Below are 114,486 nucleotides of genomic sequence, written 5' to 3' on the forward strand. Positions count from 1 at the left end.
CGTTGGAGACCACAACGTTGATAGGTGGGGTGTGTAAGCGCGGCGACGTGTTGAGCTAACCCATACTAATTACCCGTGAGGCTTAACCATACAACACCCAAGAAGTGTTCTGAGACTTGTAGCAAGTGCGAGACTACTTACAAATTCAGTGATAGCGACCGGGCAATAGCCAATCAGTCGTTATTCACGTCAGCTTTCCGAGATTGAAGTTATTTGCCTGGCGGCCATAGCGCCGTGGAACCACCTGATCCCATGCCGAACTCAGAAGTGAAACGCGGTAGCGCCGATGGTAGTGTGGCATTCGCCATGCGAGAGTAGGACACTGCCAGGCACCCAATTAAACAGCGACGTGCACATCACGACGTTGGCCGAGAGGATGACACCTCGTTGAAACGGCAGACAATTTAGCAAAAAGCTAACCAGACAGCGGAGCGGTAGTTCAGTCGGTTAGAATACCGGCCTGTCACGCCGGGGGTCGCGGGTTCGAGTCCCGTCCGCTCCGCCAGTAAATTGAAAGGCCTTCCCTATCGGGAAGGCCTTTTTGCTTTTTGGCATTTGCGAACGGGAATAAGGAAGTAAGGGATACTAGGTAGGGCGGCGACTTGCCACTGGCATCTCTATCCCAGTCTGTCACCCCTTGTGCTCGTTCCCCCGTCCCTAGCATCTAGCAATTTAAAGTGCTTGGATCTCAGTGACTGACGCAGGTGCTCCATGGTGTAACTCTGGATAGCTTCACTCACCATCACCATCACCTTCGCTTGAGCCAAGCCCATCAGACTTTGTATGGATGGCTTTATTATGTCCTCTAAGAGAGGCTGCGCTTGTAAACGTTCATTCGGGGGGCTTGTGATGCGGATAAGCCGTAGATGCTGATCTAAGGCGGGGTGTGCACGCATGGCCCTCGAACGATGGGACCAAGGGCTGTAAAGAGGTAAAAGAAAAGGGGACGGCAGCTGCCGTCCCCTCAAGTCATCTAGTCCAGTCCATGAACTGCAACGCTCCCTGCAATCCCTGACTTTATCCTGATCCTTCGGAATATCCCCTTCCCAATCCGTTGAGGTGTCCTGTGGCCATCCTAGCCTGGCAATCGATCCTGATTGCTGCACTCTCTCCATCCTGGAGGTGTCCGTTACCACATCCCGTGGTGTTCCTTGCGTCGTCCTGACAGATAACCATCCGGGTTATCTCGCTTCATCCTGAAGTTGTCATGCTCGCATCCGGCGAGGTCCTGTTCTTCCTGAAGAGCCGCAATCCGTACCGCTCTGCCTCATCCCGAGGTGTCCACAACCACATCCTGTGGCGTCCTGTTCAATCCGTTTGATAACCTTCCTGGCTACCGGCCTCATCCTGAGGTGTCCCTGACCACGTCCTGTGGATTATTCCCTGCTTATGCGCTGTTCCTGCATCCTGCCGGACCAGCTCCGTCCTTGTGAGACCCATATTAAGGGAACCGCATAGCGGAACAAGGGAGGTTGGGCGGTTATCGGCATGACCCGGCTTGGTTAAACCCAGCCATTAACAAGATAAATCCATACTAATCATTATCTTAGTTTGTTTCATTAGAAAGCACATGGATTCAAAGATGGCTTCGCGTACGGCTCAACACAGTGGCCTCTTACAGCGGCTATGGCGGATCTCTCACACGCAAAAACAGGGGGAAAACGATGGTACAACGCGGCTCAATTAAGCGGGCAAGAGTTAAAAATTAGTTGAATAAATATGCTCAAAAAGAATACAAAAAAGCCGAGGCTGGGCTCGGCTTTTTTGGGATTAGCTGACTCGGCTGCCAGGCGTAGGATATGCCTTGCGCAACGACTCTGGCGCCAACACTTCCAGGTTGCCGCTCATGTTGTTCAACCAGGTGCGAAATTCAGGGGTGTCCTGTACCTCGGTCTCCACGACTACGCTGCGCTTATCGTAGCGGGTCATGCGCGGGTTGTGGCCCGGGATCTGTCCATCGACCAGAGTCGGGCAGTTGGCATCTATGCGACCGACGAAGCGGATCGGGCCGCTGACATCCTGGTAGCCCTGATCGCGGATCAGCTTCTGGATATTGAAGTCCTTCGGCTGGGTCGCGCTGAAGTTGGTCAGCTCCACGCCCTTGATGTGATCGAAAGGTATGCCGTACACCTTGGGATCCAGCTCGGACAGGGTGCAGAGCAGGGTCGGACCGTCGGCCTGATTCAGGATACCGAGGGGATTGATGCGGTCATAGCAGAGCCATACGGTACGTTCCTTGATGACACGCTGGATCTCGGCACTGAACTTGCGACCGCGCCAGAGGGCATCGCGGATCAGGGTGCTGCGACGGATCTCAGGATTGCCGGCAAACGGACGCGGTGACTGATGCACGCTTTCGAGCCAGCGTTCGGCCAGTTCACTCTGGCTGTCGCGGATCACCTGGCTGGCTTTGTCGACCAGCGGGTTCAATTCGGTCAGCACACTTGCCGGCAGCAGTTGGCTTGCCTGATCACTCCAGGTTTTCAGGGCCACTGCCAGCGATAGCGGCATTATGTTGGCGAAGTCGTTTAGGCCATGGCGCTCAAAGCACCAGCCGTGGGGTTTGCTGCGTTCATCCGAAGTGAGGTCGAACAACCCCATGCCGGACATCTCCTCCAGGTCCCGTTGCACGGTACGCAGACTGACGTGTATGCCTTCCTCTTCCAGTTTTACCTGGAGTTGGCTGGCGGTCAGCTTGTAAGGGCGGTGCGGGATGCAACGCGCCAAGGTCAGTTGTCGTAACAGCTTCTTACTCATGGTGCATGCCTTCACTGGTTTAGCGTTGAGTGTATCCTAGCCATGACATGCGACAGTCTATGTCGCAAGTTTTGCTGCGACAACTGTCGCCATTTTCATACAAACTGCTTTAACTGCATGATATTAAAGCTAATACATGTTTTGATGGGCAGCAATCGAGGCTTTTAATTGATGAAAAAATCGCAAATGAAAGTGCTGTCTTGCGGTTTTTGGGGAGAGGAAAAAATAAAAATAGCAGGAAGAGACAGAAGATGATGTGGAGGGGCGCGGCCCCTCCACCAGATGGCGACCTGTTATCAGGCCAGCCAGGACCAGGCTGATTTGCTGATGGCGGCTCCCACCATGTAGCCGAATACCGCCAGGGCAGCGAGGCCGGCTACCAGCTTCTGGTTGCGGGCCGGTCGCTTGAGCGCCATGACGCCGAGGCCTATGTAGACCACCAGTGCGATCAGCTTGGCCATCAGCCAGGGTTGCTGGCCCGGGCTCATCTGCAACGTGACAGCCAACAGCACCCCGAACAGCAGCAAAAAGGTGTCGTTGACGTGGGGTGCTATCTTCAGCCAGCGCTGTTGCAGACGCGGGCTGCCGTTGAGAGAGAGCATCCAGCGATAGACGAACAGCAGCAGGCTGACGATGGCCAGGGTCATGTGCAGATGTTTGAGCATGGGGTAATAGGCAATCATATTGCTTCCTTGTCGTTGTCGGGCAGACCGCTGTTCCAGTTGTGAGCGTGAATGCGCTCCTGTCCTTCCTGATCGTCTTGCAACAGATCGGAGAGGATATCCCGGTATTGCAGGCTCTTGTTGATATAGGTGTGTTCGTCGTCCAGGTAGTTGACCTGCTCCCGCAGCAACCAGTTGTCGTGCTGCTTGAAGGTCTGTCCCGCCCGCCAGGCCTGGTTGGCCCGAAATCCCAGCTGGGTCAGGGCTTCCACCCCCAGATCCACGGCGGAACCCAGGGTTTCCCGATACACGCTGCCCACGCCCTGGCGCAGGAGCTCGTGAGCGTGAGGTCTGTCCTGGGCTCGCGCCAGTATCTTAAGGTGCGGGAAGTGTTTCTTCACCATTTCAATCACTTCGAGCGAGGTGGCCGGATCGTTGATGGAGAGCACCAGCAGCTTGGCCTTGTGGGCGCCGGCGGCATGCAACAGGTCGAGCCTACTGGCATCGCCGTAGAACACCTGGTAGCCGTACTTGCGCAGCATTTCGATCTGGCTGGCATCTTGCTCGAGTATGGTGGTGCCTATGCCGTGGCCGTGCAGCAGACGTCCCACTATCTGGCCGAAGCGGCCGAAGCCGGCGATGATCACCGGGTGTTCTACCAGCTCCGGCTGCTCATGCTGCGGTGCGTCGCTGTGGGTGCGGTAATCGAACCAGGGCTGGATCACCCGATCGTTGAGGATCAGCAAGAGCGGCGTCAGCGCCATGGAGAGCGCTACCACCAGGGTGAGCAGCGAGATGGTGTCGCCGGGCAGCACCTTGTTCTGGGCGGCGAACGAGAACAGCACGAAGGCAAACTCCCCCCCTTGCGCCAGCGCCAGCCCGAAGGTCCAGCGTTGGCTCGGCGAGATGCGAATGACAAAGCCGAGCGCCATCAGCACCAGCCACTTGAGCGCCATCAGGCCGACCACCAGAGTCGGGATGAGCAAGGGGTGTTCGGCAAACAGGCTGAAGTTGATGCCGGCGCCCACCGACATGAAGAAGAGGCCGAGCAGCAAGCCCTTGAACGGCTCTATGTCTGCCTCCAGCTCGTGGCGATACTCGCTGTCGGCCAGCACCACGCCGGCGAGGAAGGAGCCAAGGGCGGGGGAGAGCCCCACCGACTCCATCAGCACAGCGATGGCGATCACCAGCAGCAGGGCGGCGGCGACGAAGATCTCCCGCATGTGGGATTGGGCTATGGCCCGAAACACGGGGCGCATCAGGTAGTGGCCACCCAGCACTATGCCGGAGATGGCCGCCACCACCAGCAGGCCGTGCTGCCAGCCGGCCAGCTCGGAGCTGCCATTGCTGGCTACCGGTGCTATGGCGAGCAGTGGCAGGATCGCCAGTATGGGAATGACGGCGATATCCTGGAACAGCAGCACCGCAAAGGCGGAGCGGCCGCTCTCGCTCTGCATCAGCTTGCGCTCCTGCAGGCTCTGCAGAACTATGGCCGTGGACGATAGAGCCAGGATGAGACCTATGGCCAGTCCCTGTTGCCAGGGCAGGCCGATGAGATGAGCGACCCCGGTCAGGGCCCCCGTGGTGAGTAGCACTTGCAGGCCGCCGGTGCCGAGTATGGGCCCCTTCAGTTGCCACAGCAGGGCCGGACGCAGCTCCAGCCCGACCAGAAACAGCATCAGCACCACCCCGAACTCGGCGAAGTGCATCACATCCTTCTGCTCTCCCACCAGCCCCAGCAGGAAGGGACCTATGATGATGCCCGCCAGCAGGTAGCCGAGCACGGAACCCAGCCCCCAGCGCTTGGCCAGCGGCACGGCGATCACCGCCGCCGAGAGGTAGATAAGCGCATCAAACAGTAATCCGTGACCCATCAGCCGGCCCTCCGTTCGCATGTCTGGCCCGACTCACAGGGTCGGCCAAATGACTGACAGTGTTTCATGAGAGCACCTCCAGCAGATCCCGCAGATAGGGGCTGCCGCCGAGCTGGGCCGGGGTCAGCTGCTCGTCGCGCAGGGCACACAACAGCTGGCGATAATCCTGGCCACAGCGGCGCAGCGCCTCCGGATCCTTGATCTTGTGAAAGGAGTGCAGCACGAACGGCGGCAGCCAGCGCATGCCGCACAGCTGCGCCGTTTGCTGGAACGGCAGCAGGAAGTCGAGCAGCGGGCGGCGGTTGTAGCCCTCGCTGCAATAGGAGTCGGGGGCGCCCCCCGTGGTGATGGCACTCAGCCACTGCTTGCCGTTGAGGGCATGGGCCTCGGGGCCGTAGGCGTAACCATACTCCAGCACCAGATCCATCCACTCCTTCATGATGGCGGGGCAGGAGTACCAGTAGAAGGGGTGCTGAAAGACGATGATGTCGTGTTCCGACAGCAGGGCCTGTTCCCGCTTCACGTTGATGAACATGTCAGGGTAGTGCTGGTAGAGGTCGTGCACCGTGACCCCCTCCAGATCGGAGACGGCCTGCAGCAGCTGCTTGTTGGCCCGGGAGCTCTGCAGGGCCGGGTGTGAAAAGAGAACCAGAATGCGTTTCATGAAGTCATAACCTGAAGATGGGCCTGATACCGGTGAAAAGAAGATGCATTGAGCTGCGACGTTATCAAGAAGCGCAATAGCCCGCCAGTTCCGGGATCAGATCGCGCAGCGCCGGATTCAGGGTCTGATGGGCGGGATAGCAGAGTCCGATGCGCCGAAACATCCGCGGCCCGCTCACCGCGACCGTGCACAGGCCGGGTTCGTCGTCCACCAGGCCGTCGGGCAGGAAGCTGATGCCGACGCCCGCCAGCACCAGCGCCATCACCAGCCCCTTGCTTTCGGCCTTGGCCACCAGATTGAGGGTGAGCCGGTCGCAGGCCAGCAGCCCTATGGTCTGCTGATGGGCCTCACAGGGCGGGCACTCAATAAAATCATAATGCTGCAGCTCAGTCAGCGCGATGCGGGCGCGGCTGGCGAGGGGGTGGTCGGTGCGCACGCACAGCACATAGTCCTCTTCCCACAGGGGCAGGAAGATCTCGTCCTCCCGGCGCAGCGCATCCAGGGTCAGCCGGCAGTCGGCGGGGCTGCCGTAGTCGGAGAGGGTGAGATCCAGCTCGGGCAGCACGTCCTGCACCCGCTGCAGCAAGCCGGCCAGCCGGTGGCGGCTCAGATCCGGCATGATGGCCATGTTGAGTCGTGCGCGCGTCGCCTTCTGGCGAAACAGCTCCGGCAGGCGGCGTGCCTCTTCCACCAGCTTGACCGCATGGGGATAGAGGTAATGGGCCGGATCCTTTGCCTCAACCCCCTTCTTGCCCCGGGTGAACAGGCTGTCGCCGAGCGCCTCTTCCAGCTGGCGCAGGCCGGCCGAGAGGGAAGGTTGGCTGACGTGGCAGCGCAGTGCCGCCGCCGTGATGTTTTTCTCTTCATAGATGGCGATGAAGAAGCGCAGCAATCTCAGATCCAGCATGAGCCCAACCATAGTTTTTTCAGATGATAACCAGCGGAAAACAATATTTATCACTGATGGATGCAGCGACTATAGTGACTGAGTTCCGTGCTGGCCAGCCGCTTGTGTGATCCCGTTTCTCATCGAATCAAAAGGAAATACCATGTCCAAGTCCCTCGTCATGATCACCGGTGCCTCCGCCGGGATCGGTGCCGCCATCGCCCGCGCCTTCTCGGCCGCCGGTCATCCACTCTTGCTGCTGGCCCGCCGGGTCGAGCCCATGCAGGCGCTGGGTCTGCCCAACGCCTTGTGTGTCAGCGTCGATGTCACCGACACGGCCGCCATGAAGGCCGCCGTCCAGCAGGCAGAGACCCGGTTCGGCCCTGTGGGTTGCCTGGTCAACAATGCCGGCGTCATGTTGCTGGGGCAGGCCGACGTGCAGGATCCTGCCGAGTGGCAGCAGATGCTCAACATCAATGTGATGGGGGTGCTGAACGGCGTTCATGCCGTGCTGGCCGGGATGAAGGCTCGCCGCAGCGGCACCATCATCAACATCAGCTCCATCGCCGGTCGCAAGACCTTCCCGAACCATGCGGCCTATTGCGCCACCAAGTTCGCGGTGCACGCCCTGACCGAAAATATCCGTGAAGAGGTGGCCGACGTCGGCGTGCGCATGGTGACCATAGCCCCGGGTGCGGTCGAGACCGACCTGCTCAGTCACACCACGGACGAGAACATCAAGGCCGGCTATCACGACTGGAAGGATCAGATGGGTGGCGTGATCGCGCCCGAGGTGATCGCCGAGGCCGTGCTCTATGCCTGGCATCAGCCCGCCAACGTCTGCGTACGCGAAATCGTGCTGGCGGCCACCCGTCAGCAACCCTGATCCGGACTGACCATGAGGGGAGGGCTTGACCCTCCCCCTGGGCCAAGGGTTACCATAGGGCTCCTCCGATCAATGAGTCATGTCATGGTTCTGACCCGTCGCCAACTCGCTCGCGCCTGCCGCTGGCTCCCCCTGTGGAGTCTGCTGATGGTGCTGATGTCGTTTGGCAGCCGGGCGGCGACCGATCTCTGTACCCTGACGCCCCATTGCAGCCAGAGCGAGCGTACCCTGGAGAAGGCCATGCCATGCGGCAGCTTCACCTCGGCGCTGGCCATGACGGTGCTCACCAGCGACAGCCTGACGGTGGCCGTGCTGGAACCCGATAGCCCGCAGTTTGTTTCTCCCTCCCTGTTCACGCCGGACGCGCCGCTCGAGCGGCTCGAGCGTCCTCCCCGTCATCCAGGTTGAGTCGAGTTCCCCTGTTTTTTTGGGTATTTCTTCTTATCTGAGGTGAGTTATGTACAAGTCCCTGTTACTGGCCCTGCTGGCCGGTACCGTCAGCTTCTCCGCCCTCGCGGCCGAGCAGATGACCGTCTACAAGTCCCAGTATTGCGGCTGTTGCAAGACCTGGATCAAGCACATGGAAGAGAACGGCTTTGAGGTCAAGGTCGTCGAAACCGAGCAGCTCGATCCCATCAAGCAGCAGTACGGCATCACACCGCAGCTGGCCTCCTGCCACACGGGCGTGGTGAATGGCTATGTGGTGGAGGGGCATGTACCCGCCGCCGACGTGCAGAGGCTGCTCAAGGAAAAACCGGCGATCCGCGGCCTGACCATTCCGGGCATGCCCCAGAGTGCGCCAGGCATGGATATTCCGGGTCAGCCCTACCAGGTGCTGAGCATCAGCAACGAGGGCGCGACCAGAGTCTGGTCGAGCTACCCCGGCTGACGCAAACTGGCCATGAGCAGGCACGACTCCATCATGTGAGGCACACCTGAGCGAACCTGTGTCGCTCATGGTCAGGTTTGAGGGCCGCTATCGCGAGATAGCGGCCCTTTTACCTGTTCTTGCGGGTTTTGCAGGGTGATAACTTGCAACTGGGGGCGACAAGGGGCAGATTGATCCCCTATCCAAGGAGCCAAGGCTCAGGTCTGCTAACCCTTTTAAAGCGCAAAGGATGCGACATGTTCACCTTTCCCCGAGGGCTTCTGCTGCTGGCTTGCCTGGTTGCCGTTCCCTGTTCATATGCCAATGATGAGTCCGCCATGCCCACAAGCGACACCCTTATCCAGCCTCCCGTGGCCACCAAACACCCTCATACCATCAAGAAACACGGTGACGTCCGGGTCGACAACTACTACTGGCTGCGCGATGACGAGCGCCAGAAACCCGAGGTACTGGCCTACCTGGAGGCGGAGAACGCCTATACCGAGGCCATGCTCAAGCCGACCCGGCCGCTGCGTGACCAGCTCTACCAGGAGATGGTGGCCCGCATTCCCCAGCAGGATGAGTCCGTCCCCTATATGAAGAACGGCTACCGTTACCAGACCCGCTATGAGCCGGGCAAGGAGTACGGCATCTACTCCCGCAGCAAGGTGGACGGGCCGCAGGAGCCCGAGCCGATGTTGGACAGCAACCAGCGCGCAGAAGGGCACGAGTTCTATTCCCTTGGCGCCCTGGAGGTGAGCCGCAACAACCGCTGGCTGGCGGTGGCGGAAGATTTCCTCTCGCGCCGTCAGTACCAGATCCAGTTCCTCGATCTGGAGAGCGGCAAATGGGCCGCAGACAAGCTCGAGAACACCTCCGGCAACCTGGTGTGGGCCAATGACAGCAAGACGGTGTTCTACGTGCGCAAGCACCCCAAGACACTGTTGCCCTATCAGGTCTATCGCCACGAGCTTGGCTCGGATCCGGCGAAAGATACCCTGGTGTATGAGGAGAAGGACGACACCTTCTACGTCAGCCTCTATGCCACCACCTCGGAAGATTTCATCGTCATCGCCCTCTCCAGCACCACCACGGGCGAGGCGCGCCTCATCGACGCCAACGTGCCGACTCAGGCACCGCGGCTGTTCCTGCCCCGTCAGGTGGATCACGAATACAGCCTGGATCACTACCGCGGTCGCTTCTATGTGCGCTCCAACAAGGACGGCAAGAACTTCGGCCTGTACGAGACCAAGGAGAGCCCGGTCGAGCGCTGGAAGGCGGTGATCGCCCCCAATCCAGACGTGCTGCTGGAGAGCTATGCCCTGTTCAAGGAGTGGCTGGTGCTGGAGGAGCGCAACCAGGGGCTGACCCGGCTGCGCCAGATAAACTGGCAGAGCGGTGACGAGAAGGAGATCGCCTTCGACGATCCCGCCTATGTCACCTGGCTCGCCTACAACCCGGAGCCTGAGACCAGCCAGCTGCGCTACGGCTACTCCTCCATGACCACCCCCTCGTCCACCTATGAGCTGGATATGGCGAGCGGCAAGCGCACCCTGCTCAAGCAGCAGGCGGTGGCGGGCTTCAAGCCGGAGCTGTACGCCAGCGAGCGCCTCTGGGTGACCGCCCGTGATGGTGTGGCCGTGCCTGTATCCCTGGTCTATCGCAAGGATCTGTTCAAGAAAGAGAGTGCCGGGTCGCCAAAAAATCCACTGCTGGTCTACGGCTATGGCTCCTACGGCGCCAGCATGGATCCTGATTTCAGCACGGCTCGCCTGAGCCTGCTGGACCGGGGCTTCGTCTATGCCATCGCCCATATCCGGGGTGGCGAGGAGCTGGGCCGCCACTGGTATGAAGATGGCAAGCTGCTGAAAAAACAGAATACCTTCAACGATTTCATCGACGTGACCGAGGCGCTGGTGGCGCAGGGTTATGGCGCCAGGGATCAGGTCTACGCCATGGGCGGCAGCGCCGGCGGCCTGCTGATGGGGGCCGTCATCAATCAGGCGCCCCAGCTCTATCGTGGCGTGGTGGCCCAGGTGCCCTTCGTCGACGTGGTCACCACCATGCTGGACGAGTCCATCCCCCTCACTACCGGGGAGTACGACGAGTGGGGCAACCCGAACCAGAAGCGCTACTACGACTACATGAAGGCCTACAGCCCCTACGACCAGGTCAAGGCGCAGGCCTACCCGAACATGCTGGTGACCACAGGGCTGCATGACTCCCAGGTACAGTATTGGGAGCCCGCCAAGTGGGTGGCCAAGCTGCGCGAGCTGAAGACGGATGATAACAAGTTGTTGCTGAATACCGACATGGATGCCGGCCACGGCGGCAAGTCGGGTCGCTTCAAGGCCTACGAGGATATCGCGCTGGAGTTTGCGTTTATCCTGGATCTGGCTAAGCCGAAAGCATAAGTCACCAAGGTTGCAGCCCTTGCCAGTCAAGGGCTGCAAAAGAATCTTGTCTATATCCCCCGCCTGCCAACCGGTAGCACACTCCAATTAATCTCCGATCAGTAAATTAATGATCGGCTTCAAATTTCTCGTCATCCATATCCATCATTTTGTGTTTTTGTTTGATTTATGTTGGCGCCATGTGCTTAATCGAAGCCGTTATGACGCTTTGATTGGTCCCTTCCGGGCCAATTATCTTCGGTTGGCATGAAGCCGACTGTCTCACCACAGGATGCTGGTGGCTTTTTGGGGAACGCTCGCCGTTCACCCGATTCCTCATATCGAGGTCATGGATGACCACCGACGCAGAACGGTGGTTTGTCCGGCATTCGCCCGTGGAACGGGCGAGCTGAATCAATCAAAAAGGATGAACAACATGAAAGGATTATCCCTGGCGTGTGCCTTGTCGGCTGCCCTGGTCGGTGTCTCGTTTGGTGGTCCGCTGCAGGCGCAGGAGCGCTTCGTGACCATAGGCACAGGCGGTCAGACCGGCGTCTACTACGTGGCGGGCCAGTCCATTTGCCGCTTCCTCAATCGCGGCGCCGCCGATCACCAGATCAAGTGCAACGCCCCGGCCAGCGGTGGCGGGGTGGCCAACGTCAACGGCATCCGCAGCGGTGAATTCAACTTCGGCATCATGCAGTCCGACCATCAGTACAAGGCGATGAAGGGGCTGCCGCCGTTCCAGACCGAAGGGGCCATGGGCGACATGCGCGCCGTCTTCTCCCTGCAGAGCGAGGTGTTCACCATACTGGCGCGCCGCGATGCCAAGATCGCCAGCTTCGATGACATGAAGGGCAAGCGCGTCAACATCGGCAACCCGGGCTCGGGCCAGCGCGACACCATGGAAGAGATAATGGCGGTCAAGGGTTGGAAGAAGGGTGACTTCGGTCTGGTCTCCGAGTTGAAACCGGCCGAGCAGGCCTCCGCCCTTGGCGACAACAACATAGATGCCATGAGCTACTTCGTCGGCCACCCGAACGGCGCCATCCAGGAGGCCTCCACCACCACAGACGCCGTGCTGGTACCTGTGACCGGTGCCGACATTGACAAGCTGCTGGCCGAGAAGAGCTACTACACCAAGGCCGAGATCCCGGGCGGCATCTACAAGGGCAGCGATCAGCCGACCCCGTCCATCGGTGGCAAGGCGGTGCTCTCCACCAGTGCCAAGGCTGATCCGGAAGTGGTCTATCAGCTGGTCAAATCCGTGTTCGACAACCTGGATCGCTTCAAGCGCCTGCACCCGGCTTTCGCCGATCTGAAAGAGGCCGACATGATCAAGGTGGGGCTCTCGGCGCCGCTGCATGAAGGGGCTGCCCGCTACTACAAGGAGCGCGGCTGGCTCTGACTGACGGCCCAAAGGCCCAGGTCACTCTCTTCGACACCCGTCAGCCGCTGCCCGGTTGCGGGGGCGGGTGTCGCTCTTGTTGTACTCGTTGGCACAAGTTAACCCTATGCAAGATAAACAACTCTCTACCGAGGAACTGATCGCCCAGGACGTGGGCGCTCGCCTGCCGTTCGGCCTCATGGGCGGGCTCATCACCACACTGGCGCTGGCCTGGTCCCTGTTCCAGCTCTGGATCGCCTCGCCGCTGCCCTTCATGCTGGGCTTTGGCGTGCTCAATGACACCGAGACCCGCGCCATTCACCTCACCTTCGCCCTGCTGCTGGCCTATCTGGTGTTTCCGGCGTTTCGTTCATCGCCACGGGATCGGGTGCCGCTCGGCGACATCGCCTTGGGACTCATCGCCGCCGGGGCCGCCAGCTACCTGTTCGTGATGTACCAGGCGCTGGCCCTGCGGCCGGGCAGCCTGACCACAGAGGATCTGATCACCGCCTGCATCGGCATCCCGCTGCTGCTGGAAGCGGCGCGCCGCGCCCTGGGGCCGGCGCTGGCGGTCATCGCCCTGCTGTTTCTCGCCTATAGCCTGGCGGGGCCCTGGATGCCGGGCTTGCTGGCCCATCGCGGGGTGAGCTTCACTGCGCTGGCCAACCACCAGTGGATCACTACGGAAGGGGTGTTCGGGATTGCCCTCGGCGTCTCCACCAGCTTCGTGTTCCTGTTCGTGCTGTTCGGTGCCCTGCTGGAGCGGGCCGGTGCCGGCCATTACTTCATCCAGCTCGCCTTCAGTCTGCTCGGTCACCTGCGCGGCGGCCCGGCCAAGGCGGCTGTGGTGGCCTCCGGCCTGACCGGCCTCATCTCCGGCTCCTCCATCGCCAACGTGGTCACCACGGGCACCTTCACCATTCCCATGATGAAGAAGGTGGGGTTCAGCTCGGAGAAGGCGGGGGCGGTGGAAGTGGCCTCCTCGGTCAACGGCCAGATCATGCCGCCTGTGATGGGGGCTGCCGCCTTTCTGATGGTGGAGTACGTGGGTATTCCCTACGTCGAGATCATCAAGCACGCCTTCCTGCCTGCGACCATCTCCTACATAGCGCTGCTCTACATAGTGCATCTGGAGGCGCTCAAGCTCGGCATGCAGCCCATAGGTGGTCATCAGCCCAAGCCCTGGCTGCGCCGGTTGACCGGCTTCGCCTTCGGCGCTGCCCTCATCAGCGGGCTGTCGATGGCGGTCTACCATGGCCTGGGCTGGCTCAAGCCAGCGCTGGGTGAGTACGCCCTGCCAGGCATAGCCCTGCTGCTGGCCATCACCTATCTGGGTTTGCTGAAAATAGCGGCCAGCCATGAGCCGCTGGCGGCGGAGGATCCGGACAAGCCGCTGATTGAGCTGCCCAACACCCGCGCCGTGCTGCTGTCCGGTCTGCACTTCCTGCTGCCGGTGGTGGTGCTGGTGTGGTGCCTGATGGTGGAACGGCTCTCGCCCGGGCTGTCGGCCTTCTGGGGGACCGTCATGCTGGTGATCATACTGCTGACCCAGCGCCCGCTGCTCAACTGGCTGCGCAGCGATGGCAAGCACGACTACGGCACCTTCAACGATGGCATGGTCGATCTGCGGGAGGGGTTGGTGGCCGGTGCCCGCAACATGATCGGCATCGGCATTGCGACCGCCACGGCGGGGATCATAGTGGGTGCCGTCTCCCAGACCGGGGTCGGTCTGGTGCTGGCGGATCTGGTGGAGATGCTCTCCATGGGCAACCTGCTGCTGATGCTGTTGCTTACCGCCCTGCTCAGCCTGATCCTCGGCATGGGGCTGCCCACCACCGCCAACTACATAGTGGTGTCCAGCCTGCTGGCGCCCGTTGTGGTGACGCTCGGGCAGCAGAACGGCCTGATAGTGCCGCTCATCGCTGTGCACCTGTTCGTCTTCTACTTCGGCATCATGGCGGACGTGACGCCGCCGGTGGGGCTGGCTTCGTTTGCGGCGGCGGCTGTCTCCAAGGGCGATCCCATCAAGACCGGCATCACCGCCTTCTACTACAGCCTGCGCACCGCGGCGCTGCCCTTCCTGTTCATCTTCAACACGGATCTGCTGCTGATCGACGTGGACTTCGCCCACGGGGTGCTGATCTTCATGGTGGCCACCGTTGCCATGCTGATCTTTGCCGCCGCCACCCAGGGCCATTTCCTGGTGAAGAGTCGCTGGTACGAGAGCGTGCTGCTGCTGCTGGTGGCCTTCACCCTGTTCCGCCCCGGTTTCTGGATGGACATGGTGCACGATCCCTATCGCGAGACGCCGCCGGCCCAGCTGGCCCGGACCCTGGGCGAGGTGGAGGCGGAGAGCACACTGCGGCTGCGCGTCCAGGGTGAAGATGCGGTGGGCAAGTTGCGTCAGTCGACCGTGCTGCTGGCGGTGCCGGCAGGAGAGGATGGGGAGGCCCGCCTCGCCAGCCTGGGGCTGGCCTTGTATGAACAGGATGGCAAGACCCTGATCGACAGCGTCACCTTCGGCAGCCCGGCCGCCGCGGCCGGCATGGAGTTCGATCAGGAGATCCTGGTGGTCAAGGCGCCCACCGAGCGCTGGCGCAAGGAGCTGATGTGGCTGCCCGGCTTCCTGCTGTTTGCGCTGATCGTCGGGCTGCAACGGCGACGGGCGGTGCGAGCCTGACAAGGGTCAATAAAAACGGCGCCATCGAGGCGCCGTTTTCATCTTCCCGGTCGGGGCTTATTCTTGCGGATCCTGCTCCTGCAGCAGGCTCAGGGTCTGTTGTTCCACCGGACTCAGGCCCAGCTGTTCGCAGGCTTGCTCGAAGCTGATGCCAAGGTGGCACATCATGATATCCATAACCGGGAGGGCTTATTCCTGTGGATCCTGTTCCTGCAGCAGGCTCAGGGTCTGTTGTGCCACCGGGCTCAGGCCCAGCTGTTCGCTGGCCTGCTCAAAGCTGATCCCTAAGTGGCACATCATGATATCCATAACCGGGAGGGCTTATTCCTGTGGATCCTGTTCCTGCAGCAGGCTCAGGGTCTGTTGTTCCACCGGACTCAGGCCCAGCTGTTCGCAGGCTTGCTCGAAGCTGATGCCAAGGTGGCACATCATGATATCGATAGCGGGCAGATAGTTTTTCATTGCTTCTTCCATGGTGATCCTCCAGACCCGTTCCTTATGCCCGAGCCTCGAAGGCGGGGCAATTAGACTTTAGGCGTAGGCTGCTCATTTGCTGAGCGCCCCTGCCACTGGGCGGGGGAATTTGTTACTCTGCTTGTCAGCAAGAAGATGTTGCCGTATGACTGCGAGCAACACGTGAGGAGCAGGGCATGTTATTGAGTTTCTTGATCATCGCATCGGGCTGGTGGCACATTCGTGCGGCCTATGGCTCAGACTCCCGTCAGTTCTACATCAGCAAGCCGCTGACCATGCTGCTCATCATAGCGCTGGCCTTCGGCTATCAGGGCTATGACCACGACGGATCCCACGCCTGGATCCTGCTTGGCCTCTGCCTGTCGCTGGCCGGTGACGTGCTGCTGATGCTGCCAAGCGATCGTTTCATTCAGGGGCTGGCGGCATTTTTTGTCGCGCACCTCTGCTACATAGTCGGTTTCGCCCAGGGGCCGCTGGTGCTGAACCTGGTGGATGGCCTGCTGTTGCTGCTGGTGGCAGGCATGGTGTTCGGCCTGTTGTGGGGCAAGCTCGGGGAGATGAAGATCCCCGTGCTCTGCTACATGCTGGTGATCATCGGCATGGCCTGGGTGGCTGCCGGTGCCTGGCACGCCTCCTTGACCGCAGGCAGTGCCGCCGCCCTGGTGGGGGCGCTGATGTTCCTCTTCTCCGACAGCATGCTGGCGCTGGACCGCTTTCGTCGCCCCTTCCCCCATGCCACGGCCTGGGTGATGAGCAGCTACTTTGCCGCCCAGTTCCTGATCGCCGCCTCGCTGGCGGGGTGAAGAGGCGCCGCTCTCTTTCATCGCGCGGACCTGAATCCTGAACTGCGCCGGAGGGTGAAGATCCGCGACAATAAAAAATGGGCCTGTTGGCCCATTTTTTATTGTCTGTTTTCAGCGCCTTGCTATGCCTCGAGCGGCTCGGCGTCGGCAGCCCTGGGAGCCGGCTGCTTGAGCAGCAGCATCAGGGCGCTGGCGATCAGCAGGAAGATGCCCATCACGTAGAACACCTGGTTGTAGGCCATGATGGCCGCCTCGCGGCTGATGGTGTTCGACAGCATGGCCTGGGCCTGCTGCTGGGCCAGCTCGGGACCCGAGCCTTGCGCCATCATGGTCTGGGCCAGCTGCAGCAGGTAGCTTTGCCCCTCTATGCTGCTGGCGGCCAGGGTGCTGCTGATCTGGCTGACATGGACGCGGGTGTCGTTGTCGATCAGGGTCGCTATGATGGCGATGCCGAAGGCCCCCCCCAGGTTGCGCAGCACGTTGAGCAGGGTCGAGGAGGAGGGGATCTCGTCATGGGTCAGGCTGGCAGTCGCCACCAGGGAGAGCGGCACCATGATGAAGGGCTGGCCCAGCGCCCGCACTATGAGCGACTGGATCAGCTGGGGGCCGGCGTAGTCGGCACTCATGTTCATGTTCATGAAGCAGCTGATGGCAAACACCAGGAAGCCGAAACTCACCAGATAGCGCGGATCTATCTTGTGGGTCAGTTTGGGCACCAGCGGCAACACCAGCAGCTGTGGCAGCCCCATCCACATCAGTACCTCACCGATCTCCAGCGCGTTGTAGTTGTGGATCTGCGCCATGTAGAGCGGCAGCACATAGATGGAGCCCATCAGCGCCATGCCGAGCACCAGATAGGCGAAGCAGGCCAGCGCGAAGCGCGGGTTGTGCAGCAGCCGCAGGTTGACCAGCGGATGGCGTCTGAGCAGCTGGCTGATGACGAAGAACACCAGGGCCACCACAGAGATGACTGTGAGCCGCACTATGAAGCTGGAACCGAACCAGTCCTCCCGGTTGCCCTCTTCCAGCACTACCTCCAGCAGGCCCAGCCCCATCGCCATGGTGACTATGCCGATGAGATCCACCCGCTTGATCACCTCCCAGTCCACCGGCTTCTTGTCCAGCCCGTGGGCCAGCATGGCCATCACCAGCAGTCCCGGTGGCACGTTCAGATAGAAGATGTAATGCCAGGAGAGCTGCTCCGTCAGCCAGCCACCCAGGGTCGGGCCTATGGCGGGGGCGAAGGTGGCGCACAGGCCGAACAGCGCCATGCCGGTGGCCCGCTTGTGCAGCGGCAGCAGGCTGACGATGAGGGAGAAGGCCATGGGAATGAGCGCGCCGCCGGTGAAGCCCTGCAGCGCCCGGAAGACGATCATGCTGGTGAGGTTCCAGCTGAACGAGCAGAGCACGGAGGCGATGATGAAGGCCCCCGTGGTCCACAGCAGGTAACGGCGCACGCTCAGGCCCCGGCTGAGCCAGCCGCTCAGGGGGATGGCGATCATCTCCGCCACCAGATAGGAGGTGGAGATCCAGGAGCTCTCGCTCAGGGTGGCCGACAGGGCCCCCTGAATGTCCTTCAGGGAGGCGTTGGTGATCTGGATGTCGAGGATGGCCATGAAGGCGCCGATGAGGCCCCCCATGACCGCGATCCAGTTGCGACGTGGAATGGGTTCCATCAGTGGGCGGCGACCAGAGGTTCAGGATCCCGGGTATCCACTATCACCTCGGTGGAGAGGCCAGGCAGCAGCTTGCCGGCCAGGGTGCCCGGCTCGGGGATGCGGATCTTGACCGGTACCCGCTGCACTATCTTGGTGAAGTTGCCGGTGGCGTTCTCCGGCGGCAGCAGGGCGAATCTGGCGCCGGTGGCGGGGGCCAGACTGTCGATGATCCCCTCGACCGGTTGATCCGGATAGGCATCCAGGATCACCTTCACCTTCTGGCCCGGCTGCATGTGCAGCAGCTGGGTTTCCTTGAAGTTGGCCTCGACCCACACCTGTTGCAGCGGCACCAGGCTGGCGACCTGCATGCCGGACTGGACGTAGAGCCCGGCCCGCAGGCTGCGCTTGCCTATGATGCCGTCGGCCGGTGCCCGCAACTCGGTATAGGTCAGCTCAAGTTTGGCCTGCTCCAGCTGGGCGGCGCTCAATGCCAGCCTGGCCTGGTTCTGCTTGGCTTCGGCGTCCAGCACCAGCAGCCGTTCGCGGGCGGCTTGCAGGGCGGCTTTGGTCTCCTGCTCCTGTGCCAGATTGACCTGCAGTCCGGCCCGCACCTCGTCCAGACTGTCCTGCGAGCTGTAATGGCGCTGGTTGAGCTGGCTGACGCGCTGTACCTGTTGCCGGGCGCGCACCTGCTCGGCATTGGCAGAGCTGACCTTGGCCTCGGCCTGACGGATCAGGCTCAACTGCTGGGTGCGGGTCGCGGCCAGATTCTCCGCCGTCGCCTGATTTAGGCGCAGGTCGGCTTCGGCCTCGGCCACCTTGGTCTTGTACTCCCGATCGTCCAGCCGGGCGATCAGCTGGCCGGCCTTCACCGCCTGGTTGTCGGTGACCAGCACCTCGCTGATGTAGCCCGGCAGCTTGGAGCCGATGCCGGTCACCTCGCTCTGCAGGTAGGCGTTGTCGGTACTCTCGAAATAGCGGCCATGCAGATACCAGTAACCGGCGAACAGCAGACCGAGCAGGGCCAGCACCATGGCGGCCAGCAGGGGGATCTTCTTGTGTTGACTCATTTTGGGGGGATTCCTGAACTTAAGAGACGCAGGCTAACACCGGCCAACTGTTTCGATTAGTATCCATTTATGAGATATACAGTTTCACTGGTGCAACAATGGATCTGAACGCTGCATTGATTTTAGTGCGGATCGTCGACAAGGGCTCCTTCACCGCGGCCGCCCAGGAGCTGGGCATGACCAAGGCGACCGTGAGTCGCCGCATCGCCGAGCTGGAGCAGCGCCTCGGCGTACGGCTGCTTTACCGCTCCACCCGGCAGCTCACCCTGACCGAGGCCGGCGAGCAATATTATCTGCGCTGCAGCAAGGCGGTGGACGAGCTGGCCCAGGCCGAGCTGATGGTGAGTGCCAGCCAGCAGGAGGTGACAGGCACCCTCAAGCTGGCGGTGCCTATCGAGACGGGGCAACTGGTGGTCGGCCGGCTGGTGGCCAAATTCTTGCAGGTCTATCCGGGCCTGCAGGTGGAGCTGGAGCTGACCAATCGCATCGTGGATCCCATCAACGAGGGACTGGATGCTATCGTGCGCATCGGCGACATGAGCGATTCCAACCTGGCGGCGCGGCGACTGTGGAGCACGGAGCGGCTGCTGTGTGCCAGCCCGGATTACTTGGCGCGCAGCCCGGCCATCACGCGGCCGGAAGATCTGCTTTTACACGAGCGGGTGGCGGTGAGCAGCGGTTTTCTGGCCTCTCACTGGTGTTTCGAGCGCGAGGGCAGAGAGGTGCTGGTTGACCCTCCCTCCCGCTTTCGGGTTAATAATATAACCTGCGCCAGGGAGGCGGCGAAGGCGGGGCTGGGGCTGGCCTCTCTGCCCGCCATGCTCTGCCATGAGGAGCTGGCCAGCGGGGCGCTGGTGACCCTGCTGCCGGAGTGGCAGCAGCCCAAGGTACCGATTTATCTGCTGTTTCCGGAGCGGCGACTGATGCCGCGCAAGTTGCGAACCTTTATCGATTTCATGGTGGCGCAGGGGGCCGATTACGGCATCGACAATCTGTTGTGATAGGTGGATAGGAAAAGGGGGAGGTCTGGATCACGGGATCCAGGTTCGATCCCTAGGATGGAAGAGGGGCATGGTGCTGGTTACAGGTGGCATCGACAACCGGTTGCAGGGGGAAGGCATGGATCAATGGATCAATCTTTATCGGGCTTCCCATTCGCTGGAGGCCCATGCCCTGAAGGGGGCGCTGGAAGTGGAAGGGGTACTGGTACGGCTCAACGGGGAGGCGCTGTCCGGCGCCCTGGGTGAGCTGCCGGTGGATCTGTTGCAGGTGACCCTGATGGTGCGCGAGCAGGATCGCAGCAAGGCGGGGCGCGTCATAGAGCGCTATCAGCAGCGCCAAGGCAATGGCTGGCTCTGCGGTCAATGCGGGGAGGAGAACGGCGCCAACTTCGAGGTCTGCTGGCGCTGTCATCACGATCCCCACGATAATTAATCGCTCACCCTGCCTCAGCGCAGGGTGAAGTCGATATCCTCCCCCGCGCTGGCGTCGTGATAGGTCGCCAGATCCAGCTCTTTCTCGCTGCGGGCAATCAGCACGGACACCAGAATATCGCCGGAGACGTTGACCGTGGTGCGCGCCATGTCGAGGATCCGGTCGATCCCGGCGATGAGCGCCACCCCTTCCAGCGGCAATCCCACCGCGGTCAGCGTCAGCGTCAGCAGCATCAATCCGGTGCCCGGTGTGCCCGCCGTGCCGATACTGGCCAGGGTGGCGATGCTGATGATGGTCAGGTAATCCACCATGTGCAGATCCACCCCGAAGGCCTGCGCCACGAACAGGGCCGTCACCCCCTGATAGAGGGCTGTGCCGTCCATGTTGATGGTGGCGCCTATGGGCAGCACCTTGGCTGTGATGGCGGGGGAGACCCCTAGCCGGCGCTCGGCGCAGGCCAGGCTGATGGGCAGTGTGCTGCTGCTGGAGCTGCTGGTGAAGGCCACGGCCTGGGCATCGACGATGCTCTTGAAGTAGTGCAGCGGGTTGAGCCGGGCCAGCAGGATCAGCAGGCTGCTGTAGACGCCGAGCACGTGCAGCAGGCAGCCGAGATAGACGGCGCCGATCACCTTGAGCAGCGGCAGCAGCAGGCTCACCCCGTATTTGCCCGTCATCCAGGCCATCAGGGCGCAGACGCCATAGGGGGCCAGCGCCATCACCATCTGGGTCAGCTTGAACATGCCTTCCGCCAGCGAGGTGAAGAAGAGGATGGCGGGGCGGCCGCGCCGGCCGGTGGCGTTGAGGGCGAGGGCGAGGGCCACCGCGAACACGATCACCTGCAATATCTTGCCATCCACCATGGCCTGCACCGGGTTGCGCGGTACCAGATGGCTCAGCACGCTGGCCAGGGTCGGCTGTTCCAGCATGCCGACGCGCTCATAGGGCCCCATGTTGGCGCCCATGCCGGGTTCCAGCAGCCAGCCCATCATCAGGCCGATGCAGATGGCGATGGCGGTGGAAAAGAGATAGAGGCCTATGGCCTTGCTGCCGATCCGATCCAGGCTCTTGCCCTTGAGCAATGAGGTGAGGCCGGCGATGACGGAGCAGAAGATGAGGGGCACCATCAGCATCTGTATGGTGTTGACGAACAGCACGCCAATGGGTTTGAGCTGCAACGCCTGTTCACTGAAACCGAGTCCCAGTCCGATCCCGGTCAGCATGCCGAGCAGGGTCTTCAACCAGAGGGGACGGCGGGTCCAGATCCGCCAGGGCTTGAAAGCCAATCCATGGAACAGCATGACGCCAATGTCCTTATATTCGGTCTGCGATGGCAAAAAGGGGCGTTAGTGTAGCCATCCCCTTGTCAGGTTGCCACATTATCGGCAAAGCACGCCTCACAACCAGCAGGTCCTGCAGGAAATCGGCAATTTATTGGCCTATATCAAGGTCGTCAGCGGCGGTGCGGGATTTAATGGACATCAAATATGTCTATTAAAGAGGTTTGCAATGACTCAATCGGTACACGGTCACGAGGTGATGGAGATGATGCTGGCACAGGGTGGCCAATTTACCCGGGCCAGCCTCAAGCAGGCGATCGATGCGCGCTTCGGTGCCGACGCCCGTTTCCATACCTGCAGCGCCAGCGAGATGGATGCTGATGCGCTGATCGCCTTCCTGGCCCAGCGCGGCAAGTTCATCGAATCGGAGCAGGGTTTCCAGACCCACGCAGACAAGATCTGCAACCACGGGTGATCCCCTGCGGCGAGCGGCCTGTGACGCTCGCCGAATCCCGCCGCCTTTGTTATATTTCGCCCTCTTTCCCCTCCTTGTTGAAGGCTTAGCCTGGGCGTTGTATGGACACTTTCTCCGCTGCCGTCATGTTGTTTCTGATCATGGATCCGCTGGGCAACCTGCCGGTCTTCCTGTCGATCCTGCGTCATATCGATCCCAAGCGGCGGCGCAAGGTGATGATGCGGGAGCTGTTGTTCTCCCTGGCCATCATGATGGCCTTCCTGTTCGCCGGTCAGCAGATCCTCAATTTCCTCAATCTGCGCCAGGAGGCGGTCAGCATAGCGGGCGGCATCATATTGTTCCTCATCGCCATCAAGATGATTTTCCCGAGTGAAGGCGGGGTGACCGGGCTGGCGGCGGGTGAGGAGCCCTTCCTGGTGCCCATGGCCATTCCCATGATCGCCGGCCCCTCCATTCTCGCCTCCCTCTTGCTGCTGGCCAACCAGGAGCCGACCCGGATGGCGGACTGGTCGCTGGCCCTGCTGATGGCCTGGGGCGCCAGCGCCGTGATCCTGATGTTCTACGAGGTATTCAACAAGCTGCTGGGTGAGCGAGGACTCACGGCGGTGGAGCGGCTGATGGGCATGCTGCTGGTGATGATCTCGGTGCAGATGCTGCTGGACGGGGTGCACCACTATCTGGCGGTGACCGGCCAGGGCTAGCTGTCAGGGCTGTTCTGCGGTGTAAGACACCGGCTTGCTGATGCCGAAGATGAAGATCGTCTCCTGCAGCCAGCCGCATGATCAGGCTTGTTCTATGGTGGAGGGTTCCAGCTTGCTCATGATGAGGGCGAGCAGAGTTTCCCGCAGCCAGCGGTGGCCCGGATCCTCCTCGTGGCGCTGATGCCAGATCAGCAGGTGGGAGATGCTGTCCAGCGCTATGGGCAGCGGCAGCGGCACCAGCGGATAGACCTGGGTGGCGTGACGGGCGTAGAGCCTGGACAGGGTCACTATCATGTCCGAGTGCATGCCCATCCGCAGCGCCGCCTCGAACGAGGGCACGGTCGCCTCGATCCGGCGGTAGAGATCCATCCCCGCCAGCTTGTGATCCAGCATCCAGCGGTCCCGCCCCTCGCAATAGGTCTGCACATGGGGATAGGCCAGGTAACGGGCGAGATCCCATTCGGGCTCGTGCAGGGCCGGGTGATCGTGCTGCACCAGACAGGTGAGGTCATCGATGGCGAGCAAGCGCTGGCAGATGGCGTTGGGCAGGGTGTCGAGCCGAAAATCCGAGCTGATGCAGTTCTCCCGCACCGTGAAGGCGATGTCCACCTGGCCCTGGCTCATCTCGGTCAGGCTGTTCTCGGTCCACTCCTCATAGCGCAGCCGTATGCCCGGCGCCTGCCGTTTTAGTTCGCTCAGGTAGAGCGGGGCGAACAGGGTGAAGGCGCTGTCCATGCTGGCGATGACGAACTCCCGCTCGGTATTGGCCGGATCGAAATCCGGCGGCTGGATCAGGTTGTCCAGCGACAGCAGTATGGGCTGCAGCTGCTGCTGCAGCGTCAGGGCGCGGGCGGTGGGCTCCAGCCCGTAGGCGGAGCGCACGAACAGGGGGTCATCGAAGGTTTCCCGCAGACGGCCAAGGGCCTTGCTGACGGCAGACTGGCTCAGGTGCAGGCGGCGGGCCGCCCGGCTGCCGTTCCGCTCTTCCAGCAAAACTTGCAGGATAATCAATAAGTTGAGGTCGATACGCCCCAGTTGTTCCAGCAACATGATATGAATCTCCTTCAATTCTTAGATGAATTTATACCATTTGTTTTCATATCTTGGCGAACCTATGCTCGAACTGTCTCTCGCCTTCGATGGCGGCTGGTACAGGATGTAGTGGTTGAGGGGACAAGTAGCATCAAGTGATACGGCGACCCTGGGTCGCCGTATTTTTTGCGTGATTTATTTGCAAACTTGCACCTGCCTTGATTTTGCCCAACAATCTTTGCGCCTTCTTTTGATACAAACAATCGGTATCTATCAGTCAGGAGCATCCCTATGGGACTCGGTGGAATTCATATCTGGCATTTGTTGATCCTGCTCGTGGTCGTGGTCGTGGTGTTTGGCAGCAAACGCCTGGCCGGCGCCGGTGAGGATCTGGGCACCGCCATCAAGGATTTTCGTAAAGCCTTGCGTGACGATGAAGTACAGCCGAAATAAGTGGGAGTTGAGTGATGTCTGTAGACGAGAAAGTCGAGTTGAATGAAACCTGTGACAGCTGCGGCTGTTTCGCCGAGATCGGCACCATCATAGGTGAAGGTGACGATGTAATGGATCTGGTGATCGAGGCGGCGGCAGAAGCCGATGCCCGCACCAAGCTGGCCGCTTATGAGGCGCTGGCCAAACAGGTGACCGCCGAAGCCAGCATCAGCAGCGAGCTGAGCCAGGGCGCCAACGGCGTGATCCTGAAAGCCCGCCTGCAATTCACCTGCACCGCCGAAAAATTGATTTTCGAGATGCGTGCCCGCTCTATCTGAGCCCAGTGATGACACGGCGGGTTCGCCTGCCGTGTTGACCCTTCTGCTGTGGGTCTGCGTTCTATAGTTAGTTATCCCACAGACGGCTTTGCCCGACGCGAGTCGGCCAACAGAAGGCGACCACATAATGAGGCTGCGATGGATCTGGGGCCTGCTGGCCCTCTGGTGTCTTCCTCTGCTGGCGGCGGATCTCAAGCCACAGCGCCTGCCCCAACCCGGGGACCTCGAACACATATTGCAAAAGAAAGAACTCAGGGCCCTGGTGGTCTATGAGCGGGGCTTCTTTTTCCTCGACAAGGGGACCCAGCACGGCATCCTGGTCAATCAGCTGCAGGGGTTCGAGCGCTGGCTGAACCAGACCTATCTCGCCAAGGAGAAGATCAAGCTCAAGATCATCTACATACCGGTGCGTCAGGACAAGCTGCTGGACTACCTCAGCGAGGGGCGCGGCGATCTGGTGGCGGCCAACATGACGGTGACGCCGACCCGGCGCGAGCAGGTGACCTTCTCGGATCCGGTGATCGCCCCCATCGAAGAGTGGCTGGTGAGCCAGCATTCCCTGCCGACCTTCAACCGCATCACCCAGCTCTCCGGCCGGCGGGTCTGGGTACGGGCCAGTTCCAGCTATTACGAGAGCCTGCGCCAGCTCAACTGGCTGTTTCGCGAGCTGGGGCTGCCACCCATTTATATCGAGACGGTCCCCGAATACCTGCAGGACGGGGATCTGCTGGAGATGGTGGCGGCCGGCATCATACCGCTCACGGTAACCGACAGCTTCAAGGGGCGCATCTGGCTCGGCATGATCAGCGGTCTGAGAGCCCACAAGCTGATCCCGCTGCGGGACAAGGGTCGCAGTGCCTGGGCCTTGCGTAACAACAGTCCCGAGCTGCTCAAGGCGGTCAACGCCTATCTGGCCGATGCGGGCAAGCGCACCCTCTACAGCGACATGACCCTGCGCCGTCTGCTGGCCCGCAGCGATCAGATGAGCAATATTCTGGCGCCGGATCCTCTGGGGCGGTTGTCGACCATACGCAAGGTGCTGGAGCAACAGGCCGACAAGTACCGGCTGGACTGGCTGATGCTGGCGGCGCTGGCCTACAAGGAGTCGGGCCTCAATGCCGGCGTGCGCTCAGAGCGGGGGGCAGTGGGGATCATGCAGCTGTTGCCGAGCACGGGGGGCGAGGTGGGCATTCGCGGTGCCAGGCTCGCCAGCCTGGAGGGCAATGTGGAGGCGGCCTGCCGCTACATGCGGCTGATCCTGGATACCTACTTCAACGATCCCGGGCTGGATGTGCTCAACCGCCACCTGTTTGCGCTGGCGGCCTACAATGCCGGCCCGAATCGGGTGCAGGCGATCAGGGCCAAGGCGGAGGCCGCCGGGCTGGATCCGAACGTCTGGTTTGGCAACGTGGAGCAACTGGTGGCCAACGAGGTCGGCCAGGGGCCCATCAACTACGTCAGCACCATCTACAAGTACTACGTGGCCTATCGCTTCAGCCTGCCGCAGCTGGAGGGCAAGGCGGCCGCCATCGAGGCGGTGGCCCAGCCCTGATATTTTCTGGCCCGTCTAGACAGGCTGGGCGGGTGGCGCAAAGGGTTCCCAACCCTGATCCCTGTGCTGCAGATACCAGGGGGTCAGCTGGCCGGTCGGCGAGGGATCCGGCTGACTGGCTTGCGGTCGATGGCTGATGGCGGGGCGATCCGTGAGTTCCATGGTAAATTCCTTCATCCACATTCCAACGAGGCCTGTAGCCAGCGTTATGCCATTTCCCCATGACAGGCAGATGACGCCATGATCCCCGGCGAATTTGCACTGATTGATCAACCCGAGCTGGCGCTCAAGGTGCGCTGCCAGCTGATCCGCAGCGCCCGCTGCCGGATCCAGGCCCAATACTACAGCTGGGAGGAGGACAGCAGCGGCAAGCTGCTGTTGTCCGAGTTGCTGCATGCGGCCCGGCGCGGAGTACGGGTACAACTGCTCATCGACGACCTCTATGCCGGCGACAACCGCTTCCTGGAGATGGTGGCCCATCAGCCCGGCATAGAGGTGAGACTGTTCAACCCCTTCTGGCTGCGGGGTTGGCGTCCGCTGACGCTGCTGCTGGAGGGGATGTTCAGCTTTCGCCGCATCAATCACCGCATGCACAACAAGTTGTTGCTGGTGGATGGCAGCCAGGCGGTGATCGGCGGCCGCAACATAGGTGACCGCTACTTCGGGCTGGGCGGTACGCCCCGATTCGTCGATCTGGATCTCGCCTGCCGTGGCCCGCTCTGCCAGCAGGCCGAGCAGGGCTTCGATCAATTCTGGCGCAGCCGCTGGAGTCACCCGATCCGCCGCCTGCTGCGTCGCCCCTTGCTGCGGGCCGAGGTGACGGCGGTGAACGAGTTTCTGCTCACCCTGACCGAGCCGCAGGTAGCGGCCGTCTATGATCTGCCCGCCAGTTTGTTTGACGCCGAACCTGTTGCCCTGAACTGGCATCCGGGAGAGGCCGAGGTGTGGTTCGACCGACCCGGCAAGGGGCTGGTGTCGCGGCCGACCACGGCACCCCTGCTCTGGCGCAAGCTGGCCGACAACCTGGGGAGTCTGAAGTTGGTGAGCCCTTACCTGATCCTGACCCGGGGGCTGCGCCGTCGACTGAGGCAACAGCGCCAGGCAGGGGTGAACATAGAGATTCTTACCAACTCCCTGGCCAGCACGGATGTGCCCCTGGTGTATGGCGCCTACCGGCGTCATCGCCCCTGGCTGATACGGCAGGGCATCACCCTGTCGGAGCTGGAGGGGGAGGCGCTCAGCCTGCACGCCAAGCTGATCCTGATCGGGGAAGAAGAGGCGCTGCTCGGCAGCTTCAATCTGGATCCCCGCTCCCTGATGCTCAACACCGAGCTGATGCTGCACCTGGCGTGCCCCGCGCTCTGCGCCGAATTGCAGCTGTGGCTGGCGGGGTGGCAGCAGCGGTCGTCCCATTCCGTTGCCGCGCCACAGTCGACCCTGCGTCGACTGCTGGCCAGGGTGAGCGACTGGCTGCCGCTGCAGCGCTGGTTGTGAGCGGGTCATTTCTTGTGCGAGATCTCGCAAAGCCTTGTGCGCCTTCGAGGATAACGTTTGCCATCCAAAGGCGATGAATTTTTTTATCGTATTGTTTTTAATCAGTTTGTTTAGATGCAGGAATCCTGGGAGCGCTCAGTCACTTGCATACTCCACTGAATAAAACGGTTTTTTATTTTATTTAACTGCGTAATATTTCAGTTGCAAGGACAAACACGGTGGCTTGTCTGCCGTGCGGAAGAGGGTTGTGAAGGGTACTGGCCGACTGGATTGCTCCAGCAGGCGCCTGCTTCGGATGGGTAGCAGAAACTCAGGAAACAGGACAGGCACCCGACAGGACCGGATTCCAATATGGAACATGCTATTTGCGAGGGGGTGACATGGAAATGTCACCCCATTTTTTATGGCCCGCTGGCTGAGTGGCACCCAGAAAAAGACCGCCGGTTGGCGGTCTTTTTCTCTGTTCAGCCCAACGGCTCATGGTCAGGCGATGCCCGCCAGCAGCCGGCTCCAGTTGCGCTTGCTGGCAACGAAGCCATCGTGCAGGTTGCGATATTCCAGCTGCAGCTTCAACTTGTCATAGCGGGCCAGCGCCTTGCGCTTGCGTTGTTCCAGCAGGCGTTTGCGGCTGGCGTAGTAGTGCTGCAACTGCTGGCTCAGCTTGTCGTACTCCTCCTGCAACAGCGCCTGCCACAACTCCCTGTCCTCCTGCTTGCGCAACTTGGCCTGCGCCCGCTTGAGCTGCATTTCCAGTCTGGCCTGTTCGATCAGCTCTTCCGGACAGGATCTCAGATCCCGGGTCAGCCCGCACCAGGAGGCGCTGCGGATCAGCCACTTGGTGGGATCGAACTGCCACCAGTGGATGCCGTTGCGATAGTCGTTTTCGAACAGGTGGTGGAAGTTGTGATAGCCCTCGCCGAAGGTGAAGAAGGCCAGGATGCCGTTGTCCCGCGCCGTGTTGCGGTCGGTAAACGGCTGGCTGCCCCAGATGTGGGCCAGGGAGTTGATGAAGAAGGTGGTGTGGTGGGTCATCACCATGCGCAGCACCCCGGCCAGCAGCAGCATGCCGAGCAGATCGCCGTGGACGAGACCCAGCAGCAGCGGGATGCCAATGTTGGTAGCCAGGGTCAGCGCCAGATAGTGTTTGTGCTGGAAGACGACGACGGGGTTGTTCTGCAGATCCCGCACGTTGCTGTAATCGTTGTAGATATCACGCTGGTACTCGCGCAGCATCCAGCCGATGTGGGAGTACCAGAAGCCGCGACCCGCGCTGTAGGGATCCTTCAGGTTGTCGTCCACGTGGCGATGGTGGCGACGGTGATCGGAAGACCAGTGCTGGGCTGAGTTTTGCAGGGCGAGGGCCCCGCCAATGGCGAAGATCCACTGCAGGATCGGGTGGGCCTTGTAGGCCTTGTGCGACCAGAGGCGGTGGTAGCCGGCGGTGATGGAGATGCCGCTGTAACAGAACAGCAGCAGGAAGCAGCTCCACTGCCAGAGGTCATAGCCATGGGTCATGCCGTACCAGGGCACGGCTATCAGTGCGGTCAGCCCGGAGAGGGCAAACAGCAGGGTATTGGTCATGATGATCGGTGGGCGTTCCATCTCACTCGGTTCCTTTCAGCGAACAGCTGTGCGCCATTCTCCACGCAGCCAGAATTCGGGTCAATGGTAAAAAAGTAGGAGACAAACCTGATCCCGGCTCGGCCTTCGGGTTATCATTTGGCCTCGATAACCTGAAGGTGACTGTTTTCGTGGGTATTCGCGCGCAACAAAAAGAAAAAACCCGGCGTACTCTGATCGATGCGGCGTTCAGCCAACTGTGCGCCAATCGCAGCTTTTCCAACCTCAGCCTGCGGGAAGTGGCGCGGGAGGCGGGCATAGCGCCGACCTCTTTCTATCGTCACTTTCGCGACATGGAGGAGCTGGGGCTGACTCTGGTGGATGAAGGGGGCCTGACCCTGCGCCAGCTGATGCGCCAGGCGCGTCAGCGCATCGCCGGCGGCGGCAGCGTCATCAGCACCTCGGTGCAGACCTTCATGGAGTTCGTCGAGAACAACCCGAACATCTTCCGGCTGCTGCTGCGTGAGCGTTCCGGCACCTCGGCGGCATTTCGGCAGGCGGTGGCGCGGGAGATACAGCACTTCATCGCCGAGCTGACAGATTACCTCGAAGCTACCACGGGGGCGCCGAGGGAAGAGGCCTACATCCAGGCCGAAGCCATGGTGACCATCGTCTTCAGCGCCGGTGCAGATGCCCTCGACATGACCAGTGAAGAGTGCCGGGCCCTGTCCGATCGCACCATAAGCCAGCTGCGCATGATCGCCATGGGTGCCGAGGTTCAGAACCAGAAGCGCCGCCAACCTCTCTCTTAAGTCAAAGGATGGACACTTACATGCATGATCAGAATCCGATCCCGAAGAAACCCCTGCTGCTGGCCCTGCTCATCGGCATCTGTGGGGATGCCTCCCTGTCGGTGCTGACCGAGTCGGTGATCCCCTTCTCCTTCTTCCCCATGATTGCCCTGGTGCTGGCGGCCTATCAGCTCTACCAGCACTATCGTCACGTCTCGCTGGAGGGCAATACCCCGCTCTGCATGCTGCTCTGCCTCTTCATCGGCGGCTTCGGCCACTCGGCGCTGGTCAAGGTGCAGTACCCCGAGCTTGGCAGCAACTTCTTCTCGCTCATCATGATGTTGCTGCTGCTGGCCGTGCTGTCGATCAAGCTGGGCATCAGCGTGGGGAAAAAAGAGAAGGAGTGACGCGCACTCCTTCCTGATAAATCATGACAGAGCCGGGTTCATCCGGCTTTGTTGTCTGTGCCGCGCTGCTTGGCGTCCACTATGGCCTGCAGTCGGGCCCGGATCTCCACCATGCCGAACACGCCGAACACCAGCACCTGAACGAATTCGAGCCGGCTCACCGCGAAGTAGGGCTTGCAGGCGGCCTTGACCATGCTGGCCTGCACCCAGTGCATCAGGATCACTATCACGCCGCACACCGGCAGAAAACCGTTGAGCTTGCCTGGCAGGGGGGCGAGCAGACTGACCAGTACGCCGAACCAGAAGAACAGGATCAGCCCCATCGCCAACAGATTAAATACCCGCTTCATCGTTTACCTCCCGCAGATAGAGTTGATAGCAGACTTGGCCTGCCTGTTTGTCCTTGAGCAGCTGCCAGCTGGCAGGGAGTGCCAGATCGGCCATCTCCTTCTCCCGCTCCAGATAGATGAGGGCATCCGGTGCCAGCCAGCCGCGCTGCTCCAGCAGTTCGCATACCTGGGGCAGCAGCTCGCGCCGAAACGGCGGATCGAGGAACACCAGATCGAACGGCGTGGCCGGGCCTTGCAGCCAGCTGACGGCATCGGACTGGATCACCTGGCCCTGATTGCTGCCGAGGGCGGCCAGATTCTTCTTGATCTGGTCGGCGGCACCCTTGTCCATCTCGATCAGGGTCACCTGTTCGGCATAGCGCGACAGCGCCTCCAGCCCCAGGCCGCCGCTGCCGGCGAACAGGTCCAGACAACGGGTGCCACGGACATGGGGGGCCAGCCAGTTGAAAATGGTCTCCTTGACGCGATCCGTGGTGGGTCTGAGCCCCTCCACATCCTTGACCGGCAATTTGCGGCCTCGCCACTGGCCGCTGATGATTCTGACAAAGCCTGATTTCCCCTGTGGGGCTGGGCTCTTGCTCGGGCTGTTATGGCTGGATTTCACTCTGGGCATCGCGTTTCGTCGTCAGAAAATAAAGTGGTAGTATAAGGCGGTTCATTTTTATGCCGACCCGCCGAGGGACGGCTATCTTAGCAGTCAGCCAACGAAGTGAGTATTTTTTAGATGGCAAAAGGTTTGTTTTCCTGGCTGGGTTTCGGCCGCAAGAAAGAAGAGGCTGAGGCTGTCCAACCACAGACACCCCAAGCCACCCCCATTATCGTTGAGCCTGAGGTCGTCGCTCACCCCGTTTCCGATACTACGCCGGTAGTGCCCACTGAATTGCCCGTCAGCGCACAGAATGATCCCCTGCCCGCTGGCGCTGCGCACGATGACGATTGCTGTGCCCCCACCGATCTGGACGCGGGTCCGCTGGTGGTGGAAGAGTGTGCCTCCGAACTGGAGCCCGTCATCGTCAATGAACTGCTGATCGAGCAGGAGAGTGCCGAGGCGCAGGCTACCGAAGTCGCTCGCATCGCCGCCGAGGCCGAGGCTACCGAAGCCGCCCGTATCGCTGCCGAGGCGCAGGCTGCCGAAGCCGCCCACATCGCCGCCGAGGCACAGGCTGCCGAAGCTGCCCGTATCGCTGCCGAGGCACAGGCTGCCGAAGCTGCCCGTATCGCCGCCGAGGCTCAGGCTGCCGAAGTTGCCCGTGTTGCCGCCGAGGCACAAGCTGCGGAAGCCGCTCGCATCGCCGCCGAGGCACAGGCTGCGGAAGAGGCTCGTATCGCCAAAGAAGCCCAGAGAGCGGAAGATCTTCGCCTGGTCGCCGAGATGGAGGCTGAGGCCGCCGCATTGGCTGCCTTGCCGCTGGCCGCCAAGGTGGATGACGATACCCAGGACAAGCCGCAGCGGGAGGGCTTCTTTGCCCGCCTCAAGCGCAGTCTGGTGCGCACCAAGGAGAATATTGGCTCCGGCTTCTTCGGCCTGTTCAGTGGCAAGAAGATCGACGATGAGCTGTTCGAAGAGCTGGAGACCCAGCTGCTGACCGCCGATCTGGGGGTCGATACCACGCGCCGCATCATAGATGGCCTAGTGCAGCATGCGGATCGCAAGCAGCTCAAGGATGCCGAGGCGCTCTACGGCCTGCTCAAGCAGGACATGGGCGAGATGCTGGCCAAGGTCGAGCAGCCGCTGGTGATCGACACCAGCAAGAAGCCCTACGTGATCCTGATGGTGGGCGTGAACGGCGTTGGCAAGACCACCACCATCGGCAAGCTGGCCAAGCAGTTCCAGGCCGAAGGCAAGAGCGTCATGCTGGCCGCCGGCGACACCTTCCGTGCCGCTGCGGTCGAGCAGCTGCAGGTATGGGGTCAGCGCAACAACATCCCAGTGATCGCCCAGCATACCGGCGCCGACTCCGCCTCCGTCATCTATGATGCCATCGAGGCTGCCCGCTCGCGCGGAGCCGACGTACTGATCGCCGACACCGCCGGCCGCCTGCAAAACAAGAGCAACCTGATGGAAGAGCTCAAGAAAGTCGTGCGGGTGATGAAGAAGCTGGATGAAGAGGCACCCCACGAGGTCATGCTGACCCTGGATGCGGGTACAGGCCAGAACGCCCTCAGCCAGGCCAAGCTGTTCAGCGAGGCGGTGGGGCTGGACGGTATCGTCCTCACCAAGCTGGACGGGACCGCCAAGGGCGGCGTCATCTTCGCGGTGGCCGACAAGTTCCAGATCCCGATCCGCTATATCGGGGTGGGCGAGGGGATCGACGATCTGCGCCCCTTCGTCGCCAACGACTTTATCGAGGCACTGTTCAGTCGCGATGAGTAAGCTCAGGCGCCATGGTAAGCGCCACATGCCCCGACCCAGGTCGGGGCTTGTCACTGTCAGGGATCCGTTATGATTCGTTTCGATAAGGTCAGCAAGGTATACAGCGGCGGCCATCAGGCGTTGCAGAAGGTCAGCTTTCACCTGCGCAAGGGGGAGATGGCCTTCCTGACCGGGCACTCGGGGGCGGGCAAGAGTACCCTCTTGAAGCTCATCAGTGTGATGGAGCGGCCGACCGACGGGCGCGTCTTCTTTCACGGCGACGACGTCAGTCATATCAAGCGGGGCGATATCCCCTATGTGCGCCGCCAGATCGGCATGATCTTTCAGGATCACCGCCTGCTGATGGACAGAACCGTGTTCGACAACGTGGCACTGCCGCTGGTGATCGACGGTTACAGCCATGCCGACATCAACAAGCGGGTGGCGGCGGCGCTGGACAAGGTGGGGCTGCTCGGCAAGGAGCGCTACCAGCCGCGCATGCTCTCCGGTGGTGAACAGCAGCGGGTCGGCATCGCCCGCGCCATCGTCAACAAGCCGCCGTTGCTGCTGGCGGATGAACCGACCGGCAACCTGGATCCCCAGCTCTCCATGGACATCATGCGGCTGTTCGAGGAGTTCAATCGCTTCGGTGTTTCCGTGCTGATTGCCACCCACGATCTGGGGCTGATCGCCCGCATGCGCTATCGCACCCTGACCCTCAAGGCGGGGCGCATGTATTCGGCAGGGGAGGAGCTCTGATGGCTATTTCCCGCCACAAGCAGCCACCACAGTGCCGTTTCATGCTGGCGTGGGGTGAGGATCATGCCCGCTTGCTCGTCAGCCACTTGCCAGGGGAGATGTTCTGATGGCTATCGTTCGTCATAAACAGCCACCGCTACGGCGCTTCATGATGTACTGGGTCGACCACGCCCGTCAGGCCTTCTCCAGCCTGGGCGAGCTGTGGCGCAATCCGCTCGCCTCCCTGATGACGTTGGCGGTACTTGGCGTCAGCCTGGCGCTGCCCTCCTGCTTCCACGTGCTGCTGAAAAACGCCGAGGTGGTGGAGGGGAGCTGGCAGACCAGTTCCCAGATCTCCCTCTATCTGCGCAAGGATCTGCCCGAGCAGAGCATTCTCGACATGAAGCAGCGGATCCTGCTCTATCCCGAGGTGGAGTCCGTCACCTACATGAGCCGGGATGAGGCGCTCAAGGAGTTTCGCGAGATCTCCGGTTTCGGCGATGCCCTCGATTACCTCGACAGCAACCCGTTGCCGCCTGTGCTGAGCGTTATTCCCGATCCCCGCTGGCAGAATCCGGAAGGGGCCGCCGAGCTGCTCAACAAGCTGAACAACGAGGATGGCGTCGAACAGGGCAAGCTGGATCTGCAGTGGTTGACCCGCTTGCAGGGGATCATGAACCTGTTGCGCCACACCATTACCGGCATAGCCGTGCTGCTGCTCTCCGCCGTGCTGCTGATCGTCGGCAATACCCTGCGCCTCAACATACTCAACCAGCGATCCGAGATCGAAGTGCTCAAGCTGGTGGGGGCGACCGATGCCTTCATTCACCGTCCTTTCCTTTATACCGGCATCTGGTTCGGGGTCATCGGCGGCATGCTGGCCTGGTGGCTGACCGAGGTGATGGTGATCTGGAGCGAGGGTGTGGTAAAGGAGCTGGCGGGCTTGTATAACAGCAATTTCCGGCTGGTCGGCATGGGGGCGGTGGATGGGATTAATCTGATTCTGCTGGGGGCTCTTCTGGGGCTGATCGCCTCCTGGTTCTCGGTCCATCGCCACATTCGCGACATAGAACCATCCTGATTAATTTATCAGCGTTTTAAAGCGCTGGATTTTGAGACACGGATCAAGTAAAAGAGGGGCCGTTTCTGGCACGGCCAGCGTTCTGAGAGTAATCTGAACGGTACCGATCTTCGGGATCTTCTCTGGATCCTGTGAACCTTCTGATTTATAAGCAGTCTACAAGTGCTGAAGAACTTATACGGGTGTGGCCCCTCTGCCTTGCTCGTCTGACTTGGCAAGCATGTGAAGGTTGCGAGCTCCGCAACAATGGACTTAGCATGCTACTTTTCGGGGGTCCTTGATTGTGACCCCCTTTTTTTGACTGTTCATTCATGATTCATCCTGCCGGCCTAAGATAACCCCGGTTCAGACATGCTCACTATGTTTGATACAGGCCGCAGAATGGCGTCCGGTCAGTAGACAGACCCTCTCAGGGTGTTAGACTGATTCGATTGAAAAGAAAGAGGTAGAACATGGGAACTTCATTGCAGCGCACTATGGCTCTGATTCCGCAAGGTAGTCTGGAAGGCTATATCCAGGCAGTTAACTCGATTCCTGTGCTGACCGCAGAGGAAGAGCGTGAGCTGGCTGAGCGTTTGCAGCAGGGCGGCGATCTCGAGGCTGCCCGTCAGCTGGTCATGTCGCATCTGCGTTTTGTCGTTCACGTTGCCAAGAGTTATGCCGGTTACGGTCTGCCCCAGGCTGACCTGGTGCAGGAAGGCAATATCGGCCTGATGAAGGCCGTCAAGCGCTTCGACCCGACCGTCGGGGTGCGACTCGTCTCCTTCGCCGTGCACTGGATCAAGGCCGAGATCCACGAATATGTCCTGCGCAACTGGCGCATGGTCAAGGTGGCGACCACCAAGGCCCAGCGCAAGCTGTTCTTCAACCTGCGCAAATCCAAGAAGCGTCTGGGCTGGTTCAGCCACGATGAAGTGCAGGCCGTCGCAGCCGAGTTGGGGGTCTCCCCGACCGATGTGACCGAGATGGAAGCACGCATGAGCAACTACGATCAGGCGTTCGATCTGGTCGGTGATGATGAAGATGAAGGCGGCTTCGCCCCGGTTCATTATCTGGAAGACAAATCGTCCGATCTGGCGGCCACCATAGAGAATGACAACTGGGACGATCATGCGACCCGTCGCCTGAGTTCGGCCCTCGCCACTCTGGATGAGCGCAGCCAGCATATCATCCGCGCCCGCTGGCTCGATGATGACAGCAAGACCACCCTGCAGGAGCTGGCCGATACCTATGGTGTCTCTGCCGAACGGGTGCGTCAGCTTGAGAAAAACGCACTCAAGAAGCTGAAAGACGCCATGGAGGCCTGATGCCTCCCTCACAAAAACAGGGCCTGATGGCCCTGTTTTTGTTTCATGAGCATCTGGTCGGCCTTGCCTTGGTTACCCTTGTCTATGTTATGTTGCCGCCACTGCCACAGTAGGGAGAGCAGATAGTGAAACTCTTGAACGACCTGTTTACCAACAACCGCGAGTGGGCGGAACGGATCAAGGCCGAGGACCCGAATTTCTTCGCTACCCTCTCCGCCCAGCAGGCCCCCGAATACCTCTGGATCGGTTGCTCCGACAGCCGGGTTCCCGCCAACCAGCTGATGGGCTTGCTGCCGGGGGATGTGTTCGTCCACCGCAACGTCGCCAACCTGGTGGTACACACCGACTTCAACTGCCTCTCGGTGCTGCAATACGCGGTCGAGGTGCTCAAGGTGAAGCACATCATCATCTGTGGTCACTATGGTTGTGGCGGCGTCAAGGCGGCGATGCAGAACCAGGAGCTGGGGCTCATCGACAACTGGTTGCGCAACATCAAGGATGTCTACTTCAAGTATCGCGAACAGCTGGATGCCATCGAAGATGAGCACGAGCGTTTCGATTACCTGTGTGAGCTGAACGTGGCCGAGCAGGTGGCCAACGTCTGCCACACCACCATCATCCAGAATGCCTGGCGCAAGGGGCAGGAGCTGGCGGTGCACGGCTGGATCTATGGCATCAAGGACGGTCTGCTGCACGATCTGGATCTCTGCATCAGCGGGCCGGATCAGATCCCCGATGTTTATCGCGCCTGGCCGGACATGCGTCCGCCCCACCGCCGTCGCTGAGGAACCTGCCGTTGGCGCCAGCCCTCTATCTTCAGATCAAGCAGCACATCCTGGACGGGATCCGCGAACGCCACTATCAGGCGGGGGACAGGATCCCGACCGAGGCCGCCCTGTGCGAGCTGTTCACCGTGAGCCGGATGACGGTCAACAAGGCGCTGCGTGAGCTGGTGGCCGAGGGCTGGCTGGTGCGTACCGCCGGTTCCGGCAGCTTCGTGGCGGACAGGCGCACCGAGTCGCCGCTGTTGGCCATTCGCAACATAGCCGACGAGATCGCCGAGCGCGGCAGCGAGTACAGCGCCCGGGTGATCCGGCTGCAACGCCAGGCCGCCGACGAGAAGGTGGCGGTCCAGCTCGGGTTGCGGGTCGGCGCCCCCATCTTCCACAGCCTCATCGTCCATCAGGCCGATGGGGAGCCGCTGCAGCTGGAGGAGCGCTTCGTCGATGCCGAGCGCTTGCCGGACTACGGCGGGCAGGACTTCACCCAGCAGACGCCGAACCGCTATCTGATGGAGGTCTGTCCCCTCTCCGAGATGGAGCACGTGGTGGAAGCCGTGCTGCCGAGTGCCGGTGAGGCCGGTCTGCTGCAGGTGCGGGTCGATACCCCCTGTCTGTTGCTGCACCGCCGTACCTGGTCGGAAGGTTACCTGGTCTCCTACGCCCGCCTGCTCTCGCCAGGCTCCCGCTACAAGCTGAGTTCCAAGACCAGCCTCAGTTGATTGTATATACATATTGTTTTTAACAGAGCCCACCTCATGGTGGGCTTTTTTGTGCTTAAACTCTAATCACAGCGCTGTTATCAAGATGTGAATTTGATCCTTTCTTTCCTGCCAGAGATCGGATATAAATTAATGTATATACATTTAGAGGTCGGTATGAACAAGGAACTGTTGAACTGCGAGCGGGTCTGGCTCAACGTGACACCCGCCACCCTGCGCCCCGATCTGGCGGACTACGGTCTGCTGGAACCCCACGCCCTCGGCGTTCATGAAGGCAAGATCCACGCCCTGGTGCCCATGCAGGATCTCAAGGGCCCTTATCCCGCCCACTGGCAGGAGATGAAGGGCAAGCTGGTGACTCCCGGCCTCATCGACTGTCACACCCATCTCATCTTCGCCGGCAGCCGGGCCGAAGAGTTTGAACTGCGCCAGAAAGAGGTGCCCTATGCCGAGATCGCCCGCAAGGGTGGCGGCATCCTCAGCACGGTAAGGGCCACCCGTGCCGCCAGCGAGGAGCAGCTGTTTGAGCTGGCACTGCCGCGGCTCAAATCCCTGATCCGGGAAGGGGTCACCACTGTGGAGATCAAGTCCGGCTACGGCCTCACGCTGGATGACGAGCTCAAGATGCTGCGGGTTGCCCGCAGGCTTGGAGAGGCGCTGCCGATCCGGGTCAAGACCACCCTGCTGGCGGCCCATGCGGTGCCGCCCGAATATCGCGACGATCCAGACTCCTGGGTCGAGACCATCTGCCAGGAGATCATTCCGGCGGCCGCCGAGGCGGGCCTGGCGGATGCGGTGGACGTCTTCTGCGAGCACATCGGCTTCTCGCTGGCCCAGACCGAGCAGGTCTATCTGGCCGCGGATCAATACGGTCTGGCGGTGAAGGGCCACATGGAACAGCTCTCCAACCTGGGGGGCAGTGCGCTCGCCGCCAACTTTGGCGCCCTCTCTGTGGATCATCTGGAACATCTGGATCAGGAAGGGATCCAGGCGCTGGCCCACCGTGGCGTGGTCGCCACCCTGCTGCCCACCGCGTTTTATTTCCTGAAAGAGACCAGGCTGCCCCCGGTCGCCGCCCTGCGCAAGGCCCACGTGCCCATGGCGGTCTCCTCCGACATCAACCCGGGCACGGCCCCCATAGTGTCGCTGCGCATGGCCATGAACATGGCCTGTACCCTGTTCGGTCTGACCCCGGTCGAGGCCATGGTCGGGGTGACCCGCAACGCCGCCCGCGCGCTCGGCGAGCAGGAGCGTTTGGGGCAGTTGAGAGTGGGCATGCTGGCGGACTTCCTGGTCTGGAACTGCGGGCACCCGGCCGAGCTCAGTTACCTCATCGGCGTCGATCAGCTGGTGAGCCGTATCGTCAACGGCGAGGAGACGCTGCATGGATAAGTTCAGCCTGCCCCATATGTCGGTCTGGCAGGGGCGCCAGGATCCGGAAGATGGCGAGCTTGCCCTGCGCTGGCACGACAGGGTGCAGGCCTGGCCGCTGATCGGGGCAGCCGAACCCGGCGTCGCTCTGGTGGGCTTTGCCTGCGACGAGGGCGTGCGCCGCAACAAGGGGCGCACGGGGGCGGCCGGCGCACCGCTGGCGATCCGCAAGCTGCTGGCCAACAGTGCCTGGCATCTGACCTGTCCCGTCTTTGATAGCGGCGATCTGTGCTGCGACGACGGCGATCTCGATGCCGCCCATGGCCGGTTGGCCGAGCGGGTGGCTAGCCTGCTGGATGAGGGTCACTTCCCGCTGGTGCTGGGGGGCGGTCACGAGGTGGCGTTCGGTAGCTGGAGCGGCCTCAACCGCCATCTGGCCGGTCAGGGTCGGGTCGGCATCATCAACTTCGATGCCCACTTCGATCTGCGTCGCAAGGCGGAGCAGGCCAGCTCGGGCACCCCCTTCTTCCAGATCGCCGAGCAGTGCGCCGCCCAGGGCACAGGGTTTCATTACGCCTGCCTCGGGGTGGCCGAGACAGCCAATACCCAGGCGCTGTTTGCCCGCGCCGATGAACTGGGGGTCTGGTATGCGCTGGACGAGGCCATGACCCAGGCCACACTGCCCGAGCTTTTGAACGGACTGGATGCCTTTATCGCCCGTTGTGATCACCTTTATCTGACGATCGATCTCGACGTGCTGCCCGGCGCCGTCATGCCGGGGGTGAGCGCCCCCGCCGCCCGCGGTGTCGAGCTGGCGGTCATCGAACCCCTGATTGCCCATATCCGGGCCAGCGGCAAGCTGCGGCTCGCCGATCTGGCCGAGTACAACCCGAACCTGGATCAGGATAACCGCAGCGCCCGCGTGGCCGCCCGGCTGGTCCATCAGTTAACCAAGTAGCGCTCTGCCGAGGGCAGGTCGCCATGCTGCTGCATTGATAAAACAAGGAGTGTGTATGTCTGAGCAACACCTGGATCCCCGTCAGGATCCGAGCCGGGTCATCCGTGCCCCCCGTGGTACCGCGCTGACCGCGAAAAGCTGGCTCACAGAGGCGCCGCTGCGGATGCTGATGAACAACCTGGATCCGGAAGTGGCCGAGCATCCCCAATCCCTGGTGGTGTATGGCGGCATTGGCCGCGCCGCCCGCAACTGGGCCTGCTACGACAAGATAGTCGAGGTGCTGACCCGGCTCGAGGAAGACGAGACCCTGCTGGTGCAATCCGGCAAGCCGGTCGGGGTGTTCCAGACCCACAAGGATGCGCCTCGGGTACTGATCGCCAACTCCAACCTGGTGCCGCACTGGGCCAACTGGGAACACTTCAACGAGCTGGATAAGAAAGGCCTCATGATGTACGGCCAGATGACGGCCGGCTCCTGGATCTACATAGGCACCCAGGGAATAGTGCAGGGCACTTATGAAACCTTCTTCGCGGTGGCCAACCAGCACTTCGACGGCGAGCCTGCGGGTCGCTGGATCCTGACCGGCGGTCTGGGTGGCATGGGCGGCGCCCAGCCGCTGGCCGCCACCATGGCCGGCTTCTCCATGATCGCCGTCGAGTGCGACGAGACCCGCATCGATTTCCGTCTCAAGACCCGCTACGTCGACAAGAAGGCCCACAGTCTGGATGAGGCGCTGGCCATGGTCGAGGAAGCCAAACGCAGCGGCACCGCCGTTTCCGTCGGCCTGCTCGGCAACGCTGCCGATGTCTTTGCCGAACTGGTGGCCCGCGGCATCACGCCGGACGTGGTGACCGACCAGACCTCGGCCCACGACCCCATCCACGGCTACCTGCCCCAGGGCTGGAGCGTGGCCCAGTGGCGCGCGCTGCAAAAATCCGCGCCCCAGGAGGTGAACCAGGCCGCTCGTCACTCCATGGCCCGCCAGGTGGAAGCCATGCTGACCCTGCAATCCCGTGGCGCCGCCACGCTGGATTATGGCAACAACATCCGCCAGATGGCGCTGGAGGAGGGGGTCAAGAATGCGTTCGACTTCCCCGGTTTCGTGCCCGCCTATATCCGCCCGCTGTTCTGCGAAGGGATCGGTCCCTTCCGCTGGGTGGCGTTGTCCGGCGATCCGGAAGACATCTACAAGACGGATCAGAAGGTCAAGGAGTTGATCCCGGACGATCCCCACCTGCACAACTGGCTCGACATGGCCCGCGAGCGCATCGCCTTCCAGGGCCTGCCGGCGCGGATCTGCTGGGTCGGGGTCAAGGATCGGGTACGCCTGGGCCTGGCTTTCAACGAGATGGTGAAAAATGGCGAGCTGAAGGCGCCCGTGGTCATAGGTCGCGATCACCTGGACTCCGGCTCTGTGGCCAGCCCGAATCGCGAGACAGAGTCGATGATGGATGGTTCCGATGCCGTCTCCGACTGGCCGCTGCTCAACGCCCTGCTCAACACCGCCGGCGGCGCGACCTGGGTGTCGCTGCACCACGGCGGCGGTGTGGGCATGGGCTTCTCCCAGCACTCGGGTGTGGTGATCGTCTGTGACGGCTCCGATGACGCCGCCAGACGCGTCGGCCGCGTGCTGCGCAACGACCCGGCCACCGGTGTGATGCGTCACGCCGACGCAGGCTACGAGATTGCCATCAACTGCGCCCATGAGGCGAAACTGGATCTGCCGATGCTGACCGCAACGGGCAAAGGGGTTAAATAAGATGTTTGAACTCAATCTGTTACCGGGCAAGCTCTGCCTCAATACCCTGCGCCGCGTCAGCCGCGAGCCGGTTCATATCAGCCTGGATCCGGCCGCGCTGCCGGGGATCCACGCCTCCGCTGCCGTGGTCACCAAGGTAATCGAGCAGAATCGCGTGGTGTACGGCATCAACACCGGCTTTGGCCTGCTGGCCAACACCCGCATCCCGGTGGAGCAGCTGGACGAATTGCAGCGCTCCATCGTGCTCTCCCACGCGGCCGGCATTGGCACCTACATGGATGACGCCACAGTGCGGCTGATGATGGTGCTCAAGGTCAACTCGCTGGCGCGGGGCTTCTCCGGCATCCGCTTGACTGTGCTTGAGGCGCTGATGACCCTGATCAACGCCGAAGTCTATCCTGTGGTGCCTAAGAAGGGCTCCGTCGGCGCCTCCGGCGATCTGGCGCCGCTGGCCCATATGAGCTGTTTATTGATTGGTGAAGGCAAGGCCCGCCACAAGGGCGAGCTGATGGACGCCGCCACTGCGCTGAAGATCGCGGGTCTCGAGCCCATCTCTCTGGCTCCGAAGGAGGGACTGGCCCTGCTCAACGGCACCCAGGCCAGCACGGCGTTTGCGCTGGAAGGCCTGTTCCACGCCGAGGATCTGTTCGCCGGCGCCATCACCATAGGTGCCATGAGCGTGGAGGCGGCGCTGGGCAGTCGTCGTCCGTTCGATGCCCGCATCCATGAGGTGCGCGGTCAGCTCGGCCAGATCGATGCCGCCGCCTGCTATCGCCAGCTGCTGGTGGATGGCAGCGAGATCGGCATGTCCCACCACAATTGCGAGAAGGTGCAGGATCCCTACTCCCTGCGCTGCCAGCCCCAGGTGATGGGGGCCTGCCTGACCCAGATCCGTCAGTCTGCCGAGGTGCTGGTGTGCGAGGCCAACGCTGTCTCCGACAACCCGCTAGTGTTTGCCGAGGATGAGGAGATCCTCTCCGGCGGCAACTTCCACGCCGAGCCGGTGGCCTTCGCCGCCGACAACCTGGCACTGGCCATCGCCGAAATCGGGTCGCTGTCCGAGCGTCGCATGGCACTGCTGATCGATTCGCGCATGTCGGGCCTGCCCGCCTTCCTGGTCAACAACGGTGGGGTGAATTCCGGCTTCATGATCGCCCAGGTCACCTCGGCGGCGCTTGCCTCCGAGAACAAGAGCCTGGCCCACCCGGCTTCGGTGGACAGCCTGCCCACTTCCGCCAACCAGGAGGATCACGTCTCCATGGCCACCTTCGCCGCGCGCCGGCTGGCGGACATGGCGGAGAATACCCGCGGCATACTGGCGGTCGAATTGCTGGCGGCGGCGCAGGGGCTGGATTTCCGTGCTCCGCTGCGCACCACTGAGCTGCTGGAGCAGGCCAAGGGTCGGCTGCGCAGCAAGGTCAGCTTCTACGACAAGGACAGGTACTTCTCGCCGGACATCGAAGCGGCTGCCGAGCTGCTGGCTCAGGCGAGCTACAACGACCTGATCCCGGCCGGTGTGCTGCCCAGCCTCTAAGCCCCATTCGCTCCATAGCAAAAGACCGCCCTCATGGGCGGTCTTTTCGTTGCTGCGGTAGCGTGATCCGTTATTCGTGTTCGAACATCAGGAACAGGTAGACCACGAACAGCACCAGGTGGGTAGCACCGTGCAGCACATTGGTGCGGCCGCTGCTGAACGTGACCTTGCAGACCATGAGGGTGGTGACGAGCAGCACCATGTCGGCGGCGGAGAGGCCGAGGCGCACCTCCTGGCCCAGCATGGCACCGATGAACAGCACGGCGGGCACTGTCAGGGCTATGGTGGCCAGCACAGAGCCGAAGTAGAGGTTCATGGCGCGCTGCAACTGGTTGTTGAAGGCTGCCTTGATGGCGCCCACGGCTTCCGGTGCGAGCACGATACAGGCCACGATGAAGCCACCCAGCGCAGGCGGCGCAGCCATCACCTTGACCCCGTAGTTGATGGGGATCGCCAATGTCTTGGCCAGCAGGATCACCACCACCAGATAGGCGAGCAGCAGCAGGGTGTGGTAGAGGTTGCTCTGCAGCGGGCCGTGGTGCTCTTCGTAATCCTCGTGGTCGCTGTCGACGAAGAAGTGGCTGTGGCTGCGGGTCTGGATCAGCAGGAAGATACCGTAGAGCAGGATGGAGATGATGATCAGCATCCAGGACATGGGGCTCGACATGCTGCCAATGGTGCCGCCCCGGGTGAAGTTGGGCAGCACCAGACAGAGCAGGGCCAGCGGTATGATGGCGACCAGGTAGGATTTGACCCCATCCAGATTGAAGCTCTGGGTGTGGTAGCGCCAGCCGCCGAACAGCAGGGTGAAGCCCACCAGGCCGTTGGTGACCAGCATCACCACCGCAAACATGGTGTCACGGGCCATCACGGGATTGGGGTCGCCGGTCAGCATGACGGAGGAGATCATCACCACTTCCAGCGAGATGACGGAGAGCGTCAGGATAAGGGTGCCGAAGGGTTCACCCAGCTTGATGGCGAGGGCGTCCGAGTGGCGTACCACAGAGAATATGGCCCAGGTGACGATGGCAAGCAGCGCCGCCGAGACAGGAAGATAAATCGCAAGCGGAGTGGCCTCTGTCAGCAGGTCGCTGCCCAGCGTCTTGAAAAACAGCAGGGTCAGCAGGCCAATGGACAGGGCAATCTCTTGCCGGATAAATGACTTCATAGGCAATGGTTCTCATCTCGGGGCGGCCGGGGCCGACGGGGTATGGAGGCAAAACGGCGCCGCTACGGGTGTGGCGGGCCTGCTAATGATAAAGGGAGTTGTACTGCCAGGGGAAAATCATTTTGTTGCAGGATGTAATCTGCCGCAGCTGCCCCGTCGGGTCGGGATATAGATAGGTATCTGCCCGCTTACTGCGTAGCATGGGGGCATGCCGGTCGAATTCATGCTTCCGTGGATCTGGCGGCATCCTGACCAGGGACTCCCATGTCTGTTGTGCGTCTGCGTTATCACACCATAGAGTTTGGCGAACTCGACATCCACCTGCGCACGTTGCGCGACAACCAGCAGTTCTCCGATGACGAGGGAGAGGCGGAGGCGCTCGGCATCTCCTCGGCGTTCTGGCCGCTGTTTGGCATCGTCTGGGACTCTGGCAATGTACTGGCCCATCTGATGGTGGAGCACGAGGTGGCGGATCTGCGGATCCTGGAGGTGGGGTGCGGCATAGCCCTGGCGAGTCTGGTGCTCAACCACAGGCTGGCGGACATCACGGCCACCGATTATCACCCGGAGGCGGGGGCCTTTCTGGCGGCCAACGTGCTGCTCAACAAGGGGGCGCTCATCCCCTTCATTCGTACCGGTTGGGAAGATGCCGTCACCGAGCTGGGCCGCTTCGATCTCATCATAGGCAGCGATCTGCTCTACGAGCGCGGCCAGGTCGAGACCCTGGCCGGTTTTATCGAGCAGCACGCCAAGTCACACTGCGAGGTGATCCTGGTGGATCCGGGGCGTGGCCAGCAGGGCCGCTTCAGCAAGCTGATGATGAGCCTGGGCTATGCGCACAGCCAGCACAAGCCGATGGACGTGAGCTATCTGAGCCAGCCCTTTCGCGGTCAGATACTGCAATACCGGCGTTGACCTTTTTCACCGGCGTCAGCCTTCTCCGGCATGGTTTTGTCGCCATGCCAGCAGCCAGATCTGCAGCCGGGCCAGGGCCATGGGCCTGGCGTACACATAGCCCTGGATCAGATGCACGCCGTGCTGGCGCAGATACTCGACCTGTTCCCCGGTTTCGACCCCCTCGGCGATCATCTCCATGCCGGATTCGTGGCCGAAGGCGATGATGGAGTCCAGCAGCGTCCGCTTGAGGTCGTCCGTGCCTATGGTGTCGACGAACATCTTGTCGATCTTGATCTGGCGGATGCCGAGTCGCTGCAGGTAGGCGAAGCCGCCATAGCCGGTGCCGAAATCATCCAGCTTGAAGTGATAGCCCAGCTGCTGCAGCGCGGTGATCTCGCCGATCGCCGCCTTGATATCTGTGATCGGCTTGCGCTCGGTCAGCTCGAAGGTGAGCCGGGTCGGTGAGGGCCAGCCGTGTCGCTGTAACAGGGTACGCAGATGGGGTTGCTCCAGGTGGGTGGCCACTATGTTGACGCTGACCCACTGCGCCGGCGCCAGCCGGGAAAGATCCGTCATGATCCGCTCCAGCAGTTGCTCCGTCATCGGCAGGATCAGCCCCTGCTCCTCCGCGTAGTCGATGAAGGCGCCGGGCGGCACCAGCTCGCGCCCCCGCTGCCAGCGCAGCAGCGCCTCGAAGCCAACCACCTGCTGGCTGCGGTTATCCACTATGGGTTGATAGAAGGGGACAAACTCCCGCCTGGCCAGCCCGGCTTGCAGCAACCCCTTGAGAGAGCGCCGATAGTTGCGCAGCCCCCAGTAGGCGGCGACCAGCAGGGCTCCCAGTGCGCCGCCATACCAGAGCCCATGGTGCCGTGCCTGCTGCCGGGCATAGCGCTCCAGCGCCTTGCCCGCCCATAGCGTCTGCCTGATCTGTTCATCGGGATCGCGGAAGCTCAGACCTATGCTCTGGCTGCCGACCTCCTGCTTGATGCTGCTGTCGCCGCGGGGAAAGGTCTGGCTCGATGTCCCCGGTTGCTGGTCGAGTTCCAGATAGAAACAGTCGGTGCAAGGATATTGCAGCAGAGAATGGCTCCAGCTGTTGCTCAGCACCCAGTAGACGATGTTGCCGCCGGTGCGGTAGTAGGCGACCAGCTCCTGCTCTGTGTGGAAGCGGGACTGGGTGGCGGCGATCCCGAACGGCTCCTGGTTGGCGTAGGGGGGCAGCTCGATCGGGGTGAAGGGCAGGTCAACCCCCAGACTGGAACAGCCACCGCCGCTAGCGAGCAGGATCCCCTGAATGCGGATATGGCCGTTGTAGAAGCGGGGATCCCGCAGCAGCGCCATGTCCTGCTCGCCGCAATCGAACCGAAACTGGATCAGCTGGCTACGGACGTTGTTGTCCAGCAGACGGTGACGTTCCGCCAGCGCGGTCTCGATCTCTTCTTTCTTCTCCTGCAACAGCTGGTGGGCCAACGGGCCGCCGAGCAGCTGACTGAGAGGCAGGCTGGCCAGCAGGGGCAGGCAGAACAGCAACAGGCTGAGCCAGAGGGGGGGGATGGGTCGCATGGTGCACCTGCCTGGTGTGCGGATGGGATGCATATGGGTGGCATCATCATAGTGCATTAGCTGAATCGATTTGAGCGGGGCCGATCACACTTGTGGCGTGAATTTATAATGCACTGATAAATAACGGTTTTATAAAATGAGCTGCTGAAGATTCAATCGCTGACCTGTCATAAATGACAATTGTCCAGCTTATCTGAAGTGGCTAGAGTAGCGGTGCGGTTTGACTCACCGTGTGTTCAATACTCCTGTATCTGTTTTTTTGTCAGTAGCACAGAGTGTTAGTTTTGATATGAGTGTTTCTTTTGGTCCCCTTAGTGGGACCATTTTTCTGTCTGAAATTCCCTGATCCCGTTGCCCATCTCCCGTTTCCTGCCCCTGTGGCCATTTTTCATGGCCGGCTTGCCGTCAGGCTTGGTGTTCAGGTGCCCATTTGGTTATGCTCGCCCGCTTAATTCCAGAAGCGGGATCTTCGTCCATAGGCGCGCTTCGGCGTTGGCTGATACGATGAGGCCACATGGATGTTGTCGGGCATACGGAAAGGCACATGAAACTGACCACTCAGCTTGTCTCGTTTATTACCCTGTGCGTGATCGCCGCCATGGCCATGGTGCTGCTCGGCGGGGTATTCAGCTTTCGCGAGCTGGGCATGGAGCTGCAGCAGAAGAAGGTCAACTCCCTGGTCGAGATCATCGACAAGCAGCTGGAGGTGGCCGACGACCATCAGGATCTCACCCGCTGGCTGCCGACCCTGCTGCGTTCGGCCCATGTGGTGGAGCTGGAGATCCGTCAGGGCAAGCAGCGGGTCTACTGGTTTCGCGACGTGCAGCAGCAGACCGACGAGAGCCTGCTGATCCCCTATAGCCAGCCCATCTCCCATCAGGCCGGCATGCAGGCCGACTTCAAACTGGAGCGGCCGTTCAAGGAGTTTGAATACTCCATGCGGGCCATGTCCGGCATCTCCCTCGGCGTCTTCATCGTCATCTTCGGACTCTGGTACTCCATTCGCTGGCTGCGGCTGCAACTGCGGGGCGCCGAGCTGCTGGCCGAGCGCGCCCAGCTGATCCTCGACAACAAGCTCACCAAGCTGGCCCACGATCCGGCTGATGAGTGGCCCGTCTCCGCCAGCCAGGCCCTCGACTATCTGCTGGCCGAGCTGGCGGATGCCCGCAAGGAGCGCAGCCGTTTCGACAACTTCATCCGCAGCAATGCCTTCGTCGACAAGATGACCGGCATAGGCAACCGCCTGTTCTTCGACAACCGGCTGGAGAGCGCCATCATGGAGGCGAGCGTGATGAGCGGCGGCGTGCTGCTGATCGAGCTGGCCGGGCTGGAGGATCTGGATCCCGAGCTGAGCGGGCGCCAGAGCCAGGATCTGCTGATGGAGGCGAGCGCCTCCATCACCGCCTTCGTGCGCAAGCACAACGGTGCCCTGCAGGCCCGCTATGCCGGCCAGGTGTTCGCCGTGCTGCTGCCCAACATGTCCGAGAGCGAGATGGTGGACGGTGCGGGTCAGCTGCACAAGAGCCTGCAACGGCTGCACTGGCCCGAAGCGGTCAACGTCGAGACCGCCGTCTACCTCGGCGCCGTCTGCTATCAGGCGCAGGATTCCCTGCTCAAGGTGCAGGAAGAGGCCGAGCTGGCGCTCAAGAGCGCGCGGCTGCAGGGTCACACCGGCTGGTTCCTCTACGAGAAGCAGCTGGATGAGGAGCAGAGCAGCAAGGGCACGGTACGCTGGCGCACCCTGATCGGCCGCCGCATCGAGGAGCACGGCATCGACTTCTACGTCCAGCCGGTGCAGCAGGAGCGGGATCAGGTGGTGCTGCAGCAGGACTTGTTGATCCGCATTCACGACGAGCAGGGGCGGGAGTTGCAGGCCGGTGTCTTCATGCCGATGGCGGAGAAGGCGGGGCTGCTGTTGCCGCTGGATCGGCTGGTGGCGGAGCAGACGTTGCGGCTGCTGCGTCAGCGCTCAGAGCAGAGTTGCCCCATCAGCCTGACCCTCTGTGCCCAGAGCCTGCTGCACCGCGAGTTCCAGCGCTGGCTCTTCTTCGATCTGTTCCAGCTGCCACGCAGCACCAACGAGCGGCTGGTCCTGCAACTGTCGGAGGCCCAGGTGACCCGCCACTACGAGGCACTCAAGCGGCCGCTGCGGGCGCTGCGCATGCTGGGTTGCCAGCTGGCCATCGATCATGCCGGTCAGGATGTGGTGAGCACCCAATACATCAAGGAGTTCGAGATCAACTTCCTCAAGCTCCACCCCAGTCTGGTGCGGGAGATCCACACCCGTCAGGTCAACCAGATGGCGGTACGCAGCCTGGTGGGGGGTTGTGCCAACACCCGCACCCGGGTCATAGCCGTGGGGGTGGAGAGCGGCGACGAGTGGAAGATGCTGCGCCACCTCGGCGTCCATGCCGGGCAGGGGCCCTGGTTCGCCGAACCGGAGCGGCTGGTGATGGAACCGGCCGGCGCCTGATCCTGTGACCGCAGGGCCGCCTTCAGATCCGGCCCTGCTCTTGCAAACCCGCGAGTCCCTGCATGCCACCCGTGTGGATGAAGACTATCTTGCTGCCGCGGGGGATGCGCCCGGCGGCCAGCTCGCGAAACAGCCCCCACATGGCCTTGCCGCTGTAGATGGGCTCCAGCGGCAGGCCTGTCTGCGCACTGAAGGCTTGCACCCACTGCCAGAGGGCCGGGCTGAATTTGGCATAGCCGCCATCATGGTGATCCAGTGCTATCTGCCAGCCGGGAGTGGTGGCCGCGGCCGGGTGAAGGCGGCACGCCTCGTCGGCGATGAAGCTTGCGCCTTTCAGTACCGCGATGGCGAGGATCCGCTCCTGCTCCCGCTTGCCGGCGATCAGGCCGGCCAGGGTGCCGCCGCTGGCGCAGGGCAGTACCCAGAGATCCGGCGAGAAGGGCACCTCGTCGACCAGCTCGGCCACCCCGGGAAGGGCGAGCGGGCTGCTGCCCCCTTCCGGCACTATCAGGGTATCGGGTGCCGCGAACTGGGCCAGCCACTCCGGATCCTGCCGCCGCCGGTAATTCTGGCGGTCGACAAAAATGAGATCCATGCCCCAGCCTTTTGCCGCGCTCAGGGTGGAATTGCTGGCAGCCTCCGGCTCACCGCGTATGATGCCGGTAGTGTTAAGGCCGGATTGGCACCCTGCCGCCGCCAGTGCATGTATGTGGTTGGAGTAGGCTCCACCAAAGGAGATCAGGTGCTTTATGCCCTGCGCCCTGGCGTGTTGCAGCTGGTACTTGAGCTTGCGCCACTTGTTGCCCGAGATGGTCGGGTGGATCAGGTCATCCCGCTTGCACCAGAGCGTGACGCCATGCGCTGTCAGCAGAGGGTGCGAGATGGCCTGGAGCGGCGAGGGAAGCCGGGTCGGCTGCAGGGCAAGCACCTGCGAGCGGGTCGAGTTGGGTTGCAATGAGTGATCCATCATTTATCTGGAGGCTAATACCCTGTTTATGCTAAGGTTTAATCCGTTTTATGCAGCCAGGTGCGGGTTTCAATGAAACAACTTTTCAGACGTTCGACCCCGAGCCGTCAGGTAGGGATCCTGCTGGCCAGCGATCGTATCATGCTGGCCTCGCTGGGGCCCCAGCCAGTGTTCGCTACCCGCGCCATCAATGGCCCGCAGGAGTGGTCGCTTGCCATGAGCGAGCTGTTCAGCCGCCATGGCCTCGCCAAGTCTAAGGTGCGGGTCGCCCTCGCCGCCAGCCTTTATCAGCAAGTCCAGATCGACAAGCCCGCCGTGCCCGAGGCCGAAATGGCCGGCGCCCTGCCCTGGGCGGTCAAGGATTACGTCAATGAACCCGTGTTGCAGCTCGCCATGGACTACGTGGATTTGCCCACGCCGCCTGCCGGCCGGCCGCGCATCAGCGTGATCTGCGTGCCCAAGGCGCGGGTGCAGCAGCTGGCGGATGCAGTCAACGGCATTGCCAGCCTGGATGCCATCGTCAGCGACGAGCTGGCCATGACGGCGCTCTATGAGGCCGACAACACGGTGCGCATGCTGCTGTGGCAGCCCAGGGGGCAGGATCTGCAGTTGCTGGTATTCCATCAGGGCGGCCTCTGCTTCTCCCGCCAGCTGCGCGGCTTCACCGCCCTCACCGGCGAGCATGAGCCGGACAGCATGCTGCTCGACTCCCTGGCGCTGGAGATCCAGCGCTCTCTCGATTACCTGGTCGGCCAGCTCAAGCTGCCGGAGCTGGGTCAGATGCAGCTCGCCATCGCCTCCTCCTTCATCGGCACCCTGGTGCGGCACATGGAGCAGACCTTCGGCTTCGCCGTCTCCGCCATGGCCAACAAGGCGATCCTCTCTGGCGTTGAATATCTCTCGGCCTATGCCGCCGCTCTCGGGGAGGATGCCTGATGAAACGTCAGATCAACCTCTATGGCGCCGAATTTCGCCCCAGACGCCAGTGGGCCAGCCTCAACCAGATGGCGCTGGTGTGGGGTGGCTGCGTGGCATTGCTGCTCTGCATGGCCGCCTTCTACGGCTGGCAGCAGCAAGGGGTCGGCCGTGAGCTGGCGCAGGTGCGCGCTGCGCTGGAGGTCAAGCGGGGCGAGGCCCAGCGGCTGGATGCCGAGCTGACCCGCCACCAGGCCAATACCCTGCTGCAACAGCAGCTTGCTACCCGGCAGGAGGAGCTGACCGCCAAGCAGGGGCTGATGCGCCAGCTGGGCAGTTTGGCGTTGCAAAAATCCCAGGGCTATGCCGGCCTGATGGCCGATCTCTCCCGCATTCGGGACAGGCAGCTCTCCTTGCAGCGGATCGAGATCGCCGAGGGGCGGATCAATCTGTCCGGCTTTGCCGGCCGCAGCCAGGATGTGCCCGCTTGGGTAAACCGTTTCAAGCAGACCCCGTCGCTGGCGGGCAAGCAGTTTGGTGAATTGACCCTGAGCCGCGACAAGGAGGGCCGGCTGGCCTTCCAGCTCAGCGGCATCGAGCGGGAGAAGCCCTGATGAGCCTGAAAGCACAATGGCAGGCATGGGCGGACAAGATTGCCGCCCTCAGCCAGCGCGAGCGGGTATTGATCCTGTTGACCGGTCTGGTGCTGGTCTGTGCCGGCGCCATCTATGGCTGGCTGGATGGCGCCGTCCTGCGGCTGGAGCAGGACAGGGTGGCCTTGACCACGGCCCAGCGGGATCTGGAGATCATGGATCTCGAGAACCTGGGCAAGCAGGCCAGGCTGGCGCGGGATCCCGATCAGAACGTGCGCGAGCAGCTGGTGCGGGTCGAGGGGGATATCGGCAAGCTGGATGCCGAGCTCAAGGCCCAGACGGTGGACCTGATCCAGGCCCACGAGATGCCGGCCGTGCTGGAGGCCCTGTTGTCGCGCTCGGCCAATTTGCACATGCTGGCGCTGACCTCCCTTGCCCCTCAGCCGCTGATGGCGGGGGATCAGCGCATCAACCTGTTCAAGCACGGTATTCGCCTCAAGCTGGAGGGCGGCTACTTTGATGTCTATCAGTACCTGAAGGCGCTGGAGGCGCTGCCCCGCCACTTCTACTGGAAGCAGTTTGACTACCAGGTGCAGGAGCATCCCAAGGCCGTGGTGGAGATGGAAATCTACACCCTGAGCACCAGCAAGGAGTTTATTCGTGGTTAGATGGCTGACGCTATTGTGTTGTCTGCTGGGCTCGGTGGCCCAGGCCGAGGTGCTGCAGGATCCCACGGAACCGCTGGACGGGATGAACAGTCAGGCGGGGGCTACCGCCAGCCAGAGCGCAGGTTTGCCAACATTGCAGAGCGTGATGCTGGGCAATGGCCCGGCACTGGCGGTGCTCAACGGGAAAAGTTACCGGGTGGGCCAGCAGGTCGAGGGATATCGACTGGTGGCCATCAGTGCAGATGCCGTGGTGCTGGAGAAGGGGGGCAAGCGCCAGGCGCTGACCCTGTTCGCCAGCAAGGTCCGTATCTGAACGCGCCCCGCCCGGGATGGGTAGGGCAAGGTTTGTCGAGTTTAATTGCAAGTCAGGGTGCACTCATTACATGAAAAAAAATCATCTCTGCCTGATCTCTGTGGCCGTGCTGGCGGCAGGCTGTACCAGCTACCGGCACCCCGAACCCGTGCAGGCCAAGGACGCACTGAAGCACGCCATGACCGAGCAGAACAAGGTCGGGGCTCTGGCGACCGTGCCCAAGTCGGTACAGAGCGAACTGCTGCAGATGAACCGGCCGCCCCAGGCCCTCAGCATGCCGGAACAGCGGCTGCGCATCGCCGCCCACGATGTGGATGCGGTGGAGTTCTTCGGTTCCCTGTTCAAGGGTTCCCGCTACAGCGTGGCCGTGCATCCCGGCGTGGCCGGCCAGATCTCCGTCGAGCTCAAGGACGTGACCCTGCCCGAGGTGCTGGCGGTGGTGGGTGACATGTATGGCTTCGACGTGCAGCGCAAGGGCAATGTGTTCCACGTCTATCCGGCTGGGCTGCGCACCGAAACCATACCGGTCAACTACCTGATGATGTCCCGTCGTGGCCTGTCCCGTACCTCGGTCAGCACGGGGGGGGTGACGGCCAACGACAGCAACAACAGCAATAACAGCAGCTTCGACAACGCCAACGGCGGCAGTAACAACAGCAGTAGCAGCAATGCCTCCAACGGCAATGCCGGTTCCAATAACAGCAACGGCACCCGCATAGAGACAGACACCAACAGCGACTACTGGACCGATCTGCGCACCTCGCTGGAGATGCTGATCGGCAGTGGCGATGGCCGTGCCGTCATCACCAGCCCGCAGGCGGGCCTGGTCACCATCCGCGCCTATCCGAAAGAGCTCAAAGCGGTGCGCGAATTCCTCAGCCAGTCCGAGACCCACCTCAAGCGCCAGGTGGTGCTGGAGGCGCGGATCCTGGAAGTGGCCCTCAACGAGGGTTACGAGCAGGGGGTGGACTGGAGCGGCCTCTCCGCCAGCTGGGATGGCAACAAGGGGATCACCGGCGGCGGTTCGGCAGCGCCTTCCCAACTGCCCACCACGCCCAACCAGATCTTCAGTGCGCTGGGGGGCGGTGCCGGCTTCAAGATCTCCGACGGCAACTTCAACGTGGCGGTCAATCTGCTCAAGACCCAGGGGGACGTGAATACCCTCTCCAGCCCGCGGGTGACGGCGACCAACAACCAGAAGGCGGTGATCAAGGTGGGAACCGACGAGTACTTCGTCACCAATGCCTCCACCACCATCACCACCAACTCGTCTGGTGTCTCGGATAAAACGCCAAACGTGGAGCTGACCCCCTTCTTCTCCGGCATAGCGCTGGACGTGACGCCGCAGATAGACGAAGAGGGCAAGGTGCTGCTGCATATCCACCCCTCCGTCATCGATACCGAAGAGCAGAACAAGGTGATCGACATGGGCACCACAGGCGGCAAGCTGGAACTGCCGCTCGCCAAGAGCTCGATCCGCGAGTCCGATACAGTAGTGCAGGCCAATAACGGCGACATCATAGTCATCGGCGGCCTGATGAAGACCGACAAGCAGGAGATCGTCAGCAAGGTGCCGCTGCTGGGGGACATCCCCTGGGTCGGCGAGGCCTTCACCAACCGCCGCGAGAGCACCAAGAAGGTGGAGCTGGTGATCCTGCTCAAACCGACCGTGGTGGAGAAGGACACCTGGCAGAACGAACTGCAGCGCTCCTCCGATCTGCTCGACAAGTGGTATCCGCCCAAGGGCTAAGCCATGACACAGCACGCGGTTGGCCTTGTTCCATGCGGCCTGTGGCTCGGTGCCACGACAGGTCCCCAGGCCGGTGACGACTCATGTACCTGAACCACTTCGGTTTGCAGGAGGCGCCATTCGGCCTCACTCCCAACACGGGTTTCTACTACGGGTTGCCTCCCCATGAGGAGGCGCTGCAGGTTCTTAATTGGGCCTTGATGCAGGGAGAGGGCTTTATCAAGGTGACCGGCGAGGTTGGCACCGGCAAGACGCTGCTCTGTCGCAAGCTGCTGAGCGAGCTGGGCTCGGAGGCCTGTCCTGTGCGTCTGGCCTGGCTGCCCAACCCGCACCTCAGCCCGGCCGAACTGCGCACCGCACTGGCCCTGGAGCTGGGGTTGTCGGTGCGCGAAGGCAACGAGCTGGATCTGACGGATCGCATTCATCGCCACCTCATAGGCCTGCATCAGCAGGGCAGCCGGGTGGTGGTGCTGATCGACGAGGCGCAGGCCCTGCCGGACGAGACCCTGGAGGCGATCCGGTTGTTCGGCAACCTGGAGACCGAGTCGAGCAAGCTGTTGCAGATAGTGCTGTTCGGCCAGCCCGAGCTGGACACCAGGCTGGCCAAACCCCATCTGCGCCAGTTGCGCCAGCGGATCGGTTTCTCCTACTGCCTGCGGCCGCTGCGCTTTGACGAGACCCGCGCCTATCTGGAGCACAGATTGCAGGTCTCGGGTTATCGTGGGGCCCCGCTGTTCGGTGGTCGCGCCATGCGCCTGCTGTGGCGCGCCTCCCGTGGCATACCGCGACTTATCAACGTATTGGCGCAGAAGTGCCTGATGCTGGCCTATGGCCGGGGTGAGCGCCAGATCGATGCCGGTCTGGTGCACCTCGCCATTCGCGATACCGACGATGCCAGTCGCCCCGGTCGGGGGCGCTGGTGGCCACTGTTACTACTGCTGGGGTGTGCCCTGGCCTATGGAGTCTGGCCATCATGAACGAGATCAACCAGATGCTCGGGGATATGAAAGCGCCCCAGCTGTATTGTGCGTCAGCATGGGGCTGGCGGATACCTATGCTGGTCTATGGAGTCTGGCCATCATGAACGAGATCAACCAGATGCTCGGGGGTATGAGAGCGCCCCAGCTGCATTGTGCGTCAGCATGGGGCTGGCGGATACCTATGCTGGTCTATGGAGTCTGGCCATGAGCGTGATCAACCAGATGCTCAAGGATCTGGAACAGCGTCAGCAGGGGGGTGAGGGGGCCGTCTATGTGCCTCCCGTGCGGCGGCAGGGCTGGTGGATGCTGGTGCTGACCCTGATCTGCGGCCTAGCCCTCGGCATTCTCGGCTGGCGGACCTGGATCTACTGGCAGCAGAGTCAGCGGGTCGCACCGCAGAGTCTGGCACAGGCGGCCAGCGAACCCGGGCCTGATGCGGTTGCCCGCGCCGTGCCGGTCACGCCGACGGAGGAGGAGCAGGAGCCGGTGGATCTGGTGGTGGCCTTGCCCACCCCGGGCGCCAGGTCCGAGCCCCACGCTGCTGCCGACCCCGACCCCGAGCCGGCGGCGGAAGATCAGGGCGAGACCGGTTATGACGCTCTGCCCCCGAGCGATGAGGCGCTGCAGCCCGATCTCTATGCCGAGCTGGAAGCGGAGCAAGAGGCGGTTGCCCCGCCGCCGCGCAAACCGGGCGTGCTGAAGATAGAGACGGTGAACCTCTCCGAGGCCGAGCTGGCGACCCTGGCCGAGCGCAAGGCCACCACCGCCATGGCCAGGGGGCAACTGCGCGATGCCCAGGACAACTACTATCAGGTGCTGGTCCACGACCCGCACAATCAGGGCGCCCGCGAACAACTGGCGGGCCTGCTCTATGGCGAAGGGCGGCTGAGCGAGGCCACCCAGCTGCTGGAAGAGGGGATCCAGCTCGATCCCGCACAGGCGGATTTTCGGCTGCTGCTGGCGCGGCTCGCCATCAGCAGCGGCGATCAGCTCAAGGCGCTCGGCTGGTTGACCGGCTATCAGCCGGATCTGGCCAGCAATCTGGATTATTACGCCACCTGGGCCGGCCTGACCCAGGAGCTGGGCCGCAATGCCGAGGCGGCCGAGATCTATGTGACCTTGCTGCGCCAGCAGCCGGATCAGGGCCGCTGGTGGCTCGGGCTCGGCGTGGCCGAAGATGGCCAGGGCCACAGCCAGCGGGCGCTCGATGCCTATCGCAACGCCCAGTTGCACGGCAACCTCGGCGAGGCCTCGACCAGCTGGATTGAGCAGCGAATTGCCCAGCTTGCCCCCTGACGGGCGGGCTGGTTCACTTTTTTGGAGTTTGCATGGCACAACCCAGACTGAAAATGCGCCTCGGCGACCTGCTGGTGCAAGAGCAGATCATCTCGGATGATCAGCTGCAGCTCGCCCTGCAGCAGCAGCGTCAGACCGGCCGCAAGCTGGGCACCACACTGATCGATCTCGGCTTCATCAGCGAGGTGCAGCTGCTGCAGTTTCTTGCCCGCCAGCTGGACGTGCCCTTCTTCGATCTCAACAACCTCACCATAGACGCCTCGGCGGTGCCGCTGTTGCCCGAGGTGCAGGCGCGTCGCTATCGCGCGCTGGCGGTCAACCTCACCGACAACCGGGTGACCGTGGCCATGTCGGATCCGGCGGACTTGAGCGCCCTCGACGCCATCGCGGCGCTGCTGCGCCCGCGGGAGATGGTGCTGGCGGTGGCGCGGGAAGGCCAGCTGCTGGAGTATTTCGACCGCCTCTATCGCCGTACCCGTGAAATAGAGAGCTTCGCCGAACAGCTGCACGAGGAGTACCAGGATACCGGCTTCGAACTGGGCTCCAGCAATCTGGGGGCCAACGACGAGGGGGAGGCGACGGTCGCCAAGCTGCTGCGCTCCCTGTTCGAGGACGCGGTGCAGGTAGGGGCCTCCGATATTCACATAGAGCCGGACGAGAAGGTGCTGCGCATTCGCCAGCGGATCGACGGCATACTGCACGAGAATATCCTCAGCGAGGTGCGCATCGCCCAGGCGCTGGTGCTGCGCCTGAAACTGGTGGCAGGGCTCGACATCTCGGAGAAGCGGCTGCCCCAGGATGGCCGCTTCAACATGAAGGTGCGCGGCCGGGACGTGGATGTGCGTATGTCCACCATGCCGGTGCAGTACGGCGAGTCGGTGGTGATGCGGCTGCTGGATCAATCCTCCGGCATACTGTCGCTGAGCGAGACCGGCATGCCGCCGGAGATCCTGACCCGTTTCCGCCGTCAGCTCAAACGCCCCCACGGCATGATTTTGGTGACGGGCCCCACCGGGAGCGGCAAGACCACCACCCTTTACGGCGCCCTCTCAGAGCTCAATCAGGCCAGCCACAAGATCATCACGGTGGAAGATCCGGTGGAATACCGGCTGCCCAGGGTCAATCAGGTGCAGGTGAACCCCAAGATTGGCCTCACCTTCTCCCATGTGCTGCGTTCCACCCTGCGCCAGGATCCGGACATACTGCTGGTGGGCGAAATGCGGGACAACGAGACGGTGGAGATAGGCCTGCGCGGCGCCATCACAGGCCATCTGGTGTTGACCACACTGCACACCAACGATGCGGTCACCAGCGCCCTGCGTCTCATCGACATGGGGGCGCCCGGCTATCTGGTGGCGAGCGCGCTGCGGGCCGTGGTGGCCCAGCGGCTGGTACGGCGGGTGTGCGAGCACTGCGTCGAGGAGAGGGCGCCTGACGAGGGTCAGGCCACCTGGCTCACCGTGCTCTCCGGCGAGGCGCCCGGTCAGCATGCCTATCACAAGGGGCGTGGCTGCCAGAGCTGCAACTTTACCGGTTACTCTGGCCGGATCGGGGTCTACGAGCTGCTGGAGCTGGATCAACCCATGATGGATGCCCTGCGCCGCAACGATGCCGAAGGCTTCGCCAAGGCGGCGCGCCAGCATGAACACTATCGGCCGCTTGCCCTGACCGCCCTTGACTACGCACGCCAGGGGATCACCTCGGTGGACGAGGTGCTGCGGTTGGCCGAGGATCTGGGGTAAGCCATGACTCACTTCAACGCCAACCCCCGTGCCGGTTGCCATGACGCTGTCGGTCAGGGGTACTCCTCATGAGTACCTTTGCCTACAAGGGGCGCGACAGCCAGGGCAATGCCGTCAGCGGCGTGGTGGACGCCGCCAACGAGATGGCGGCGGCCGAGCAGCTGATGCGCCGCGGCGTGATGCCGACCGAACTCAAGCCGGGCAAGGCTAAATCCGCCGCCATCGACTGGTCGCTGCTGCTGGAAGGGGGCGTCAAGCTGGACGAGCTGGTGGTGTTCAGCCGCCAGATGTACGCCCTGACCCGGGCGGGGATCCCGATCCTGCGTGCCATCGCCGGGCTGGAGGAGAGCGCCCACAGCAAGCCGCTCAAGCGAGCGCTGCACGCGCTGGGGGAGGATCTGGGCAACGGCCGGCCGCTGTCGAGCTCGATGCAGGCCCACCCCAAGGTATTTGGCAGCCTGTTCGTCGCCATCATTCACGTGGGCGAGAACACGGGTCAGCTGGAAGAGGCCTTCTTGCAGCTCGCCAACTATTTCGATCTGGAGCTGGAGACCCGCAAGCGGATCAAGACCGCCATGCGCTACCCCAGCTTTGTGCTGGCGGCCATCGGCATCGCCATGGTGATCCTCAATATCATGGTGATCCCGGTCTTCGCCGGCATGTTTGCCAAGTTCGGCGTCGAGTTGCCGCTGGCGACCCGGATCCTGCTCGCCACCTCCCACTTCTTCGTCCACTACTGGTGGCTGCTGCTCGGCATACTGCTGGCCATGGTGTTTGGCTGGCGCCGCTGGGTGAGCACGGTCAAGGGCAAGCTGACCTGGCACAGATGGCAACTCAGGCTGCCCATCGTCGGCACCATCATAGAGCGCTCCCTGCTGGCCCGCTTCGCCCGCAGTTTCTCCATGATGCTCAAGGCCGGGGTGCCGCTCAATACGGCGCTGACCCTGGTGGCCGATGCGGTGGACAACGCCTGGATGGCGGGCCAGATCCGCGACATGCGGGCCGGTATCGAACGGGGTGAGAGCCTGCTGCGCACCGCCGGCAGCAGCGGCCTGTTTACCCCCCTAGTGATGCAGATGATCGCGGTGGGGGAAGAGACGGGGCAGGTCGACGATCTGCTGCACGAGGCCGCCGAGTATTACGAGCGGGAGGTGGACTATGACCTCAAGAGCCTGACCGCCCGTATCGAGCCCATCCTGATCGGCATAGTCGCCGTCATGGTGCTGGTGCTGGCGCTCGGTATCTTCACGCCCATGTGGGACATGATGCGGGCCGTGCGTGGCAAGTAAACAGGCAGCTTTACCGTCAGTGATGCGGGGAGTGGATAAGCGGCAAGATGTGGAGCGAAACGGGTGAGCAGACAGTCACAACAGGATGATCGCTGGCTGGGGGGATATAGACGGATGGCCGTGCTGATCTTGCTGCTGATCATAGTGGCGACCCTGGCCCAGAGCTATCGCACCCACAGAGCGGAGGCGCTGGCCCTCAGCCTGGCCCTGCTGGGGGAACAGTTTGCTGAGCGGGCACAAAGGTTGCACGGGCTCTGGCTGGATCAGCGCCGTCCCGCGAGTCTGTTCGCCGATGGTCTGGCCTGGCAGTTCGATGAAAGGGGTTGGCCGATCGGGGCCGGATCCCTGCTGGCGCCCTCGGAAAATTGCCGCCAGCTCTGGTTGTCGATCATAGGTGCACAGAGCCAGGATCTGCCGCCGCTGCAAGCGCTGGCGAGCCGCGATGGCGGGGGATGCGAGTTCGGTTGGGAAGATAATTGGCTGATTTATCAATTTTCTGATGGCAGAGTGCAGCAAAAGCCTTGAATGAGGCCGATTGTGTGGCTCAGTTAAATGATTTTTTTATATCTGCATGAAATAATGCGGGTTATTACGGAGGGACCATGGCAACAAATCGAATGGCACCAACACATCCCGGGTTGGTGATGACGTCTCGGGCGGCGGGTTTCTCGTTGATCGAACTGGTGATCGTCATCGTTATTCTGGGGATCCTGGCGGTGACCGCCTTGCCTCGCTTCCTCGATGTGACCGACGAGGCCAAGAAGGCCAGCGTGGAAGGGGTCTCCGGCGGCTTTGCCACCGGCGTTTCGCTGGTGCGGGCCCAGTGGGAAGCGGAGGGACGTGCCAAGCAGGACAGCCTCAATACCGTGCTGTATGACGGTTCCCGCTTCTATCTGACCACGCCGACCGAGACCCAGGTCAGCAATGGCGAGCTCTCCCCCGGTTATCCCATGGATACCTCGGCGGGTGGCGGTATCGATGTGGATCCGGCCAACCTGACGGCCCCGCGCTGTCTCAAGATTTGGGAGGGTCTGTTGCAGAACCCGCCCAAGGCTACTGCCAGCTTTAACGAGGTGCGCGGTAGCGGCAATGACCTGAAATACTATGTCAGTGTGACCAATAACAGCCTGGACTCGGTCTGCCGCTACTATCTGGTCAATAGTTTGAGTAAGGGTAGTGATGGCAAGTATCAGGATCCGCAAGGCAGTACTGATGCATTCATGAGTTTCAGTTACCGTCCGGCTTCCGGTCAGGTGACCACCAATATCAATTGACAGAGGAAAGTAAAATGAAAAAACAGGCGGGTTTTACCCTGATCGAGCTGGTCATAGTGATCATCATTCTGGGCATTCTGGCAGTGACAGCTGCGCCCAAGTTCCTGAATCTGCAGGACGATGCAAAAACTGCCGCGGCCAGCGGTGTACTGGCCGCCGTGCAGAGCTCTTCCCAGCTGGTATACAGTAAGTCTGCACTGGAAGGCTTGGAAACCGCATCTTCCGGTGCAATATCAAGCTCTGATGGCACAGCAATTAAGGTTGTTTACGGCTATCCCAAAGCATCCTCTGATGGCATTGAGCAAGCAGTGACTATCGATGGTTCTTGGAAGGGTATTTCAGGCGCTTCTTCAACTTTCCGTTTTGCACCAACTGATGCAAAAGAAAAGTCTGATTGCGTTCTTTACACTGAAGCCACCTCTTCTGCACCCGCTAAAGCTGAGTTGGGGAAACTCGACGCAAGCAGTGTGTGTGTTGTAACTCCATAATATTAAAAGGCGAGGCTCCGGCCTCGCTTTCTCCTTCCCCCAATGAGAAACCCCATGCCTGCAACCAAGGGCTTTACCCTGATTGAACTGGTCGTGGTGATCCTGTTGCTCGGGATTCTAGCCGCCTTTGCCGTGCCCAAGTTGCTGGGCAAAGGCGGCTTTGAAACTCAAACCCTCCGCGATGAGCTGTTGACCCGGCTGCGGCTGGTGCAGACCGTCAATATGCACGAACCTGCCAGCAGCTGTACCCAGTTGATCGTTGCCTCCCCCCGTTTTGCCCATCGCACCTATGGCGTCACGGCCCAGACGGCTTGCCCGGGCAGCGATCCCTTGACTGGCTGGACTGACAACCAACTGACCCGTGGTCGAGTGGTGAGCGCCTCATCCGGCCTGCTGATCTCTCTGGTCGGTACCGGTAATGACCGTTTTGTGCTCCGCTTTGATCAGATGGGACGGCCGCTTGGCGCCTGCGCGGGTGGCTGCACTCTGCTGGTGAGCGATGGCCGTGAGGCCAGCCGCATCAAGATCGAATCCGAGGGGTATATCCATGAGAGCCCCTGAACGCGGCTTTACCCTGATAGAGCTGATCGTCGGCATAGTGCTGCTGGCGGTGGCGCTGACCGGCATTCTCGGGCTCTTGATCAATCAGGCGCCCCAGGCGGTGGATCCGGTACAGCAGGTACGCGCCGCTCAGCTGGCCCAGCGCCTGGCCGGGGAGATACTGCAAAAGTCGTTCGATGAAAACTCGGATCACAACGGCGGCCGTTACCGCTGCGGCGAGGCTGTCGTCGGCGTCACCATCCCTGCCTGTTCGACTCGCTATGGCCTGGATGGCGAGCCAGCCCCTTATGCTTTCAACGATGTGGATGACTTCGATACCTCGGGTAACTGGGTGGATGCCAATCTGTTTACCCAGACGGCAGCGGGGATCAGCAGCGAGGAGTATCGCAACTATCGGATCAAAATCGCGGTAAATGCGGTCGATTTCAGCGATGGCACTTTCAAAAGCTGCGCCGCCCCCTGCTCTGTGGGCAAACGCATCGATCTGCAGGTGCGCCTGCCGGATCAGAGCCTGCTCGACTTCTCCTTCTACCGGGGGAACTACTGATGAGAGGGGCGATGCGCGGTTTTACCCTGATCGAACTGGTGATGGTGATCCTGCTGCTCGGCATAATGGCGACCTTTACCAGCCAGTTTATCGGCATCGGAACCCAGATCTATGGGGATGCCAGCAGCCGCGAGCAGCTGATGAGCGATGCCCGTTTCGCCATGGAGCGGCTCAATCGCGAGCTGCGTGATGCTGTGCCGGGCTCTGAGCGGATTGAAGACCAGAATGGCAACTGGCTTGACGAGGGGGCCTGCCTGCGTTTCTGGCCCATCAGTGCCTCCAGCCGCTATCTTGTCCTCAATCGAGCCATGTCGGGCAGCGGCGCTACCCTGGAGCTGGTGATGGCAACCCCCGCCTCTGCGGCCAATCCACTGAGTCAGGATGCCAATGCCGTCAAGGCAGGGGATCTGATGGCCGTCTTCCCGGTGCCGAATTCAGGCGTGGATTCACTGACCGCTGGTTGCGAGTATGGCCGTTGTGTCGCCCGAGTGACCGAGGTGCTGGCTCCGGTATCCGGGGCCCAGACCATTCGCTACAGCAGTAGCGAGACCCTGGCAGGCCTCTCGCCGGGCAGCCGGATCTACTTTGCCAGCCAGCAGGTGCGCTACTGCGTGGCTGGGAACAGGCTCACCCGCGCCAGTGCGGGCATCGCTGCCGCGCTACCTGCCACGGGCGTGCTGATGGCGGAGTCCCTTCGTACTGGCGCTTTCTATCGGGAAACCTTGGCCTTCAACGCACAAGGGGAGTTTGGCATGCGGCTGGTGTTTGAGCGCAGAGGTGAATCCGTCGCTTTCAACCACAAGATAGGGGTGCTCAATGTGCCCTGATGCCAGGCAACCGAGACGGGCGGGGGGCAGCGCCCTGATGATAGCCCTGTTTGTCATAGTGGTGATGGCGCTGCTGGCGGCCGCCATGGGCCGCTTTCTGACCGACAGCAGCGAGAAAAACACGGTGGAGGTGCGCAGTGTGCGTGCCCTGCTGGCAGCCCAGAGCGGGCTTGAGGTCACTCTTTATCGGCTGTTCCCGAATCGCACCCTGGCGCAACCTCTGCCACCGGCGCTCTGTGACGCCAGCTTTGTGACCTCTTTCCCCGGCAATGTGGGCCTTGCTGGCTGCAGAGCCGAGGTGAGCTGCGCCAGGGTGCCCGTTACCTACAATGGCAACGTCACGAACGGTTACCGCCTGGTCAGCACGGGGGCTTGTGGGGTAGAGGATATCAATAGCGCCAACCCGGATTTTGCCGTGAGTCGCACTCTGGCCGTTGAAGCCTATGATGGAGGTTCATGATGAAATGGCTATGGGCGCTGGCCCTCTTCACTAGCCCGGTCTGGGCATTTGACCCCATCGACACCAGCACCTTCTTCCCTGCCGTGGTGCAGGGCCACCATGGCGACAACAACGACACCTGCCACCAGATCAACGGTTACCAGCTGAGCCAGCTCAACAATCCCAAGATCAATGGCACCGGCGGGCTGCCGCTAAACTTCTGCTCCATCCGGCCCGATCAGAACAATACGCCCCGTTGCGATAACGGGGCTGGCGGGTACAAGGTCTGTGCCATCACCGGCAGCGATATTCGTGGCCTTGCCCTGAGCGGCAACAACAAATTTCCGACCATAGGTGCCAACAATGACCTGACCTGCTCATCGGGATCACAAACTGCATCCAGCGCTTCGTACCGCACCATGACAGTGGACAACTGCACAATGACTTTCCCGAGTCGAAGTGAGTCTCAGATCAAGACCCTTATTTTACGTAACAGGGCGACGCTGATACTGGGGGACGGTGACTATTTTATCGACAAGTTGAATATCGACAATGTGACCATTCGCCTGTCCGGCAGCGGCACAACCCGCATTTTTGTCAATCAGGACGTCACTCTGTTCAATACGGTCAGCGTCAACAGCAATGGCCAAGGGAGTCTTGTCTGGGTTAATTACGGCAACATGGTGCTTGATAACGCCACCACATTTTATGGCTACCTCTACACCGATGGTCGTTTGACCATGAACAACAATGCCACCGTTTATGGACGGGTGACGGCCGGTTATCTGAGCATGGATGCTCAATCCAGCATCAACGAGACGGTGCTGACTCCCCCACTGACCTGCTTTGCCGATGGTTTTGACAGCGCCCAGATCAACCCGGACAGCTGGGTGGTGGCCCAGCGCAACAACAGCACGCTGCCATCGGTGCAAAATGGTCGTCTGCGTCTCACCCAGAACGTCACCGACCAGGCCACCTCGGCCACCTTCCAGCGCCTCTTCCCGGGAGCCAGCAATCTGGTGACGATCGAATTCGATCAATACGCCTACAAAACGTTCGACACGAGCGGGGCGGACGGGATGGCGGTGGTGCTCTCGGATGCGACCCTGACCCCCCAGCCCGGTGCCTTTGGCGGTCCGCTGGGCTATGGCTTCAAGACCGGGATCAGCGGCTTCGCGGGCGGCTGGCTCGGGGTGGGGCTCGACGAGTACGGCAACTATGCCAACGAAGGGGGCAACTACAACTGGGGGTCCCGTCCTCAGGCCGTTTCCATCCGTGGCTCGGGTTCAGGCACCTCCGGCTACAACTATCTGGCCGGTACCGTCAGCAACCTGAGTCCGTCCGTCGACAGCGGCATCAACGGCAATCGCCCCCACCGCTACCGCATCACAGTCGACTCCCGGACGACTGGCAGCTCGCTGGCGAAAGTCGAGCGGGATACCGGCTCGGGTTATGGCACCCTGGTTGGTCCCATCAACATGGCGAGTCAGGCCGGCCAGGCGGCGGTGCCGGCCAATTTCCTGCTCTCCCTGACCGGCTCCACCGGTTCGGTAACCAACTACCACGAGATCGACAACGTGCGGATCTGTGCCTTGCGCTCCAACCCGGTCGGGGTGCAGATCGACCACTTCCAGCTCGATCACTCGGGTCAGGCGCTGACCTGCAATCCGGAGACGGTGACGGTCAATGCCTGTGCCGATGCCGCTTGTACCACACTTATCAAAGATCCGGTGACCGCGACCCTGAGTCTTACCCCTACTTCTGTCAGCAATGGCTGGATCGGCGGCAATACGGTGACCTTCAGTGGCGGCTCCACGACCGTTCAGTTGCGCAACAACACCGCCACTGCGGTTACCATAGGGGTGTCCGGCTCGACCCCGGCGACCAAGCCATTCAGCACCACCTTGTGCAAGGCTGGCGCCGGGACGCCCAGTGCGGCTGCCTGTACCCTGAATTTTGCCGATAGCGGCTTTTTCTTCGATGTGCCGGATACCTATTCCAACCAGCCGCAGACGGTGACCATCAAGGCGGTCAAGAAGAGCGACCTGACCCAGCAGTGCGTGCCGGGCTTTGCCAGCCAGAGCAAGAGCATCAAGTTCTGGAGCAGCTATCTCTTGCCGAATAGCAATAACTACAACAGCAAGATGAGTGTCAACAGCAGTGTGATTGGTACCGATCTGGGCAGCGCTACCCTGGTGCCGCTCGCTTTTGACGCGCAAGGCCAGTCGACCATCACGGTCAAGTATCCGGATGCCGGTCAGGTGCAACTGGATGCCCGCTACGATGGCACGGGCAGTGAGGCGGGGCTGGTGATGACCGGCGCCGACCAGTTTGTGGCGCGTCCTGTCGGCTTGTGCATTACGCCCCCGCAAGGTGTGTGTGCGGCAGGGAATAGCAGCTGCCCTGTGTTCAAGAAAGCGGGAGAGACATTCCAGGTAGACATCAAGGCGATGGCCTGGGAATCCGCCAATGATGGGGATATCTGCGCCGGGAATCAGACCACGCCCAACTTTGTACTGAGCGGCATCGGTCTGGGCAGCACTCTGGTGGCCCCCAGCCCGGGCACCAATGCCACGCTCGGCACCACCAGCTATAACCACAGTGCCGCCGCCAACAGTCTCAACAGCGTCAACCAGACGGTGAGCGAGGTAGGGGTATTCCGGATGACGGCGACGCCACCGGTGGCAACGCAGCCAGAGGGAAGCACTGTATCTACGGGTTATTTCGGCTACACCATCCCTCCCGCCAGCAGCGTGCCGGTGGGCCGCTTTATTCCCGCCGATTTCAATCTGGTCAGCGGCGACATAGTGCCGGCCTGCAATGCCTTCTCCTATATGGGCCAGCCCTTTGGGGTTGCGCTGGATGTGCTGGCCCGCAACCTGTCGGGTGGCCAGACCCAGAACTATACGGGGCTGTTTGCCAAGGGGGACGCCTATCTCTCCGTTGCCAACAACAAGGATGGCAAGTCCCTGTCGGCCCGGTTGCGCAGCCTGTCTACGTTGCCCTGGGTGAATGGGCGGTCGGCGTTTACCGGTAATAGCGAGTTTGTTCGCCTCTCCGACACTCAACAGGATGGCCCTTACCAGTCTTTGCTGTTTGGTCTCTATATGAAAGACAACGATGGCGAACGTACCCTGATTGCCAGCCCCGATTTCAACGATGCCGTGGCCGGCAATTGCAGCGGCGCTAGTTGCAATGCCCGGCTGATCGACAGTGTGGCCATGCAGGTCTATTTCGGTCGATTGCTGGCGGGCACGGGGGCGGGTCTTGCCTCTGCGCCGCTGGCCGTGCCCTTGCAGATGCAATATTACGAGGCGGGCAACTGGCAGTTGAACAAGCTGGACCAATGTACCCAGCTCTCTCTGGCCAATCAGGGGTTCAGTTTCCTCAATCCGGGCCAGGCGTTTGATGCGAGTACCCGTGACCTGAGTCTGGGGGGCAATCGCAAGATCCGGCTGGGGTTGGGTAGTGCGGCGCCGGGGGGCGAGTCTGCTCAGGCGAAAGATGGCGAGATCCTGTTCCAGTTTGCCAAGCCGGATATCTCGGTACGGATCCCCTACAGGGTCGATTTGTCGAAACAGCCGTTGCGGCCGCTCTGGTTGTCTGACCCTGTTACTCTGCAAGGCGAGGCCATTTTTGGCTCCAGCCGGGGCAATGATAGAATTATTTATCGGCGCGAAGTGATGCCGTAATGGAGGCGGGGCGGCGGATCTTCGCGATCTTCCCCCCTATCTTCTTGTTTATTAGCGTTTGTCAGCCTGTGCGGGTGAGTGATGACTCGCATTTTTGTCGCGCCTGATGGGTTGGCGACAGTTTGAGCGCTTGCCCATTGGGGTGGGCATTGGTAAAGTTAGCCGGTTTTCTGCACCTCCAAATTCTTAGGATTTCCCGTAGCCATGTTCAAAAAGCTCAGAGGCGTCTTTTCCAACGATCTGTCGATCGACTTGGGAACTGCCAACACCCTGATCTACGTAAAAGATCAAGGGATCGTCCTTAACGAACCCTCAGTTGTCGCCATTCGCCAAGAGCGCGGGAACGCCAAATCGGTCGCTGCCGTCGGTCATGCCGCCAAGCAGATGCTGGGTCGTACCCCAGGCAACATCTCCGCCATACGTCCGATGAAAGACGGCGTCATCGCCGACTTCTACGTGACCGAGAAGATGCTGCAGCACTTCATCAAGCAGGTTCACGACAACAACTATTTCCGCCCCAGCCCCCGTGTGCTGGTGTGTGTGCCGTGTGGCTCTACCCAGGTAGAGCGCCGTGCCATCAAGGAATCCGCACTGGGCGCCGGCGCCCGTGAGGTTTACCTGATCGACGAACCCATGGCTGCCGCCATCGGTGCCGGCTTGCCGGTCTCCGAAGCGACCGGTTCCATGGTGGTCGATATCGGTGGTGGTACCACCGAAGTGGCCATCATCTCCCTGAACGGCGTGGTTTACTCCCAGTCCGTGCGGATCGGTGGCGACAAGTTTGACGAAGCCATCATCAGCTACGTGCGTCGCAACTATGGCAGCCTGATCGGGGAAGCCACCGCCGAGCGCATCAAGCACGAAATCGGCTCCGCCTATCCGGGCGAAGAGGTGCGCGAGATCGAAGTTCGTGGTCGCAACCTGGCCGAAGGTGTGCCGCGCAGCTTCACCCTCAACTCCAACGAGATCCTGGAGGCGCTGCAAGAGCCGCTGTCCGGTATCGTCTCCGCCGTGATGGTGGCGCTGGAGCAGTCTCCGCCGGAACTGGCGTCCGACATCTCCGAGCGCGGCATGGTGCTGACCGGTGGTGGCGCACTGCTGAAAGATATCGACCGTCTGCTGATGGAAGAGACCGGCATACCGGTAGTGGTTGCCGAAGATCCCCTCACCTGTGTAGCCCGTGGCGGCGGCAAGGCGCTGGAGCTGATCGACATGCACGGTGGCGACCTGTTCCACTACGAATAAGACCCAAAGCCGGCCAGCGCGCCGGCTCTTTTTTGACGACTCATGAAACCCATTTTTGGTAGAGGCCCTTCGCTTCAGTTACGGTTGTTTCTCGCCGTCATCATCTCCATTGCTGCCATCGTAGCGGACTCTCGCTTCGGTGTGTTTACCCATGTCCGTGTCTACCTCAGTTCGCTCGTCAGCCCGCTGCAATATATGGCCAATGCGCCAGGTATCATGCTCGATACCATGTCGACCCAGGTGCAGACCCGGGCCGGCCTGATCGAGCAGACCAAGCAGCAGGAACAACAGCTTTTCACCCTGCGTTCGCGTCTGCTCAAGATGGATCATCTGGAGCACGAGAACCAGCGTCTGCGTGAGCTGCTCGGTTCTCCGGTGCACAAGGAGTCCCGCAAGATGGTGGCCGAGCTGCTGTCGGTGGATTCCGACCCCTTCAGCCATCAGGTGCTGATCAACAAGGGGGCGCTGGACGGCGTCTACAACGGCCAGCCGGTGATCAACGATCAGGGGGTGATAGGTCAGGTGCTGCACGTGGGTTCCACCACCAGCCGTGTCCTGCTCATCACCGACTCCAGCCACGGCATCCCGGTGCGGGTGCTGCGCAACGACCTGCGCGCCATTGCTTCCGGCAGCGGCGAGCTGGACAAGCTGGAGCTGCGCAACCTGCCGCGCAACACGGACGTGCAAGTGGGCGACCTGCTGGTCACCTCCGGCCTTGGCGGCCGCTTCCCGGAAGGGTATCCGGTGGCGACCGTGACCCGCTCCGACTATGTGGAGGGCAAGCCCTTCGCTCAGGTCGAGGCCAAGCCGCTGGTGGCACTGGACAGATTGCGCTACCTGCTGCTGCTGTGGACCGACAAGAAGCCGGACGTGCACGATGATGAAGAGGCGCCGACCCCGGCGGCTGCGCCGGTAGCGGCAGCCTCGGCTGCGGGAGCGACGCGCTGATGTTGCAACCCGCCAGCGGCAGGATCTGGATCTGGATCTCGATCCTGCTGGCTCTGTGCCTGTCGATCCTGCCGCTTCCCTTTCAATTTGAACCCTTCCGTCCGGACTGGCTCGCCATGGTGCTCATCTACTGGGCGCTGGCGTTGCCGCACAGGACCAACGTCGGTTCCGCCTGGGTGGCGGGCCTGCTGCTGGACGTGCTGCTGGGCAGCACCCTCGGCGTGCGGGCCATGGCCATGGCCATCACCACCTATCTGGCGGCCTTCCAGTTCCAGAAGATCCGCAACTTCTCCCTCTGGCAACAGGCGCTGATCATCGGCTGTCTCTCGCTGGTGGGCAAGGTGACCATCTTCTGGGCCGAACACCTGTTCAGCCGTGCCAGCCTCAATCTTGCCTATTTTTGGTCGACCCTGAGCACGATGCTAATATGGCCCTGGGTGTTTCTGGTCTTGCGCAAGGTGCGCCGCCGCTTCAATATCAAGTGAATATGAGCAAAAACAATGCATTGTAACTTTACCTCATCTCATTAAGTGAATATGAACAAGCACAACGAACTGCAACTGTATCTCGCCTCGGGCTCGCCCCGCCGTCATGAACTGCTTGCCCAGCTGGGGTACCGCTTCGAGGTGCTCAGACTGGATGTGCCGGAACGGCGGGAAGAGGGTGAAAAGGCGCAGGATTACGTCTGCCGCCTCGCCCGTGACAAGGCGATGGCCGGCGTGGCAGCCGCCCCGACGGCGCTGCCGGTGCTGGGTGCCGACACCATAGTGGTGCTGGGGGATCGGGTGCTGGAAAAGCCGTCCGATCTGCTCGATGCCAAAGACATGCTGGAGGCGCTCTCCGGCAAGGTGCATCAGGTGATGACGGCGGTGGCGCTGGCGACTCCGGAGCGCTGCGATGTGCGCCTGGTCACCACCAACGTGGCGTTTCGCAAGCTGGACGAGGCCGAGATCGAAGCCTACTGGCGCACGGGTGAGCCCTGCGACAAGGCCGGTGCCTATGCGATTCAAGGGATTGCCGGCAAGTTTGTCAGCCGCATCGAGGGGAGCTACAGCGCTGTGGTCGGCCTGCCCCTGCTGGAAACGGATCTGCTGATCAAGCATCATCTGGAACAGTCTCGGTAATCTATCCGCCAGCCGTGTTCTGCGAGGCCCGTTCAGCGGGCAGGCACAGGGTCGGAACATGGCGGTCAGAATTTGAAGCCATCACAGGCAAGGCATGGGTCGGTGAAACTCGCCGGCTGTTTCTTACTGCGTTACTCACCGGGCTCGCGCCGGTTTGGCTGCCAGAATTTAAAACTAGAAAGGCAAGGTAACTTATGTCGGTAGAACTGCTGGTGAACGTCACCCCCTCCGAAACCCGGGTCGCCCTGGTCGAAAACGGTCTGCTGCAGGAAGTGCACGTAGAGCGTCAGGCCAAGCGCGGCATAGTGGGCAACATCTACAAAGGCAAGATCAGCCGGGTGCTGCCCGGCATGCAGGCGGCTTTCGTCGATATCGGCATGGACAAGGCGGCCTTCCTGCACGCTTCCGACATAGTGCCGCACACCGAGTGCGTGGCGGTGAAGGAGAAGGAGCAGTTCCAGGCCGGCAACATAGCCGAGCTGGTACGCCAGGGGCAGGACATCATGGTGCAGGTGGTGAAAGATCCGCTGGGCACCAAGGGCGCCCGTCTCACCACCGACATCACGCTGCCGTCCCGCTATCTGGTGTTCATGCCGGGCAGCGCCCACGTCGGCGTCTCCCAGCGCATCGAGTCCGAAGCGGAGCGCGAGCGCCTCAAGCGTACCGTGGCCAGCTATGTGGATGATCTCGGTGGCTACATCATTCGCACCGCCGCCGAAGGGGTGGGGGAGCAGGAGCTGGAGCAGGACGCCGCCTTCCTCAAGCGGCTGTGGCGCAAGATCCTGGAGCGCAAGCAGAAGTACCCACCCTGCAAGATCCTCTACGAAGATCCCAGCCTGGCTTTCCGGGTGGTGCGCGACTTCGTCGGCGCCGAGCTCGACAAGATCCGGGTCGACTCGCGCCAGAGCTTCGATCAGCTCAAGCGCTTCACCGAGGAGTACGTGCCCGAACTGGCCGGCAAGCTGGAATACTACTCCGGCGAGTCGCCCATCTTCGATCTCTACGACGTGGAGAACGAGATCCAGCGCGCGCTGGATCGCAAGGTAGAGCTCAAATCCGGCGGTTACCTCATCATCGACCAGACCGAAGCCATGACCACGGTGGACATCAACACGGGTGCCTTCGTCGGCCATCGCAATCTGGAAGAGACCATCTTCAATACCAACGTCGAGGCGACGGCGGCCATCGCCCGCCACCTGCGCCTGCGCAACCTCGGCGGCATCATCATCATCGATTTCATCGACATGCAGTCCGAGGATCATCGCCGGCGGGTGCTGCACAGCCTGGAGCAGGCGCTCTCCAAGGACAGAGCCAAGACCAACGTCAACGGCTTCTCCCAGCTCGGTCTGGTGGAGATGACCCGCAAGCGTACCCGCGAGAGCCTGGAGCACGTGCTCTGCTCCGAGTGCCCCGAGTGCAAGGGGCGCGGCCGGGTCAAGACGGTGGAGTCGGTCTGCTTCGAGATCCTGCGGGAGATCATCCGGGTCAATCGCGCCTACGATGCGGATCAGTTCACCGTCTACGCCGCGCCGGCCGTGGCCGACTACCTGCGGGGCGAAGAGTCCCACAGCCTCGCCGAGCTGGAGGTGTTCATCGGCAAGCAGGTCCGGGTGGTGAGTGAACCACTCTGTGGCCAGGAACAATTCGATGTGGTGATGATGTAATTGGTCTATCGCTGGCTGAGTCGGGGCTGGTTAGCCCTCGGGGTCTTCTTCGTGCTGCTGGCCATCCTGGTCAGTCTGGTGCGCTTTGGCGGCCCCTTGCTCAATCAGCACAGGCAGGCACTGCTCGACACCCTGCTGGCCGACAGCAAGCTGGAAGCCAGCGTCGATCGCATCGGCCTGGACTGGACCCGGCGCGGCCCTGCTCTCGAGCTGCAACAGCTGGTGATAGCGCCGGATTCCGGCCGTTTCGCCCTGCGCCTTGGCAAGGTGTGGGCGCACCTCGACTTCTGGCGCTCCCTCAACGAACTCAAGCCGGTGTTCGGCCAGCTCATCTTGAGCGATGGCGACATAGCGCTGGATCTGGCCCAGCCGGCCGACCCCGAGCCCAGTGACGGCCGCGATCAGCAGCAGGCATTGCTGCGCTTTCTGCTGACCCAGCTCTCCACCTTCGACATTCACGACACCCGCCTCAGCCTGACCACGGCGCTGGGGGAGGTGCGGGCCCTCGACATCGCCCAGCTGCGCTGGCAGAACCGTGGCAAGCGCCATCAGGGGGTCGGCAAGGCCTATCTGATCAACGGGGTGGGCGAGAGCACCATAGATCTCATCCTGGATGTGGATGCCCCCGAGGCGCGGCTCGATCGGCTCAAGGGGCAGCTCTATCTGGGGGCCAGCCAGCTCGACATCAGCCCCATGCTGGCACGGATCCACGCCGGTGAGCCACGGGTGGCCGGCCAGCTCGATTTCCAGCTCTGGAGCACCTTTGCCAGCGGTCAGCTGGGGGAATCCCTGCTGGCATTCGGCAACAACTACCTGATCTGGCAGGATGAGAAGCAGGGTGCCATGCACCGTCTCGGCCTGCAGGGGGGCAAGATCCAGCTGCGCCGGGATGGCGAAGAGTGGCAGCTCGCCAGCCATGACGTGACCTTCAAGCTCGACGGCAAGCCCTGGCTGCAGAGCCGGTTGCAGCTCGAGCGGGTTGGCTCCCGCATTCAGGGTTATGTGCCCGCCATCGATCTGGATCAGGTCGCCAATCTGAGCCAGCTGGTCTCCGGTCTCTACCCAGAGTTGACCGAAACCCTCAAGCGCACCCAGCCCAAGGGCCAGCTGCAGGATCTTGTCCTGCAGGCCGACGCCGACTGGCGCGGGCTCTCCCTCAGCGGCCAGCTCTCCCACATCAAGGTCACCGCCTGGCAGGACGTGCCCGGCGTGCAGGATCTCAACGGCGAGTTCTGGCTGACTCCGACCGGTGGCAGCGCCCGGCTGGCGCTGCACAAGGACAAAGTGGATCCGGCGCGCCACTTCAAGGAGCCTATCCCGGTCGACAGCTTCTCGGCACGGCTCGACTGGTGGCAGGATCCCAGGGGCTGGGTGCTCTATGGTCAGGACGTGGCGCTGGACAACCCGGATTTGACCCTCGCCAGCCGTTTCAGGATGGATCTGTACGAACACACCTTCCTCGCCCTGACCGGTCGCATCGACGTCAAGAATGCGGGCAATGCGGATCGCTACTACCCCTTGCAGGTGATGAGCAAGAGCCTGGTGGACTACCTGAGCGGTGCCATCAAGGGCGGCCAGGCCAGGGGCGCAGATCTGCTCTGGTACGGCGAGTTCAAGGATTTCCCCTACAGCAAAGGCGAGGGCATCTTCCAGGTGGCGGTGCCGCTGGAACGGGCCACCTTCGAGTTCTTCCCCGGTTGGCAACCGCTCACCGATCTGCAGATAGACCTGCTGTTCCAGAACGCCAGCCTCGACATGAACAGCCGCTCCACCCGGCTCGGCAAGGCCGGCTCCGACTCGGTCCATGCCTGGATCCCGGATCTCTACCCGGGCGCCCACCTCTATGTGGATGCCAAGGTAGAGGGCGAGGGCAAGGCCATCAGCGACTACCTGCAGGACTCTCCGCTGGGGGACTCCGTCGGTCAGGCGCTGCGGGAGATCGAGATCCGGGGCCCGCTCAAGGGCTCGGTCAAGCTGGATATCCCCCTCGATGGCGAGAGCGAGGTCAAGGCCAGCGGCGACGCCCTGTTCAGCAACAACAAGGTGCGGGTGGCCAGCCTGGATCTGCCGCTGGAGCAGGTGCAGGGGCGGCTCGAATATGACAACGAGCAGACCTGTTTCAGCAACCTCAAGGCGAGCCTGTGGAACCAGCCGCTGACCCTGGATTATCAGGGCCGGCAGCAGCCGAACCGCTATCAGGTCGACCTCAAGTTCAAGGGCTTGTGGGACAGCAGCCGCCAGCGCCGCGATCTGCCTGTGCTCGACATCCTCAAGGGGCGTGGCAACTGGGCCGGCACCCTGGGGCTGACCCTGCCCAATGACAAGCCGTTCAGCTTTCAGCTGGCGCTGGACTCCAACCTGCAGGGTATGGGGCTGGATCTGCCCTCGCCGCTGGCCAAGGACGCCAACAGCCGCTTGCCGCTCAAGGTGACAGCCCGTGGCCGCGACGGCAGCGCCGACATTCGCGCCGTGCTGGGAGCCGATGTGGATATGCAGAGCCGGCTGGTCTATGGCGATGGGGTGCCTTACCTCAGCCGGGTGCGGGTGGACGTGGGTCAGCCCGGGGCCCGGGTGCTGCGTGACAAGCCCATGCTGCTGGCCATCAACCAGCAGCAGGCGGATGTAGCCGGCTGGCTGGCCCGACTCAAGCAATGGCTGCCGGCAAGCACGGCGGCGGGCGGCAATGCCGTGGTCGGCCCCGCCTTCCTGCCCCAGGAGTGGTGGGTGGACGGCCAGCTGGCCCGCGCCGACATCGGCAGCGCCAACCTCAAGGCGGTGCACTTCACCGTGGGGCCGGTCAAGCAGGCCACTGAGGTGATGATCGACAGCCCGGATGTGATGGGAGTGGTGCGCCTGCCGGTGACCGAGCGTCAGCCCATAGACGCGAAATTTGCCCGCATCTATTGGTCCGGCAAGAGTTCGGATCTGAGCCCCGAGCCCGATGCCAGACAGGACAGGGCCATCATGGACGCCATTCCCTGGCTCACCTTCAGCTGCGTGGATTGCCGCTTCGGCGCCCTGCCGCTGGGGGAGGTGAAGGGAGAGCTGGTGCCCGGCGCCAACAAGCTGACCCTCAAGGGGCTGGACATGCGGCTGGCGGGCAGCCAGCTGACCGGCACTGTGGACTGGCTGGCCCAGCCCGGCTGGATGCAGACCCATGCCCGTGCCAGCATCAGCAGCAACAACAGCGAGCTGCTGCTCAAGCGGCTCGGCTATACCTCGCCCATCGGCGATGCGCCCGGCAAGATGGCGCTGGATCTGAACTGGAACGATGTGCCCTATCGGCTGGATGTGCCGACCCTGGCCGGCAGTGCCAACTATCAGCTGGAGGGGGGCACGCTGCGCGAGGTCAACGACAAGGGGGCGCGCCTGCTCTCCCTGCTCAGCCTGGACTCCCTGCTGCGCAAGCTGCGGCTCGATTTTCGCGATGTGTTCGACAAGGGCTTCTACTTCGAATCCATGTCCGCCTCCGCCAAGATCAAGCAAGGGGTGGTGGATAACCAGGACTTCTACATGAAGGGAGCGGCGGGCAACCTGCGCGGCGAAGGCATCGCCGACCTGGTGCGCTGGCGACTCGACTACGAGCTGAGCTTCTCCCCCAACCTGGGCGGCACCCTGCCGGTGGTGGCGGCCTTCTCCCTGACCCCGATCACCGGCCTCTATGTACTGGCCCTCTCCAAGCTGCTGGAGCCGGTGGTGGACGTGGTCACCCGCATCGATTTTCGGGTCTCGGGTCCGCTGGATGCTCCCAAGCTGATCGAGGCGGGGCGGGATCGGGCCCGCATCAAGCTCAACCAGCAGCAGAAGGAGGCGGTCGATGCGGTGGCCCCCAACCTGCCGGCGCAGGAAGTCACCCCCTTCCTGCTGACCCCCAAACACGCGGGGCCCGCCCAGCGCTGAGGCTGGTGGCGGGTCTTACCATCACAAGGAGTGAGCCATGATCCGACATATTCTGCTGATCACCTTCAAGGGTGAGGCCAGTCCCGACGATATCGCGGCCGTCAGGGCCGCCTTTCTCGCCATCCCCCATCAGGTCAGCGGCGTGCTGGCGGTGGAGTGGGGCCAAAATGACAGTCCGGAGGGGCGTGCCGAGGGTTTCACTCACAGCGTGCTGATGACCTTCGCCGACGAGGCCGCCCGCCAGCGCTATCTGCCCCACCCGGATCACGACGCTCTCAAGGCACTCTTTCGTCCCGTGCTGGATCGCATCATAGTGCTGGATTACACCCTGCAAGCGGGGGATGCTGTCACTGTCTGACGGCCAGAGCGACAAGGAGAGAGTCATGTGGTTAGCCGCAATACAGCTGGTGTCCGGCCGTTGCTGGCAGGATAACCGGGAGCAGATCGCCGCCGAGCTGGCTCTGCTGCCGAGTGAGCGGCCACTGCTGGTGCTGCTGCCGGAGAACTTCGCCCTGTTTGGCGAGCGGCAGGGCTATTTGGACGGGGCCGAGGCAATCGGTGCAGGGCCGATCCAGGCCCAGCTGGCCGAGTGGGCCCGTGTTCATGGCATCTGGCTGGTGGCGGGGGCCATGCCGACCACCATCGCCGGTTCGGAGCATATCCACACCAGCTCGCTGGTGTTCGACCCGAGTGGCGAGCTCAAGGGCCACTACCACAAGATCCACCTGTTCGATGTGGACGTGGCCGACAATCAGGGTCGCTACCGGGAGTCGGAGACCTTCAGCCCGGGGAGCCAGCCTGTGCTGGTGGATTCCCCCTTTGGTCCCCTCGGCCTCTCTATCTGTTATGATCTGCGCTTTCCCGAGCTTTACCGCCAGCTGGCCCGGGCCGGAGCCCGCGTGCTGCTGGTGCCTGCCGCTTTTACCGCCGTGACCGGCGAGGCGCACTGGGAGCCACTGCTGCGAGCCCGCGCCATCGAAAACCAGTGTTATCTGGTGGCTGCCAATCAGGGCGGTACCCACGAGACGGGGCGCCAGACCTGGGGCCACAGCATGGTGATCGACCCCTGGGGCCGGGTGCTGGCCTGCCAGCCAGCGGGCCGTGCCACAGTGCTGGCAAAGATGGATGCCGGGCTTGTCGATGAATTGAAGCGTACCATGCCGGTGCTGAGCCACGCCCGCCTGCTTTGATGGCGTACTGATGGACTGGCCGATGAATTGAAACGCAGCCTGTTGGCTGTGCCGGAGCATGCCCGTCTGCTTTGACGGGATAATAACGAATTGAAATGTATCTTGCTGGCGCTGTTGCCAGCCAGAGGTAGACATGGACAAGCTTGATATTCAGAGATGGGACGATCTGAGTCCGTCTCAGCAGAGAGAGGTTGCCGGCTTGCTGGACCGAGTCTGGCCATCGTCACCGAGTGATGCCACCAGCGTGGAACCGCTGCATAACCCAGCTCTGCAGCCGGTGTCGTTGCGCATGCTGCGTGGGAGCGAACTCGTTGCTTATGCCGCCGTGCTGAGTCAGCGGGTGGAGGTGGCGGGGCAGGTCTATTTGGCGCAGGGCCTGAGCTGCGTGGCTTGCGAGCCAAGACTACAAGGACAGGGGCTGGGAGGACGCGTTGTGGCTGAAGCTACGGCGTGGATGAAGAACTCGGGCGCCGACTTTGGCATTTTCAGTTGTGATGCCGAATTGTTGCCGTTTTACTGCCACCATGGTTGGGTCGAGGCCCCAGGCGTGCTGCTGTGCGGTAGTGTGGACACAGCTGCGCTCAATAGTGCGGATACTGGTAAGCGGGTGTTGCTGCGACTGTGGTCGACGCGAACCAGGGCCCGAGCAGCAGATTTTGGGCAGGCCTGCATCGTTCTGGGTCTACCGCCTGGCGAGTTCTGGTGATCAGAACCACACCGCGAGGTCGGGTGCCCGATCAGGGGCCAAGGCCCAGCACGAGTGCAAATGAATACCTTACTTATCGGTGAATTGAAACGCAGCCGCTGACCGGTACTAAGCCGGGTCCGGCTGTGGTCGGGTCGATTGGGCAAAGCCTGAACGGCCGTGATGCAGACCCTATGCAATTGGATTCGCAGCCATTCGAGGATGCCGCCATGCGGCCAATCGACCCTGCGAGTCGACAAACGGTTAAAACATCTCGTTACGAGAGTGGAGAAGAAGATTGAGTCTATTGAGCCAGGTTAGTGCCTCCCTGTTGGCCCCGAACGACCTAGATGAAGGCCGCCTGCAACAGCTGCTCGGCAGCCTGATGAGCCATCAGGTGGAGTTCGGCGACCTCTATTTCCAGCGCAGCTGGCACGAGTCCTGGATGCTGGAAGACGGCATCGTCAAGGATGGCAGCTACAACATCGACCAGGGCGTCGGGGTCCGCGCCGTCAGTGGCGAGAAGACCGGCTTTGCCTACTCCGATGAGCTGAGCCTGCTGGCGCTGCAACAATCGGTTACCGCCGCCCGTGGCATAGCCGCCGCCGGCGCCCAGGGCAAGGTGAAGGCCTGGGCCCGCACTGAGGCCAACCTGCTCTATCCGGCCATGGATCCCCTGCAGACCCTCGACAAGCACCAGAAGATCGCCCTGCTGGAGCAGATGGACAAGTTTGCCCGCAGCCTGGATCCCGCCATCAATCAGGTGATGGCCTCCATCAGCGGCGTCTATGAAGAGATACTGGTGGCCGCCACCGACGGCACGCTCGCCGCCGACGTGCGCCCGCTGGTGCGCTTGTCGGTGACAGTGATCGCCGAGAAGGGGGAGCGCCGCGAGCGCGGCAGCGCTGGTGGCGGTGGTCGCTGTGGTTATGATTATTTCCTGGAGCTGGACGGGCTGGAGAGCCGGGCCTTCGGCTATGTGCGTGAAGCCGTGCGCCAGGCGCTGGTCAACCTCGAGGCCATAGACGCCCCGGCCGGCACCATGCCGGTGGTGCTCGGCGCCGGCTGGCCCGGCGTGCTGCTGCACGAAGCCGTGGGCCACGGTCTGGAGGGGGACTTCAACCGCAAGGGCTCGTCCGCCTTCGCCGGCCGCATCGGCGAGCAGGTCGCCTCCAAACATTGCACCATAGTCGATGACGGTACCCTGCCGGGTCGGCGCGGCTCCGTCAGCATAGATGACGAGGGGACGCCGGGCGGCTACAACGTCTTGATCGAAAACGGGATCCTGAAAGGTTATCTGCAAGACAAGCAGAACGCCCGCCTGATGGGCGTGCCGCTCACCGGCAACGGTCGCCGCGAATCCTACGCCGCCCTGCCGATGCCGCGCATGACCAACACCTACATGCTGGCGGGTCAGTATGATCCGGCGGAGATCATCGCCTCGGTGAAGAAGGGCATCTATGCCCCCAACTTCGGCGGCGGTCAGGTGGACATCACCTCCGGCAAGTTCGTCTTTTCCGCCTCCGAGGCCTACCTCATCGAGGATGGCAAGATAACGACCCCCATCAAGGGCGCGACCCTGATAGGTAATGGCCCAGAGGCCATGAGCCAGGTCTCCATGGTGGGTCGGGATCTGGCGCTCGATCGCGGAGTCGGCGTCTGCGGCAAGGAGGGGCAGAGCATTCCAGTCGGGGTCGGCCAGCCCACCCTCAAGCTGGACCAGCTCACAGTGGGTGGCACCTCCTAGGTTGGGTCGGCCGCGCCGTGCATAACCCGACGCTGCATCTGCAAAGTCAAACCCCGGCACCTGCCGGGGTTTTGTCATTCAGGCAGACGGCAACCAACAAAAAGCCCCGGTACATGGCCGGGGCTGGTGGATAGGGGGGACTGGGTCAGTTGACCGATATGGCTCTGGCGTCTATGTAGAAGCGCGCATTGCCTTGTGGATCGACCCTGATCTGGGCAACCAGACGATCGCTCTGTTTGTATTCCCACCGTGTTTTTATCCTGGCCAGGGCGGGGCTGGCTGCACCGACCACATTCAGATATTCATGAAACAGGCTGTAGCTTCCAATCTCGGTCAGCATCTTTTCCATTTGCACATCTCCTGCAGTGAGTGGGTGTCTCCACCCACAAACCTATCAAGCACACTCTGAATTGAGTCTGTACAAAAAACACACTAACTCATTTATGTGTCAGCAACATGATCAGGCGCAAGATCAGTGACGATTGTCGGCGGTTATGACACCGTTTTCAGTCAGGGCTGGCGGGCCTCTTCCAATTGTTCGAGTGCACCGGATACATGTGGCAATGCAGGTGCCGTTTGTGCCGCAGGGGCGCCGTGGAACACGGGATCCTGTGCCACTTCCTTGATGCCGTTGATGCAGAACTGCATGCCCATGCACACCAGCAGGAAGCCCATGATCCGGGTCATGGCATCTATGCCGGTGGCACCGAGGATCTTGCAGACAGGATCCGCCAGCTTGAGCACGCCCCAGCTGAGTGCGCTCATCAGGGCGAAGGCGGTCACCATGGCGGCATAGATGGTGAAGCGGTTGTACTCGTCGGGCAGCTCGGCTATCTGGGCGGCGCCGCTGATCACCAGCGCCATGGTTCCCGGCCCGCACATGCTGGGCATGGTCAGCGGCACGAAGGCGATGCTCTGGTTGATATCGACCCCGGCCGCCTGGCTGGGGGCCGGGAACAGCATGCGAAAGCCGATGAAGGCGATGATGAGACCGCCGGCCAGGCGCAGGCCGGGAATGGAGATCCCGAACAGATCCAGGATGGAGGAGCCGATGAAGAAGCTGACGCAGAGGGTGCAGAACAGATAGATGGCGGCCAGATTGATCTGGCGGCGCACGTGCTCACGGGACATGCCCTTGCTCAGCCCCAGCAACAGGGTGGCCGTGGTGGGTGGATTGACCATGGGCAGCAGGGCAAGCAAGGCGAGAAATACGACCTGAAAGAACATCATGAACCTCGGATGACTAGAGTGGAGGAGTGTCCCGGGCCGTCGACAGGCCCGAGAGGGAGGCTATCTTATGTCGGCCGGGCTGAACACCAGCCATATGAAAAAAGCCCCGATTTCAGCGGGGCTTGCGAGGGGTCAGGCGATTTGCGGTGCAGCCTGCCGCTGGTTGCGCTGTTGCAGCCAGAGCAGCAGGCCGATGGCAAAGCCCAGTGCCGACAGGCTCACCACATAGTGGGAGGGGGCCAGCACGTCGTTCTTCATCCACAGGGTCACCAGCATGGGCGTCAGGCCGCCGAAGATGGCGTAGGCCACGTTGTAGGAGAACGACAGCCCGGAGAAACGCACCACTGCCGGGAAGGCGTTGACCATGACGTAGGGCACGGCGCCGACGATCCCGACCGCGAAGCCCGCCAGCATGTAGAGCGGGATCAGCTGATCCATGCCGGCCGCCAGGCCGTGGTAGAAGGCGTAGCTGGCGCCAGCCAGCAACAGGGAGCCCAGCATGAAGGTGGGACCGCTGCCGAGGGCATCGATCAGCCGGCCATAGAAGATGCAGCCAAGGGTCAGGGCCAGGATGGCCAGGGAGTTGGCGGTCAGGGCATCGGCGGGGCTGATGCCATGCACCTTCTGCAGGTAGGTGGGGGTCATCAGGATCACCACGACTATGCCGGCGGAGAGCAACCAGGTCAGCAGCATGGAGATCAGCACGCTGCCCTTGTGGTTGCGCAGCACAGTCTTGAGCGGCAGCTCTTCCGCCAGCGCCTTGTTGGCCTGCATCTCGGCGAAGACCGGGGTCTCGTGCAGCCAGCGGCGCAGGTACATGGCGACTATGCCGAATGCTCCGCCGAGTACGAAGGCCAGACGCCAACCCCAGTCACTCACCTCGGCCGGGCTCATGCCGCGGTTGATGGCAGTGGCCACCAGGGAGCCAAGCAGTATGCCGGCCGTCAATCCCGCGGTGAGGGTGCCGCAGGCGACGCCGACCCGGCGGGCGGGTACGTGCTCCGCCACGAACACCCAGGCACCCGGCACTTCGCCACCGATGGCGGCTCCCTGCAGGATCCGCAGCAGCAGCAACAGCAGGGGGGCGGCGATGCCGAGGGTGGAGTAGGTGGGCAGCAGGCCGATCAGCAGGGTCGGCAGCGCCATCAGCAATATGCTGAGGGTGAACATCCGCTTACGGCCGATGAGATCGCCGAAGTGGGCCATGATGATGCCGCCGAGGGGGCGCGCCAGGTAACCGGCGGCGAAGATGCCGAAGGTCTGGAACTGGCGCAGCCACTCGGGAATGTCGGCCGGGAAGAACAGCTCGCCGATCACCACGGCGAAGAAGACGAAGATGATAAAGTCGTAGAATTCGAGGGCGCCACCGAGAGCGGCCAGGCTCAGGGTCTTGTAATCCTGTCGGTTGAGGGGACGGCTGTGGTCGTAAGCTTGCGTGACTGTCGTCATATCCTTATGTTTCCCATCGTTTTTTTAGTTATTGTTCCCCATCCTTTGAGGGGACACGCTCATGACCGAGGGTATGCTTTTGCATCCCGGTATGTAAATCGCACAATTCGCAACACTGTCTTGCAGCTTTTTGGTGCAGCGAGGTGGGGAACCGGGCCCATATCCGGGAGCCTGCTCCCGGGGCGAATGACTACAACTATACCCGGGTACTCAACCCGTTTCCGGGTACAAGACAGCTGGAGAAATCATGAATAAAACCAAGGTGTTGCTCTCCTGGAGCAGCGGCAAGGACAGCGCCTGGGCGCTGCACACATTGCGGCAGGATCCGGCCATCGAGGTGGTGGGTCTGTTTACCACCCTCAATCAGGCCTTCGAGCGGGTGGCCATGCACGGGGTGCGCAAGCAGTTGCTGATGCAGCAGGCAGAGTGTGTTGGCTTGCCACTGACCACCATCGATCTGCCCTGGCCCTGCACCAATGAGGATTACGCCCGCATCATGACCGACTTCATCGCGGGCGTGGTGGCAGAGGGGATCCACCAGATGGCGTTTGGCGATCTCTTCCTCGAGGATGTGCGCGCCTATCGGGAGAAACAGCTGCTGGGAACGGGCATTGAGCCACTGTTTCCGCTGTGGGGCAGCGACACGGCCAAGCTGGCGCAGCAGATGATGGCGGCTGGGCTCAGGGCCAGGATCAGCACCCTTGATCCGAAGAAACTGGATGCCAGCCTGGGCGGCCACGAGTTTGATCCCGCCTTGCTGGCGGCCCTGCCAGCCGGGGTGGATCCCTGCGGCGAGAATGGCGAGTTTCATACCCTGGCCTGGGACGGCCCCATGTTCCTGCGGCCGTTGACCATACGGGTCGGAGAGACTGTAGAGCGGGATGGCTTCGTCTTCACCGACCTGCTGCCTGCCGACCTCCCTATCGTCTAGTCGGTATTTGTCTCCCGCTCGCCCTTGTCGTCGTTGTAGCGCAGGGCTATGTCGTGAAACTGCGAGTGGATGCGGGCGAAGGTATCCGTGATGTCGGGGTCGAAGTGGCTGCTGCGCCCCGCCAATATGATGGGAACCACCTCATCGTGGGACATGGCGGCCTTGTAGCAGCGCTTGCTGATCAAGGCATCGTACACATCCGCCAGCGCCATCAGCCTGGCCGAGAGGGGGATCTCGTCCCCCATCAGGCCATAGGGGTAGCCGGTGCCATCCCACTTCTCATGGTGGTAACAGGCGATCTCCTTGGCCAGGCGCAGAAACTCGACCTCCACCCCCAGCGCCTCCTCGGCATGGACTATGGCCTCCTTGCCGAGGATGGAGTGATGCTTCATCTGGGCAAATTCGTCTGCATCCAGCTTGCCGGGTTTTAGCAGGATCCGGTCCGGCACGCCGACCTTGCCGATGTCGTGCAGGGGCGCCGACTTGAACAGCAGTTCTATGGTCTTGGGGGTCAGCTCGGCGCGAAAGCGGGGGTGATCGCACAGGGTCTCCGCCAGCAGCTTCACGTAGTGCTGGGTGCGCAGTATGTGGTTGCCGGTCTCGTTGTCGCGGGTCTCGGCCAGAGAGGCAAGGGAGTGGATGGTGATGTTCTGGATCAGCTCGTTCTCCCGGGTGCGCCGTTCCACCTCCTGCTCCAGATAGGCGTTCTGGTCGTGCAGCAGGTCCCGCGCGGCTTTCAGCTCCAGATGGTTTCTGACGCGGGCCAGCACGATGGCGGGGGTGATCGGCTTGTGGATATAGTCCACCGCGCCCAGCGCCAGCCCGTGTGCCTCCGCGCTCTCCTCCACCTTTGCGGTCAGGAAGATCACAGGAATGTCCCGCGTCTGCGGCATCTCCTGCAGCGCCTGCATCACCTGGTAACCGTCCATCAGGGGCATCACCACATCGAGCAGGATCAGATCCACCCGGGTGCCTGCCGACAGTATCTCCAGCGCCCGCCGGCCGCTGATGGCCACCTTGACTCTATAGTGAGGGCTCAGCAAGGCGCTGAGCAGGGAGAGATTCTCCGGCGTGTCATCGACCACCAGCAGGGTGGGTTTGGTGTCGGGATCCAGCAAATTGAGCATGATGGTGCCCTCACTCTTGGTTGAACAGATCGGGCTTGAGGGCCCGGACTTGTTGCAGATGTGCCAATGCGTCGGTGAAGCGGAACCGGGTCATGGCGTTGGCCATGGCCGGTGCGGCCTCCTCCAGCAAGGGGGCGAGCCTGGCCTGATGGTGCTGGAACAGGATGAAGGCCTCGGCATCATCCTCCAGCAGCAACTGGGTCAGCCGTGTCAGCACGGACGCTATGTCCGGTTGCGCCAGCTCGGGCCGAGCCGGGGAGGCCTGGGGGGGCAGCAGGGGGAGCAAGCCATCAGTCAGTTGCTGCTGCATCTGCAACCCCTGCTCGGCCAGGGGTAACAGGCTGCTGGTATCGTCTCCCCGGGCGATGGCACTCTCCAGTCGGGCCGCGATGTCCCGTAGCGGGTCGGCGCCCAGGGTGGCGGCTATGCCCTTGAGAGTATGGGCTTGCCGATGCGCCTCTTCGCTATCGTTGTTCTGCAGGGCGGCGATCAGATGCTGCATGGGTTGAACGCCCTGCTGGGCGAAGCGGCGCAGCAGGTCCCGATACCACTCCCAGTTGTGCATCAGGCGCTGCAGTGCTGTCTCTGCCTTGAACCCGAGCGCCTGCAACTGCGCCTGCAAGGGCTCCTCGCGCTGGGTCACCGAGGACTTGATCCGCCCCCCGGTTTCACGGCTGAAGGAGGTCGCCCAGCGCTGCAGGGCGGCATAAAGCTTGTCGGGATCTATGGGTTTGGCGATGTGGTCATCCATGCCAGCCTCCAGGCAGCGCTCCCGATCGCCGGCCATGACATTGGCCGTCATCGCCAGGATCGGGATGTGATGCCCCTCGCGCTCCTGCAGGCGCAGTAGCCGGGTAGCGGCCAGCCCGTCCATCACCGGCATCTGCATGTCCATCAGGATCAGGTCGTAGTGCGCTTGCTCCGCCATCTTCAGGGCGATGGCGCCATTGGCGGCTATGTCGACCTTGGCCCCGACCGCTCGCAGCAGCTCCCGCGCCACCTGCTGGTTCAGCTCGTTATCTTCCGCCAGCAGTATGGTGAGCCCGTCGAAGCGGTAGCTGTGGGCCGGTTGTTGTGACTTGAAGGCGACCGGCGTAGCTTGCTGGCCAAACAGACCTATGACGGTATCAAACAGCACTGAGGCGCACACCGGCTTGACCAGTACCCGGTCAAATCCGGCGGCCTCCGCCTCGCGAAATACCTCCTCCCGTCCGTAACCCGTCACCATGACCCGGTAGGGGCGTTGGGTGAAGCCGCGGGCGATGAGGCGGCGACCCGTTTCTATGCCATCCAGCCCCGGCATGTGCCAATCCAGCAGTACCACCTCATAGGGTCTCCCCTCCTGCTCGGCGCTGGCGATCATCTGCAGCGCCTGCTGGCCAGACTCTGCTGTGTCCACCACGAAGCTCATGCTGCTCAGCAGAGCGGCCAGTATGGTGCGGGAGCTGGCGCTGTCGTCGGTTACCAGCATGCGGCGGCCGCGCAGATCCAGGCTGGGCAGGTAGCGGGATCTGTACCTGCCCCGGCCAAGGCGGGCGGTAAACCAGAAGGTGCTGCCCTGGCCAGGTTCGCTCTGCACCCCCACCTCGCCTCCCATCAGCCCAGCCAGTTTGCGGGAGATGGCGAGTCCGAGGCCGGTGCCGCCGTACTTGCGGGTGGTGGAGCTGTCCGCCTGCTGGAAGGATTGGAACAGCCGCTGCTGTTGTTCCTGGCTCATGCCGATCCCCGTGTCCTGCACCGAGCAGTGCAGCAGCACCTCCTGCGGCAGTTTTTCCAGGCAGCTGACCTTGACCAGGATCTCGCCCTGCTCGGTGAACTTGACCGCGTTGTTGGCGTAGTTGATCAGGATCTGGCCGAGGCGCAGCGGATCGCCATAGAGCAGGGTATCGAGCTGGTGGTCGACCTCGAACAGCAACTCTATGCCCTTGGCCTCGGCCTTCTCGCCCACCAGGGTCGCCAGGTTTTCCAGCACATGGTCGAGATCGAATTCGATCCGCTCCAGATCCAGCTTGCCGGCCTCGATCTTGGAGAAGTCGAGGATGTCGTTGATGATACCGAGCAGGTGCTGGGCGGAGCGCTGGATCTTGCCCACGTAGTCGAACTGCTGCGGGTCGAGCCGGGTTTGCAGGGCGAGGTGGGCCATGCCGAGGATGGCGTTCATGGGGGTGCGGATCTCGTGGCTCATGTTGGCGAGAAAGTCGCTCTTGGCCCGGGTCGCGCTCTCCGCCAGTTCATAGGCTTGTTCCAGCTCCTGATTCTTGGTCTGCATCACGGCAAACAGCTCTTCCCGGGTCGGCTCGGCGAACTGCTGCTGCATCTGTTGCAGCATGCCGTCATCCGGCCAGTGGGGCAGGTGGCAGACCAGGGCGATGGCACTGTCCGAGTGAGATACCAGCCGTATGGTGCCATGAGCGGCGCCGGGTGAACCGGGTTGCAGCGGTTCATCGGCGGCCAGAGAGAGCCAGAGCTCCTGCGTCTTGCTCTCCAGCCACAACCGCAGTTGCAGCCAGCCGGTCGTCGCCGCCAGCTGGCGCACCAGCTCCGAGGTGGCCCCCGCCAGCGGGGCCACGAAGGTGGGGCTCTTGTCGATGCAGGTGAGAACCTGGATCACCTTGCGTCTGGCGGTGAGGGCCGCCGCCGGGCCAGAGAGCCGAATGTCACCGATCAGCTGTTGCATCTAGCCTTCCTCCTCCGGTTGCACCCGCAATATTATGCAGCTCGCATCGTCCGTGCTGCGGCCGCTGTGGGCTATGACCTGGCGAGCCAGGGTGGCGGGATCCGCCCCCAGTTCCAGTGCGCCATCGCGCAGGTTGAGTGATTCGCTGATGCCATCCGAGTAGAGCATCACCACATCCCCCGGCACTATGGGTTGACGTTGCAGCAAGGGGGTAGGGAAACGCTCCCCCAGCACGCCGTCGCGGGAGATGCCGCGCCAGGGCTCGTGACCACGCAGGCAGATGCGGGTATTGCCGATGCCGGCATAGCTCAGCTCGCCGCGTTCGCCATTGATCAGCGCCACGCCGGCGGCGGCTCCCCGGGTGCCGATGCAGTGCTGGTGGAGCAGGTGCAGCAGACGGGCAGGCTCCTGCTCCCGGCTGTTGTGCAGCGCCTCCTCGAGGATCTGCACCAGCTTGTTGGCCGAGGCGCCGTGGCCACTCACATCGATCAGCACCAACGAGACCCCGTCGGGGCCGGGGCGAATAAAGGCCAGATCGCCCGAGACCCGCTCCGGATAGCAGGGCCGGTTTTCGCTGGCCCACACCAGTGTCAGCGCGCGGGGGTTCGACACCTGAGTGGGCAGGGTGACGCGGGCCATCGAGGGTGCCGCCCCGAGCCACTTGCGGGCCTGTACCAGGGTGCCCCCCTCGGGCGGGGTGCTGATGGTGAGTTCGGACATCATGCGCCGCACGCCGGGCAGCCCCAGCCCAAGCGTGCCCGAGGTGCTGTAGTGATCCTGCATGGCCTGGTGCACGTCCGGGATGCCGGGCCCCTGGTCACGGGCGATGATGTCGATGCAGGGGCGTCCCTTGGGGTGATGGAGAGCCAGGGTGATCTCCCCCTTCGTGGCGTATTTCAGGATATTGCTGCCAAGCTCGGAGACCACGGTGGAGAGCATGGCGCGGTCCACCTCGGACAGGCTGGCGATGAAGGGGAGACGACGCACCGCCATCACCGTCAGGTGCAGGTCGATGTCGTGGCGCAACGGATACCTGGCTTCCTGCGCTGTCTGTTCCAGTTGCATGGGATTTACTCCTCGGCCTTGAGGCGATTGACATGGGCGAAGGCATCATCCATGTCGATGAAGCAGCGCAGCTGTCCCGGCTGCGCCTCGGCCAGCGCCAGAAAGGCGGCGATCCCTGCATTCAACCCGACCAGCAGGCAGATGGCGCCGAGCAGGCGGCACACGTCGGCCAGCTTGCACACCTGTCTGAATTCGTGGTGATCGAGCAGCATGACGCCGGAGAAGTCGAGCAGCACGGCGCGCTGACGGCCCTGTACCAGCCGCTGGGAGAGGGTCTGCATCAGCAGTTGCATGCCGTCGTCACCGAGATCGGGACGCATGCTGACCACGACGCAGTCAGCCACATTGGCTATGCCCAGATCGTTGTTGAGCTGCATGGTCATGGTCGCCTCCTAGAGGGTGGATCCAACCCGCTTGAGGGCAATTTCGAAGGCATCCCTCAGGGTCGCCGTGGTGCGGATATCGCCGACCGAGACCCCCAGCTCCACCATGGTGCGGGCGATGGCGGGAGAGACCCCTGAGATGATGGCCTCGCACCCCATGAACTGGGTCGCCTTGGTGATCTTGATCAACTGGTTGGCGACCCCGGTATCCACGGTGGCGACGCCGGCTATGTCCAGCACGAAGACGCGAGCCCGGGTCTCGGCAATCTTGGTGAGCGACTTGTTCATCACGTCGGCGGTACGCATGGAGTCTATGATCCCCACCAGCGGCAGCAGCAGGATGCCGTCCCAGATGGGGGTGACCGGGGTCGACATCTCCTGCAGCGACTTGTGCAGCTCCTCGCGCACCCTGGCGGCCTCTTCCGCCTCCTCCATGGCCCGTTTGAGCTGACGGTGCTGCTCCACCTGGGCCGTGATGTCGGTGGCAAACTTGACGATCTTGCTGGGCTTGCCGTTCAGATCCAGCACCGGATTGTAGGAGCCCTGGATCCAGACCTCCTCGCCCTGCTTGCCGAGCCGGCAGAACTCGCCGGCCAGGTACTCGCCGCGGCGCAATGTTTCCCAGAAGGCGCGATAATCGGGCGACTGGGCGTAATCCGGGTCGACCAGCAACCTGTGGTGCTGACCCTTCAGCTCCTCCAGCTGATAGCCCACTATGTCGAGAAAGCGCGAGTTGGCATCCAGAATGGTGCCATCCAGGGAAAACTCCACCTTGCCCATGACCCGGCTCAGGGCATTGATCTGGCCCTCGAAGTTGGCGTTGAGCTGCTTTTGTTCGGTCAGATCCATGGCGTATTCGATGATCCGGATCAGCTTGCCCTGTGCATCCAGCATCGGGCTGCAGGTGCCCAGGGTCCACACATCCCGTCCCTGCTTGTCCAGCCGGTGGAACTCCCCCTCCTGTGGCTGACCGCTGCGCAGTGCCTCCCAGAAGGCGGTATAGGATGGGGATTGCGCCTCATCCCGTGAGAGCAGCACCTCGTGGTGTTGACCCTTGAGTTCGTCCAGCGAATAGCTCATGAGGGCGAGAAAGCGCGGGTTGGCGTCCAGGATCTGCCCGTCGGGGGAGAGTTCGAGCCGCGCCAGCATCTTGTCGATGGCGTCCATCTGGGCCTGGTGAGGGGATGATGCTGAGCCGGTCTTGGTGGAATGGGCAGAGGTGTGTGCGTCCATGGCATCTCCAGTGAGAGAATGTCGTTGATGTTGATATCAATAAAGGGTGTTAAGCAGTTATAGCTCACGCGGGCTCTTTAGGCCTGAATTAAGGGTCAAAAGGGGCTGGTGGCGATCAGATGCGACGATCGCTCGGGTGAGGCCACATTCACGCGGCGCCTGGCGTTCATCACGCGTGGAAAATGCCGGTTGGCGCGAGTCACCTGGTTCCATTTTGTGGCCGGTTTCACGGTTTCGGTCGACAGCATGGGGCAGGATTGGCACCCTGTTTTATTCACGTCACGAGTCGTACCATGCCCGCTTTCCCCCGTCTTGCCCTGCTAGCCTCCCTGCTCGCCGCAACCCTCAGCCTGCCCGCCCTGGCCGATCAGGCCGTGACCAGCCCGACCGGTGTCACGACTGTGACTCTGGCCCAGCAGGCGCCCATTCACTGGGTGTCGGTGGCGCAGATTGCCGCCAGTCTGGATGGCCTGCCGCCGATGGCGGTGGGCTTCGACATCGACGACACCCTGCTCTTCTCCAGCCCGGGTTTCTATCGCGGCAAGCAGGAGTTCTCGCCCAACGACGAGAGCTACCTCAAGAATCCCGCCTTCTGGGAGAAGATGAACAACGGCTGGGATGCGTTCAGTGTGCCGAAAGAGGCGGGCAAGGCGCTGATCGCCATGCACCTCAAGCGCGGCGATCACATCTATTTCGTCACGGGTCGCTCGGCGACCAGGACCGAAACGGTGAGCCAGACGCTGCAGCAGACCATGGGGATCCCGGCCGATCGGCTCAATCCGGTGATCTTCGCCGGTGATCAACCGGGTCAGAACACCAAGGTGCAGTGGCTCAAGGATAAACAGATGAAGATCTTCTACGGCGATGCGGACGGGGATATCAAGGCGGCGCAGGCCGTGGGTGTGCGCGGCATACGCCTGCTGCGGGCAGCCAACTCCACCTACCGGCCGCTGCCGCTGGCTGGCGCTTTGGGGGAAGAGGTGATAGTCGACTCCCAGTTCTGATCGCCGTCTTGCAGTTGGCAAAAGGGCCGGCTCCTGTCAGGAGCCGGCCCTTTTTTCCTGGCGTCTAGCGGGCGGCGAAGGTATTGCAGCTGGCGGGTTTGCCGCTGTCAAAGCCGCGCTTGAACCAGGCGTAACGCTGGGCCGAGCTGCCGTGGGTGAAGCTGTCCGGGATCACCCGGCCCTGGCTCTGCTGTTGCAGGCGGTCGTCACCTATGGCCTGGGCGGCGTTGAGCGCCTCTTCCAGATCGCCGTGCTCCAGCACCTGCTCCCGCTCCATGTAGTGGCCCCAGATGCCGGCGAAGCAGTCGGCCTGCAATTCGAGTTTGACCGACAGCTTGTTCTGCTCGGCGCGGCTCAGTCCCTGTTGTTGCTGGCGCATCTTGCGCTCTATGCCGAGCAGGTTCTGCACGTGGTGACCCACCTCGTGCGCCACCACATAGCCCTGGGCGAAGTCGCCGTCGGCTCCCAGCTTGTCGCGCATCTCCTGATAGAAGGAGAGGTCTATGTAGACGGTGCGATCCGCCGGGCAGTAGAAGGGACCCATCACCGACTGGCCCTGACCGCAGCCGGTACGGGTTGCGCCGCGATAGAGCACCAGTTTTGGGGCCTGATAGGGGTTGCCGCTCTGCTGGAAGATCTCGCCCCAGGCATCTTCGGTGGAGGCCAGCATCACCGAGGTGAACTTGGCCAGGGGATCCTTGGCCGGCTGAGACACCTCCTGACGCTGGGGCTGGCTCTGGGTCGTCGGCTCGTTGAGCAGGGGGGAGAGGTCCACCCCGTAGTAGCCGGCCACCATGACCACCACCAGCAGGATCAGGCGACCCTTGCCGCCGATGGGAAGCCCGCCACCGCCGCCCTGTTGGCGCCTGTCTTCAACATTGTTGCTCTCACGGCGATTCTGCCAGCGCATAGTCTTGCTCCCCTCATGTGCAATGGCAGTAATGATAATGGCTGGCGGTGCGGCTTGCCTAACGGGGCCAGGCCTGCGGCAGGGCCGCAATCGGCTGGCAAGCGCGTTTATTCGGCCCAGGGCATCTCGGGCAGGGAGTCCAGAAACTGGGCGTAACGCTCAAGGTTGAAGGGACCCTGCTCCGCCTCCATCGCCATCAGTTCGGCGCCGAGGGCACAGGCGATGTATTGCAGCGCCTCTTCCCGTGGGGTGCCCTTCATCACCAGCCGCATCAGGGTCGCCTTGACCTGCAACGGGTGACCATCGATCAGCTGGTTGTCGACCATCTCCAGCAGGGTCTGTTCGTCAAAGAACTCGGTGGGTTCGCTCATGTTCAACTTCCTCGTCATGTCATAAAGGGTGCCAGTATAGCCACAATGCTATTAACACATTGAAATATGTCGATAAAAACATTCCTGTGAGGCCGCTTTTTGTTACCCATACTTACTGAGGGTTTGCTGTCGGCAAACGAAAGACATCATAAAATTGCATGGACGGATATCAAGATGCCCACCATAGACTCGCTGTTATCCAAGCCCCAAAATCTGCCCAATGTGCCCGAAGTCATGCGCGATCTGGTGCAGACCTTCAGTGAGAAGGAACCGGATATCCTGTTGATCGCCAAGAAGATCAACAAGGATCCCGTCATTTCGGCCAAGCTGCTGCGGCTGGCCAATTCCGCCAAGTTTGGCGGCAGTCGCCAGGTCGCCACCGTCAACGAGGCTGTGGTGCGACTCGGGGTCGATGTGGTGCGCAACATGGTGCTGGCCTGCGGTTTGACAGGCTCCATCAATGCGGTGCCCGGCATCGACCTCAAGCACTTCTGGGGCAAGGTGTTCGACGTGGCCGAGCTGGCCAGACGGCTTGCCAAGCTCAAGGGCATGAAGGGGGAGGAGGTGTTCACCTGCGCCCTGCTCTACGACATGGGGCGGCTCATCATGCATGTGGGACTGCCGGAGAACATGGTGAACCACATCAAGGATCTGGAGCCCAGCAAGGGGCGCGCCAAGGCCGAGGAGCTGGTGGTCGGCTTCAACTATGCCCAGACAGGGGCCGAGATGGCCAGGCGCTGGCAATTTCCCCTCAGCATCTGCCATGCGGTGGAGTATCACTACAACCCCTTGCTGGCCAAGGAGTTCTCTGCCGAGGCTGCGCTGATCCACCTGGGCATAGTGCTGGCGGCGCAGTCGGATGTGGGGGAGGAGGCGCCGCCCGAGTGGCCCGTCCAGGTGGCCGAGCGACTCGGCCTGGCCTGGCCGGATTGTGCCGCCGTGTTCATGGCCTTGCGCGAGCAGGGTAATGGCTATGCGGGTCTGCTGGCGGCCTGAGCCTGCTCATCCTGTTATCGGGGTCGCACTGCGGCCCTTTTTCATGGGGTTTGCCTTGCCAATGAGGCGGAGCAGGGGCAGTCTTGAGGGCCTGTTTTTGTTGAAAGGGCCCTTGCCATGATCCTCTCCGAGCGCCTGCTGCTGCGCGAACTGACCACAGCCGATGCCCCCTTCATTCTCGAATTGCTCAACGACAGCGACTTTCACCGTTATATCGGTGATCGCGGCATACGCACCCTGCTCGACGCCGAAAACTACATCCAGCAGGGGCCTGCCGTCAGCTATGCCCGCCATGGCCACGGCCTCTATCTGGTCGTGCGCAGGAGCGATGAGGCCAGGCTCGGCATCTGCGGCCTTATCAAGCGCGATACCTTGCCCTGCGAAGACATAGGCTACGCCTTCCTGCCCGCCTATCGGGGTCAGGGTTACGGCATAGAAGCGGCGCAAGCGGCGCTGCAAGATGGTCGGGAGAGGCTGGGGATAGAGCGAGTGATCGCCATCGTCACCCCGGGCAACGAGCGATCGGTGGCACTGCTGGCCAAGCTGGGGCTGGTGCGCAGTCGTCTGGTCAAGCTGAGCGAGGATGCTGATGAGTGTCTGCTGCTGGAGGCGGTTGGAACTCAAACCTGTCCGGTCTGAAGCGTGCAACGGCGAGGCGTGGCTGACAGTCTGGGATGGAAGGCTCTGTGAGTAGCGCTGGTGCGGGAGAAATTAAGTTCAAGAGGTGAAACAAAGAGGCCGCCGTGAGTTGCGGCCTGTCTGCATCGGGCGCTGCCGGTTGGCAGGCAGGATCAGTTGAGGTCTTCGATGGAGAACTCGCCAGCGATACCATCACAGGAGATGGCGAAACCGCCGCTGAAGCGGGTGCTGAACTGGATCAGGAACGCATCGGAATCCTGCTCTTGTGGAGGCAGGTTGATGGGTTTGCTGCGACGCAGGGGCTTGTGTGTATGTATGGCTTTCATCATGGTATTTCTCTATATAAATTAAGTGTTTGCTCCTTGTTTTTGCAAATGTCAGGTTAATGGGCGCGGTCAACCGCCAGGGTCGACAAGCGCGCAGGAATACCCAGCCCGAGTCACGGGCGTCTGCACTGTCAAGGAATATGCTGATGCATAAATCAAATTGGGTGGGCAGAACGGGTCTGCGCCGTGAGAGCCGGGCAACGCAGGCAGACAGCCTGACGGTTCTCGAGGCGAGTAAATCAGAGGAAGGTTATGTAGGTACTGGCAGGATTCATCTAACGTTGAAGCATTGCGAACATAAACAGGGCTGATTAACTAGCCGGCGCGCATTCTCTCCTCGATATGAATAAAAAGCAAACAATTATTTGGTGATTTTGTCTCAAATCCGTTTTTTTCAGTATCGCCAGCCACAAAAAGGGCTCCCGTCGGGAGCCCTTTTGCATGATGCCAACCGGGGTCAGCGGGTGACTCAGTAGTCGCCGGTGGCCTTCTTGGCGGCGGTGATCATGGGGGTGATGGTCATGCCCTGCACCACGATGGAGAACATCACCACCGAGTAGGTCATCACCAGGATCACTTCCCGCAGATCGACGCCGTGTTCCGGCAGCATCATGACGCCGGAGGGCAACGCCAGCGCCATGGCCATGGCCAGACCGCCGCGCAGACCGCCCCAGGTGAGGATCCGCACCGAGAACTTGTTGTAGCTGCGATAGCGGCGGAAGGCCATGTAGGGCAGCGACACGCTGATGAAGCGGGCGGCCAGACAGAGGGGAACCGCGATGACCAGCAGGATCCAGTCTTGCCAGGCGAGCTCCAGCAACACCAGCGCCAGACCGATCAGCAGGAACAGCAGGGCGTTGAGGAACTGATCCATCAACTCCCAGAAGTGATCCAGGTGGTGCTTGCTCTGCTCGGAGAAGCCGGACTGGCGGGTCCAGTTGCCGATCATGATGCCGGTGACCACCATGGCCAGGGCGCCGGAGACGCCGATCATGTTGGCGAAGGCGAAGCCGGCAGTGGGGATGCAGAGGGTCAGCAGCAGCTCCAGGGAGCCGTCGTCGGTGGCGCTGATCATCACGTGGGCGATGAGGCCCAGCACGGCGCCGAACAGGATGCCGCCGAGGGCCTCATGCAGGAACAGGCCGGCCACGCTGCCGAAGGTGGGTTCAACTCCGCCAAAGGCGACGGCAAACACGGTGGCGAAGATCACCAGACCGACACCATCGTTGAACAGGGATTCCCCTTCGATCTGGATGGCGATCTGGGGTGGCGCCTTCATCTTCTTGACGATGGCCAGCACGGCTATGGGGTCGGTGGGGGAGATCAGGGCCCCGAACAACATGCAGTAGACCAGCGGCAGCTCCCAGCCCAGCAGCTTGGCGATGAACCAGAAGCCGTAGCCGATGAGGAAGGTGGATAGCAGGGTCGCCACTATGGAGAGAATGGTGATCTCCCACTTCTGGCTACGCAATGCCTTCAGGTTGATGCCGAGACCACCGGCGAACAGCAGGAAGCCCAGGATCCCCTTCAGCAGGAAGTTCTGGAAGTCTATGCTCTCCATGGTTTTGACGGCCAGGGGTTCGAGATTGAACCAGCCCAGCTTACCGAACAGCACCAGCAGCGCGGAGATCAGCATGGATCCGGCTGTGATGGCGATGGTGGTCTGGATCTTCACAACATACTGATTGGCAAAGGCGATGAAGATCGCCAAGGCTGCCAGGAAGCAGAGTGTGTAGTAGACGCTCATAGTTATTTTTCTCTTTAGTAAACAGCAAGCACGTATCCCTATTGAGGACGGGCATAGGGTACTCTGGGGTCACATGTTACTCATTACCTATTTGTGAGTATATAGGTCGCAATTACGGACAGATAGACGGCTAGATTTCCATTTGATTTGTTTGCTGCTAGGATGAAGTTCACGCAGTTGCATGGATGTAAGAGGAACGAGCGGTGTCGAGCATAGAGTCGAATAAAAAGTCGGACATAAAGAAGAAGCTGGAATCCTGTCTCAAGGAACGGATCCTGATCATCGACGGTGCCATGGGCACCATGATCCAGGGCTACAAGCTGGGTGAGGCGGACTATCGGGGCGAGCGCTTTGCCGACTGGCACACCGACATCAAGGGCAACAACGATCTGCTGGTGCTGACCCGGCCCGCCGTCATTCGCGAGATCCACGATCAGTACTGCGCCGCCGGCGCCGACATTCTCGAGACCAACACCTTCAACGCCACCCGTATCGCCATGGCCGATTACGAGATGGAGGACTTCTCCGCCGAGATCAACCGCGAGGCCGCCCGTCTGGCCCGCGCCGTGGCGGACGAGTGGACGGCCAAGGACCCCACCAGGCCGCGCTTCGTGGCAGGGGTCCTGGGCCCCACCAACCGCACCTGCTCCATCTCGCCGGACGTGAACGATCCCGGCAAGCGCAACGTCACCTATGACCAGCTGGTGGCCGCCTACACCGAATCAACCCACGCCCTGATCGAAGGTGGCGCCGATCTCATACTGATCGAGACCATCTTCGATACCCTCAACGCCAAGGCCGCCGCCTTCGCGGTGGATCTGGTGTTCGAGGAGCTCGGTTATGCCCTGCCGGTGATGATCTCCGGCACCATCACGGATGCCTCCGGTCGTACCCTCTCCGGCCAGACCACGGAAGCCTTCTACCATTCGCTTCGCCACGTCAAGCCCATCTCCTTCGGCCTCAACTGCGCGCTCGGCCCGGACGAGCTGCGCCAGTACGTGGAAGAGCTGTCGCGCATCAGCGAAACCCATGTCAGTGCCCACCCCAACGCCGGTCTGCCCAATGCGTTTGGCGAGTACGATCTGGACGCGGGCGAGATGGCGGAGCACATCCGCGAGTGGGCCCAGAGCGGCTTCCTCAACCTAGTGGGGGGCTGCTGCGGCACCACCCCGACCCACATCCGCGCCATGAGCAACGCCGTGGCGGGCATCAAGCCGCGCGTCTTGCCCGAGCTGCCGGTGGCTTGCCGCCTGTCGGGCCTCGAGCCGCTGATCATCACGGCGGAATCCATGTTCGTGAACGTGGGGGAGCGCACCAACGTCACAGGTTCGGCCAAGTTCAAGCGGCTGATCAAGGAGGGGCTCTACGACGAGGCGCTGGACGTCGCCAAGCAACAGGTGGAGAGCGGCGCCCAGATCATCGACATCAACATGGACGAGGGCATGCTGGACGCCGAGGCGGCCATGGTGCGCTTCCTGAACCTGATCGCCGGCGAGCCGGACATTGCCCGGGTGCCCGTGATGATCGACTCCTCCAAGTGGGAAGTGCTGGAAGCGGGCCTCAAGTGCGTGCAGGGCAAGCCGGTGGTCAACTCCATCTCCATGAAGGAGGGGGAGGAGAAATTCATCGCCCAGGCCAAGCTGCTGCGTCGCTACGGCGCCGCCGTCATCGTCATGGCGTTCGATGAGGTGGGCCAGGCTGATACCCGCACCCGCAAGTTCGAGATCTGCCAGCGCGCCTACCGGATCCTGGTGGATCAGGTGGGCTTCCCGCCGGAAGACATCATCTTCGACCCGAACATCTTCGCGGTGGCGACCGGCATCGACGAGCACAACAACTACGCAGTGGACTTCATCGAGGCGGTGAAGGACATCAAGCAGCACCTGCCCCACGCCATGATCTCGGGCGGTGTCTCCAACGTCTCCTTCTCGTTTCGTGGCAACGAGCCGGTGCGTGAGGCGATCCACGCCGTCTTCCTCTATCACGCCATCCAGAACGGCATGGACATGGGGATAGTCAACGCCGGTCAGCTCGCCATCTATGAAGACATTCCGGCGGAGCTGAAGGCGAAGGTCGAGGCCGTGGTGCTGAACCTGAACAACAACGCCACCGAGGATCTGCTGGCCATCGCCGAGCGTTATCGCGGCGCCGGTGCCCAGGCGGAGGATCCGCGGGATCAGGAGTGGCGCAGCTGGCCGGTGGGCAAGCGGCTGGAGCACGCCCTGGTCAAGGGGCTCACCGACTTCATCGAGGAGGATACCGAGGAGGCGCGCGCCGGGGCCGAGAAGCCGCTGCACGTGATCGAAGGGCCCTTGATGGACGGCATGAATGTGGTCGGCGATCTGTTTGGCGCGGGCAAGATGTTCCTGCCCCAGGTGGTGAAGTCGGCACGGGTGATGAAGCGGGCTGTGGCTTATCTGCAACCCTACATCGAAGCCGAGAAACAGGGCGGTTACAGCAACGGCAAGATAGTGCTCGCCACCGTGAAGGGGGACGTGCACGACATCGGCAAGAACATCGTCGGCGTGGTGCTGCAGTGCAACAACTACGAGATAGTGGATCTCGGGGTCATGGTCTCCTGCGAGACCATCCTCAAGACGGCGAGGGAAGTGGGAGCGGACATCATAGGGCTGTCGGGCCTGATCACCCCGTCTCTCGACGAGATGGTGCACGTGGCGAAAGAGATGGAACGCCAGGGCTTCAAGCTGCCGCTGCTGATCGGCGGGGCTACCACCTCCAAGGCCCACACAGCGGTCAAGATAGAGCAGAACTACAGCGAACCCGTGGTCTATGTGTCGAACGCCTCCCGTGCCGTCGGGGTGGCCCAGAGCCTGCTCAACCCCGAGCTCAAGCCCGCCTTCGTCGCCCGCATCGACAAGGAGTACGAGATAGCGCGGGATCAGCACGCCCGCAAACAGCCCCGCTCCAAGCCGGTGTCCCTGGCCCACGCCCGCGCCAACCGCCATCAGCTGGACTGGGTTGGCTATGAGCCGCCCAAGCCCCGGGAGCCCGGTGTGCAGACGTTCGAAAACGTGTCCGTCTCGGTGCTGCGCCCCTACATCGACTGGACGCCCTTCTTCCTGAGCTGGGAGCTGGCGGGCAAATATCCGCGCATCCTGGAAGACGAAATTATCGGTGAGGAGGCGACCAAGCTGTTTGCCGATGCCAACGCCATGCTGGATAAACTCGAGCGAGATCAAAGCGTGCGCTGCGCCGGCATCATAGGCCTGTTCCCTGCCAACGGGGTGGGCGACAGCATAGAAGTCTATACCGACGAGTCGCGCACCGAAGTGCGCAAGGTGCTGCACCACCTGCGCCAGCAGAGCGAGAAGCAGGGCTTCCCGAACTACTGTCTGGCGGACTATGTGGCGCCGAAAGAGAGTGGCAAGCCGGACTGGATCGGCGCCTTCGCGGTGACCGGCGGCATAGGTGAGGAGGCCATAGCGCAGGCCTACAAGGCCGATCACGACGACTACAACGCCATCCTCATTCAGGCGGTGTGCGATCGTCTGGCGGAGGCCTTCGCCGAGTACCTGCACGAGCAGGTGCGCAAGGTGCACTGGGGCTATGCCCAGGATGAGGCGCTGTCCAATGAGGAGCTGATCCGCGAGAACTACCGCGGCATACGTCCGGCGCCGGGTTATCCGGCTTGCCCGGAGCACACCGAGAAGGGCAGCATCTGGGAGCTGCTGGGGGTCGAGCAGGCCATCGGCATGAAGCTGACGGAATCCTACGCCATGTGGCCGGGGGCGGCCGTGTCGGGCTGGTACTTCTCCCACCCCGACAGCAAATACTTCGCGGTGGCGCAGATCCAGCAGGATCAGGTGGAAGACTATGCCGTGCGCAAGGGCATGACGCTGGTGGAAGCCGAGCGCTGGCTGGGGCCAAACCTGAACTGAAGGGTGATCTCCCCGTGACACGGGTTGATCTTTGACGAGAAACGGCGGCATCCTTGGGCTGGTGGACAGACCAGCTTAGGGCCGCCGTTTGACATATCGGTGACAACGGGATTGCAGTGTGCAGTTCTGTGTGGTTTGTCTTGTTGTCAGGAGAAACAATTGGCGTTGTCTTGGCGCTGTGGCACCTTATACTCTCCCGCCCCATCCTGCCCAGGCACTGCCTTCTAGCGGAATTTTCATGAAGATCGCCATTTTATCCCGTGAGCCCAGAAACTATTCCACCCGCCGTCTGGTCGAGGTGGCACAGGCGCGCGGTCATCAGGTAGAGGTGCTCGACACCCTGCGCTGCTACATGAATATTGCCTCCCACAGCCCCTCCATTCACTATGAAGGACGCGAGCTGGAGAGTTACGACGCCGTGATCCCGCGCATCGGCGCCAGCATTACCTTTTACGGCACCGCAGTGCTGCGCCAGTTCGAGATGATGAACACCATGGCCCTCAACAGCTCGGTGGCCATCTCCCGCTCCCGTGACAAGCTGCGCGCCATGCAGTTGCTGTCGCGCCACGGCATAGGTTTGCCCATCACGGGTTATGCCCACAGCACCCACGATGTGCCGGATCTCATCACCATGGTGGGGGGCGCGCCTCTGGTGGTGAAGCTGCTGGAGGGGACCCAGGGGATAGGCGTTGTGCTGTGCGAGACCCAGAAGGCCGCCGAGAGCGTGATCGAGGCCTTTATCCAGACCAACAACAACATCCTGGTGCAGGAGTATATCCGGGAGGCCAACGGCGCCGACATTCGTTGTCTGGTGGTCAATGGCAAGGTGGTGGCGGCCATGCGTCGTCAGGCTCAGCCGGGGGAGTTTCGCTCCAACCTGCACCGAGGCGGCACCGCCGAGGCGATCAAGATAAGCCCGGAAGAGCGCGCGACTGCGGTGCAGGCCGCCAAGATAATGGGGCTGGATGTGGCCGGGGTGGATATTCTGCGCAGTGCCCGTGGCCCGTTGGTGCTGGAGGTAAACTCCTCCCCCGGCCTGCAGGGGGTGGAAGCGGCCTCCGGCAAGGATGTGGCGGGCAAGATCATCGAGTTCCTCGAACTCAAGGCGAGCCGCAAGAACAAGCCTGCCGAATGATCGCAGCAACCAGGATGGTTGGAACAGACGAGGCGCCTTCGGGCGCCTCGTCGTTTTTTGACTCGCCGCTCGGGTGAGGGGCCGGGCCGCCAGGGTGAGCTCGATCTGGCCGTCGGTGCAGCTCAACACCCTCTGATCAGATTGCCGAGGGGTTGAGCAAGAGGGGATGGAGAAGGTCATAGCGCTGCGTGAGAAGGAGGGTTCCAGGAGGCTCAGACCGGCGGAACGAGCGGCAAGGAAGGGTGGCAAATGGCGCTCACACTTGCGTTATCATCTGTTGCAAAATTGCACCACCTCACGATCAAACACCAATGCTTAATTATTTTCTGGATGAAGTGACTGGATTGCGGTGCCGCACTTGCCTCCAGGTGGCACAAACGCTCTACTTGGCGCCCTTCGCACGTCGCGGAACATAAAAATTTAATAAAACTATCTGCGGATTTCTTGCACGAATACGCCATTCGCGCCGACTTCCGTCATGATTTTACCTTGTCATAGGCAGACTACGCAGCATGAATAACCAAAAATTAACATCCAGAGACATAGTCGCTCTGGGCTTCATGACCTTCGCGCTCTTCGTCGGCGCAGGCAACATCATTTTTCCACCCATGGTCGGATTGCAGGCCGGTGAGCTGGTGTGGAGCGCCGCCGCCGGCTTCCTGCTGACGGCGGTCGGCCTGCCGGTACTCACAGTGGTGGCGCTGGCCAAGGTGGGGGGCGGTGTGGATGCCCTGAGTGCACCCATCGGCCGCAAGGCCGGGCTGCTGCTCGCCACCGTATGCTATCTGGCCGTGGGGCCGCTGTTTGCCACCCCGCGTACGGCGACTGTCTCCTACGAGGTGGGGCTGGCGCCCCTGTTTGGTGACGATGGCTCGGCCTTGCTGATCTATAGCCTGGTCTACTTCAGCCTGGTGATCGGCATCTCCCTCTATCCGGGCCGGCTGCTCGACACAGTGGGCCACGTGCTTGCTCCGATCAAGATCCTGGCGCTGGCGGCGCTGGGCCTCGCTGTCCTGTTGTGGCCTGCCGGTTCTGCCATCCCTGCCATCGAGAGCTACCAGCATCAGCCTTTCTCCAACGGCTTCGTCAATGGCTACCTCACCATGGACACGCTGGGGGCCATGGTGTTTGGAATCGTCATCGTCAACGCGGCCCGCTCGCGCGGGGTGAGCAGCGCCAAGTTGCTCACCCGTTACACCATACTGGCCGGCCTCATCGCCGGGATGGGCTTGACCCTGGTCTACCTCAGCCTGTTCCGCCTCGGCTCGGTGAGCGGTGAACTTGTGCCCCATGCCCAGAATGGCGCCGAGATCCTGCACGCCTACGTCCAGCACACCTTTGGCAGCATGGGCAGCGGCTTCCTGGCGCTGCTCATCTTCATCGCCTGTCTGGTGACGGCCGTCGGCCTGACCTGCGCCTGCGCCGAGTTCTTCGCCCAGTACCTGCCGCTCTCCTACCGCACCCTGGTGTTGCTGCTGGGGGGCTTCTCCATGCTGGTCTCGAACCTGGGGCTGAGCCACCTGATCCAGCTCTCGGTGCCGGTGCTGACCGCCATCTATCCCCCCTGCATAGTGCTGGTGGTGCTGAGCTTCACCCTGCGCTGGTGGGGCAACGGCACCCGGGTGGTGGGGCCTGTCATGCTGATCAGCCTGCTGTTCGGCCTGATCGACGGGCTCAAGGCCTCGGCCCTGGCCGACCTGCTGCCGGCCTGGAGTCTGGCCCTGCCCCTGAACGAGCAGGGGCTGGCCTGGCTGCCGCCCTCGCTGTGTGCCCTGCTGCTGGCGGCCCTCTGGGATCGCCTGCAGGGTCGCCCACAGGTGGCGCCTGTCAGTAAGGGCCTAGCCTGAATGCAAAACCGGCCTCTTGGCCGGTTTTGGTGGCGGAAACAATGAACAAGGCGCCCTCGGGCGCCTTGTTGTTTTCACTCCCTCATCGCCAGTCTGGCGCTGAATATGCCGTCCTCCAGCCGGGTCTCTATCTGCCAGCCCAGCTTCTCGCAGATGCGCTGGATGATGGTTAGGCCGCAGCCATAGCCCAGGATCTGATCCGGCGCCGCCGCCGTCGGGTTGCTGATGGTGAGCAGGGGCCCGCACAGCTCGATCTCTATGTGTCCCTCGGCATAGCTGAGGGCGTTCTTGAGCAGGTTGCCGAGCGCGATGGCGAGCAATGAGAGGGGGGCGTTCACCTCGCTCTCCTCGTCCAGATGCAGCCGGATGTCCAGCGTCTCCCGCTGCAACAGCGGGGCCAGGCGCGCCAGCTCCTGCTGGATCAGCGGCGCTACCCGTTGTGGGGGACGCTCCACCGCCTCCTTGCGGCCCAGCAGCAGGAAGGTTTCGGTGAGCAGCGCCATCTCGTCGGCGGCGGCGCGAATGCGCAGGGTGGCGCGGGCGGCCGGAGCCGGCAGGTCAGTCACCTTGCCAAGCAGGGCGGCGGACCCCTGGATCACCATGTTGGGGGTGCGCAGCTCGTGGCTGGCGAAGCGGCTGAACTCCTGTTCGCGAGCGAACACGGCGGCCACCTCGTGCTTGCCGGTCAGCAGCGCCAGCTCTATGTCCCGCAGCTCTTGCCAGGGGGCGTCGGGTACGAAATCCGCCTGATCCGGCGTGAGATGAGCCACCCGTTGACGCAATCGCTCAAGGGGGCGCGTGATGTGGCGCACCAGCCAGATGCCGAAGCCGATGCAGGCGAGCAGCAGGGCCAGCCCGATCAGCCGGGTTGCCAGATGCAGCTGGTCTTCATAGGGATCAAGGTAGTCGTCGGCGTCATCGTTGAATACCAGATAGAGCAGCCCCTCGCCGGACGGATGGGGCCGCACCAGGAAGTGCTTGTCTTCATCCCCCAGCACATGTTCGTAGAAGCCCGGGCTCTGATAGGGCTTGAGCCAGGCGGGCAGCCGGCCGGCCTGGGTCCAGTAGCTGGAGAACTGACGCGGGCTGGGGGCGGGGGCCGCCACGCCGAGCCGCAGCCAGTCGTCGTTGTAGCGGGTCACCTCTGCCTCCAGCCAGTGACGCAGGCTCAGCTCCTCCATCTTGTCTTCGGCCACCACCATCAGCAGGCTGATGATGATCAGCAGCAGCATGCCGGCCCCGCTCAGGGTCAGGATCAGGCGACGGCGCAGGCTGGGCAGGCTGTCCTGGGCATCTGGCCGTGTCTGGTCAAGACCCTCTGCAGGCAGGTCCATTGAGTCACCCGATGGGGATGGGTCATGGCCTCCGGGTTTGGTCATGGGGTCACCAGCCGATAGCCCTGGCCGTGCAGGGTTTCCAGCATGGGGGTGGCAAAGGGCTTGTCGAGGGCGTTGCGCAGGGCGTAGATGTGGCTGCGCAGGGCGTCGGAATCGGGCTCTTCATCGCCCCAGACGGTGTCGAGCACCTCCTGACGGCTCACCAGATGGGGGGCGCGCCGCACCAGCAGGGTGAGGATCTGGAACGGGATCTTGCCGAGCTTGAGCTCGACCCCGGCGCGGGTGGCGCGGCCACTGGCGGGATCCAGCGTCAGCTCGCCCACGCACAGCGCCCCCATGTCGCTGCGGGGGCCGCGCAGGGCCAGCGCCTGCAGCCGCACTTCCAGCTCCTCCATGGCGAAGGGCTTGACCAGATAGTCATCGCCACCGGCCCGAAAACCCGCCAGCTTGTCATCCAGGCTGTCGCGGGCGGTGAGAAACAGCACTGGAGTCGCGACCCCGTCGGCTCTCAGCCGCTCTACCGTGCTCAGACCGTCCAGGCGTGGCATCATGACGTCCATTATGATGACGTCGAAGCGCTGCTGCGCCAGCAGTTGCAGCGCTGCCTGACCGTGATAGGCACAGTCCATCCTGTGCCCGGCCAGCTCCAGGTAATCCATGATGGTTTCCGCTACCTGGGGATTGTCTTCCACCACCAGTATTTTCATGTTTTGATCTCCTGGTTTTGACCGGCATTTCACGCTCGTCTCACACCGGACAAGCCATCCTGTGTGGCAGTGTAACCCCGAGGATCCCCGATGAAGAAGTCTCTCTGCGCGCTCTTGCTGTTTATCTTGTTGCCACTTGGCACCGCGCAGTCGGCCGAGTTCAAGTTGACCGGCCGCACCACCTGGCAGCTGGGCCAGCTGATGGTCAACGGCATTCCCTTCGTGCTCGATGAAGGGACCCGCTTCAAGGACGGGCTGAGCGAGGACGATCTCGGTGGCACCTGGGTCGATCTGGAAGGGGTGATGGAGGGCGAACTGAGGGTGATCCGCGAAGTGGAGGCGCTGGAGGAGGACGATGAGATGGAGCTGGAAGGGCCGGTCGCAGAGGGGCGTATCTGGGGATATGTCACCTCGGATGACAGCTTGGCCCCCTTCGAAGGCCGCTGGCTGGAGCTGGAGTGCAAGTTTGACGGCATGCGGTTGAGCCGCTGCCGCGAGGACGACTGACATAAGCTTCATTTGTCTACCGGCAAAATGGCCTGCCCAGATCCATAGTTAAACCTCGACACGAGTTTGACCATGGGCTTATTGCTATGACGCGCACCTCCCTTCTGTTGCTGGCACTGCCGCTCTGCACCCTGGCCGCCGATGGCGAGCTCTGGCTGGTGGAACTGGAACACAACGACGGCATTCGCCTGCAATTTCAGGGCGCCGAACTGGAGCTTGGCAGTGCACGCCTGAGCGGGGTTAGCCACGCTGGCGAGCTCAGACCCGGCATGCGGCTCGCCATCCTCAGCCGTGACGGGGTCGCCGAGCATATTCGCCGCACAGATCTCGCGCCCGAGTCAGCGTTGGCTGTTCACTGGCGACGGGTACAGGCCCCCTTGCTCGCGGTGGCCGGTCACTCGCTGCAATTGCAGGGGTTGGGCACAATCACCTTCGATGCCGGCACCCGCTGGCTCAACGGCGGTCCCGCCGATCTGCAACCGGGTCGCCAACTGGTGCTGAGCCGCGATGAAACGGGCCGGGTAACCGAGATCCTGATCCCCAACCCCGAGGATGAATAAGGAGATAGCGCCACAGGGTGGCGCTATCTTGCCGCTTATTTGAAGTGAATGTTCTCGAGAGGTATCTGGATTGCGTTCCATGATGTAGCGCAGGGGGTCGGGCTTGGATAGGTAAACTCGAACAGTTTCTGTTTATCCTTATTGAGCCCCTGAATGATGACTCGGGTTCGGTTGTCGGCAGCGGCATAGTTGATCAGAAAGTCCCCCTGGCCAGACAGCTTGTCTTCGTAGATGCTGGAGCAGATATCGGAATAGATGCCGTCGTCAAAACTCCAGGCCACCTGAGCCGTCTTGTTCTGGCTGTCGATATCGAAAATGGCGGTCTGACTGGTGGCGAGATCTATGCCGGTCGGGGTGCCTGCAGGATTGTTGAAGCTTCTTCTCCCATTGTTGAACAGCATCAATTTTCCGCCTTTGGTGATGGACACTGCGTGTTGCCCTATGGGGGTTTGCCCTGATGAGAGTGACAAGGCCAGCTTTTGCAGGGAGGGGTAGGAGTACCAGTGTTTGGTTTCATCCCCCAGCAACCAGATGATTCTTCCTGTGTTGTAATCCAGCTTCACGACGAAATTTTCGCGGCTGGAGACTAATAAGGTGTCATCGGCAGGATCGTAAGCCGCTGCGTTCATGTGGAACCAATCCACGCCATCTCGGACAAAATTGCTGGGGTCATCCCCCTCCTGTAGCATATATTCAGAGAATATTTTACCCAGATCCCACTCTTTGATTATCTTGCCCTTGCTGTCTATTTCACTTAAAAATGACTCTATTTTCAATGCTCCGCCGGTAGTGCCATCCAGTTCAATCAACACACCGGTTTTTCCTTGGTCAATATTATGGTGAAAATAGGCATCACTGCCCATTACTGTTCCATCAACAGCAAATGAATCTGTTTTCCCATAGAGGGACAAGACATCTATAGTTTTGCTTTTTGTACTGCCAGCCAGGAAGTTATTTCCCATGAAAACAGATGAGCCTGAAGCCCTCTTTATATCAGCATCCCAACGGACCTCACCATCTACATCCATTATGATGGGCGATTTTTTTGACCCTTTTAGATAAAAATAACTGTAGCTAGGAGTCGAGCTCGGCTTGATGCTAATACCAACATTGTCATAAATACCTATGCTGTCTATATAGGCTGCCGTTGTGACTGTTTTCTTGAATGAGTAGGTGCTGTCATCGATAAACTGGATGCTAATCGTCAGTTCATTGAGGTAATCACTATAAAGACCAAAAATCGGAATTTGTATTCTATTATTTGCAGTGTCATATAGGTTGTTTTTTGATAGGTAATTCCAATCATATGTTGCGGAGACTGACTTTGCGTGATTACCCTCTTTCGTTTTGATATTAAAAGAGACGTTTTTTATTTTGTTTGTATCCAGCCCAGTCAGATCCAGGGCGGAGATAAATACGGAATCATGAATATCATCTTCCATGGCCTGTGTCGTTGGATCATAAACAAGTTGTTCCGCCAGTGTTTTACTGCTGCTACTACCATTACAACCATATAACCCGGAGCAGACGAGGCTTAGCAGAAATGCCTTCTTCATAGTCATCATAAACATCATCCTTGTGTTAATGAACTGCATCCATTGTAGTGAAAAATTCATGGTTGAGCTGAAAAGTGAGCTTTGCATGTTGGCGCCATCTTGTCGGAGAGCCGACCGTATAGCAACGTCAGGCTGAGACCGTTAATTCGGGGGCCGGGCAAGCTGACCAGGCTAACAGCAGCCTGCGGCAAGGCGCGTGGGCACAGAAGAGCTCGATGTTCTCTGTACCATCTTCACTCAGGAGAGCCTCGCCGATGAAGTGCTGGGTCATCCGTATTTTGATAACTTATCCAAGCTCCACCGATCTGCAACCGGGTCAGGTGACCGAGATCCCGCTCCCCAACCCCGAGGATGAACTGGAGTAAGGTTTACACCATCCAATTCCGTAATATCGATATTGCTAATTTAGAAATATCTTTTTTACGTATATTCTGAAAAATGATTAAGTAACGAATAAAATAATAGAGTGAGTGCTCTGATATTATATCAATCAATATTGAATGAAGTTCAATTTATGATTTTGTTAATATATTGTACATATTAAAATGTGGGCTGGATCGCATATTGAGATTAATATGACTGATATTGTCGTACTCACGTGCCACCCGCTGATATATAAGGTTGGTGAATGCATGTCAATGTTCAATATATTGGGGTTGCTATGCAAAAATTAAAACTAACTGGCTTGTCATTAATCATATCCGGCCTGCTGATGGCGCAGGCGCAAGCGGCTGAGCCCGTCTATCCAGACCAGCTTCGCTTGTTTTCATTGGGCCAAGGGGTCTGTGGCGACAAGTATCGCCCCGTCAATCGAGAAGAAGCCCAGAGCGTTAAAAGCAATATTGTCGGCATGATGGGACAATGGCAAATAAGCGGGCTGGCCAACGGCTGGGTCATTATGGGGCCGGGTTATAACGGTGAAATAAAACCAGGGACAGCGTCCAATACCTGGTGTTATCCGACAAATCCTGTTACCGGTGAAATACCGACACTGTCTGTCCTGGATATTCCAGATGGTGACGAAGTAGATGTGCAGTGGCGACTGGTACATGACAGTGCGAATTTCATCAAACCAACCAGCTATCTGGCCCATTACCTCGGTTATGCCTGGGTGGGCGGCAATCACAGCCAATATGTCGGCGAAGACATGGATGTGACCCGTGATGGCGACGGCTGGGTGATCCGTGGCAACAATGACGGCGGCTGTGACGGCTATCGCTGTGGTGACAAGACCGCCATCAAGGTCAGCAACTTCGCCTATAACCTGGATCCCGACAGCTTCAAGCATGGCGATGTCACCCAGTCCGACCGCCAGCTGGTCAAGACTGTGGTGGGCTGGGCAGTCAACGACAGCGACACCCCCCAATCAGGCTATGACGTCACCCTGCGCTACGACACAGCCACCAACTGGTCCAAGACCAACACCTATGGCCTGAGCGAGAAGGTGACCACCAAGAACAAGTTCAAGTGGCCACTGGTGGGGGAAACCGAACTCTCCATCGAGATTGCTGCCAACCAGTCCTGGGCGTCCCAGAACGGGGGCTCGACCACCACCTCCCTGTCTCAGTCCGTGCGACCGACTGTGCCGGCCCGCTCCAAGATCCCGGTGAAGATCGAGCTCTACAAGGCCGACATCTCCTACCCCTATGAGTTCAAGGCCGATGTCAGCTATGACCTGACCCTGAGCGGCTTCCTGCGCTGGGGCGGCAACGCCTGGTATACCCACCCGGACAACCGTCCGAACTGGAACCACACCTTCGTCATAGGTCCGTACAAGGACAAGGCGAGCAGCATTCGCTACCAGTGGGACAAGCGTTACATCCCGGGTGAAGTGAAGTGGTGGGACTGGAACTGGACCATACAGCAGAACGGTCTGTCTACCATGCAGAACAACCTGGCCAGAGTGCTGCGCCCGGTGCGGGCGGGGATCACCGGTGATTTCAGTGCCGAGAGCCAGTTTGCCGGCAACATAGAGATCGGTGCTCCCGTGCCGCTCGCGGCTGACAGCAAGGTGCGTCGTGCTCGCAGTGTGGACGGCGCTGGTCAGGGCCTGAGGCTGGAGATCCCGCTCGATGCGCAAGAGCTCTCCGGGCTTGGCTTCAACAACGTCAGCCTCAGCGTGACCCCTGCTGCCAATCAATAACGGCAGCGCGTTGTAGTGATGGAACCGGGCCTCTGGCCCGGTTTTTGTTTGCACTGGTCGGGCTTGTTAAAGGCTTGTGCTTTCCATTTCCCCACTTATACTGGCGCCATCTTGTCGGAGTGCCAACCGTCGAACGACGCGAGGCTGAGACCGTTAATTCGGGATCCGTGGAACCTGATCAGGCTAGCACCTGCGAAGGGAAACAAGGGTAACTTGCGGGTTGCCGCGCCGGGGGAGGGACAAGCCTCTCCCGCTCATCAAGAGGAGCCATTCCTCGATGAGTCAGGGCGCACAAGAGGGAGTCTGTCCAGTCCGGTCTGCCCAGGAGGGCGCCGTACGACCCACCTGACAAGGGGGGATCCGGACAGCAGAGCAGGGAGGAACAGATCCCGGGCTCGCTCCCTCTTGCGGCACAACTCACCCACAGGTTCATCACTTCTCCTCGAACTCCAGACAAGCAAACACCCATAACTTCAACCAGTTAATGAGAGTTTTGCTATGTCTACTTCCGTATCATCCGCCACTGAACAGGCCGTATCCGAGCAGGCTGTTTCCGAACAGCGCAATCCAGCCCCCAGTCGTCGCGAGCAGCGCGCCAGCGCCCAGCGCTTTATCGACAACCTCAAGGGCATGGCCCACCCTAACTCCAGCCGCATCTTCATCGAAGGTTCTCGCCCCGATATCCGGGTGGGGCTGCGTGAAATCACCCTGGCCGACACCTTGGTCGGCGGCAGCAAGGAGAGCCCGCAGTTCGAAGCCAACGAGCCTGTCCCCGTCTATGACACCTCGGGTGCCTATGGCGATGAACATGCCGTCATCGACGTGCGTCTCGGTCTGCCGCGCCTGCGGCAAGGCTGGGTGCTGGAGCGGGGAGATACCGAAGAGCTCGATGGTCTCAGCTCCGCCTTCACTCAGGAGCGTCTCGCCGACGAGGGGCTGGATCACCTGCGTTTCGATAACTTGCCCAAGCCCCGCCGCGCCAAGCCGGGCCGCCGGGTGACCCAGCTGCACTATGCCCGTCAGGGGCTGGTCACCCCGGAGATGGAATTTATCGCCATCCGCGAGAACATGGGCCGCGAGCGGGTGCGCTCCGAACTGCTGCTGCGCCAGCATCCGGGGCAGGGTTTCGGCGCCCGCCTGCCCGAGAACATCACCCCCGAGTTCGTGCGCGATGAGGTGGCCGCCGGCCGCGCCATCATCCCCAACAACGTCAACCACCCGGAAACCGAGCCCATGATCATAGGCCGCAACTTCCTGGTGAAGATCAACGCCAACATAGGCAACTCGGCGGTCAGCTCCAGCATCGAAGAGGAGGTGGAGAAGCTGGTCTGGTCCACCCGCTGGGGCGCCGACACCGTCATGGATCTCTCCACCGGTCGCAACATCCACGAGACCCGCGAGTGGATCCTGCGCAACAGCCCGGTCCCCATCGGTACAGTGCCCATCTATCAGGCGCTGGAGAAGACCAACGGCATCGCCGAAGACCTCACCTGGGAGCTGTTCCGCGACACCCTGCTCGAACAAGCCGAGCAGGGGGTGGATTACTTCACCATCCATGCCGGCGTCTTGCTGCGCTACGTGCCCATGACGGCCAAGCGCCTCACCGGCATCGTCTCCCGCGGCGGCAGCATCATGGCCAAGTGGTGCCTGTCGCACCACAAGGAGAACTTCCTCTACCAGCATTTTCGGGAGATCTGCGAGCTGTGCGCCGCCTATGACGTGGCCTTGTCGCTCGGCGACGGCCTGCGTCCCGGCTCAGTCTATGACGCCAACGACGAGGCCCAGTTCGCCGAGCTGCACACCCTGGGCGAGCTGACCAAGATCGCCTGGGAGTACGACGTGCAGGTGATGATCGAGGGGCCGGGTCACGTGCCCATGCACATGATAGAGCGCAACATGACGGAGCAGCTGGAACACTGCCACGAGGCGCCCTTCTATACGCTTGGCCCGCTCACCACAGACATAGCCCCCGGCTACGATCACTTCACCTCCGGCATAGGCGCCGCCATGATCGGCTGGTATGGCTGCGCCATGCTCTGCTACGTCACCCCCAAGGAACACCTGGGGCTGCCGAACAAGGAGGATGTGAAGCAGGGGCTTATCACCTACAAGATCGCCGCCCACGCCGCCGATCTTGCCAAGGGGCATCCGGGTGCCCAGATCCGCGACAACGCCATGTCCAAGGCGCGCTTCGAGTTCCGCTGGGAGGATCAGTTCAACCTGGCGCTGGATCCCGAAACCGCCCGCGCCTACCACGACGAGACCCTGCCCCAGGAGTCCGGCAAGGTGGCGCACTTCTGCTCCATGTGCGGCCCCAAGTTCTGCTCCATGAAGATCACCCAGGACGTGCGCGACTACGCGGCCAGCCTGGAAGCGGTCGAGGTGAAACTGGTGGGCATGGATGGCCAGCAGGAGCGGGTGGTGGCCCAGGTCGAAAGTGGCATGGCCCACAAGGAGCCGGAGACCTTCAAGCCGGTCGATGTCGAAAGCGGCATGGCGCACAAAGGGCCCGAGACCTTCAAGCAGGCTGACGTCGAGAGCGGCATGGCGCAGATGGCTGAGACCTTCAAGGAAAAGGGGAGCGAACTCTACCATCAGGCGGCGGCCCTCAAACCGGCGCGGGAGGAGGCATGAACAGCCGACCCATAGTCTGGACCATAGCCGGTTCCGACTCGGGGGGCGGCGCCGGTATTCAGGCCGATCTGCACACATTGCACAGCCTGGGTGTACACGGCTGCTCCGTCATCTCCGCCATCACGGCCCAGAATTCGGTGGCGGTGAAGATGGTCGACCCCGTGCTGATGCAGACCTTCTGCGCCCAGATCGACGCCCTCGGCGTCGATCTGCCGGCGGCGGCCATCAAGATAGGCCTGCTGCCGACCCGGCTCCATGTGGAGGTGTTGGCCCGGCGGCTCGATACTCTGGCAGCGCCTTTTGTGGTCTACGACCCGGTGGCGATTGCCAGCACGGGCACCCCCATGGCCGAAGCCAACATGCTGGCGGCGGTGCGTGAGCACCTGCTGCCGCGACTTTCCCTCATCACCCCCAACGGCCCCGAGCTGGAAGCACTGACCGGCATTCCCGCCAGCAGCCCTGAGCTGGTGCGAGCGGGGGCGGCGCGACTGCGGGAACTCGGCGTCCGCGCCGTGCTGGTCAAGGGCGGCCATCTGGGCTGGAGCGAAGAGCTCTGCCTCGATTACTACCAGGACGAGCACCGCGAGTTCTGGCTAGGGGCGCCACGCCTCGACACCCGCCACGGCCACGGCACCGGTTGCTGCTACGCCAGCGCCATCGCCGCCGTGGTGGCGCAGGATCACCCGGTCGATGACGCCATCACGCTGGCGCGCGCCTACCTGCAGCAAGGCTTGGCGGGGGCGCAAGGGGTGGGGGCCGGCCCTGGCCCCATAGCCCATCTCGGCTGGCCGACCAGTCTCGCGCACTTTCCCCGCGCCGTACTGGCGGGATCGAGCCTGGATCGCCGCTTTGGTCTCTATCCCGCCAGCGAGGCTCGCCTGCCGGATGGCCCCTTCGCCCGGACCGAACATCGGCTCGGCCTCTATCCTGTGGTGGATTCGGTCAAGTGGCTCAGGCGTCTGCTGGGGGCCGGGGTCAAGACCATCCAGCTGCGCATCAAGAACCTGCCCGCCGCCCAGGTAGCACCGGCCATTCGCGATGCGGTGGCGCTCGGTCGCCGCCACGGTGCGCGGCTCTTCATCAACGACCATTGGCAGCAGGCCATAGCCGCCGGTGCCTACGGCGTGCATCTGGGGCAGGAGGACATGGAGACGGCGGATCTCGCCGCCATCCAGGCTGCCGGCCTGCGCCTCGGTCTCTCCACCCACGGCTACTTCGAGCTGATGCGGGCCCGCGAGCTGGCCCCCTCCTACATAGCGCTGGGTCATATCTTCCCCACCAATACCAAGCAGATGCCGTCCCGCCCGCAGGGGCTGGTGCGGCTGCAACGCTATCGGGCACTCATGTGCGACTGGCCGACGGTCGCCATCGGCGGCATCGGCGAGGATCGCATTGCGGCGGTGCAGGCAAGCGGGGTGGGCAGCATTGCCCTGGTCTCTGCCATCACGGCAAGCGACGATTGGCAGGGGGCGTCCGAGCGGCTGCTGGCGGCCGTGGGGGCGGGGGATGAGCCTTGCTCTGCACTTACCCATCAGGCCATCACGCAGCAGGAGGCCGATCATGCTCTCTGATGCGGAATACCTGCGCTACGGCAGGCAACTGATGCTGAGCGAAATCG

The 114,486-nt window shown here is 61.8% G+C and carries 101 protein-coding genes, 1 tRNA gene, 2 rRNA genes and 1 riboswitch (1 of these 105 only partly in view); of the genes, 72 read left to right on the top strand and 32 right to left on the bottom strand.

What is annotated here, in order from left to right; all coding sequences use genetic code 11:
• From AACW87_RS20060 to AACW87_RS20070, 3 genes are all read left to right on the top strand, one after another.
• Positions 1 to 90, top strand: a 23S ribosomal RNA gene (locus tag AACW87_RS20060); the annotation flags it as partial.
• A 126-nt stretch (positions 91 to 216) separates the two neighbouring features.
• Positions 217 to 331 (top strand): 5S ribosomal RNA (gene rrf / locus AACW87_RS20065).
• Between the two features lie 97 nt (positions 332 to 428).
• Positions 429 to 505 (top strand) — tRNA-Asp (locus tag AACW87_RS20070).
• Between the two features lie 1,265 nt (positions 506 to 1,770).
• Here the strand turns inward: AACW87_RS20070 and AACW87_RS20075 are convergent.
• From AACW87_RS20075 to AACW87_RS20095, 5 genes are all read right to left on the bottom strand, one after another.
• Complete coding sequence (locus AACW87_RS20075; RefSeq protein ID WP_042868514.1) at positions 1,771 to 2,757, bottom strand: helix-turn-helix transcriptional regulator; 987 nt, start codon at positions 2,755 to 2,757, stop codon at positions 1,771 to 1,773.
• Positions 2,758 to 3,053: 296 nt separating this feature from the next.
• Positions 3,054 to 3,440 (bottom strand): SirB2 family protein, encoded by a 387-nt coding sequence (locus tag AACW87_RS20080; RefSeq protein ID WP_241280075.1) that lies wholly within the window; start codon positions 3,438 to 3,440, stop codon positions 3,054 to 3,056.
• Positions 3,437 to 5,293, bottom strand: a complete 1,857-nt coding sequence (gene kefC, locus AACW87_RS20085; protein ID WP_241325955.1) for a glutathione-regulated potassium-efflux system protein KefC — start codon at positions 5,291 to 5,293, stop codon at positions 3,437 to 3,439. The genes AACW87_RS20080 and kefC overlap by 4 nt, the downstream gene beginning before the upstream one ends.
• A gap of 64 nt (positions 5,294 to 5,357) precedes the next feature.
• Complete coding sequence (gene kefF, locus AACW87_RS20090; protein ID WP_043141385.1) at positions 5,358 to 5,957, bottom strand: glutathione-regulated potassium-efflux system oxidoreductase KefF; 600 nt, start codon at positions 5,955 to 5,957, stop codon at positions 5,358 to 5,360.
• 64 nt (positions 5,958 to 6,021) lie between these two features.
• A complete protein-coding gene (locus tag AACW87_RS20095) occupies positions 6,022 to 6,864 on the bottom strand; it encodes a LysR family transcriptional regulator (protein ID WP_241280080.1) in 843 nt (280 codons plus the stop codon).
• A 142-nt stretch (positions 6,865 to 7,006) separates the two neighbouring features.
• Here AACW87_RS20095 and AACW87_RS20100 point away from each other — a divergent pair, with 142 nt between their 5' ends.
• From AACW87_RS20100 to AACW87_RS20125, 6 genes are all read left to right on the top strand, one after another.
• Positions 7,007 to 7,729: an SDR family oxidoreductase gene (locus tag AACW87_RS20100; protein ID WP_241325956.1), complete on the top strand. Its 723-nt coding sequence runs from the start codon at positions 7,007 to 7,009 to the stop codon at positions 7,727 to 7,729.
• Between the two features lie 84 nt (positions 7,730 to 7,813).
• Positions 7,814 to 8,137 (top strand): hypothetical protein, encoded by a 324-nt coding sequence (locus AACW87_RS20105; RefSeq protein ID WP_241325957.1) that lies wholly within the window; start codon positions 7,814 to 7,816, stop codon positions 8,135 to 8,137.
• 49 nt (positions 8,138 to 8,186) lie between these two features.
• Positions 8,187 to 8,618, top strand: coding sequence for a DUF411 domain-containing protein (locus AACW87_RS20110; RefSeq protein ID WP_241325958.1), 432 nt, complete (start codon positions 8,187 to 8,189; stop codon positions 8,616 to 8,618).
• Positions 8,619 to 8,854: 236 nt separating this feature from the next.
• Positions 8,855 to 11,011, top strand: a complete 2,157-nt coding sequence (locus AACW87_RS20115) for a S9 family peptidase (protein WP_241325959.1) — start codon at positions 8,855 to 8,857, stop codon at positions 11,009 to 11,011.
• Positions 11,012 to 11,426: 415 nt separating this feature from the next.
• Positions 11,427 to 12,398, top strand: coding sequence for a TAXI family TRAP transporter solute-binding subunit (locus AACW87_RS20120; RefSeq protein WP_241280087.1), 972 nt, complete (start codon positions 11,427 to 11,429; stop codon positions 12,396 to 12,398).
• 106 nt (positions 12,399 to 12,504) lie between these two features.
• Positions 12,505 to 15,057, top strand: a complete 2,553-nt coding sequence (locus tag AACW87_RS20125; protein ID WP_241325960.1) for a TRAP transporter permease — start codon at positions 12,505 to 12,507, stop codon at positions 15,055 to 15,057.
• A 321-nt stretch (positions 15,058 to 15,378) separates the two neighbouring features.
• On the opposite strand, the gene AACW87_RS20130 is transcribed toward AACW87_RS20125, so the two are convergent.
• Positions 15,379 to 15,519, bottom strand: coding sequence for a hypothetical protein (locus AACW87_RS20130; protein ID WP_162489544.1), 141 nt, complete (start codon positions 15,517 to 15,519; stop codon positions 15,379 to 15,381).
• Between the two features lie 188 nt (positions 15,520 to 15,707).
• Here AACW87_RS20130 and AACW87_RS20135 point away from each other — a divergent pair, with 188 nt between their 5' ends.
• Positions 15,708 to 16,334: a lysoplasmalogenase gene (locus tag AACW87_RS20135; RefSeq protein WP_042868534.1), complete on the top strand. Its 627-nt coding sequence runs from the start codon at positions 15,708 to 15,710 to the stop codon at positions 16,332 to 16,334.
• A 122-nt stretch (positions 16,335 to 16,456) separates the two neighbouring features.
• Here the strand turns inward: AACW87_RS20135 and AACW87_RS20140 are convergent, their stop codons facing one another.
• Positions 16,457 to 18,010 (bottom strand): DHA2 family efflux MFS transporter permease subunit, encoded by a 1,554-nt coding sequence (locus AACW87_RS20140; RefSeq protein ID WP_043141369.1) that lies wholly within the window; start codon positions 18,008 to 18,010, stop codon positions 16,457 to 16,459.
• Positions 18,010 to 19,062, bottom strand: a complete 1,053-nt coding sequence (locus AACW87_RS20145; protein WP_043141368.1) for an HlyD family secretion protein — start codon at positions 19,060 to 19,062, stop codon at positions 18,010 to 18,012. The genes AACW87_RS20140 and AACW87_RS20145 overlap by 1 nt, the downstream gene beginning before the upstream one ends.
• Before the next feature lie 98 nt (positions 19,063 to 19,160).
• Between AACW87_RS20145 and AACW87_RS20150 the strand changes: the two genes are divergently transcribed.
• Both AACW87_RS20150 and AACW87_RS20155 read left to right on the top strand, forming a co-directional pair.
• A complete protein-coding gene (locus tag AACW87_RS20150) occupies positions 19,161 to 20,063 on the top strand; it encodes a LysR family transcriptional regulator (protein ID WP_043557051.1) in 903 nt (300 codons plus the stop codon).
• 118 nt (positions 20,064 to 20,181) lie between these two features.
• Entirely contained in the window at positions 20,182 to 20,496 is a 315-nt protein-coding gene (locus AACW87_RS20155) for a putative signal transducing protein (protein WP_043557072.1), read from the top strand.
• A 14-nt stretch (positions 20,497 to 20,510) separates the two neighbouring features.
• Here the strand turns inward: AACW87_RS20155 and AACW87_RS20160 are convergent, their stop codons facing one another.
• On the bottom strand, positions 20,511 to 21,794 hold the full coding sequence (locus AACW87_RS20160) for a dicarboxylate/amino acid:cation symporter (RefSeq protein ID WP_241325961.1): 1,284 nt from the start codon (positions 21,792 to 21,794) through the stop codon (positions 20,511 to 20,513).
• A 208-nt stretch (positions 21,795 to 22,002) separates the two neighbouring features.
• On the opposite strand from AACW87_RS20160, the gene AACW87_RS20165 reads away from it, so the two are divergent.
• Positions 22,003 to 22,248: a YecH family metal-binding protein gene (locus AACW87_RS20165; RefSeq protein WP_043141360.1), complete on the top strand. Its 246-nt coding sequence runs from the start codon at positions 22,003 to 22,005 to the stop codon at positions 22,246 to 22,248.
• A gap of 101 nt (positions 22,249 to 22,349) precedes the next feature.
• Positions 22,350 to 22,949 (top strand): YhgN family NAAT transporter, encoded by a 600-nt coding sequence (locus AACW87_RS20170; protein WP_042868544.1) that lies wholly within the window; start codon positions 22,350 to 22,352, stop codon positions 22,947 to 22,949.
• An 81-nt stretch (positions 22,950 to 23,030) separates the two neighbouring features.
• On the opposite strand, the gene AACW87_RS20175 is transcribed toward AACW87_RS20170, so the two are convergent.
• A complete protein-coding gene (locus AACW87_RS20175) occupies positions 23,031 to 23,999 on the bottom strand; it encodes a LysR substrate-binding domain-containing protein (RefSeq protein WP_098980998.1) in 969 nt (322 codons plus the stop codon).
• Between the two features lie 273 nt (positions 24,000 to 24,272).
• On the opposite strand from AACW87_RS20175, the gene tatA reads away from it, so the two are divergent.
• The 3 genes from tatA (at position 24,273) to AACW87_RS20190 (ending at position 26,303) form a co-directional block, all read left to right on the top strand.
• Positions 24,273 to 24,434 carry a twin-arginine translocase TatA/TatE family subunit gene (tatA, locus tag AACW87_RS20180; protein ID WP_043141356.1) on the top strand — a complete coding sequence of 54 codons (162 nt, stop codon included), beginning with the start codon at positions 24,273 to 24,275 and terminating at the stop codon, positions 24,432 to 24,434.
• A 14-nt stretch (positions 24,435 to 24,448) separates the two neighbouring features.
• Positions 24,449 to 24,751: a YfcZ/YiiS family protein gene (locus AACW87_RS20185; protein ID WP_103471800.1), complete on the top strand. Its 303-nt coding sequence runs from the start codon at positions 24,449 to 24,451 to the stop codon at positions 24,749 to 24,751.
• A 127-nt stretch (positions 24,752 to 24,878) separates the two neighbouring features.
• A complete protein-coding gene (locus AACW87_RS20190) occupies positions 24,879 to 26,303 on the top strand; it encodes a lytic transglycosylase F (RefSeq protein WP_043557049.1) in 1,425 nt (474 codons plus the stop codon).
• Between the two features lie 15 nt (positions 26,304 to 26,318).
• Here AACW87_RS20190 and AACW87_RS20195 read toward each other — a convergent pair whose 3' ends face one another.
• Positions 26,319 to 26,465, bottom strand: coding sequence for a hypothetical protein (locus AACW87_RS20195; protein WP_165576266.1), 147 nt, complete (start codon positions 26,463 to 26,465; stop codon positions 26,319 to 26,321).
• Positions 26,466 to 26,543: 78 nt separating this feature from the next.
• Here AACW87_RS20195 and AACW87_RS20200 point away from each other — a divergent pair, with 78 nt between their 5' ends.
• Entirely contained in the window at positions 26,544 to 27,797 is a 1,254-nt protein-coding gene (locus tag AACW87_RS20200) for a phospholipase D family protein (RefSeq protein WP_241325962.1), read from the top strand.
• A gap of 483 nt (positions 27,798 to 28,280) precedes the next feature.
• Here the strand turns inward: AACW87_RS20200 and AACW87_RS20205 are convergent, their stop codons facing one another.
• On the bottom strand, positions 28,281 to 29,399 hold the full coding sequence (locus AACW87_RS20205) for a fatty acid desaturase (protein ID WP_043557047.1): 1,119 nt from the start codon (positions 29,397 to 29,399) through the stop codon (positions 28,281 to 28,283).
• A gap of 149 nt (positions 29,400 to 29,548) precedes the next feature.
• Between AACW87_RS20205 and fabR the strand changes: the two genes are divergently transcribed.
• Positions 29,549 to 30,169, top strand: a complete 621-nt coding sequence (gene fabR, locus AACW87_RS20210) for an HTH-type transcriptional repressor FabR (RefSeq protein ID WP_043139764.1) — start codon at positions 29,549 to 29,551, stop codon at positions 30,167 to 30,169.
• Positions 30,170 to 30,189: 20 nt separating this feature from the next.
• Positions 30,190 to 30,555 carry a YijD family membrane protein gene (locus tag AACW87_RS20215; protein ID WP_122974306.1) on the top strand — a complete coding sequence of 122 codons (366 nt, stop codon included), beginning with the start codon at positions 30,190 to 30,192 and terminating at the stop codon, positions 30,553 to 30,555.
• Between the two features lie 38 nt (positions 30,556 to 30,593).
• Here AACW87_RS20215 and AACW87_RS20220 read toward each other — a convergent pair whose 3' ends face one another.
• Together AACW87_RS20220 and rsmD are read right to left on the bottom strand one after the other, a co-directional pair.
• On the bottom strand, positions 30,594 to 30,905 hold the full coding sequence (locus tag AACW87_RS20220; protein WP_043139760.1) for a DUF1145 domain-containing protein: 312 nt from the start codon (positions 30,903 to 30,905) through the stop codon (positions 30,594 to 30,596).
• On the bottom strand, positions 30,889 to 31,518 hold the full coding sequence (gene rsmD, locus AACW87_RS20225; RefSeq protein ID WP_241325963.1) for a 16S rRNA (guanine(966)-N(2))-methyltransferase RsmD: 630 nt from the start codon (positions 31,516 to 31,518) through the stop codon (positions 30,889 to 30,891). The genes AACW87_RS20220 and rsmD overlap by 17 nt, the downstream gene beginning before the upstream one ends.
• Positions 31,519 to 31,629: 111 nt before the next feature.
• Between rsmD and ftsY the strand changes: the two genes are divergently transcribed.
• From ftsY to hutH, 10 genes are all read left to right on the top strand, one after another.
• Entirely contained in the window at positions 31,630 to 33,279 is a 1,650-nt protein-coding gene (gene ftsY / locus AACW87_RS20230) for a signal recognition particle-docking protein FtsY (RefSeq protein ID WP_241325964.1), read from the top strand.
• Between the two features lie 69 nt (positions 33,280 to 33,348).
• Positions 33,349 to 34,017 (top strand): cell division ATP-binding protein FtsE, encoded by a 669-nt coding sequence (ftsE, locus tag AACW87_RS20235; protein WP_043139753.1) that lies wholly within the window; start codon positions 33,349 to 33,351, stop codon positions 34,015 to 34,017.
• A gap of 106 nt (positions 34,018 to 34,123) precedes the next feature.
• Positions 34,124 to 35,077 carry a permease-like cell division protein FtsX gene (gene ftsX / locus AACW87_RS20240; RefSeq protein WP_042868569.1) on the top strand — a complete coding sequence of 318 codons (954 nt, stop codon included), beginning with the start codon at positions 34,124 to 34,126 and terminating at the stop codon, positions 35,075 to 35,077.
• A 452-nt stretch (positions 35,078 to 35,529) separates the two neighbouring features.
• Positions 35,530 to 36,384: an RNA polymerase sigma factor RpoH gene (rpoH, locus tag AACW87_RS20245; protein ID WP_011899178.1), complete on the top strand. Its 855-nt coding sequence runs from the start codon at positions 35,530 to 35,532 to the stop codon at positions 36,382 to 36,384.
• A 125-nt stretch (positions 36,385 to 36,509) separates the two neighbouring features.
• Positions 36,510 to 37,169: a carbonate dehydratase gene (gene can, locus AACW87_RS20250; RefSeq protein WP_042868573.1), complete on the top strand. Its 660-nt coding sequence runs from the start codon at positions 36,510 to 36,512 to the stop codon at positions 37,167 to 37,169.
• Positions 37,170 to 37,180: 11 nt separating this feature from the next.
• Positions 37,181 to 37,885: a histidine utilization repressor gene (hutC, locus tag AACW87_RS20255; RefSeq protein ID WP_098980993.1), complete on the top strand. Its 705-nt coding sequence runs from the start codon at positions 37,181 to 37,183 to the stop codon at positions 37,883 to 37,885.
• Between the two features lie 156 nt (positions 37,886 to 38,041).
• The gene (gene hutI, locus AACW87_RS20260) at positions 38,042 to 39,277 is read left to right on the top strand and encodes an imidazolonepropionase (RefSeq protein WP_241325965.1); all 1,236 of its coding nucleotides are present in this window, start codon (positions 38,042 to 38,044) and stop codon (positions 39,275 to 39,277) included.
• Positions 39,270 to 40,214 carry a formimidoylglutamase gene (gene hutG, locus AACW87_RS20265; protein ID WP_241325966.1) on the top strand — a complete coding sequence of 315 codons (945 nt, stop codon included), beginning with the start codon at positions 39,270 to 39,272 and terminating at the stop codon, positions 40,212 to 40,214. The genes hutI and hutG overlap by 8 nt, the downstream gene beginning before the upstream one ends.
• A 55-nt stretch (positions 40,215 to 40,269) precedes the next feature.
• On the top strand, positions 40,270 to 41,973 hold the full coding sequence (gene hutU / locus AACW87_RS20270; protein WP_241325967.1) for a urocanate hydratase: 1,704 nt from the start codon (positions 40,270 to 40,272) through the stop codon (positions 41,971 to 41,973).
• 1 nt (position 41,974) lies between these two features.
• Positions 41,975 to 43,507 carry a histidine ammonia-lyase gene (gene hutH, locus AACW87_RS20275; RefSeq protein WP_241325968.1) on the top strand — a complete coding sequence of 511 codons (1,533 nt, stop codon included), beginning with the start codon at positions 41,975 to 41,977 and terminating at the stop codon, positions 43,505 to 43,507.
• A gap of 70 nt (positions 43,508 to 43,577) precedes the next feature.
• Here hutH and AACW87_RS20280 read toward each other — a convergent pair whose 3' ends face one another.
• The gene (locus AACW87_RS20280; RefSeq protein WP_043139740.1) at positions 43,578 to 44,675 is read right to left on the bottom strand and encodes a calcium:proton antiporter; all 1,098 of its coding nucleotides are present in this window, start codon (positions 44,673 to 44,675) and stop codon (positions 43,578 to 43,580) included.
• 264 nt (positions 44,676 to 44,939) lie between these two features.
• Between AACW87_RS20280 and AACW87_RS20285 the strand changes: the two genes are divergently transcribed.
• Positions 44,940 to 45,590 (top strand): class I SAM-dependent methyltransferase, encoded by a 651-nt coding sequence (locus AACW87_RS20285; protein WP_241325969.1) that lies wholly within the window; start codon positions 44,940 to 44,942, stop codon positions 45,588 to 45,590.
• Between the two features lie 15 nt (positions 45,591 to 45,605).
• On the opposite strand, the gene AACW87_RS20290 is transcribed toward AACW87_RS20285, so the two are convergent.
• Positions 45,606 to 47,138 (bottom strand): EAL domain-containing protein, encoded by a 1,533-nt coding sequence (locus AACW87_RS20290; RefSeq protein ID WP_241325970.1) that lies wholly within the window; start codon positions 47,136 to 47,138, stop codon positions 45,606 to 45,608.
• Positions 47,139 to 47,682: 544 nt separating this feature from the next.
• Between AACW87_RS20290 and AACW87_RS20295 the strand changes: the two genes are divergently transcribed.
• The gene (locus AACW87_RS20295; RefSeq protein WP_172955223.1) at positions 47,683 to 49,611 is read left to right on the top strand and encodes an EAL domain-containing protein; all 1,929 of its coding nucleotides are present in this window, start codon (positions 47,683 to 47,685) and stop codon (positions 49,609 to 49,611) included.
• A gap of 22 nt (positions 49,612 to 49,633) precedes the next feature.
• Here the strand turns inward: AACW87_RS20295 and AACW87_RS20300 are convergent, their stop codons facing one another.
• Positions 49,634 to 50,581: a 1-aminocyclopropane-1-carboxylate deaminase/D-cysteine desulfhydrase gene (locus tag AACW87_RS20300; protein WP_445206865.1), complete on the bottom strand. Its 948-nt coding sequence runs from the start codon at positions 50,579 to 50,581 to the stop codon at positions 49,634 to 49,636.
• Positions 50,582 to 50,650: 69 nt separating this feature from the next.
• Here AACW87_RS20300 and AACW87_RS20305 point away from each other — a divergent pair, with 69 nt between their 5' ends.
• From AACW87_RS20305 to tldD, 27 genes are all read left to right on the top strand, one after another.
• Positions 50,651 to 51,514 carry an MSHA biogenesis protein MshI gene (locus AACW87_RS20305; protein ID WP_043557033.1) on the top strand — a complete coding sequence of 288 codons (864 nt, stop codon included), beginning with the start codon at positions 50,651 to 50,653 and terminating at the stop codon, positions 51,512 to 51,514.
• A complete protein-coding gene (locus tag AACW87_RS20310) occupies positions 51,514 to 52,107 on the top strand; it encodes a PilN domain-containing protein (protein ID WP_043139728.1) in 594 nt (197 codons plus the stop codon). Before AACW87_RS20305 ends, AACW87_RS20310 begins: the two co-directional genes overlap by 1 nt.
• A complete protein-coding gene (locus AACW87_RS20315) occupies positions 52,107 to 52,754 on the top strand; it encodes a type II secretion system protein M (protein ID WP_241325972.1) in 648 nt (215 codons plus the stop codon). Before AACW87_RS20310 ends, AACW87_RS20315 begins: the two co-directional genes overlap by 1 nt.
• Entirely contained in the window at positions 52,747 to 53,067 is a 321-nt protein-coding gene (locus AACW87_RS20320) for a SctD/MshK family protein (RefSeq protein ID WP_241325973.1), read from the top strand. Before AACW87_RS20315 ends, AACW87_RS20320 begins: the two co-directional genes overlap by 8 nt.
• Positions 53,068 to 53,137: 70 nt before the next feature.
• Entirely contained in the window at positions 53,138 to 54,817 is a 1,680-nt protein-coding gene (mshL, locus tag AACW87_RS20325) for a pilus (MSHA type) biogenesis protein MshL (protein ID WP_241325974.1), read from the top strand.
• 83 nt (positions 54,818 to 54,900) lie between these two features.
• Positions 54,901 to 55,794: an ExeA family protein gene (locus AACW87_RS20330; RefSeq protein ID WP_241325975.1), complete on the top strand. Its 894-nt coding sequence runs from the start codon at positions 54,901 to 54,903 to the stop codon at positions 55,792 to 55,794.
• A 207-nt stretch (positions 55,795 to 56,001) separates the two neighbouring features.
• Complete coding sequence (locus AACW87_RS20335; RefSeq protein ID WP_241325976.1) at positions 56,002 to 57,093, top strand: tetratricopeptide repeat protein; 1,092 nt, start codon at positions 56,002 to 56,004, stop codon at positions 57,091 to 57,093.
• A 32-nt stretch (positions 57,094 to 57,125) separates the two neighbouring features.
• Positions 57,126 to 58,835, top strand: a complete 1,710-nt coding sequence (gene mshE / locus AACW87_RS20340; protein WP_043139715.1) for an MSHA fimbrial ATPase MshE — start codon at positions 57,126 to 57,128, stop codon at positions 58,833 to 58,835.
• Positions 58,836 to 58,903: 68 nt separating this feature from the next.
• Positions 58,904 to 60,124 (top strand): MSHA fimbrial biogenesis protein MshG, encoded by a 1,221-nt coding sequence (mshG, locus tag AACW87_RS20345; RefSeq protein ID WP_043139713.1) that lies wholly within the window; start codon positions 58,904 to 58,906, stop codon positions 60,122 to 60,124.
• Between the two features lie 63 nt (positions 60,125 to 60,187).
• Entirely contained in the window at positions 60,188 to 60,649 is a 462-nt protein-coding gene (locus AACW87_RS20350; protein ID WP_241325977.1) for a hypothetical protein, read from the top strand.
• Positions 60,650 to 60,726: 77 nt separating this feature from the next.
• On the top strand, positions 60,727 to 61,398 hold the full coding sequence (locus AACW87_RS20355; protein WP_241325978.1) for a prepilin-type N-terminal cleavage/methylation domain-containing protein: 672 nt from the start codon (positions 60,727 to 60,729) through the stop codon (positions 61,396 to 61,398).
• Positions 61,399 to 61,412: 14 nt separating this feature from the next.
• On the top strand, positions 61,413 to 61,886 hold the full coding sequence (locus tag AACW87_RS20360) for a prepilin-type N-terminal cleavage/methylation domain-containing protein (protein WP_277606835.1): 474 nt from the start codon (positions 61,413 to 61,415) through the stop codon (positions 61,884 to 61,886).
• Between the two features lie 54 nt (positions 61,887 to 61,940).
• Entirely contained in the window at positions 61,941 to 62,447 is a 507-nt protein-coding gene (locus AACW87_RS20365) for a type II secretion system protein (RefSeq protein ID WP_241325979.1), read from the top strand.
• Positions 62,434 to 62,994 carry a type IV pilus modification PilV family protein gene (locus AACW87_RS20370; protein ID WP_241325980.1) on the top strand — a complete coding sequence of 187 codons (561 nt, stop codon included), beginning with the start codon at positions 62,434 to 62,436 and terminating at the stop codon, positions 62,992 to 62,994. The genes AACW87_RS20365 and AACW87_RS20370 overlap by 14 nt, the downstream gene beginning before the upstream one ends.
• On the top strand, positions 62,994 to 63,821 hold the full coding sequence (locus AACW87_RS20375; RefSeq protein WP_241325981.1) for a PilW family protein: 828 nt from the start codon (positions 62,994 to 62,996) through the stop codon (positions 63,819 to 63,821). The genes AACW87_RS20370 and AACW87_RS20375 overlap by 1 nt, the downstream gene beginning before the upstream one ends.
• On the top strand, positions 63,811 to 64,281 hold the full coding sequence (locus AACW87_RS20380; RefSeq protein ID WP_241325982.1) for an MSHA biogenesis protein MshP: 471 nt from the start codon (positions 63,811 to 63,813) through the stop codon (positions 64,279 to 64,281). The genes AACW87_RS20375 and AACW87_RS20380 overlap by 11 nt, the downstream gene beginning before the upstream one ends.
• Entirely contained in the window at positions 64,278 to 67,952 is a 3,675-nt protein-coding gene (locus AACW87_RS20385; RefSeq protein WP_277606836.1) for a DUF6701 domain-containing protein, read from the top strand. The genes AACW87_RS20380 and AACW87_RS20385 overlap by 4 nt, the downstream gene beginning before the upstream one ends.
• A 204-nt stretch (positions 67,953 to 68,156) precedes the next feature.
• Positions 68,157 to 69,197, top strand: a complete 1,041-nt coding sequence (locus tag AACW87_RS20390; protein WP_005308111.1) for a rod shape-determining protein — start codon at positions 68,157 to 68,159, stop codon at positions 69,195 to 69,197.
• A 42-nt stretch (positions 69,198 to 69,239) separates the two neighbouring features.
• On the top strand, positions 69,240 to 70,145 hold the full coding sequence (gene mreC / locus AACW87_RS20395; protein WP_042868624.1) for a rod shape-determining protein MreC: 906 nt from the start codon (positions 69,240 to 69,242) through the stop codon (positions 70,143 to 70,145).
• Positions 70,145 to 70,630, top strand: coding sequence for a rod shape-determining protein MreD (mreD, locus tag AACW87_RS20400; protein WP_042037959.1), 486 nt, complete (start codon positions 70,145 to 70,147; stop codon positions 70,628 to 70,630). Before mreC ends, mreD begins: the two co-directional genes overlap by 1 nt.
• A 51-nt stretch (positions 70,631 to 70,681) precedes the next feature.
• Positions 70,682 to 71,269 carry a Maf family protein gene (locus tag AACW87_RS20405; protein WP_042868627.1) on the top strand — a complete coding sequence of 196 codons (588 nt, stop codon included), beginning with the start codon at positions 70,682 to 70,684 and terminating at the stop codon, positions 71,267 to 71,269.
• A gap of 194 nt (positions 71,270 to 71,463) precedes the next feature.
• Positions 71,464 to 72,933, top strand: a complete 1,470-nt coding sequence (rng, locus tag AACW87_RS20410; RefSeq protein WP_042868629.1) for a ribonuclease G — start codon at positions 71,464 to 71,466, stop codon at positions 72,931 to 72,933.
• On the top strand, positions 72,934 to 76,833 hold the full coding sequence (locus AACW87_RS20415; RefSeq protein WP_241325984.1) for a YhdP family protein: 3,900 nt from the start codon (positions 72,934 to 72,936) through the stop codon (positions 76,831 to 76,833).
• Between the two features lie 37 nt (positions 76,834 to 76,870).
• Positions 76,871 to 77,191, top strand: coding sequence for a Dabb family protein (locus AACW87_RS20420; RefSeq protein ID WP_098980971.1), 321 nt, complete (start codon positions 76,871 to 76,873; stop codon positions 77,189 to 77,191).
• A gap of 25 nt (positions 77,192 to 77,216) precedes the next feature.
• The gene (locus tag AACW87_RS20425) at positions 77,217 to 78,023 is read left to right on the top strand and encodes a carbon-nitrogen hydrolase family protein (RefSeq protein WP_241325985.1); all 807 of its coding nucleotides are present in this window, start codon (positions 77,217 to 77,219) and stop codon (positions 78,021 to 78,023) included.
• Positions 78,024 to 78,156: 133 nt separating this feature from the next.
• On the top strand, positions 78,157 to 78,729 hold the full coding sequence (locus tag AACW87_RS20430) for a GNAT family N-acetyltransferase (protein ID WP_241325986.1): 573 nt from the start codon (positions 78,157 to 78,159) through the stop codon (positions 78,727 to 78,729).
• 277 nt (positions 78,730 to 79,006) lie between these two features.
• On the top strand, positions 79,007 to 80,455 hold the full coding sequence (gene tldD / locus AACW87_RS20435; RefSeq protein WP_241325987.1) for a metalloprotease TldD: 1,449 nt from the start codon (positions 79,007 to 79,009) through the stop codon (positions 80,453 to 80,455).
• A gap of 145 nt (positions 80,456 to 80,600) precedes the next feature.
• Here the strand turns inward: tldD and AACW87_RS20440 are convergent, their stop codons facing one another.
• The 3 genes from AACW87_RS20440 to AACW87_RS20450 all read right to left on the bottom strand — a co-directional run bounded on the left by AACW87_RS20440 (position 80,601) and on the right by AACW87_RS20450 (position 83,134).
• Positions 80,601 to 80,804 (bottom strand): hypothetical protein, encoded by a 204-nt coding sequence (locus AACW87_RS20440; protein WP_042868639.1) that lies wholly within the window; start codon positions 80,802 to 80,804, stop codon positions 80,601 to 80,603.
• Between the two features lie 161 nt (positions 80,805 to 80,965).
• The gene (locus AACW87_RS20445; RefSeq protein WP_241325988.1) at positions 80,966 to 81,682 is read right to left on the bottom strand and encodes a MarC family NAAT transporter; all 717 of its coding nucleotides are present in this window, start codon (positions 81,680 to 81,682) and stop codon (positions 80,966 to 80,968) included.
• A 135-nt stretch (positions 81,683 to 81,817) separates the two neighbouring features.
• Positions 81,818 to 83,134 (bottom strand): MFS transporter, encoded by a 1,317-nt coding sequence (locus AACW87_RS20450; RefSeq protein ID WP_241325989.1) that lies wholly within the window; start codon positions 83,132 to 83,134, stop codon positions 81,818 to 81,820.
• A gap of 247 nt (positions 83,135 to 83,381) precedes the next feature.
• On the opposite strand from AACW87_RS20450, the gene AACW87_RS20455 reads away from it, so the two are divergent.
• Complete coding sequence (locus AACW87_RS20455) at positions 83,382 to 84,065, top strand: adenine nucleotide alpha hydrolase (protein ID WP_241325990.1); 684 nt, start codon at positions 83,382 to 83,384, stop codon at positions 84,063 to 84,065.
• Here the strand turns inward: AACW87_RS20455 and AACW87_RS20460 are convergent.
• Genes AACW87_RS20460 through AACW87_RS20480 form a run of 5 tightly spaced genes read right to left on the bottom strand, consistent with a single transcriptional unit; the run spans position 84,062 to position 90,550 of the window.
• Positions 84,062 to 85,192 (bottom strand): HD-GYP domain-containing protein, encoded by a 1,131-nt coding sequence (locus AACW87_RS20460; protein WP_043134915.1) that lies wholly within the window; start codon positions 85,190 to 85,192, stop codon positions 84,062 to 84,064. The two genes, AACW87_RS20455 and AACW87_RS20460, sit on opposite strands and share 4 nt — an antisense overlap.
• Positions 85,193 to 85,202: 10 nt before the next feature.
• Entirely contained in the window at positions 85,203 to 87,869 is a 2,667-nt protein-coding gene (locus AACW87_RS20465) for a response regulator (RefSeq protein WP_241325991.1), read from the bottom strand.
• The gene (locus AACW87_RS20470) at positions 87,870 to 88,934 is read right to left on the bottom strand and encodes an ATP-binding SpoIIE family protein phosphatase (protein ID WP_241325992.1); all 1,065 of its coding nucleotides are present in this window, start codon (positions 88,932 to 88,934) and stop codon (positions 87,870 to 87,872) included. It lies immediately after the preceding gene.
• 5 nt (positions 88,935 to 88,939) lie between these two features.
• Positions 88,940 to 89,311, bottom strand: a complete 372-nt coding sequence (locus AACW87_RS20475; RefSeq protein ID WP_098984970.1) for an anti-anti-sigma factor — start codon at positions 89,309 to 89,311, stop codon at positions 88,940 to 88,942.
• Positions 89,312 to 89,326: 15 nt separating this feature from the next.
• Entirely contained in the window at positions 89,327 to 90,550 is a 1,224-nt protein-coding gene (locus AACW87_RS20480) for a PAS domain-containing protein (protein WP_241325993.1), read from the bottom strand.
• A gap of 293 nt (positions 90,551 to 90,843) precedes the next feature.
• Between AACW87_RS20480 and aphA the strand changes: the two genes are divergently transcribed.
• On the top strand, positions 90,844 to 91,554 hold the full coding sequence (gene aphA, locus AACW87_RS20485) for an acid phosphatase AphA (RefSeq protein ID WP_241325994.1): 711 nt from the start codon (positions 90,844 to 90,846) through the stop codon (positions 91,552 to 91,554).
• Positions 91,555 to 91,618: 64 nt separating this feature from the next.
• On the opposite strand, the gene ypfJ is transcribed toward aphA, so the two are convergent.
• Complete coding sequence (gene ypfJ / locus AACW87_RS20490) at positions 91,619 to 92,464, bottom strand: KPN_02809 family neutral zinc metallopeptidase (RefSeq protein ID WP_241325995.1); 846 nt, start codon at positions 92,462 to 92,464, stop codon at positions 91,619 to 91,621.
• A 107-nt stretch (positions 92,465 to 92,571) separates the two neighbouring features.
• Complete coding sequence (locus tag AACW87_RS20495; RefSeq protein WP_043134924.1) at positions 92,572 to 92,835, bottom strand: hypothetical protein; 264 nt, start codon at positions 92,833 to 92,835, stop codon at positions 92,572 to 92,574.
• A gap of 174 nt (positions 92,836 to 93,009) precedes the next feature.
• Here AACW87_RS20495 and AACW87_RS20500 point away from each other — a divergent pair, with 174 nt between their 5' ends.
• Positions 93,010 to 93,831 carry an HDOD domain-containing protein gene (locus AACW87_RS20500; RefSeq protein ID WP_043134925.1) on the top strand — a complete coding sequence of 274 codons (822 nt, stop codon included), beginning with the start codon at positions 93,010 to 93,012 and terminating at the stop codon, positions 93,829 to 93,831.
• Positions 93,832 to 93,948: 117 nt separating this feature from the next.
• Positions 93,949 to 94,470, top strand: a complete 522-nt coding sequence (locus AACW87_RS20505; protein ID WP_241325996.1) for a GNAT family N-acetyltransferase — start codon at positions 93,949 to 93,951, stop codon at positions 94,468 to 94,470.
• Positions 94,471 to 94,622: 152 nt separating this feature from the next.
• Here the strand turns inward: AACW87_RS20505 and AACW87_RS20510 are convergent, their stop codons facing one another.
• Both AACW87_RS20510 and AACW87_RS20515 read right to left on the bottom strand, forming a co-directional pair.
• Positions 94,623 to 94,799 carry a hypothetical protein gene (locus AACW87_RS20510; protein ID WP_098980954.1) on the bottom strand — a complete coding sequence of 59 codons (177 nt, stop codon included), beginning with the start codon at positions 94,797 to 94,799 and terminating at the stop codon, positions 94,623 to 94,625.
• Between the two features lie 466 nt (positions 94,800 to 95,265).
• Entirely contained in the window at positions 95,266 to 96,543 is a 1,278-nt protein-coding gene (locus AACW87_RS20515; protein WP_103471759.1) for a cation:proton antiporter, read from the bottom strand.
• Between the two features lie 203 nt (positions 96,544 to 96,746).
• On the opposite strand from AACW87_RS20515, the gene metH reads away from it, so the two are divergent.
• The 3 genes from metH to brnQ all read left to right on the top strand — a co-directional run bounded on the left by metH (position 96,747) and on the right by brnQ (position 103,424).
• Positions 96,747 to 100,442, top strand: a complete 3,696-nt coding sequence (gene metH, locus AACW87_RS20520) for a methionine synthase (protein ID WP_241325997.1) — start codon at positions 96,747 to 96,749, stop codon at positions 100,440 to 100,442.
• Between the two features lie 238 nt (positions 100,443 to 100,680).
• Entirely contained in the window at positions 100,681 to 101,577 is an 897-nt protein-coding gene (rimK, locus tag AACW87_RS20525) for a 30S ribosomal protein S6--L-glutamate ligase (protein ID WP_043134929.1), read from the top strand.
• A 512-nt stretch (positions 101,578 to 102,089) separates the two neighbouring features.
• On the top strand, positions 102,090 to 103,424 hold the full coding sequence (brnQ, locus tag AACW87_RS20530) for a branched-chain amino acid transport system II carrier protein (protein ID WP_098980951.1): 1,335 nt from the start codon (positions 102,090 to 102,092) through the stop codon (positions 103,422 to 103,424).
• A gap of 74 nt (positions 103,425 to 103,498) precedes the next feature.
• Here the strand turns inward: brnQ and AACW87_RS20535 are convergent, their stop codons facing one another.
• Entirely contained in the window at positions 103,499 to 104,758 is a 1,260-nt protein-coding gene (locus AACW87_RS20535; RefSeq protein ID WP_241325998.1) for a sensor histidine kinase, read from the bottom strand.
• 41 nt (positions 104,759 to 104,799) lie between these two features.
• Entirely contained in the window at positions 104,800 to 105,468 is a 669-nt protein-coding gene (locus AACW87_RS20540; RefSeq protein WP_241325999.1) for a response regulator transcription factor, read from the bottom strand.
• A 90-nt stretch (positions 105,469 to 105,558) separates the two neighbouring features.
• On the opposite strand from AACW87_RS20540, the gene AACW87_RS20545 reads away from it, so the two are divergent.
• A complete protein-coding gene (locus tag AACW87_RS20545) occupies positions 105,559 to 105,975 on the top strand; it encodes a hypothetical protein (RefSeq protein ID WP_103471753.1) in 417 nt (138 codons plus the stop codon).
• An 86-nt stretch (positions 105,976 to 106,061) separates the two neighbouring features.
• Complete coding sequence (locus tag AACW87_RS20550; protein WP_241326000.1) at positions 106,062 to 106,535, top strand: hypothetical protein; 474 nt, start codon at positions 106,062 to 106,064, stop codon at positions 106,533 to 106,535.
• Positions 106,536 to 106,570: 35 nt separating this feature from the next.
• Here the strand turns inward: AACW87_RS20550 and AACW87_RS20555 are convergent, their stop codons facing one another.
• Positions 106,571 to 108,100, bottom strand: coding sequence for an aryl-sulfate sulfotransferase (locus tag AACW87_RS20555; protein WP_241326001.1), 1,530 nt, complete (start codon positions 108,098 to 108,100; stop codon positions 106,571 to 106,573).
• Between the two features lie 652 nt (positions 108,101 to 108,752).
• On the opposite strand from AACW87_RS20555, the gene aerA reads away from it, so the two are divergent.
• The 4 genes from aerA to AACW87_RS20575 form a co-directional block, all read left to right on the top strand.
• Positions 108,753 to 110,234, top strand: coding sequence for a beta-barrel pore-forming toxin aerolysin (gene aerA / locus AACW87_RS20560; RefSeq protein WP_241326002.1), 1,482 nt, complete (start codon positions 108,753 to 108,755; stop codon positions 110,232 to 110,234).
• Between the two features lie 105 nt (positions 110,235 to 110,339).
• Positions 110,340 to 110,453: riboswitch (TPP riboswitch) on the top strand.
• A gap of 279 nt (positions 110,454 to 110,732) precedes the next feature.
• Positions 110,733 to 112,868, top strand: coding sequence for a phosphomethylpyrimidine synthase ThiC (gene thiC, locus AACW87_RS20565; RefSeq protein WP_339385748.1), 2,136 nt, complete (start codon positions 110,733 to 110,735; stop codon positions 112,866 to 112,868).
• Positions 112,865 to 114,439, top strand: a complete 1,575-nt coding sequence (thiE, locus tag AACW87_RS20570) for a thiamine phosphate synthase (protein ID WP_241326003.1) — start codon at positions 112,865 to 112,867, stop codon at positions 114,437 to 114,439. The genes thiC and thiE overlap by 4 nt, the downstream gene beginning before the upstream one ends.
• On the top strand, positions 114,429 to 114,486 hold the beginning of the coding sequence (locus tag AACW87_RS20575) for a HesA/MoeB/ThiF family protein (RefSeq protein WP_241326004.1). 716 nt of this gene lie beyond the right edge of the window; only the first 58 of its 774 coding nucleotides appear in the window; it begins with the start codon at positions 114,429 to 114,431; its stop codon lies off the right edge, out of view. The genes thiE and AACW87_RS20575 overlap by 11 nt, the downstream gene beginning before the upstream one ends.

Origin of the sequence: Aeromonas sp. MR7 (assembly GCF_963899385.1) — a bacterium.
GTDB lineage: Bacteria > Pseudomonadota > Gammaproteobacteria > Enterobacterales > Aeromonadaceae > Aeromonas > Aeromonas bestiarum.

Bases quoted from the DNA above. Each gene is read 5' to 3' on its own strand.
- AACW87_RS20075 (WP_042868514.1), bottom strand. From the start codon at position 2,757: ATGAGTAAGAAGCTGTTACGACAACTGACCTTGGCGCGTTGCATCCCG.
- AACW87_RS20080 (WP_241280075.1), bottom strand. From the start codon at position 3,440: ATGATTGCCTATTACCCCATGCTCAAACATCTGCACATGACCCTGGCC.
- kefC (WP_241325955.1), bottom strand. From the start codon at position 5,293: ATGGGTCACGGATTACTGTTTGATGCGCTTATCTACCTCTCGGCGGCG.
- kefF (WP_043141385.1), bottom strand. From the start codon at position 5,957: ATGAAACGCATTCTGGTTCTCTTTTCACACCCGGCCCTGCAGAGCTCC.
- AACW87_RS20095 (WP_241280080.1), bottom strand. From the start codon at position 6,864: ATGCTGGATCTGAGATTGCTGCGCTTCTTCATCGCCATCTATGAAGAG.
- AACW87_RS20100 (WP_241325956.1), top strand. From the start codon at position 7,007: ATGTCCAAGTCCCTCGTCATGATCACCGGTGCCTCCGCCGGGATCGGT.
- AACW87_RS20105 (WP_241325957.1), top strand. From the start codon at position 7,814: ATGGTTCTGACCCGTCGCCAACTCGCTCGCGCCTGCCGCTGGCTCCCC.
- AACW87_RS20110 (WP_241325958.1), top strand. From the start codon at position 8,187: ATGTACAAGTCCCTGTTACTGGCCCTGCTGGCCGGTACCGTCAGCTTC.
- AACW87_RS20115 (WP_241325959.1), top strand. From the start codon at position 8,855: ATGTTCACCTTTCCCCGAGGGCTTCTGCTGCTGGCTTGCCTGGTTGCC.
- AACW87_RS20120 (WP_241280087.1), top strand. From the start codon at position 11,427: ATGAAAGGATTATCCCTGGCGTGTGCCTTGTCGGCTGCCCTGGTCGGT.
- AACW87_RS20125 (WP_241325960.1), top strand. From the start codon at position 12,505: ATGCAAGATAAACAACTCTCTACCGAGGAACTGATCGCCCAGGACGTG.
- AACW87_RS20130 (WP_162489544.1), bottom strand. From the start codon at position 15,519: ATGAAAAACTATCTGCCCGCTATCGATATCATGATGTGCCACCTTGGC.
- AACW87_RS20135 (WP_042868534.1), top strand. From the start codon at position 15,708: ATGTTATTGAGTTTCTTGATCATCGCATCGGGCTGGTGGCACATTCGT.
- AACW87_RS20140 (WP_043141369.1), bottom strand. From the start codon at position 18,010: ATGGAACCCATTCCACGTCGCAACTGGATCGCGGTCATGGGGGGCCTC.
- AACW87_RS20145 (WP_043141368.1), bottom strand. From the start codon at position 19,062: ATGAGTCAACACAAGAAGATCCCCCTGCTGGCCGCCATGGTGCTGGCC.
- AACW87_RS20150 (WP_043557051.1), top strand. From the start codon at position 19,161: ATGGATCTGAACGCTGCATTGATTTTAGTGCGGATCGTCGACAAGGGC.
- AACW87_RS20155 (WP_043557072.1), top strand. From the start codon at position 20,182: ATGGATCAATGGATCAATCTTTATCGGGCTTCCCATTCGCTGGAGGCC.
- AACW87_RS20160 (WP_241325961.1), bottom strand. From the start codon at position 21,794: ATGCTGTTCCATGGATTGGCTTTCAAGCCCTGGCGGATCTGGACCCGC.
- AACW87_RS20165 (WP_043141360.1), top strand. From the start codon at position 22,003: ATGACTCAATCGGTACACGGTCACGAGGTGATGGAGATGATGCTGGCA.
- AACW87_RS20170 (WP_042868544.1), top strand. From the start codon at position 22,350: ATGGACACTTTCTCCGCTGCCGTCATGTTGTTTCTGATCATGGATCCG.
- AACW87_RS20175 (WP_098980998.1), bottom strand. From the start codon at position 23,999: ATGTTGCTGGAACAACTGGGGCGTATCGACCTCAACTTATTGATTATC.
- tatA (WP_043141356.1), top strand. From the start codon at position 24,273: ATGGGACTCGGTGGAATTCATATCTGGCATTTGTTGATCCTGCTCGTG.
- AACW87_RS20185 (WP_103471800.1), top strand. From the start codon at position 24,449: ATGTCTGTAGACGAGAAAGTCGAGTTGAATGAAACCTGTGACAGCTGC.
- AACW87_RS20190 (WP_043557049.1), top strand. From the start codon at position 24,879: ATGAGGCTGCGATGGATCTGGGGCCTGCTGGCCCTCTGGTGTCTTCCT.
- AACW87_RS20195 (WP_165576266.1), bottom strand. From the start codon at position 26,465: ATGGAACTCACGGATCGCCCCGCCATCAGCCATCGACCGCAAGCCAGT.
- AACW87_RS20200 (WP_241325962.1), top strand. From the start codon at position 26,544: ATGATCCCCGGCGAATTTGCACTGATTGATCAACCCGAGCTGGCGCTC.
- AACW87_RS20205 (WP_043557047.1), bottom strand. From the start codon at position 29,399: ATGGAACGCCCACCGATCATCATGACCAATACCCTGCTGTTTGCCCTC.
- AACW87_RS20215 (WP_122974306.1), top strand. From the start codon at position 30,190: ATGCATGATCAGAATCCGATCCCGAAGAAACCCCTGCTGCTGGCCCTG.
- AACW87_RS20220 (WP_043139760.1), bottom strand. From the start codon at position 30,905: ATGAAGCGGGTATTTAATCTGTTGGCGATGGGGCTGATCCTGTTCTTC.
- rsmD (WP_241325963.1), bottom strand. From the start codon at position 31,518: ATGCCCAGAGTGAAATCCAGCCATAACAGCCCGAGCAAGAGCCCAGCC.
- ftsY (WP_241325964.1), top strand. From the start codon at position 31,630: ATGGCAAAAGGTTTGTTTTCCTGGCTGGGTTTCGGCCGCAAGAAAGAA.
- ftsE (WP_043139753.1), top strand. From the start codon at position 33,349: ATGATTCGTTTCGATAAGGTCAGCAAGGTATACAGCGGCGGCCATCAG.
- ftsX (WP_042868569.1), top strand. From the start codon at position 34,124: ATGGCTATCGTTCGTCATAAACAGCCACCGCTACGGCGCTTCATGATG.
- rpoH (WP_011899178.1), top strand. From the start codon at position 35,530: ATGGGAACTTCATTGCAGCGCACTATGGCTCTGATTCCGCAAGGTAGT.
- hutI (WP_241325965.1), top strand. From the start codon at position 38,042: ATGAACAAGGAACTGTTGAACTGCGAGCGGGTCTGGCTCAACGTGACA.
- hutG (WP_241325966.1), top strand. From the start codon at position 39,270: ATGGATAAGTTCAGCCTGCCCCATATGTCGGTCTGGCAGGGGCGCCAG.
- hutU (WP_241325967.1), top strand. From the start codon at position 40,270: ATGTCTGAGCAACACCTGGATCCCCGTCAGGATCCGAGCCGGGTCATC.
- hutH (WP_241325968.1), top strand. From the start codon at position 41,975: ATGTTTGAACTCAATCTGTTACCGGGCAAGCTCTGCCTCAATACCCTG.
- AACW87_RS20280 (WP_043139740.1), bottom strand. From the start codon at position 44,675: ATGAAGTCATTTATCCGGCAAGAGATTGCCCTGTCCATTGGCCTGCTG.
- AACW87_RS20285 (WP_241325969.1), top strand. From the start codon at position 44,940: ATGTCTGTTGTGCGTCTGCGTTATCACACCATAGAGTTTGGCGAACTC.
- AACW87_RS20290 (WP_241325970.1), bottom strand. From the start codon at position 47,138: ATGCGACCCATCCCCCCCCTCTGGCTCAGCCTGTTGCTGTTCTGCCTG.
- AACW87_RS20295 (WP_172955223.1), top strand. From the start codon at position 47,683: ATGAAACTGACCACTCAGCTTGTCTCGTTTATTACCCTGTGCGTGATC.
- AACW87_RS20300 (WP_445206865.1), bottom strand. From the start codon at position 50,581: ATGATGGATCACTCATTGCAACCCAACTCGACCCGCTCGCAGGTGCTT.
- AACW87_RS20305 (WP_043557033.1), top strand. From the start codon at position 50,651: ATGAAACAACTTTTCAGACGTTCGACCCCGAGCCGTCAGGTAGGGATC.
- AACW87_RS20310 (WP_043139728.1), top strand. From the start codon at position 51,514: ATGAAACGTCAGATCAACCTCTATGGCGCCGAATTTCGCCCCAGACGC.
- AACW87_RS20315 (WP_241325972.1), top strand. From the start codon at position 52,107: ATGAGCCTGAAAGCACAATGGCAGGCATGGGCGGACAAGATTGCCGCC.
- mshL (WP_241325974.1), top strand. From the start codon at position 53,138: ATGAAAAAAAATCATCTCTGCCTGATCTCTGTGGCCGTGCTGGCGGCA.
- AACW87_RS20330 (WP_241325975.1), top strand. From the start codon at position 54,901: ATGTACCTGAACCACTTCGGTTTGCAGGAGGCGCCATTCGGCCTCACT.
- AACW87_RS20335 (WP_241325976.1), top strand. From the start codon at position 56,002: ATGAGCGTGATCAACCAGATGCTCAAGGATCTGGAACAGCGTCAGCAG.
- mshE (WP_043139715.1), top strand. From the start codon at position 57,126: ATGGCACAACCCAGACTGAAAATGCGCCTCGGCGACCTGCTGGTGCAA.
- mshG (WP_043139713.1), top strand. From the start codon at position 58,904: ATGAGTACCTTTGCCTACAAGGGGCGCGACAGCCAGGGCAATGCCGTC.
- AACW87_RS20355 (WP_241325978.1), top strand. From the start codon at position 60,727: ATGGCAACAAATCGAATGGCACCAACACATCCCGGGTTGGTGATGACG.
- AACW87_RS20360 (WP_277606835.1), top strand. From the start codon at position 61,413: ATGAAAAAACAGGCGGGTTTTACCCTGATCGAGCTGGTCATAGTGATC.
- AACW87_RS20365 (WP_241325979.1), top strand. From the start codon at position 61,941: ATGCCTGCAACCAAGGGCTTTACCCTGATTGAACTGGTCGTGGTGATC.
- AACW87_RS20370 (WP_241325980.1), top strand. From the start codon at position 62,434: ATGAGAGCCCCTGAACGCGGCTTTACCCTGATAGAGCTGATCGTCGGC.
- AACW87_RS20375 (WP_241325981.1), top strand. From the start codon at position 62,994: ATGAGAGGGGCGATGCGCGGTTTTACCCTGATCGAACTGGTGATGGTG.
- AACW87_RS20380 (WP_241325982.1), top strand. From the start codon at position 63,811: ATGTGCCCTGATGCCAGGCAACCGAGACGGGCGGGGGGCAGCGCCCTG.
- AACW87_RS20385 (WP_277606836.1), top strand. From the start codon at position 64,278: ATGATGAAATGGCTATGGGCGCTGGCCCTCTTCACTAGCCCGGTCTGG.
- AACW87_RS20390 (WP_005308111.1), top strand. From the start codon at position 68,157: ATGTTCAAAAAGCTCAGAGGCGTCTTTTCCAACGATCTGTCGATCGAC.
- mreC (WP_042868624.1), top strand. From the start codon at position 69,240: ATGAAACCCATTTTTGGTAGAGGCCCTTCGCTTCAGTTACGGTTGTTT.
- mreD (WP_042037959.1), top strand. From the start codon at position 70,145: ATGTTGCAACCCGCCAGCGGCAGGATCTGGATCTGGATCTCGATCCTG.
- AACW87_RS20405 (WP_042868627.1), top strand. From the start codon at position 70,682: ATGAACAAGCACAACGAACTGCAACTGTATCTCGCCTCGGGCTCGCCC.
- rng (WP_042868629.1), top strand. From the start codon at position 71,464: ATGTCGGTAGAACTGCTGGTGAACGTCACCCCCTCCGAAACCCGGGTC.
- AACW87_RS20420 (WP_098980971.1), top strand. From the start codon at position 76,871: ATGATCCGACATATTCTGCTGATCACCTTCAAGGGTGAGGCCAGTCCC.
- AACW87_RS20425 (WP_241325985.1), top strand. From the start codon at position 77,217: ATGTGGTTAGCCGCAATACAGCTGGTGTCCGGCCGTTGCTGGCAGGAT.
- AACW87_RS20430 (WP_241325986.1), top strand. From the start codon at position 78,157: ATGGACAAGCTTGATATTCAGAGATGGGACGATCTGAGTCCGTCTCAG.
- AACW87_RS20440 (WP_042868639.1), bottom strand. From the start codon at position 80,804: ATGGAAAAGATGCTGACCGAGATTGGAAGCTACAGCCTGTTTCATGAA.
- AACW87_RS20445 (WP_241325988.1), bottom strand. From the start codon at position 81,682: ATGTTCTTTCAGGTCGTATTTCTCGCCTTGCTTGCCCTGCTGCCCATG.
- AACW87_RS20450 (WP_241325989.1), bottom strand. From the start codon at position 83,134: ATGACGACAGTCACGCAAGCTTACGACCACAGCCGTCCCCTCAACCGA.
- AACW87_RS20455 (WP_241325990.1), top strand. From the start codon at position 83,382: ATGAATAAAACCAAGGTGTTGCTCTCCTGGAGCAGCGGCAAGGACAGC.
- AACW87_RS20460 (WP_043134915.1), bottom strand. From the start codon at position 85,192: ATGCTCAATTTGCTGGATCCCGACACCAAACCCACCCTGCTGGTGGTC.
- AACW87_RS20465 (WP_241325991.1), bottom strand. From the start codon at position 87,869: ATGCAACAGCTGATCGGTGACATTCGGCTCTCTGGCCCGGCGGCGGCC.
- AACW87_RS20470 (WP_241325992.1), bottom strand. From the start codon at position 88,934: ATGCAACTGGAACAGACAGCGCAGGAAGCCAGGTATCCGTTGCGCCAC.
- AACW87_RS20475 (WP_098984970.1), bottom strand. From the start codon at position 89,311: ATGCAGCTCAACAACGATCTGGGCATAGCCAATGTGGCTGACTGCGTC.
- AACW87_RS20480 (WP_241325993.1), bottom strand. From the start codon at position 90,550: ATGGACGCACACACCTCTGCCCATTCCACCAAGACCGGCTCAGCATCA.
- aphA (WP_241325994.1), top strand. From the start codon at position 90,844: ATGCCCGCTTTCCCCCGTCTTGCCCTGCTAGCCTCCCTGCTCGCCGCA.
- ypfJ (WP_241325995.1), bottom strand. From the start codon at position 92,464: ATGCGCTGGCAGAATCGCCGTGAGAGCAACAATGTTGAAGACAGGCGC.
- AACW87_RS20495 (WP_043134924.1), bottom strand. From the start codon at position 92,835: ATGAGCGAACCCACCGAGTTCTTTGACGAACAGACCCTGCTGGAGATG.
- AACW87_RS20500 (WP_043134925.1), top strand. From the start codon at position 93,010: ATGCCCACCATAGACTCGCTGTTATCCAAGCCCCAAAATCTGCCCAAT.
- AACW87_RS20505 (WP_241325996.1), top strand. From the start codon at position 93,949: ATGATCCTCTCCGAGCGCCTGCTGCTGCGCGAACTGACCACAGCCGAT.
- AACW87_RS20510 (WP_098980954.1), bottom strand. From the start codon at position 94,799: ATGATGAAAGCCATACATACACACAAGCCCCTGCGTCGCAGCAAACCC.
- AACW87_RS20515 (WP_103471759.1), bottom strand. From the start codon at position 96,543: ATGAGCGTCTACTACACACTCTGCTTCCTGGCAGCCTTGGCGATCTTC.
- rimK (WP_043134929.1), top strand. From the start codon at position 100,681: ATGAAGATCGCCATTTTATCCCGTGAGCCCAGAAACTATTCCACCCGC.
- brnQ (WP_098980951.1), top strand. From the start codon at position 102,090: ATGAATAACCAAAAATTAACATCCAGAGACATAGTCGCTCTGGGCTTC.
- AACW87_RS20535 (WP_241325998.1), bottom strand. From the start codon at position 104,758: ATGGACCTGCCTGCAGAGGGTCTTGACCAGACACGGCCAGATGCCCAG.
- AACW87_RS20540 (WP_241325999.1), bottom strand. From the start codon at position 105,468: ATGAAAATACTGGTGGTGGAAGACAATCCCCAGGTAGCGGAAACCATC.
- AACW87_RS20545 (WP_103471753.1), top strand. From the start codon at position 105,559: ATGAAGAAGTCTCTCTGCGCGCTCTTGCTGTTTATCTTGTTGCCACTT.
- AACW87_RS20550 (WP_241326000.1), top strand. From the start codon at position 106,062: ATGACGCGCACCTCCCTTCTGTTGCTGGCACTGCCGCTCTGCACCCTG.
- AACW87_RS20555 (WP_241326001.1), bottom strand. From the start codon at position 108,100: ATGATGACTATGAAGAAGGCATTTCTGCTAAGCCTCGTCTGCTCCGGG.
- aerA (WP_241326002.1), top strand. From the start codon at position 108,753: ATGCAAAAATTAAAACTAACTGGCTTGTCATTAATCATATCCGGCCTG.
- thiC (WP_339385748.1), top strand. From the start codon at position 110,733: ATGTCTACTTCCGTATCATCCGCCACTGAACAGGCCGTATCCGAGCAG.
- thiE (WP_241326003.1), top strand. From the start codon at position 112,865: ATGAACAGCCGACCCATAGTCTGGACCATAGCCGGTTCCGACTCGGGG.